This window comes from Cupriavidus sp. JZ107 (assembly GCF_053903255.1).
This window is the reverse complement of record NZ_CP096480.1, coordinates 459,093-574,435: the sequence shown is the minus strand read 5'-3', so window position 1 is coordinate 574,435 and position 115,343 is coordinate 459,093. Positions and strand designations below refer to the sequence as shown.

General features: G+C 66.0%; 89 protein-coding genes and 1 pseudogene (2 of these 90 cut by a window edge). 35 read left to right on the top strand and 55 right to left on the bottom strand.

Features of this window, described 5'->3' with window-relative positions; translation table 11 throughout:
- From M1D55_RS02425 to M1D55_RS02410, 4 genes are all read left to right on the top strand, one after another.
- Nucleotides 1-1,189, top strand: the 3' portion of a protein-coding gene (locus M1D55_RS02425) for an MFS transporter (protein WP_456281001.1). Its footprint begins 278 nt before the window's first position; the window shows 1,189 of its 1,467 coding nt (coding positions 279-1,467); its start codon lies beyond the left edge, outside the window; its stop codon occupies nt 1,187-1,189.
- Nucleotides 1,190-1,369: 180 nt separating this feature from the next.
- Nucleotides 1,370-2,257, top strand: a complete 888-nt coding sequence (locus M1D55_RS02420; protein ID WP_064574035.1) for a LysR substrate-binding domain-containing protein — start codon at nt 1,370-1,372, stop codon at nt 2,255-2,257.
- A 26-nt stretch (nt 2,258-2,283) separates the two neighbouring features.
- Nucleotides 2,284-3,390, top strand: a complete 1,107-nt coding sequence (locus tag M1D55_RS02415; protein WP_456281000.1) for an NAD(P)H-dependent flavin oxidoreductase — start codon at nt 2,284-2,286, stop codon at nt 3,388-3,390.
- Between the two features lie 72 nt (nt 3,391-3,462).
- Nucleotides 3,463-4,881 carry a 3-deoxy-D-arabino-heptulosonate 7-phosphate synthase gene (locus tag M1D55_RS02410; protein WP_456280999.1) on the top strand — a complete coding sequence of 473 codons (1,419 nt, stop codon included), beginning with the start codon at nt 3,463-3,465 and terminating at the stop codon, nt 4,879-4,881.
- A gap of 57 nt (nt 4,882-4,938) precedes the next feature.
- On the opposite strand, the gene M1D55_RS02405 is transcribed toward M1D55_RS02410, so the two are convergent.
- Together M1D55_RS02405 and M1D55_RS02400 are read right to left on the bottom strand one after the other, a co-directional pair.
- Nucleotides 4,939-5,907, bottom strand: a complete 969-nt coding sequence (locus M1D55_RS02405) for a tripartite tricarboxylate transporter substrate binding protein (RefSeq protein ID WP_064574039.1) — start codon at nt 5,905-5,907, stop codon at nt 4,939-4,941.
- Between the two features lie 25 nt (nt 5,908-5,932).
- Nucleotides 5,933-7,114, bottom strand: a complete 1,182-nt coding sequence (locus M1D55_RS02400; protein ID WP_456280998.1) for a pyridoxal-phosphate dependent enzyme — start codon at nt 7,112-7,114, stop codon at nt 5,933-5,935.
- A 101-nt stretch (nt 7,115-7,215) separates the two neighbouring features.
- Here M1D55_RS02400 and M1D55_RS02395 point away from each other — a divergent pair, with 101 nt between their 5' ends.
- Nucleotides 7,216-8,145, top strand: coding sequence for a LysR family transcriptional regulator (locus tag M1D55_RS02395; RefSeq protein WP_456280997.1), 930 nt, complete (start codon nt 7,216-7,218; stop codon nt 8,143-8,145).
- On the opposite strand, the gene M1D55_RS02390 is transcribed toward M1D55_RS02395, so the two are convergent.
- From M1D55_RS02390 to M1D55_RS02375, 4 genes are all read right to left on the bottom strand, one after another.
- On the bottom strand, nt 8,123-8,533 hold the full coding sequence (locus tag M1D55_RS02390) for a VOC family protein (protein WP_456280996.1): 411 nt from the start codon (nt 8,531-8,533) through the stop codon (nt 8,123-8,125). The genes M1D55_RS02395 and M1D55_RS02390 overlap by 23 nt on opposite strands.
- A gap of 144 nt (nt 8,534-8,677) precedes the next feature.
- Entirely contained in the window at nt 8,678-9,202 is a 525-nt protein-coding gene (locus tag M1D55_RS02385) for a GNAT family N-acetyltransferase (protein WP_064574042.1), read from the bottom strand.
- 261 nt (nt 9,203-9,463) lie between these two features.
- On the bottom strand, nt 9,464-10,414 hold the full coding sequence (locus M1D55_RS02380; RefSeq protein ID WP_456280995.1) for a hypothetical protein: 951 nt from the start codon (nt 10,412-10,414) through the stop codon (nt 9,464-9,466).
- A 716-nt stretch (nt 10,415-11,130) separates the two neighbouring features.
- The gene (locus tag M1D55_RS02375) at nt 11,131-11,484 is read right to left on the bottom strand and encodes a YggL 50S ribosome-binding family protein (protein ID WP_456280994.1); all 354 of its coding nucleotides are present in this window, start codon (nt 11,482-11,484) and stop codon (nt 11,131-11,133) included.
- A 110-nt stretch (nt 11,485-11,594) separates the two neighbouring features.
- Here M1D55_RS02375 and M1D55_RS02370 point away from each other — a divergent pair, with 110 nt between their 5' ends.
- Complete coding sequence (locus tag M1D55_RS02370; RefSeq protein ID WP_456280993.1) at nt 11,595-12,059, top strand: YaiI/YqxD family protein; 465 nt, start codon at nt 11,595-11,597, stop codon at nt 12,057-12,059.
- Between the two features lie 92 nt (nt 12,060-12,151).
- Here M1D55_RS02370 and M1D55_RS02365 read toward each other — a convergent pair whose 3' ends face one another.
- From M1D55_RS02365 to M1D55_RS02355, 3 genes are read right to left on the bottom strand one after another with little or no spacing between them, the layout of a single operon-like run.
- The gene (locus M1D55_RS02365) at nt 12,152-12,754 is read right to left on the bottom strand and encodes an isochorismatase family cysteine hydrolase (RefSeq protein WP_456281360.1); all 603 of its coding nucleotides are present in this window, start codon (nt 12,752-12,754) and stop codon (nt 12,152-12,154) included.
- 60 nt (nt 12,755-12,814) lie between these two features.
- Nucleotides 12,815-13,588 (bottom strand): type I methionyl aminopeptidase, encoded by a 774-nt coding sequence (gene map / locus M1D55_RS02360; protein WP_456280992.1) that lies wholly within the window; start codon nt 13,586-13,588, stop codon nt 12,815-12,817.
- Nucleotides 13,585-13,797 carry a ParD-like family protein gene (locus M1D55_RS02355; protein ID WP_456281359.1) on the bottom strand — a complete coding sequence of 71 codons (213 nt, stop codon included), beginning with the start codon at nt 13,795-13,797 and terminating at the stop codon, nt 13,585-13,587. The genes map and M1D55_RS02355 overlap by 4 nt, the downstream gene beginning before the upstream one ends.
- 131 nt (nt 13,798-13,928) lie before the next feature.
- Between M1D55_RS02355 and M1D55_RS02350 the strand changes: the two genes are divergently transcribed.
- From M1D55_RS02350 to M1D55_RS02330, 5 genes are all read left to right on the top strand, one after another.
- Complete coding sequence (locus M1D55_RS02350) at nt 13,929-14,333, top strand: VOC family protein (protein WP_456280991.1); 405 nt, start codon at nt 13,929-13,931, stop codon at nt 14,331-14,333.
- 206 nt (nt 14,334-14,539) lie between these two features.
- Complete coding sequence (locus tag M1D55_RS02345; protein WP_456280990.1) at nt 14,540-14,800, top strand: SMI1/KNR4 family protein; 261 nt, start codon at nt 14,540-14,542, stop codon at nt 14,798-14,800.
- 304 nt (nt 14,801-15,104) lie between these two features.
- On the top strand, nt 15,105-15,839 hold the full coding sequence (locus M1D55_RS02340; protein WP_456280989.1) for an HNH endonuclease: 735 nt from the start codon (nt 15,105-15,107) through the stop codon (nt 15,837-15,839).
- Nucleotides 15,840-15,943: 104 nt separating this feature from the next.
- Complete coding sequence (locus tag M1D55_RS02335; RefSeq protein WP_456280988.1) at nt 15,944-16,231, top strand: XRE family transcriptional regulator; 288 nt, start codon at nt 15,944-15,946, stop codon at nt 16,229-16,231.
- A gap of 238 nt (nt 16,232-16,469) precedes the next feature.
- Nucleotides 16,470-17,096, top strand: a complete 627-nt coding sequence (locus tag M1D55_RS02330) for a DUF3841 domain-containing protein (protein WP_456280987.1) — start codon at nt 16,470-16,472, stop codon at nt 17,094-17,096.
- Between the two features lie 72 nt (nt 17,097-17,168).
- On the opposite strand, the gene M1D55_RS02325 is transcribed toward M1D55_RS02330, so the two are convergent.
- Nucleotides 17,169-18,053, bottom strand: coding sequence for a VWA domain-containing protein (locus M1D55_RS02325; RefSeq protein ID WP_456281358.1), 885 nt, complete (start codon nt 18,051-18,053; stop codon nt 17,169-17,171).
- Between the two features lie 15 nt (nt 18,054-18,068).
- Nucleotides 18,069-18,221: pseudogene (locus M1D55_RS02320) on the bottom strand (LPXTG cell wall anchor domain-containing protein); the annotation flags it as partial.
- Between the two features lie 252 nt (nt 18,222-18,473).
- Between M1D55_RS02320 and M1D55_RS02315 the strand changes: the two are divergent.
- On the top strand, nt 18,474-20,153 hold the full coding sequence (locus M1D55_RS02315) for an amidohydrolase (protein WP_456280986.1): 1,680 nt from the start codon (nt 18,474-18,476) through the stop codon (nt 20,151-20,153).
- Nucleotides 20,154-20,497: 344 nt separating this feature from the next.
- Nucleotides 20,498-21,415, top strand: coding sequence for an MBL fold metallo-hydrolase (locus M1D55_RS02310; RefSeq protein ID WP_456280985.1), 918 nt, complete (start codon nt 20,498-20,500; stop codon nt 21,413-21,415).
- Nucleotides 21,416-21,537: 122 nt separating this feature from the next.
- On the opposite strand, the gene M1D55_RS02305 is transcribed toward M1D55_RS02310, so the two are convergent.
- From M1D55_RS02305 to M1D55_RS02280, 6 genes are all read right to left on the bottom strand, one after another.
- On the bottom strand, nt 21,538-22,215 hold the full coding sequence (locus M1D55_RS02305; RefSeq protein WP_064574067.1) for a peroxiredoxin-like family protein: 678 nt from the start codon (nt 22,213-22,215) through the stop codon (nt 21,538-21,540).
- A 91-nt stretch (nt 22,216-22,306) separates the two neighbouring features.
- Nucleotides 22,307-23,056: an SDR family NAD(P)-dependent oxidoreductase gene (locus M1D55_RS02300; RefSeq protein ID WP_456280984.1), complete on the bottom strand. Its 750-nt coding sequence runs from the start codon at nt 23,054-23,056 to the stop codon at nt 22,307-22,309.
- A gap of 31 nt (nt 23,057-23,087) precedes the next feature.
- Nucleotides 23,088-24,215: an alkene reductase gene (locus tag M1D55_RS02295; protein ID WP_456280983.1), complete on the bottom strand. Its 1,128-nt coding sequence runs from the start codon at nt 24,213-24,215 to the stop codon at nt 23,088-23,090.
- Nucleotides 24,216-24,419: 204 nt separating this feature from the next.
- Nucleotides 24,420-25,226 (bottom strand): SDR family NAD(P)-dependent oxidoreductase, encoded by an 807-nt coding sequence (locus M1D55_RS02290; RefSeq protein WP_232206637.1) that lies wholly within the window; start codon nt 25,224-25,226, stop codon nt 24,420-24,422.
- 144 nt (nt 25,227-25,370) lie between these two features.
- Nucleotides 25,371-26,612: a beta-ketoacyl-ACP synthase II gene (fabF, locus tag M1D55_RS02285; RefSeq protein ID WP_456280982.1), complete on the bottom strand. Its 1,242-nt coding sequence runs from the start codon at nt 26,610-26,612 to the stop codon at nt 25,371-25,373.
- A gap of 150 nt (nt 26,613-26,762) precedes the next feature.
- The gene (locus tag M1D55_RS02280; RefSeq protein WP_064574075.1) at nt 26,763-27,350 is read right to left on the bottom strand and encodes a winged helix-turn-helix transcriptional regulator; all 588 of its coding nucleotides are present in this window, start codon (nt 27,348-27,350) and stop codon (nt 26,763-26,765) included.
- A 135-nt stretch (nt 27,351-27,485) separates the two neighbouring features.
- On the opposite strand from M1D55_RS02280, the gene M1D55_RS02275 reads away from it, so the two are divergent.
- Nucleotides 27,486-27,944 (top strand): PaaI family thioesterase, encoded by a 459-nt coding sequence (locus tag M1D55_RS02275; RefSeq protein WP_064574077.1) that lies wholly within the window; start codon nt 27,486-27,488, stop codon nt 27,942-27,944.
- A gap of 42 nt (nt 27,945-27,986) precedes the next feature.
- On the opposite strand, the gene M1D55_RS02270 is transcribed toward M1D55_RS02275, so the two are convergent.
- The 4 genes from M1D55_RS02270 to M1D55_RS02255 all read right to left on the bottom strand — a co-directional run bounded on the left by M1D55_RS02270 (nt 27,987) and on the right by M1D55_RS02255 (nt 31,463).
- Complete coding sequence (locus tag M1D55_RS02270) at nt 27,987-28,880, bottom strand: LysR family transcriptional regulator (RefSeq protein ID WP_456280981.1); 894 nt, start codon at nt 28,878-28,880, stop codon at nt 27,987-27,989.
- 98 nt (nt 28,881-28,978) lie between these two features.
- Complete coding sequence (locus tag M1D55_RS02265; protein WP_456280980.1) at nt 28,979-30,055, bottom strand: LacI family DNA-binding transcriptional regulator; 1,077 nt, start codon at nt 30,053-30,055, stop codon at nt 28,979-28,981.
- Nucleotides 30,056-30,150: 95 nt separating this feature from the next.
- Nucleotides 30,151-30,927: an SDR family NAD(P)-dependent oxidoreductase gene (locus tag M1D55_RS02260; RefSeq protein ID WP_456280979.1), complete on the bottom strand. Its 777-nt coding sequence runs from the start codon at nt 30,925-30,927 to the stop codon at nt 30,151-30,153.
- Nucleotides 30,924-31,463, bottom strand: coding sequence for a VOC family protein (locus M1D55_RS02255; protein WP_456280978.1), 540 nt, complete (start codon nt 31,461-31,463; stop codon nt 30,924-30,926). The genes M1D55_RS02260 and M1D55_RS02255 overlap by 4 nt, the downstream gene beginning before the upstream one ends.
- Nucleotides 31,464-31,665: 202 nt before the next feature.
- Here M1D55_RS02255 and M1D55_RS02250 point away from each other — a divergent pair, with 202 nt between their 5' ends.
- From M1D55_RS02250 to M1D55_RS02240, 3 genes are read left to right on the top strand one after another with little or no spacing between them, the layout of a single operon-like run.
- Nucleotides 31,666-32,628, top strand: a complete 963-nt coding sequence (locus M1D55_RS02250; RefSeq protein WP_456280977.1) for a Bug family tripartite tricarboxylate transporter substrate binding protein — start codon at nt 31,666-31,668, stop codon at nt 32,626-32,628.
- A gap of 59 nt (nt 32,629-32,687) precedes the next feature.
- Nucleotides 32,688-33,122 (top strand): ester cyclase, encoded by a 435-nt coding sequence (locus M1D55_RS02245; RefSeq protein WP_006575366.1) that lies wholly within the window; start codon nt 32,688-32,690, stop codon nt 33,120-33,122.
- 44 nt (nt 33,123-33,166) lie between these two features.
- A complete protein-coding gene (locus tag M1D55_RS02240) occupies nt 33,167-33,673 on the top strand; it encodes a 2,4'-dihydroxyacetophenone dioxygenase family protein (RefSeq protein WP_456280976.1) in 507 nt (168 codons plus the stop codon).
- A 25-nt stretch (nt 33,674-33,698) separates the two neighbouring features.
- Here M1D55_RS02240 and M1D55_RS02235 read toward each other — a convergent pair whose 3' ends face one another.
- The gene (locus M1D55_RS02235) at nt 33,699-34,877 is read right to left on the bottom strand and encodes an MFS transporter (protein WP_456280975.1); all 1,179 of its coding nucleotides are present in this window, start codon (nt 34,875-34,877) and stop codon (nt 33,699-33,701) included.
- Between the two features lie 241 nt (nt 34,878-35,118).
- Nucleotides 35,119-36,099 carry an LLM class oxidoreductase gene (locus M1D55_RS02230; protein WP_456281357.1) on the bottom strand — a complete coding sequence of 327 codons (981 nt, stop codon included), beginning with the start codon at nt 36,097-36,099 and terminating at the stop codon, nt 35,119-35,121.
- Between the two features lie 359 nt (nt 36,100-36,458).
- Between M1D55_RS02230 and M1D55_RS02225 the strand changes: the two genes are divergently transcribed.
- Nucleotides 36,459-37,358 (top strand): LysR substrate-binding domain-containing protein, encoded by a 900-nt coding sequence (locus M1D55_RS02225; RefSeq protein ID WP_064574091.1) that lies wholly within the window; start codon nt 36,459-36,461, stop codon nt 37,356-37,358.
- A gap of 31 nt (nt 37,359-37,389) precedes the next feature.
- Here the strand turns inward: M1D55_RS02225 and M1D55_RS02220 are convergent, their stop codons facing one another.
- The 3 genes from M1D55_RS02220 to M1D55_RS02210 form a co-directional block, all read right to left on the bottom strand.
- Nucleotides 37,390-38,583, bottom strand: coding sequence for a CaiB/BaiF CoA transferase family protein (locus M1D55_RS02220; RefSeq protein ID WP_456280974.1), 1,194 nt, complete (start codon nt 38,581-38,583; stop codon nt 37,390-37,392).
- Nucleotides 38,584-38,589: 6 nt separating this feature from the next.
- Nucleotides 38,590-39,576 carry a Bug family tripartite tricarboxylate transporter substrate binding protein gene (locus M1D55_RS02215; RefSeq protein ID WP_456280973.1) on the bottom strand — a complete coding sequence of 329 codons (987 nt, stop codon included), beginning with the start codon at nt 39,574-39,576 and terminating at the stop codon, nt 38,590-38,592.
- 285 nt (nt 39,577-39,861) lie between these two features.
- Nucleotides 39,862-41,382 carry a CoA-acylating methylmalonate-semialdehyde dehydrogenase gene (locus M1D55_RS02210; RefSeq protein WP_456280972.1) on the bottom strand — a complete coding sequence of 507 codons (1,521 nt, stop codon included), beginning with the start codon at nt 41,380-41,382 and terminating at the stop codon, nt 39,862-39,864.
- A gap of 152 nt (nt 41,383-41,534) precedes the next feature.
- Between M1D55_RS02210 and M1D55_RS02205 the strand changes: the two genes are divergently transcribed.
- The gene (locus M1D55_RS02205) at nt 41,535-42,470 is read left to right on the top strand and encodes a LysR family transcriptional regulator (protein WP_456280971.1); all 936 of its coding nucleotides are present in this window, start codon (nt 41,535-41,537) and stop codon (nt 42,468-42,470) included.
- Nucleotides 42,471-42,693: 223 nt separating this feature from the next.
- Complete coding sequence (locus M1D55_RS02200) at nt 42,694-44,817, top strand: TonB-dependent receptor (protein ID WP_456280970.1); 2,124 nt, start codon at nt 42,694-42,696, stop codon at nt 44,815-44,817.
- Between the two features lie 58 nt (nt 44,818-44,875).
- On the opposite strand, the gene M1D55_RS02195 is transcribed toward M1D55_RS02200, so the two are convergent.
- Both M1D55_RS02195 and M1D55_RS02190 read right to left on the bottom strand, forming a co-directional pair.
- On the bottom strand, nt 44,876-46,228 hold the full coding sequence (locus M1D55_RS02195) for a type II toxin-antitoxin system HipA family toxin (RefSeq protein WP_456281356.1): 1,353 nt from the start codon (nt 46,226-46,228) through the stop codon (nt 44,876-44,878).
- Complete coding sequence (locus M1D55_RS02190) at nt 46,228-46,491, bottom strand: helix-turn-helix domain-containing protein (RefSeq protein ID WP_006575377.1); 264 nt, start codon at nt 46,489-46,491, stop codon at nt 46,228-46,230. The genes M1D55_RS02195 and M1D55_RS02190 overlap by 1 nt, the downstream gene beginning before the upstream one ends.
- Before the next feature lie 238 nt (nt 46,492-46,729).
- On the opposite strand from M1D55_RS02190, the gene M1D55_RS02185 reads away from it, so the two are divergent.
- Together M1D55_RS02185 and M1D55_RS02180 are read left to right on the top strand one after the other, a co-directional pair.
- Entirely contained in the window at nt 46,730-47,125 is a 396-nt protein-coding gene (locus M1D55_RS02185; RefSeq protein WP_456280969.1) for a hypothetical protein, read from the top strand.
- Between the two features lie 21 nt (nt 47,126-47,146).
- Nucleotides 47,147-47,497, top strand: coding sequence for a helix-turn-helix domain-containing protein (locus tag M1D55_RS02180; protein ID WP_456281355.1), 351 nt, complete (start codon nt 47,147-47,149; stop codon nt 47,495-47,497).
- Between the two features lie 68 nt (nt 47,498-47,565).
- Here the strand turns inward: M1D55_RS02180 and M1D55_RS02175 are convergent, their stop codons facing one another.
- The 14 genes from M1D55_RS02175 to M1D55_RS02110 all read right to left on the bottom strand — a co-directional run bounded on the left by M1D55_RS02175 (nt 47,566) and on the right by M1D55_RS02110 (nt 62,076).
- Nucleotides 47,566-48,936 carry a sigma 54-interacting transcriptional regulator gene (locus tag M1D55_RS02175; protein WP_023264610.1) on the bottom strand — a complete coding sequence of 457 codons (1,371 nt, stop codon included), beginning with the start codon at nt 48,934-48,936 and terminating at the stop codon, nt 47,566-47,568.
- A gap of 58 nt (nt 48,937-48,994) precedes the next feature.
- Nucleotides 48,995-50,662 carry a TadG family pilus assembly protein gene (locus M1D55_RS02170; RefSeq protein ID WP_231906298.1) on the bottom strand — a complete coding sequence of 556 codons (1,668 nt, stop codon included), beginning with the start codon at nt 50,660-50,662 and terminating at the stop codon, nt 48,995-48,997.
- Nucleotides 50,663-50,730: 68 nt separating this feature from the next.
- Complete coding sequence (locus M1D55_RS02165) at nt 50,731-51,096, bottom strand: DUF3613 domain-containing protein (RefSeq protein WP_456280968.1); 366 nt, start codon at nt 51,094-51,096, stop codon at nt 50,731-50,733.
- 55 nt (nt 51,097-51,151) lie between these two features.
- Nucleotides 51,152-51,970 (bottom strand): tetratricopeptide repeat protein, encoded by an 819-nt coding sequence (locus tag M1D55_RS02160; RefSeq protein WP_064574114.1) that lies wholly within the window; start codon nt 51,968-51,970, stop codon nt 51,152-51,154.
- A gap of 206 nt (nt 51,971-52,176) precedes the next feature.
- Nucleotides 52,177-53,289, bottom strand: coding sequence for a type II secretion system F family protein (locus M1D55_RS02155; RefSeq protein ID WP_456280967.1), 1,113 nt, complete (start codon nt 53,287-53,289; stop codon nt 52,177-52,179).
- 10 nt (nt 53,290-53,299) lie between these two features.
- Nucleotides 53,300-54,226: a type II secretion system F family protein gene (locus tag M1D55_RS02150; RefSeq protein WP_064574116.1), complete on the bottom strand. Its 927-nt coding sequence runs from the start codon at nt 54,224-54,226 to the stop codon at nt 53,300-53,302.
- The gene (locus tag M1D55_RS02145; protein WP_006578961.1) at nt 54,219-55,544 is read right to left on the bottom strand and encodes a CpaF family protein; all 1,326 of its coding nucleotides are present in this window, start codon (nt 55,542-55,544) and stop codon (nt 54,219-54,221) included. The genes M1D55_RS02150 and M1D55_RS02145 overlap by 8 nt, the downstream gene beginning before the upstream one ends.
- Nucleotides 55,545-55,553: 9 nt before the next feature.
- Complete coding sequence (locus M1D55_RS02140) at nt 55,554-56,819, bottom strand: pilus assembly protein (RefSeq protein ID WP_232206660.1); 1,266 nt, start codon at nt 56,817-56,819, stop codon at nt 55,554-55,556.
- Between the two features lie 14 nt (nt 56,820-56,833).
- Nucleotides 56,834-58,264 carry a type II and III secretion system protein family protein gene (locus M1D55_RS02135; protein ID WP_456280966.1) on the bottom strand — a complete coding sequence of 477 codons (1,431 nt, stop codon included), beginning with the start codon at nt 58,262-58,264 and terminating at the stop codon, nt 56,834-56,836.
- Nucleotides 58,265-58,340: 76 nt separating this feature from the next.
- A complete protein-coding gene (cpaB, locus tag M1D55_RS02130) occupies nt 58,341-59,285 on the bottom strand; it encodes a Flp pilus assembly protein CpaB (protein WP_456280965.1) in 945 nt (314 codons plus the stop codon).
- 79 nt (nt 59,286-59,364) lie between these two features.
- On the bottom strand, nt 59,365-59,838 hold the full coding sequence (locus M1D55_RS02125) for a TadE/TadG family type IV pilus assembly protein (protein ID WP_023264564.1): 474 nt from the start codon (nt 59,836-59,838) through the stop codon (nt 59,365-59,367).
- A gap of 53 nt (nt 59,839-59,891) precedes the next feature.
- Complete coding sequence (locus tag M1D55_RS02120) at nt 59,892-60,392, bottom strand: A24 family peptidase (RefSeq protein ID WP_370646839.1); 501 nt, start codon at nt 60,390-60,392, stop codon at nt 59,892-59,894.
- Between the two features lie 21 nt (nt 60,393-60,413).
- Nucleotides 60,414-60,611 carry a Flp family type IVb pilin gene (locus M1D55_RS02115; RefSeq protein ID WP_023264562.1) on the bottom strand — a complete coding sequence of 66 codons (198 nt, stop codon included), beginning with the start codon at nt 60,609-60,611 and terminating at the stop codon, nt 60,414-60,416.
- Nucleotides 60,612-60,972: 361 nt separating this feature from the next.
- Nucleotides 60,973-62,076: a collagen-like triple helix repeat-containing protein gene (locus tag M1D55_RS02110; protein ID WP_064574120.1), complete on the bottom strand. Its 1,104-nt coding sequence runs from the start codon at nt 62,074-62,076 to the stop codon at nt 60,973-60,975.
- A gap of 630 nt (nt 62,077-62,706) precedes the next feature.
- On the opposite strand from M1D55_RS02110, the gene M1D55_RS02105 reads away from it, so the two are divergent.
- Together M1D55_RS02105 and M1D55_RS02100 are read left to right on the top strand one after the other, a co-directional pair.
- Nucleotides 62,707-64,323, top strand: coding sequence for a collagen-like triple helix repeat-containing protein (locus M1D55_RS02105; protein WP_456281354.1), 1,617 nt, complete (start codon nt 62,707-62,709; stop codon nt 64,321-64,323).
- 172 nt (nt 64,324-64,495) lie between these two features.
- Nucleotides 64,496-66,175 carry a ShlB/FhaC/HecB family hemolysin secretion/activation protein gene (locus tag M1D55_RS02100; protein ID WP_023264560.1) on the top strand — a complete coding sequence of 560 codons (1,680 nt, stop codon included), beginning with the start codon at nt 64,496-64,498 and terminating at the stop codon, nt 66,173-66,175.
- Nucleotides 66,176-66,433: 258 nt separating this feature from the next.
- Here the strand turns inward: M1D55_RS02100 and M1D55_RS02095 are convergent, their stop codons facing one another.
- From M1D55_RS02095 to M1D55_RS02075, 5 genes are all read right to left on the bottom strand, one after another.
- Nucleotides 66,434-66,859: a hypothetical protein gene (locus tag M1D55_RS02095; RefSeq protein WP_232205294.1), complete on the bottom strand. Its 426-nt coding sequence runs from the start codon at nt 66,857-66,859 to the stop codon at nt 66,434-66,436.
- A 13-nt stretch (nt 66,860-66,872) separates the two neighbouring features.
- On the bottom strand, nt 66,873-68,099 hold the full coding sequence (locus M1D55_RS02090) for a BON domain-containing protein (RefSeq protein ID WP_456280964.1): 1,227 nt from the start codon (nt 68,097-68,099) through the stop codon (nt 66,873-66,875).
- A 498-nt stretch (nt 68,100-68,597) separates the two neighbouring features.
- Nucleotides 68,598-69,503 (bottom strand): class I SAM-dependent methyltransferase, encoded by a 906-nt coding sequence (locus M1D55_RS02085; protein WP_456281353.1) that lies wholly within the window; start codon nt 69,501-69,503, stop codon nt 68,598-68,600.
- 665 nt (nt 69,504-70,168) lie between these two features.
- Entirely contained in the window at nt 70,169-70,504 is a 336-nt protein-coding gene (locus tag M1D55_RS02080) for a hypothetical protein (RefSeq protein WP_456280963.1), read from the bottom strand.
- A gap of 59 nt (nt 70,505-70,563) precedes the next feature.
- Complete coding sequence (locus M1D55_RS02075; protein WP_043440306.1) at nt 70,564-71,094, bottom strand: DUF4142 domain-containing protein; 531 nt, start codon at nt 71,092-71,094, stop codon at nt 70,564-70,566.
- A gap of 340 nt (nt 71,095-71,434) precedes the next feature.
- Between M1D55_RS02075 and M1D55_RS02070 the strand changes: the two genes are divergently transcribed.
- Nucleotides 71,435-71,812 carry a hypothetical protein gene (locus M1D55_RS02070; RefSeq protein ID WP_006575923.1) on the top strand — a complete coding sequence of 126 codons (378 nt, stop codon included), beginning with the start codon at nt 71,435-71,437 and terminating at the stop codon, nt 71,810-71,812.
- Between the two features lie 91 nt (nt 71,813-71,903).
- On the opposite strand, the gene M1D55_RS02065 is transcribed toward M1D55_RS02070, so the two are convergent.
- The 5 genes from M1D55_RS02065 to M1D55_RS02045 form a co-directional block, all read right to left on the bottom strand.
- Nucleotides 71,904-73,052: a zinc-dependent alcohol dehydrogenase gene (locus M1D55_RS02065; RefSeq protein ID WP_006575922.1), complete on the bottom strand. Its 1,149-nt coding sequence runs from the start codon at nt 73,050-73,052 to the stop codon at nt 71,904-71,906.
- A 170-nt stretch (nt 73,053-73,222) separates the two neighbouring features.
- Nucleotides 73,223-73,783, bottom strand: a complete 561-nt coding sequence (locus tag M1D55_RS02060) for an RNA polymerase factor sigma-70 (protein ID WP_006575921.1) — start codon at nt 73,781-73,783, stop codon at nt 73,223-73,225.
- A 311-nt stretch (nt 73,784-74,094) separates the two neighbouring features.
- Nucleotides 74,095-74,358: a FecR/PupR family sigma factor regulator gene (locus M1D55_RS02055; protein ID WP_232205297.1), complete on the bottom strand. Its 264-nt coding sequence runs from the start codon at nt 74,356-74,358 to the stop codon at nt 74,095-74,097.
- Nucleotides 74,359-74,466: 108 nt separating this feature from the next.
- Nucleotides 74,467-76,290, bottom strand: a complete 1,824-nt coding sequence (locus tag M1D55_RS02050; RefSeq protein WP_456280962.1) for a cyclic peptide export ABC transporter — start codon at nt 76,288-76,290, stop codon at nt 74,467-74,469.
- Nucleotides 76,291-76,521: 231 nt separating this feature from the next.
- On the bottom strand, nt 76,522-78,681 hold the full coding sequence (locus M1D55_RS02045; RefSeq protein WP_456280961.1) for a TonB-dependent siderophore receptor: 2,160 nt from the start codon (nt 78,679-78,681) through the stop codon (nt 76,522-76,524).
- 325 nt (nt 78,682-79,006) lie between these two features.
- Between M1D55_RS02045 and fhuF the strand changes: the two genes are divergently transcribed.
- The 5 genes from fhuF (at nt 79,007) to M1D55_RS02020 (ending at nt 108,917) form a co-directional block, all read left to right on the top strand.
- Complete coding sequence (gene fhuF / locus M1D55_RS02040) at nt 79,007-79,747, top strand: siderophore-iron reductase FhuF (protein ID WP_456280960.1); 741 nt, start codon at nt 79,007-79,009, stop codon at nt 79,745-79,747.
- A gap of 100 nt (nt 79,748-79,847) precedes the next feature.
- Nucleotides 79,848-89,474 carry an amino acid adenylation domain-containing protein gene (locus M1D55_RS02035; RefSeq protein ID WP_456280959.1) on the top strand — a complete coding sequence of 3,209 codons (9,627 nt, stop codon included), beginning with the start codon at nt 79,848-79,850 and terminating at the stop codon, nt 89,472-89,474.
- 4 nt (nt 89,475-89,478) lie between these two features.
- A complete protein-coding gene (locus tag M1D55_RS02030) occupies nt 89,479-97,230 on the top strand; it encodes an amino acid adenylation domain-containing protein (RefSeq protein ID WP_456280958.1) in 7,752 nt (2,583 codons plus the stop codon).
- Entirely contained in the window at nt 97,227-101,873 is a 4,647-nt protein-coding gene (locus M1D55_RS02025) for an amino acid adenylation domain-containing protein (protein WP_456280957.1), read from the top strand. Before M1D55_RS02030 ends, M1D55_RS02025 begins: the two co-directional genes overlap by 4 nt.
- A 27-nt stretch (nt 101,874-101,900) precedes the next feature.
- Nucleotides 101,901-108,917 (top strand): amino acid adenylation domain-containing protein, encoded by a 7,017-nt coding sequence (locus tag M1D55_RS02020; protein WP_456280956.1) that lies wholly within the window; start codon nt 101,901-101,903, stop codon nt 108,915-108,917.
- Here the strand turns inward: M1D55_RS02020 and M1D55_RS02015 are convergent.
- Both M1D55_RS02015 and M1D55_RS02010 read right to left on the bottom strand, forming a co-directional pair.
- Nucleotides 108,868-109,113, bottom strand: coding sequence for a hypothetical protein (locus M1D55_RS02015; protein WP_456280955.1), 246 nt, complete (start codon nt 109,111-109,113; stop codon nt 108,868-108,870). The genes M1D55_RS02020 and M1D55_RS02015 overlap by 50 nt on opposite strands.
- Nucleotides 109,110-110,318 carry a PepSY-associated TM helix domain-containing protein gene (locus M1D55_RS02010; protein ID WP_456280954.1) on the bottom strand — a complete coding sequence of 403 codons (1,209 nt, stop codon included), beginning with the start codon at nt 110,316-110,318 and terminating at the stop codon, nt 109,110-109,112. The genes M1D55_RS02015 and M1D55_RS02010 overlap by 4 nt, the downstream gene beginning before the upstream one ends.
- Nucleotides 110,319-110,574: 256 nt before the next feature.
- Here M1D55_RS02010 and M1D55_RS02005 point away from each other — a divergent pair, with 256 nt between their 5' ends.
- Nucleotides 110,575-111,666, top strand: a complete 1,092-nt coding sequence (locus M1D55_RS02005; protein ID WP_456280953.1) for a GNAT family N-acetyltransferase — start codon at nt 110,575-110,577, stop codon at nt 111,664-111,666.
- Nucleotides 111,667-111,793: 127 nt separating this feature from the next.
- Here the strand turns inward: M1D55_RS02005 and M1D55_RS02000 are convergent, their stop codons facing one another.
- Nucleotides 111,794-113,155, bottom strand: a complete 1,362-nt coding sequence (locus tag M1D55_RS02000; RefSeq protein WP_043441153.1) for a lysine N(6)-hydroxylase/L-ornithine N(5)-oxygenase family protein — start codon at nt 113,153-113,155, stop codon at nt 111,794-111,796.
- A gap of 242 nt (nt 113,156-113,397) precedes the next feature.
- On the opposite strand from M1D55_RS02000, the gene M1D55_RS01995 reads away from it, so the two are divergent.
- The 4 genes in view from M1D55_RS01995 to M1D55_RS01980 are tightly spaced (each overlapping or abutting the next) and all read left to right on the top strand, a layout consistent with a single transcriptional unit that may run on beyond the window.
- Nucleotides 113,398-113,622 (top strand): MbtH family protein, encoded by a 225-nt coding sequence (locus M1D55_RS01995; protein ID WP_006577824.1) that lies wholly within the window; start codon nt 113,398-113,400, stop codon nt 113,620-113,622.
- Nucleotides 113,619-114,386, top strand: coding sequence for a thioesterase II family protein (locus tag M1D55_RS01990; RefSeq protein WP_456280952.1), 768 nt, complete (start codon nt 113,619-113,621; stop codon nt 114,384-114,386). Before M1D55_RS01995 ends, M1D55_RS01990 begins: the two co-directional genes overlap by 4 nt.
- On the top strand, nt 114,380-115,315 hold the full coding sequence (locus M1D55_RS01985; protein ID WP_456280951.1) for a 4'-phosphopantetheinyl transferase family protein: 936 nt from the start codon (nt 114,380-114,382) through the stop codon (nt 115,313-115,315). Before M1D55_RS01990 ends, M1D55_RS01985 begins: the two co-directional genes overlap by 7 nt.
- Nucleotides 115,312-115,343 carry the beginning of a TauD/TfdA family dioxygenase gene (locus tag M1D55_RS01980; RefSeq protein ID WP_456280950.1) on the top strand. 961 nt of this gene lie beyond the right edge of the window, so 32 of the gene's 993 nt are visible here — the first part of the coding sequence; its start codon is at nt 115,312-115,314; its stop codon lies off the right edge, out of view. Before M1D55_RS01985 ends, M1D55_RS01980 begins: the two co-directional genes overlap by 4 nt.

Below are 115,343 nucleotides of genomic sequence, written 5' to 3'. Positions count from 1 at the left end.
CACCTTCGGCGCGATCGTCGGCGCCTTCCTCGGCGGCTATTTCACCGACCGCATCGGCCGCTATCGCGTCTTCATGGCCGACATGCTGTTCTTCGTGGTGGCGGCGATCGCCTGTGCGCTGGCCCCCAATGAATACGTGCTGGCCGGCGCCCGCTTCGTGATGGGCCTGGGCGTCGGCATCGACCTGCCGGTGGCGATGGCCTTCCTCGCCGAATTCTCCAAGCTGCAGGGCCGCGGCAACAAGGCCGCGCGGGTGGCCATGTGGTGCCCGACCTGGTATGCGGCGATCTGCGTGTCCTATCTACTGGTGCTGCTGTGCTATGCGGTCCTGCCCGAGTCGCACAGCGGCCTGCTCTGGCGCATCATCCTGGGCTTCGGCGCGGTGCCGGCGCTGGTCATCATCGCGGTGCGCAGCAAGTACATGAGCGAATCGCCGGTGTGGGCGGCCAACCAGGGCGATCTGGAGGGCGCGGCGCGGATCCTGAAGCGGTCCTATGGCATCGACGCGGTGGTCGCGCCCGATGCGGTGGCCAAACCGGCCAAGCGCGCGGCGTCCTGGGGCAACTACGCGGTGCTGCTGCAGGGCGTCTACCGCAGCCGCACGGTGCTGGCGACGATCATGTCGATCGCCTCGTCGTTCGCCTATAACGCGGTCGCGTTCGGCCTGCCGGTGATCATCGCCAGCTTCCTCGCGCAGACGATGCTGAACACCATCCTGATCTCGCTGGCGCTGAACCTGCTGTTCGCCTTCGTCGGCGGCCTGATCGGCGTGCGGCTGGTGCCGCGGGTCGGTGCGTGGAAGCTGACGGTGGTCGGCTACGCGTTCCAGCTGGCCGCGCTGGTCGGCCTGGCGCTGGTCGGCAAGCCCGACGGCGTGACCGAAGTGGTGGCGGCGATCGCGCTGCTGGCCGTGTTCCTGCTGGGCCAGGGCTTCGGCCCGGGCGCGCATACGATGACCTATGCGTCGCTGAGCTACCCCACCTCGTTGCGCGGCGTGGGCGTCGGCTTCAATCAGACGCTGATGCGCGCCAGTTCCACGCTGTCGCTGTTCCTGTTCCCGGTACTGGCCGCAGCACTGAGCACCAAGGTGTTCTGGGTCATCGCACTGGCCCCGCTGGCCGGCCTGCTGGCGCTGCTGGCGATCCGCTGGGAGCCGGCGAACTACGATGTGGATGCGGAGGATTTCTGATCGGGCCTAGGTGGGCCGGCCACGCCGGACCACCCTGTCGATTGCTTCAGGAGGGAGAACGCGTACTGCGTTCTCCCTTTTTGCTTTGTGGGCCGCCTTGACTTATCGTTCTTGATTAAGGATATTTAATCCATCTTCATTCCTGAATTGAGAACGGTGCTACCCTCCGCGCCGCACCCCATGGAACTGGCCGAGCTCGAAATCTTCCGCGCCGTGGCACTGGAGCAAAGCGTCACGCGCGCCGCGCGCGCGCTCGATCGCGTGCAGTCCAATGTCACCACCCGCATCAAGCAGCTGGAGGACAGCCTCGGCGTCACGCTGTTCCAGCGCGACAGCAAGCGGATGACGCTGACCGCCGAAGGGCAAAAGTTGCTTGGCTATGCGGAGCGGCTGCTGGCGCTGGCCGAGGAAGCGCGGCAAGCGATGCGGCACGACGTTCCCACCGGCAAGCTGCGGCTGGGCAGCATGGAAAGCGCCGCGGCCGCCCGCCTGCCCAAACCGCTGGCCCGCTATCACGCAAGCTATCCGCTGGTCGACGTCGAGATCCGCACCGGCACCGCCCAGGCGCTGGCCGATGCCGTCGCCTCGCACCAGCTCGACTGCGCGATCGTCGCCCATCCGGGCATCGGTTCGCCACGCCAGCTGTCGATGGAAGACATGGCGCCGGGCCTCGAAGGCGCATTCCTGTTCACCGAAGAACTGGTGTTGGTACTGCCCGCCAGCCATCCACGCGTGCGCCGGCCGCAGGACGTCACGCTGCGCACGCTGGCCGGCTTCTCGCGCGGCTGCACCTACCGCCGCTGCGCCGAAGAATGGCTCGCGCAAGCCGACGAAGCGCTGCGCCGCAACCTGACGGTGCGCGAGATGCCGTCCTACCACGCGATCCTGGCCTGCGTCAGCGCCGGCTCGGCCTTCGCCATCCTGCCGAAGTCCCTGCTGGCCCTGCATCCGGACCGCGACGAATTTCACACCGTGCCGGTGCGATCCGCGCATACCTTCCTGGTCAAGCGCGCCGGCTTCACCACCGCCGCCTACGAGGCATTGCTGCACGAGCTGCGCCAAGGCTGAGCGGCCCGATCCCGAAGGAGCATCCGATGTCCCCCTCTTCCGCTGCAAACGGCCTGCTGGCCCGGCTCGGCATGTCGACGCCGATCATCCAGGCCCCGATGGCAGGCGTCAGCACGCCGGCGCTGGCCGCGGCCGTCTCCAACGCCGGCGGCCTCGGCTCGCTCGGCGTCGGCGCGATGAACGCCGATGCCGCACGCCAGGCCATCCGCGACACGCGCGCGCTGACCGATCGCCCGTTCAACATCAACCTGTTCTGCCATGCGCCGGCCCAGGCCGATGCGCAGCGCGAGCGCGGTTGGCTCGACTATCTGGCCCCGCACTTCGCCGAATTCGGTGCGACCCCGCCGGCCTCGTTGCGCGAGATCTATCGCAGCTTCGTCGCCGACGACGCAATGTACGAGATGCTGCTCGAGGAAAAGCCCGCCGTCGTCAGCTTCCACTTCGGCCTGCCGGATCAGGCATGGATCGACGCGCTGCGCGAGGCCGGCATCGTGCTGCTGGCGTCGGCGACAACGATCGCCGAAGCGCGCCAGGTCGAAGCGGCCGGCATCGACGCCGTGGTTGCGCAAGGCATCGAGGCTGGCGGCCATCGCGGTGTGGTCGACACGCAGGCCTTCGACGAAGGCTTGGGCACGATGGCGCTGGTCCGCCTGCTGGTGCGCAAGACCAGCCTGCCGGTGATCGCCGCCGGCGGCATCATGGACGGCGCCGGCATCGCGGCCGCGCTGGCCTTGGGGGCCGTGGCCGCGCAGTTGGGCACCGCGTTCGTCGCGTGCCCCGAGACGGTGGCAGATGCCGCGTATCGCGAGGCGCTGCTGGCGGACCAGACGCGCCCGACCACGCTGACGCGCGCGATCTCCGGACGCGCCGCGCGCGGCTTCGTCAATCGATTCACCGAACTGGGCATCGCCGCCGACGCGCCGCCGATCCCCGATTACCCGATCACCTACGATGCCGGCAAGGCGCTGCACGCCGCCGCCAAGGCGAAGGGCAGCGCGGACTTCGCGGCGCAATGGGCCGGCCAGGCCGCACCGTTGGCACGTTCGCTGCCCGCGGCGGAACTGGTCGCCACGCTGAACGCCGAGCTGGACGACGTGTTGGGGCACCTGGGCAACCTGGCGCGCGCACGCTGAGCCAAGCGGTGTGGCGGCCGCCGGGACGGCGCGGCGCGTCCCGGGGCCGGCGTCGTTGTTACCATTGCGCTCATGTCCCTGCCGCCACTGCCCGCCTTGCTTGATGACAGGCTGCGCGCCGTCGCACGGCGGTATCGCCTGCCGCCGATCGCTGCCGTAGCGGAGCGGATTCATGAGGCCAATCCGGCGACAGCGCTGGCGATCACCATCGAACAGGCTCGCCTCGCGCTGGCGAACGGCGAAGTCCCTGGCGCGGCGCTGAAGCATCTGTTCGTCGAGTCGCTCGCGCGCATGGTGCGCGAAGCGATCCGGCCGGATGCCGGCGATCCGGCTTTCCAGGCGATGGCGCTTCGCCACCGGGTGGCCCATGTGCGCGAGTACGCGTCGCTGGCGGCGCGCGCGGATCAGGACCGCAGGGCCCTGCTTGCGGCCGTCAACGCGGTGGCGCACCCGAACAAGCAGCAGCGGATCGCGGCGCGTCGGCTGCGGGAGGCAATGGCGGAGCTTCATGCTGCTGCGTCGGCGTCGGCGTGGGCCGATCTGCAGGACGCCGTCCGCACGCTGCTTGCGATGCCGGAGATCGCCAACGACACGCCGGATCATCACGGCTTGATGCAACTGCTGGAAAGCCCCGCGCTGGAACGTCTGCACAGGCTGGACGCACTGACCTCGGATGAGCTCGTGCGCCAATATCGATCGCTGTGGGACCGTCAGGGTCCGCGCTCGGGGACCGCTACCGCGACGGCGCAGGGCGTCTCCTCGCGGCAGCGCGGGGCGGCTGTCGAAGCGCTGGCCGCGCAGGCGCTGCGCGCGTTGGCGCAGCGGCTCAACGAACGGGAGGGCTCGTCGGCACCCTACCGCGTCGTCACCTCGATGCGCGTGCCGGCATCGCTGCCAGCCAGCCACGAACGCGCCAAGACCGAATGGGATGCGGTGTTGCTGAGGCGCGCCGAGACAGCGCGCGAAACAGCCGATGAGGCCGGCGTCGATATGCCGGCCTGGGACGTTTGCCTGCTTGTGGAAGCAAAAGCCTCGGCGGACGCCGCGACCACGGACCTGCCCCGGCTGCTGCGTGGCCTGCGCTTGCTCGCACATGCCGAAGAGCACGTCATCTATACGTTCCAGACCGAGCAAGGAGCGGTACGCCTTCGTGGTGCCGCGCTGCGTGCCCTGCCGACCGACGAAGCGGATCTTTCAAATCGGATCCTGTATTGCAGCGATGCGCCTGCCGAAACCACTCCACGCATGCTGAGTGCCGCCAGCCGGATGCAGCTGTTGTCGGCACCGGCCACCCTCGCATTCGCCAGCAAGCTGATCGACAAGCAGCACGCGGATTCGCGCGACCTCGAGCCGGTCTGGCATCAACTGATCGAATCGCCGCAGTGGAGCGCCGTGCTGAATCAATACCGCACCCTGCGGCAAGTACGAGAGTTCATGGTCCACGCGGACGATCTGCTGGCCGCGATCGCCGAAACCGGCCGAGGCGGCTGACTTATTCCGGCTGACTTATTCCGGCTGACTTATTCCGGCTGACTTATTCCGGCTGACTTATTCCGGCTGGATTCCCGCCTGCTTGACCAGCGCCGCCCAGCGATCGACCTCGCCGCGCAGCCGGTCGCCGAGCTGCGCGGGCGACGAGGCCTTCAGGTCGATGCCCTGGCTATCCAGGCGAGCCTTGGTCTGCGGATTGGCGAGCGCCGCGCGTACCTCGTCACCGAGCTTGCTGACCACGGTCGACGGCGTGCGTGCCGGTGCCACGATGGCCCACCACTGGCTGATCTGCAGCGACGGCAGCTTGGCCTCCGCGGCCGTCGGCACATTGGGCAGCGCCGGAATGCGCGCCGGCCCGGTCACCATCAACGCCGTGATCTTGCCCGCGCCAAGCAGGCTGCTGCCGCTTGCCAGCGTGGCGAAATGGCCGGCGACCAGCTGGGCCGACACGTCGGTCAGCGCAGGCGCGGAGCCGCGATAGGGAACCGCATCGATCGGCACACCGGCCTGCGCCTCGAACATCTTGGCCGCCAGATGGCTGATCGTGCCGTTGCCGCTCGTGGCCAGCTGCAGCGGCTTGCCCTGCTTGCGCGCATCGGCAAGAAAGCGCTGCGCCTCGCCGGCCCGATAGCGGGTGCTATCGGCGAACAGCACCAGCGGCGATTCCCCAAGCAGCGAGACCGGCGTGAAATCGCGCAGCAGGTCGTATGGCATCTGGCGGAACACGGCCGGCGCCACCGTATGCGCCAGTTCGATGACGCCCAGCGTGTAGCCGTCCGGCGCCGCCTTGGCCACCGCCTCGGCACCGATGCGGCCCGAGGCCCCTGCCCGGTTCTCGACGACCACCGGCTGGCCCATCGACTCGCTCATTCGCTGCGCCACGGCGCGCGCCAGCGCATCGGTACTGCCGCCCGCGGCCCAGGGCACCACGATGCGAATGGGTTTTTCGGGATAGGCGGACATTGCCGCCGGCGCATGGGCAGTCAGGCAGATTGCGAGGGAGGCGATCAGATAGCGCAACGTCATGGGAAGACTCCAGCCAGTGTAGGGATCAGCTTTGCGCGGGGTCGCGATCGCCCCGTGCCGTCAACATCAGAAGAACCGATTGCGATGCGTCGATGCGCCCGTCGGCGCGCAGCATTTGCGCCGCGGCAAGTCCTGCCCCGGCGCAGAGCTCGACCCAGAATCCCGCCGCCGCCAACGCGGCCGTGCCGGCACGGGCCGCCTCGTCGCCAACGACCACCGCGCCACCACCCGAGCGCGTCACCGCCTGAACCTGCTGCGCGGTCACCGTCGATCCCGCGGTGGAGAACTGCTGCGTCGCGCCCGCAAAATCGCCCTGCTGCGGCTCGCCGGCCAGCACCCGCGACAGCCGCGGAAACGGCTCGACCGCCCACAGCTTCGGCACGCGAGAGAGCCGCCGCGCCGCCACCAGATCGCGCAGCGCGCTATAGATGCCCCACAGCAGATCGCCACGCGCGGTCGGCACGATCACGTGGTCAGGCTCGCACCCCTGGTACACCCATTCCAGCGCCGCGGCGCGATAGCCTTCGACCCCGAACACCGGGCTGCCCACCGCCGGAATGCTGTAGTTGGTCAAGGCGAACGCCCCATCATCCTGCACGCGGCGGCGCACATGCTCCCATCGCGCATGGCCGGTCTCGCAGACGATGCGTCGCGCCCCGTAGTAACGCAGCGCCGCATCGAAGATAGGCGGCAAATCGCGGTAAGTCGCGACCTCGCAGGCCAGGCCCGCCGCCGCACAGTAAGCCGCGGCCGATACCGCGGCATTACCGCTCGAGGCCAGCACCACTTCGCTCGCGCCAACCGCAATCGCACGGCTCACGGCCTGGGACGACATGCGGTCCTTGTGCGAGCCGGTCGGATTCGCGCCTTCGTTCTTGATCCACAACGACGCAACGCCAGCCACCTCGGCCAGCGCGGGCACCGGCAAACAAGGCGTGTCGCCCTCACCCAGCGTCACGCCGTTCAGATACGGCAGGCAATGCCCCCAGCGATAACCTGTGCTTTTTGGTGCAAAATCGAACGCTCGCGCGTCGTAGACCGCCTCGACACTGCTTGGCCGACCCTGGCTGTGACAGGCCGGGCAGCCTTCCGGCAGGTCCGAAACGGGATAGATCGCCTCGCAGCTGATGCATTGCAGCGCGTGCAGCGCCGGATTCAGGGTCGGTTGCAAGGCAGGGAGCGGCGTCGATGAACGGTCGAGGGACATGGCGATAGACAACGATTGCATAGGCCAAAGTCTACGGCGCGCCATGCTCGAGCGATGACAGCTGTCGTGGCTTTTTGATAAGACCAACTTATAGGGTCCACATGAAAGAGGCGGCCAGAGACACCGGCGAACCGTCCATCAGCGCCCGGCAGATCGAGGTATTCCGCATGGTCATGCGCCTCGGCTCGGCGCGCCGCGCCGCCGAGGCGCTGCATATCAGCCAGCCGGCGGTGACCCAGACCGTGCTGCAACTCGAGAAGATCGCGCAGCTACGCCTGTTCGATCGCAGCAAGGGCCGCATGGTCCCGACCGCCGAAGCCGCCGCGCTGATGGACGAAGTCGAACGCGTCTATATCGGCCTGGACGCCGTCCAACGCAAGATCGACCTGCTCCGCCAGCACGAGGACACGGTGCTGCGCGTCGGCGCCCTTCACGCAATGGCCGCCAGCGTGATGCCAATGACTGTCGCCAGCTTCTCGCACAACTACCCGCGCAGCCATTGCCGGCTCGAGGTCGACAGCTCTCGCGCGCTGCGCGAACGCCTGCTCCAACGCGAACTCGACCTGGCCTTCATGGGCGATGAGGTCGATACCAGCGGCCTCACGGCTTCCGAGTTCTACGCCGTGCCAGCCGTCTGCATCGTGCCCGCAACCCATCCGTTCGCGGCCCGCGCCAGAGTCAGCGTCACCGACCTGGCCGACGCCCCACTGATCGGCCTCGACGCCGCCGACCCGGCCCAACGGCAACTGGAAGCCGCCTTCGCCGAACACCACATCGCGCCGCGATTCGTCGCTACCACGCCGTATAGCCATACGCAATGCGCGCTGGTGCTGGCGGGTGCGGGGCTTGCGATTACCAATCCGCTGGTTGCTCGGACCTATCTGGCCCTTGGACTTCGGAGCGTTCCGTTTGCCGGGACGGTGCGATTTCGCGCGATCCTGGCGTTTCACCCTGGACGCGGCCAGTCATTGGCGGCCCAACATTTCGTCAGTCTTTGCCGGCAGGGGGTCAGGGATTTGGTGCAGCGGTAGGTTTAGCGTCGGCTTCGGCTTCGGGCTCGTGGCAGACGACTTCGATGTTGTGGCCGTCTGGGCCGATGACGAAGGCGGCGTAGTAGTTGGGGTGGTAGTGCGGGCGTAGGCCGGGTGGGCCGTTGTCTTTGGCGCCGGCCTGAAGCGCGGCGCGATAGAAGGCGTCTACTTGCTGGCGGCTTTCGGCTTTGAAGGCCAGGTGGAGATGCGCAGGCTTTTCGCTGGTCTGGAATAGGCAGAGTGAGGGCTTGCCGGGAGCGCAAATTTCGACGCCGTAGGACGGCGGGCCCTCCGAGGCTACTGTTACGCCGAGCGATCCCAATGCTTTGAGGAAGAAGGCCTTGCTCGCGGCATAGTCGGTGACGCCGAATTTGACGTGGTCGAACATGGAGGCTCCTGTGCAGTATTGCGGGAGAGGCAGATCTCGAATTCAATGGGCGAATGCCCCATTCCTCGAGAAGGATGGAAGCTCGGATGACTGGAGTCGGTCAGGACAGGACATCCGCGTCAGCGATAAGCCAAGCTCGTGGGGCTACAGGAACAGATACCAGTACAACGCGACGTCCTCCCTGACATCCTCGTCTAGCTGGCTGTACAGGTAGCGGTCATACCCGCCCAGCACAAAGCCGTACCGTGCATAGAAGCGGCAAGCTGGCACGTTGGACGATTGGGTTTCAAGTCGAATCGCTCTGAGATTCAAGGCCGCCGCCCACGCCACGGCTTCGTCCATAAGGCGTCTGCCGATGCCCGTGCGACGGTAACGTCGTGATATAGCAATGTCGTCGATGCTCGCGCAGCCATTCCACCCTGAGGTGGCCAGCAAGTAGCCCGCAACATGCAATCCATCTTTCGCCGCAAGCAACAAACGGCCTGAATCCAAGTCCGGTTCGGATAACGATTCATCCAAACTGTAGGCCTTTGTCCGTGGCTCGACTGGCACCACGTTCGGCATGCCCGGCCCATCAAATGGGGCGACCGCTTCATACTCTATGTCAAAGGAGAAGTCCTCTTTCGCCAACGCCTCTGGCGCGATTCTGCCGACACGCTCTATCTGCATACGCCCTTCTCCATGCTCCAGGATGGACCGGGCACATTGTTACAGAAACACTCACGACGGCGGAATTCAATGCGCGCCGGCTGTCTTGAATGTCCGATTTGGTGGGCTGCGTCGTCTGTGAGCCGACGTTGGCCGTCTGCCTTTGGGCATTAGTGAACGCTCAGCGAGTCGTTTTGTGAACGACTGACATCTACATCCTTTGCTCGAGCCTCGCTGACGCGCTCGAGGAAGAAAGTTCTCGCTAAAACAGATGTGGACGTCTTAGCCGACGTAAAGGTCCAACAAGTCTTCGAGGGACCGAGACAGAGAAACACCATATTTCGAATCAAGCCGCGCCTGCTTGGCGCGTGAAATGGCAGCTTTTTCGGCGACGAGACGTCCCGAGTATGGAATCGCCGTATAGAACGATTGCATGTCGAGGACGTCGTTCGGTGAAAGAGCGCCGGTCTTGGATTCCAGGCGTGCGGCCATTTCCACTTCCACGTTCATTGTCGGAACGTCTTCCAACAGTTCTCGCAAGCCTTCGTCTCCGAGAGCGCTCAATTGGTCGAAAGAATAGCCCAGTTCAGCCACCGTTTTGTTCAAGAGGTCGAGGTTCTCCACCCAAGACTGCGCTGCGTAAGCTCGACGACGAAAATCGACGGACTTATCTGCAAAGCGCTCGCGTCTGCGTTCGATGCGAACGACCAGCTCGGCGAGTCCCTGGGTCAATGCTGCAATTGCCCCTCGTCGACGGGCATCTTCCTGGTTGACCATGAAATCGATGTAGAGCGCTGCTGGGTGCATAAGGGAATTCAGGCCCCGAACACGTGCCAGCTCTTCCGACACCGCGATTAGCTCGTCCATGGGTTCGAATGCTTGCATGAAGCCTTGGGCGAACGCCCAATGGGGCGGCATAGCAACAGGCTCCAAACCGAATCGCCGTTGAATGGCCGCGCGTAACTCGACGCCCATTCGGCTCGCTCGACTTCTGTGGACGTATCCAAGGCTGAGGATTGCCTGCGTCTCGGCAACATGCCGTCGGCTGTCAGGGTCGTGGCGCTTTGCGGTCTCCACGATGTTTGAGGCCGAGAGCGGGAACAAGACGCGCTTTGCCTGGACCGCAGCAACGAGTTGAGGAAACAGCTCGGCCGTGGGGCCGCTCGTAGTGTGGCCGCTATGCACCCGCGCCAGCTCGATCCACTTGTTCTGGTCTAGAAAGACAATGTCCATGATCTCGAGAGCTATCCTTCCTGAGGGCACACCAATATCGCCCCAAGACTACTCGAGGGATTTGACCCCAACGATTACAAGAACAATACAGTGTTCAACCCGGATCCCGGAGATTTCAGTTGGTCCAAGCCCACTGCTAATGGCTGAGTGGCTCGCTCACGCCCTGCCGCTACCAAGATTAGCGGGACGGTGACGAGCACCGAGAAGGGTCCCAGAAATTGGCTTCCCTACGCTACCTCCGCTTGGACCACCGTTTCGCGATAGCAAACGCACTGTGCCTGACCGATTGGCGAAAGTTGCGACGTTGGGACAAGGCCATCAGCAGCTCCGCGATCTCCTCGTCAACGGGAGCACCCTGACGAAGCCATTCGATTGCCAATGCGGGCCAGTAATCCGTTGGCCAGGTAAGGCCAACGACCAGGACATCCTTCACCGAGAGCCCGTCTTCACGGAACGCGGCTAGTGGCTGCTCCAGGTGCCGGACTACCCACGGCGGGTGGGCCATGTTGGGCGAGGCTTGATCGGGTTCCAAGGAGCTTTCTCGTTCGATGCTTTCGCGGGTGGGTTACGGGGCCTCCCGCCGCCATAGGCGCGGACGTGGGTTCGATTCCCGCCGGCTCCACCGGTCTTCGTTTTCGGTAAACCCGCCGAATTATTGAGGTAAATATTGAACAAGGCCCGGCAATGCCGGGCCTTGTCTCATCGGCCTATCCCTATTACTCCTGGTCCAGCCCGTACCACGCATCCCGCAGCGGCCCGACCCGAACGTTCTCGAAGTCGCCAGATGCCTGCAACCACTTCTCGACCGCCTCGCGCTGCTCGGCGCTGACCGAACCGCGCGCGGCGTTCAGCAGGATATAGGCGGACAGCTGACCATCATCGATGGCGCCGGCCATCAGCAGTCCGTTTGCCTCGATCGCTTCTTCCAGGAACCGGTCAAGCAGGGCCGCAGGGTCGCCCTGGCGAGCCGGCTCGGCAACGTCCGCCATCACTTCGAATGCCAGTTCCTGGTACTCGCCGATATGGAGCTTCTTGCGTTGGCGGTGGTTGTAGCGGCGGGAAGACTTCATGGGATTCCTTTGATGCTTCATGAGAAAGGCGCAATTGTGCCAGTTCCTGGGAGAGTACCCGGTCCAAGCAGGCAGTATCATGACCGTCCCCACCCCAACCGACTACCGCGATGCAAATACTGGTTGACGCAGACGCCTGCCCCGCCGTCGTCAAGGAAATGTTGTACCGAGCGGCGCAACGGGTCGAGGTGTGCGTCACGCTGGTCGCCAATCAGTACATGCGCACGCCACCTTCCCGCTTCATCAAATCAATCCAGGTGCCGGCTGACTTCGATGCCGCCGATGATCGCATCGTCGAGCTGGTGACGGCCGGGGATCTGGTGATTACGGCGGACATACCTCTCGCCTCCGCTGCCTTGGACAAGGGTGCCCATGTGCTCGACCCCAGAGGAAGCTGGTTCACCCGCGAGAATATTCAGGAGCGATTGACGATGCGTGAGGTGATGGATCAGCTTCGCGCCTCAGGAATCGATACCGGTGGGCCCGCGCCGTATTCCGCGCAGGACAGCAAGGCGTTTGCCGGGCAATTGGATCGATTCCTGGCACGCCATGCGCCGCCAAAAGGAGCGTCCTGACGCACTAGCTGCAGTGAAGCGTGTGCCGATAAGCGGTGGGCCGGGAAGCCTCCATCTTTGGTCCGCTATCCTGGCGCTGAATTGGGGCGATGTCAGGCAAGCAATGCCAACGCATCCGCCAACGTCAGCACCGTCGTCCGCGACTCAAACGCTGTCGCAAAGAGATGATCGTGCACAACGTGATCCGGGTCGTAGCAGCAATCCTTGACGGTGAACAAACGGAAATCCGCATCGCTGGCATAGGCGACCGAAGACAGCATCACGCCGGTCGACGCAATGCCGACCATGATCAGAGTATCAATGCCCTGCGCGGACAGCCGTACCTGGAGATCTGTTCCGAAGAACACGCTGGCACGGTGCGCGATGATGATCGGCTCGTTGGCTTGCCGGCCGAGCTCCGGCGAGATTTGGTCTTCGACGAAAAGGCCGAGTTGCTTGACGCCCTGCCCGTTCTTGTTTAGAGGACTGACTTCGGGATAGCCGGGACTGAAGTGGAACTTCGCGAAATAGACGCCGATGCCTTTGTCCCGCGCAGCGTCGCACAGCCTGCGCGTGTTGGCGAGCAATGTGGGTGCGACCGAGGGAAACAACTCGAGGATGTCGGTCTGATAGTGCATGACCAACAGCGCTGTCTTTGCTGGAACGATTGCCGGAATCTGCGTGGTCATATTTGACGTAGCGGCGGTACTTTCCATATCGGGTTGATCGCTGCGGGAGTCGGTGGAGGACAACGACCGACTCTACCACGACCCTCATCAGCCAAAATTCGGCACTCTTTCACCGGGACGCAATGTCAGAACGCGTACACCTTTTCCCGTCACAGCCACCGTGTGCTCGAATTGCGCGGACAGTTGCCCATCGCGCGTCACCACCGTCCAGCCATCTTCCTCGGTACGAACGGCGTGCCCTCCCTGATTGATCATCGGCTCGATGGTGAACACCATACCCTCGCGCAGCACCAATCCCGTTCGCGGCCGTCCCCAGTGCAGGACTTCTGGAGGCTCGTGCATTTCCCGGCCGATGCCATGCCCGCAATATTCCCTGACGACCGAATAACCATGCCTGCGGGCGTGCCGCTCGATCGCGTGTCCGACATCGCAAAGTCTGGCGCCGGGCCGAACGGTCTGGATTCCCTTCCACATGGCCTCGTAGGTAACCTGCACGAGGCGCTTGGCTAGCGGCGACACCTCGCCAACAAGATATGTTTTGCTGGAATCGGCGATATAGCCGTTCTTCTCCAACGTGATATCGAAGTTGACGATATCGCCGTTCTGCAAGACTTCGGACGTCGAGGGAACGCCGTGGCAGACGACGCTATTGCGGGACGAGTTCAGCGCGTAGGCATAGCCATACTGCCCTTTGCTTGCCGGGCGTGCTTGTAACTCGTTGACGATGAAGCTGTCGACCAGATCGTTGACCTGCATGGTCGACATGCCGATCAAATTGAGCCGATCCAGATGGCTGAACACCTGCGCCAGCAATCTGCCCGACTCCGCCATGATGGCAATTTCTTCCGGCCGCTTCGTCATGTCGAAGAGACCTTGACGCCTTGCGGCGCCACACCAGCCGCGCGCAATTCGCCAGCCACGATCTCATTGAAGCTCCGCGTCGGATTCATTTCGCACAGCATGCCGATCTTGATCCAGAAGGCCGCTTGCGCGTTGATCGACCGGCACGACACGGCGCTCGCCTTGCGTATTTGATCGTGCAGATCGTCGTCGATATTTACTATGCCCATTTCGATGCCATATGTGAAACGTATATGGATCATATGCCCGATTCCGTTGACAAAGCAAGTGGTTTGGCCTGTCGTCCCATGCGGCCGTGCCACAATCTCCGCCAACCAACACAAGAATGGGGGTAGACGCAATGACTGCCGCGACTCTCGGCATCGACCACATTGGCCTTACCGTTGCAGACCTCGAAGCGTCGACGCGCTTCTTTACGGAATGCCTGGGGTGGCGGATCTTCGGCAGCAACCCTGCCTATCCCGCGGCGTACGTAACGGACGGGACAGCCAAGATCACGCTGTGGCAAGTCGCGGATACAACCGCGTTTGCGCCCTTTGATCGGAAGAACACCGTTGGCCTGCACCACCTTGCATTGAAGGTTCCGGATCGATCTTCACTCGACAGCCTTTTCGAACGGGTCCGCGCTTATCCCGGTGTTCAGGTCGAGTTTGCGCCGGAGCTGTCCGGCAACGGTCCCAAGTGGCATGCGATGGTGATGGAGCCGGGCGGCACGCGAATTGAACTGAGTTTCGATCCGCGATAGCCGACTGTCTTGACATGCGATAGCAAAATATCGAGCCAACCGGCGACCATGCAATCTCCGACGTTGGCTATCGCTGAGAATAACGGACGATAAGGGCTCGCCTGTGCTGCTCCGCTTTCGGCCAAAAGCGGAAATTGGCCGATACTCGCCTTGAACTGCCGAATGCTGCTAGAGTCGGCAACAGTTCCCTAATGGAGAGCGAATACATGCTGCCTTCAGTTCCGCGTCAGTACCGCGATTACCTGATTTCCCATGGGATCTTCGAGGGGTTTACGGCGGAGGGATCCAGGCCAGAATACGTTGCACTGTGGTCCCTAGACGAAATAGCGCGCAACAACGCTGATGTCGAAATCGAGGTCTACGCACCTGGATTCCTAGCTTTTGGTGGTGATGGCGGTGGGGAACTATTGGCTTTCGATCACGCGGGCAGCAGTCTTCATGCTGCCAATGATCGGCATGGCACCTAATTGCGCCATCCGCGTCGCAGATAGCTTTGCAGATCTGGTCACACGCTTCAAGAGTTGACCGGCGGTGCCCGGGCCAAGATTCCACGGCAACGGTTGGTAGGTACGAAACTCGCAGACGTCGCGCTCCGGCCATGAACCATCGTTGATGGATAAAATCCGAGCGGCTGCTAGAGGCAGACCTCAGACATTGGTAGCGCGGTCATGGTTGCTGTCATCAGCAGCCGTCACTAGAGGCCGGTATGCTCTCCCGTGCCGAAGCGCCGAGGAAGCCGTTGAGCCGGATAGAAAGAGGATCACGACCGCCATGAGCAAACAGTACAAGGGGAAGGTTTGCGTTTATTGCGCTAGACCAGGTGAGTCATCGACAGGCGACCACGTCGTGGCCAGGTCATTCTTCTCTGTAGATGAACGCAACAATCTACCGCAGGTGCCGGCATGCGCCCCGTGCAACAGCGCTAAATCGACCCTGGAGACCTATCTGACTGCGTTGCTGCCGCAAGGAGCTCGGCACCAAGACGATGTGTCGGACTACTGGGCTGAATCGCGACGGCGTATCGACAAGAACCAGAAGCTCTATCGAGAATTGCAGGCAGGAGCGGCAATCTCAAGACGGGCCGACAGAATAGCAGAGCCTGTCACCGAAATGGCGATCCCCATTGATAGCTCCAAGCTTCTAGACCTTTCGAAGTACATCGCCAAAGGCCTTTTGTACCATCATTGGCAGGTGATCGTACCGAAGGACCAGATCGTTCGTTCTCAGTTTATGAATGAAGCTGGCGAATTGACTTTTTCCGGCGTGATCAACAAACTCCAAGAGATGGCGGCGAATGCTTCCTTGGATGACGTTGTTAAAACCACCGGACTTATCCAACTTGGTAGGGAAACCGTTACCTACGAAGGATTCTTCTCCCCTCTTGATGCGCCTTTATCGATGTGGCGCCTGAACTTCTATCGTGCAAGACTGGGAATACCCGGCGTAAGTGAAACGACATCGAACCTCATGATGTTGATACCGGGCAAGAGCACACCACTTACGTAGGCGTCACCGATCGGCCGTTGGGATCAAGACACCGGCAAGACATCACCCTATACTGCTCTATTCTTGAGCTGATAGCTGACGACCTCCGAAAGGCAAATCTCTCCATGCGCTACATTCCCCCTCCGCCTGAAAGACTCCAAGCTCTGAAGCGTGAGCTAGGTAAGACAGGTAACGAAATGGCAGATCTCTTTGGCGTAGCGAGTGGCCCGCAGTGGCGTAAGTACACGGGCGGACATCAGCGGCGCGATATGTCTCCCCAAATTCTGTTTTTCGGCGTGGCCCGCCTCGTATTGTCGCCTGAAGAACTGAACAGAGTTTTGAGCCAAATGCGCGAGCTGGGCGCGGAGATCGACCTAGATGCCCCGGACGACCGTGAGCGGATCGTTGCCTAGTGTGGTCACCCGGCCGCAACGCGTCGACGGGTTCGTCCTGGAATCAAACATTCCAGCAGGTCCGGAACGTCCGGTGGCTAAACTGTTCGATCGCCCCGTTGCTCGCTGGCTATGGACGGACGCTAACGAATTATCAGGTCTTCGTCCGATCGAAAACCTGTTCTGACGACCACCAACGGCACCAGATGACGAGTACACAAGCTGGCAGGCTGGTACCCGTACACGCATCACTTCGAACTTGCGCCTTTACACCCTACAATCCGCAGCCGCCTACGATTTGCTTGCCACGGGCAAGCCATTCAGGACGGATCCTGCAATGATCGATCCATACTTCCTCCCGGCCTACGACTGGTTGGTAGGCAAAATGCTTGAACATTGCGGACCGCGCCCTGAAGGATGCCAATACCCTGTCTGGGCATGGCATCAGTGGCTCGGACCTGAACGGGCACGCCCCGATCTCCGATTTGAATCAGTCAGGGGCCGGGAACGCGGGGTACTCCTAACATTGGATATCGATCCAGATCGTGCTCTGCTCTCCGACTTTGAGGCTTGGCACTTCCCCTTAAACAATTGGTTTCTCGGAGATGAAGCGGCGACTGAAGGCTACATTGAACGCTGCCGGCTCGCAGGCTTGAGCGACGATGGCAATGATCCGCTGCCGGATTCCGAACTACATGCCCTGAAGCAACGGTCTTGGGATGCAATTTTCACCGCCAATGGGGTACCTTGCGTTGCAGGCCCGGACGTGGCAGGACCCAATTGTGTTCAAGCAACGTTCTGGGAGATCCGCCCGATCGATGTCCGGGAAGCGGTCAGATTCGGCCCCGGACAGCGGCTCGAAAAATTGTCAGCTCCGCTGGCGTAATAAGGCGGATCATCGGATCCGCTTGCGTGGATCGCGCAAGAATCGAAGGCCGAACGAGTCCCTTCCGTTCGCTCACCTCCGAAACCAAACCACCGACAACCCACAAGCCAAGATCAACAACACCACCGCCCCCGCCGCCAACAACGCACTAACCTCGACTTCTTTCCGCTCCAACGCCAACCGACTGCTCAACCGCCGATAGACCTGCGTCAGATCAGCAGCCGAACTGGCCTGAAAGTACTCCCCATCGGTCAACATCGCGACCTGCCGCAACGTAGCCTCATCCAGTTGCACGGGCGAAGAAAGACCCGGCACCGGCGCCCCCTCTTCCAGCGGCGTACCGAAGCCCACGGTATAGACCCGGACGCCCCGCTGCGCGGCCATCCGGGCTGCGTCGAGAGGATCGGGGCCAGTGGTGCGGCGGCCGTCGCTGAGCAGGATGATCGCGCCGTGCCGATAGGAACCGGGGCTCGCCGAGGGCTGCTCCTGTTCGCGCTTGCGGACGGCCTCCGCCGCGGCAGCCTCTGACAGCGATCTACCGCCGGGGCCGGGCGCAAGCGACTCGCCGCCGAAGATGATCGCTTCGAGGTCGATGCCATCGTTGGGCAGCAGCACCGCCAGCGCCTGGATCAGTCCGCTGCCGGTCGCCGTGCCGTGTTGCAGTTGAAAGCGTTCGATCGCATCGAGCATGTCCTGCCGGCTGTCGGTGGGGGAAAGCACCACGGTCGCCGTGGCGGCAAAGGACACGATGCCCAGACGCACGCTGGCCGGCAGACCGATGATGAAGTCGCGGGCGGCGTGCTGCGCGGCGGCGATGCGGGTGGGTGCCACGTCGGCCGCCGCCATGCTGCGAGAGGTATCCATCGCGAGTACCACCGTGACGGTGTCGGAAGGCAGCGTGACGGTCGCGGTAGGACGAGCGCAGGCCAGCAGGGCCACGCCAAGCCCCAGCAACACGAGGAATGGCGGGATGTGGCGGCGCAATCGTTGCCCGCGACCGAGCACGGCGCGCGGCAGCGCAACACTGGAATACAGCAGCGCGGCTTTTTTGCGCCGCGCAATCAGGTACAGGTAGGCGGCTACCAGCAGCGGAAGACCCAGCAGCAGCCAGAGCATTTGTGGCCAGAGAAACTGCATGCCGCGCTCCTTGGCACTCCTTGGCACGTGATATGGCGATGGTACTGCGTTTCCCGGTCGGGCATTCCCTTGGCCTTTCCCGCACCCCTGTTTTCTCTTATGATGCCGCCCGTCATGCGGGCGAGTAGAAGGCAGACCACCGCCCGTCAATGACTCGCGGCGCTATGCCGCGAATCGGCGCCGCCCCGGGCGTCATCGGCAACACCATAAGAAAACACAGCACAACAACAAGGAGTCATCTTGAAGAAGTCCATCCGCACGAGTCTGCTCGCACTGGCCGCCATGGCGGCGGTGCATGCGCACGCCGCTCCTACGCTGGTCGAGTCCGTACAGGGCTACACGCTGCAGAACGACAAGATCGCCAGCTTCAGCGGTCTGGTGTTCGACCAGGGCAAGGTACTGGAGACCGGCGACGCCGCCGCGCTGCGCGCGAAATATCCCGATGCCAAGCGCATCGACGGCCAGGGCAAGACGCTGCTGCCGGGCCTGATCGACGCGCACGGCCACGTGTTCCGGCTGGGCTTCAAGACGACCGAGATTTCGCTGTCGGGAACGAAAAGCCTGCAGGAAGCGCAAGGCCAGATCCGCGACTATGCGCAGAAGAACCCGCAGCGTCAATGGCTGCTCGGTTATGGCTGGAATCAGGTGAACTGGAAGCTGGGCCGCTTCCCGACTGCCGCCGAGCTGGATGCCGCGGTATCGGACCGTCCGGTGCGGCTGGTGCGGGTGGATGGCCATGCTGCCTGGCTGAACACCAAGGCGCTGCAGGCGGCCGGCATCACGCGTGACACCAAGGACCCGGCCGGCGGCCGTATCGAACGCGATGCCAACGGCAATCCGACCGGCGTGCTGATCGACAAGGCGATGGCGCTGGTCAACAACGTGATTCCGCCCTACTCCGACGATGATCGCCGCGCCGCGCTGGCCGCGGCCGTCGCGCACCTGAACGCGCTGGGCCTGACCTCCGTCGGCGATGCCGGCGTGACGGTCGCCGACGACCGCATCTATCGCGAATTCGCCGATCAAGGCAAGCTGACCACCCGCATCTACGGGATGATTCGCGACACTGGCGATGACTTCAAGACGCTGTCCGCCAAGGGCCCGCTGATCGGTTACGGCAACGACCGCTATGACCTGCGCGCCGTGAAGCTCTACGGCGACGGCGCGCTCGGCAGCCGTGGCGCCGCGCTGATGGAGCCCTACACCGACGATCACGCGCATAGCGGCCTGCTGTTCATGAGCGATGCGGTGATGCAGGCCAACGTGAAGACGGCGCTGAAGGCCGGCTATCAGGTCAATGTGCATGCGATCGGCGACAAGACCAACCATCAGGTGCTCGACGCGATGGAAGTCGCCTACAAGGACGTGGGCGGCCGCGACCTGCGCAATCGTATCGAGCATGCGCAAGTCGTATCGCTGCCCGATATCCCGCGCTTCAAGAAGCTGAACCTGATTGCGTCGATGCAGCCCACGCACGCGACCAGCGACATGAACATGGCGGAAGACCGCATCGGCAAGGAGCGGATCAAGGGCGCCTACGCCTGGCAGACCTTCCTGAAGCAAGGCACCGTGATCGCGGGTGGCTCGGATTTCCCGGTGGAATCGGCCAATCCGTTCTACGGTCTGCACGCGGCGGTCACGCGCACCGACCATGAAGGCCGCCCGATCAACGGCTGGCATCCCGAGGAAGCGATGACGCTGCCGCAGGGATTCCGCGCGTTCACCCTCGATGCCGCCTACGCGCAGCATCAGGAAAACACGTTGGGCTCGCTGGAGAAAGGCAAGTGGGCCGACTTCATCCTGGTGGACCGCGACCTGTTCAAGGTCGCACCGGCGGACATCTGGAAGATTCAGGTGCTGGAGACCTGGGTGGCCGGTGAACGGGTGTACGCGAAGGGCAATCAATCGGCGCAACGCTGATCGACCAGATCGCAATCTCGCCAATAAAAGGCCCTGCTGGACGATGGTTCAGCAGGGCTTTTTTTCGCGCGATCGCCGTCCTCGGCTAACGGCGGACATCCAAAGAATGCGCGATTCTGCCTGACCAATCTTTCGTCCTTGTCGATCCGTTTGGTGCGTATCGGGCAACACCGTGATTCCCCACGCTGCCTTCCGCCTCGCAACCCTGCTGCCTACGATGTGGTCACGCGGCCTTCCCGCCGTGACCTCTGCCCCGCAAGCCGGCGGGGCACCCTTTTCCGAAGCAACCCATTGCCCGACTGCGCTGGTCCGGCAAACGGGCCGACTCATTTGGAGAATCGATCATGCTCAGCACACACAACACCCCAAACCGCGGTGAGGCCACTCCCGACGACCTGGTTCCGTCGCGCTACGCGGTACGAGTCGGCGACATCGAGGTGCTGGTGATCAGCGATGGCGTGTTGGCTCTGCCTACCGCAACGTTGGCCACCAATGCCGACCCCGCGGACCGGGCGGCCTGGTTCGAAGACATGTTCCTGCCGCCGGATGCGTTCGACTGGCCGCTGAACGTGGCGGTGGTACGCAGCGGCAAGCAAACCATCCTGATCGACACCGGACTCGGCGCCGAGTATCCGGACTTCCCGCGCGCTGGCCTCTTGCCCCAGCGCCTGGCTGCCGCCGGCATCGACCTGGGTTCCCTGACCGACATCGTCATCACCCACATGCACATGGACCACGTTGGCGGCCTGCTGGTCGACGGCGTCAAGGAGCAGCTGCGTCCGGACGTGCGGATTCACGTGTGCGCCACCGAGGTCCAGTTTTGGGAATCGCCGGATTTCTCGGACACGACCATGCCATCGCCGGTACCGCCCGTGCTCCGCTCCGCCGCCACGCGCTTCGCCAAGGAATACCGCAGCCAGCTGCGGCTATTCGACCAGCAGTGCGAGGTCGCGCCCGGCGTCACCGCCTTTCGCACCGGCGGCCACACGCCCGGGCACAGCATGGTCCGCGTGACGTCGGCCAGCGAACGACTGACCTTCGCCGGCGACGCCATCTTCCCGGTCGGTTTCGACCACCCCGAATGGCACAACGGCTTCGAACATGACCCGGTGGAGTCGGTAGAGGTTCGGGTCAGCATGTTGCGGGAAGCGGCGGCGACTGGCGAGCTGTTGGTGGCGACGCATCTGCCGTTTCCGTCGGTTGGGCGGGTGGCGGTGCAGGGCGAGGCGTTTCGGTGGGTGCCGGTGTTTTGGGACTACTGACAGCTTGTTGGCTCTCAACTGAATCAGGACTCCCCCGGTGGCGGGGCGATGTCATCGCCCCCGCCGTCGCCCCGCAGTTTCCCACTGAACCGATATGGGGCTACACCACCGGTGGAAGGCGATCAAGCCGATTGCGCCGGCGCTGCCTTCTGCAATACCGAAAACATGTCGGAAGGGTCCGGGCGATGGGTGTAGTCCGGGTTGACCTCCGAGTACAGTACGACGCCGTCGGAGCCAATGACATAGCGCGCTGGCATCGGCAGCGTCCAGCTTGGATCACCGTTGAAGGCCGGCAGATCGTTCTTCAGTTTCTTGTACAGATCGACCAGATAGTCGGGCAGCTTGAAGCGCAGACCAAATGCAGCCGCGACCTCGTTATTGGTGTCGCTCAGTACCGGGAATCCGAGCGAATTGGTCCGCACCGACTTTCGGCTATTGACTGCCGTCTGCGGAGAAATTGCGACGACGCTCGCGCCGAGTGCCTCGAGTTGGGGAAGCACCTCGTTGATCGCCTGCAGTTCGATATTGCAGTAGGGGCACCAGACGCCCCGATAGAAGGTGACCACGAGCGGCCCATTTTCCAGTAGCTCGGCCGACGATACCGCGTTGCCGTCCTGATCGCGCAGACGAAATTCCGGCGCGCGGTCGCCGGCCTTGACTGCACGTGCGGCCTGGCCACTGGCGATCAGCTCGGCGGTCGCTCGTTCCATGATGGGATGGATCTCGGGGGGCGCGTTGTACGGCGGCTTGCCCGCGCGGAAGTCCGCCTTGAATGCATCGAGTTTTTCCTGCAGTGACATGTCTGTTCTCCAATCGAGAGTGGGTATTGGCAATAGTGGGATAGGACGAGCGGGCGCGGTAGGCGGCCGCCAGGAATAGCAGTCATTCCGTTCAGACCTGGGCGAGGCCGCCATCGACGAACAGGTCGATACCGGCAACAAAGCTGCTGTCGTCCGAAGCCAGGAACAGCGCCGCCGCCGCGATCTCGTCCGGTCGACCGATTCGCCCCAACGGCGTCGCGGCCGCAAACGCGGCGCGCAGCGCGTCGGCCTCCTGTTTGGTCCGAGCCTGGCTATCGATGATGGGCGTATCGATGGCACCGGGGCTGATCACGTTGACGCGGACACCCCGGTCCTTCCACTCCATCGTCCAGGTACGTGCAAGGGAGCGCACGGCCGCCTTCGCCGCGCTGTAGACGTCATGTGCGGGCAGGCCCTTCACACCGGCGACAGAACCAGTCAGGATGACGCTGCCACCGGTCCGCATCAGCGGCAGGGCTCGCTGCACCGTGAAGATCAGGCCCTTGACGTTGACGCCGAAGGTCTGATCGAAGTGCTCCGGCGTGATGGCGTCGAGTGCTCGCTGCTCGATTGCGCCGGCGTTAGCAAACAGCACATCGAGCCCGCCTCGCTCGCGTTCGACGATGGCAAACAAGCGGTCGAGATCCGCCGGGCTCGACACATCGGCCCGCACCGCGCGAACACGGCCGTCAGTTTCACGGACCGCCTTGTCGAGTTCCGATTGCCGGCGTCCGACGATATAAACATGGGCTCCTTCCTCGGCGAAACGCCTGGCTGTTGCGAGCCCGATTCCGCTGCTGCCGCCAGTAATGACGGCCGTTCTGTTTTCGAGTTTTCCCATGGCTTCACCTTTAGCCTTTGTCGATCCCTCATCACGCTGGGATCATGTCGCCAAGAAAGGCGTAGTCGGTATAGCCGCGCGCATCGCCCCCATAGAACGTCGCACGGTCATAGGAATTCAGTGGCGCGCCGATGCGCAGGCGTTCTGGCAGGTCGGGATTGGCGATAAAGGTCCGGCCAAAGGCGATCAGGTCGGCCGTCCCGTTGCGGAGCATCAGCTCGGCACTGTCGCCAGTGAATCCACCGGCCGCAATGATGGTGCCGTGGTACAGCGGGCGCAGGTGGCGCGTCGATACGTCGGTGTCGTGGGCGACGGTGTCCTCGTTGCCCCGCACACGCGGCTCGACCAGATGCAGATACGCCAACGCGTAGCTGTTCAAGCGTGAGGCGACATAGCCGAAGGTGCCATGTGGGTCGCGGTCCGACATCGTGCCGTAGGTGCCGCTGGGCGACAGCCGCACCGCCACGCGCCCATCCCCCCAGACCGAACGGACGGCATCCAGCACCTCGAACAGAAAGCGCGCGCGGTTCTCCACCGGCCCGCCGTAGGCGTCGGTCCGGCGGTTCGAGCCATCGAGCAGAAACTGGTCCAACAGATATCCGTTCGCCGCATGCAGCTCCACACCATCAAAGCCGGCCGCCTTCGCGAGTTCCGCGCCGCGCCGGAATTCCTCCACCACTGCCGGAATCTCTTCGATGGCGAGCGCGCGCGGCATGACCTGCTCGGCCTCGACGATATTTCCCAGCGCATCGCGAATGGCCGCATGTTCGAGGGCCCGAATCGCGGAAGGCGCGATCGGCGTTTCCCCGCCGATGTTGGCGGGATGCGCCTGTCGTCCCGCATGCCATAGCTGCAGGAAGATCCGCGCGCCCCTGGCGTGCACCGCATCGGTGACGCGCCTCCATCCCGCCGCCTGCGCCTCGTTGAAGATGCCGGGCCCGTCGACATAGGCGATGCCGAGCGGCGACACGGCGGTTGCCTCCGCGATCAGCAAGCCACCTTGGGTCGCACGCTGCGCGTAGTACTCCACCATCAGATCCGTAGGCACGTTATTGAGGTCGGCCCGCATCCGCGTGAGGGGAGCGAGCACGACGCGGTGCTGCAGATCGTAGGGGCCGACGGTGGTCGGGGTGAAGAGAGTCAATTGCGTTGCTTGCATGCCGTCTACCTCGATGTCAGTGAATCGGTGACGGCATGATCCGCCGGTGTCCGGAGAGGCGGAAGGCAGCCTGGAGCAATAGCACTCATTCCTGCCAGTAATGGCAGCGTTCCAGGCGTTCAGTCAGGCGAGCAATTCCATCCCGGTGTCCCGGCACATCGCGCCAGCGCGATGCGACGGTCGCCGACATAAGGGCGAATGGTGCTACAGCGCGACGTGCCGCTTGACGGCCTGGAGCAGCTTCGGTTTCAACGCAGCGAAACGCTGGTCCAATGCGGCAGGATCCGTGCGGTTCTGCGCGATCATCGCGGCCCGAACCTCACCACCGCGAATGACCTGCATCGCGTCCTGCTCGATCCCCTTGACGATCGCGTCCGCCACAGTGGAGGCCGGCTCGCGTACGAAGCCGAGTTCCGGTCCGGCATCGGACGACGACATCATTGGAGTGTCAGTCGCCCCTGGATATACCGTCAGCACATGCACACCCTCGCCCTTCAATTCGCGCCGCATTGCCTCGCCAAAATGCGCAATGCCGGATTTGACGCCGGCATAGGTCGCGTAGAACGGCACGCCGACCAGCGCGATGCCGGATGAAATATTGACGATCATGCCGCCACTGGAGGAGGCACGCAGCATCGGCAAGGCAAGACGTGACAACAAGATCGGCGCCAGCAGATTGACTTCCACCATCTTGCGGATGTCGTCCTCCGGCGTCTCCTCCAGTCGTCCCGCACGCACGCCGCCAGCGCTGTGGATCAGCACCTGCAAGCCTCCCATGCGACTCTGCACCTCGGCCAACGCCCGCATGCGCCCCGCTTCGGTAGTGATGTCCGCTTCGACGCCGTCTGCATGGCCGATGACCCGCAAGCGGGCGAGCGCCTGTTCCACCACGGCCGCCCGCCGACCAACGATCACCACCGATGCGCCTTTGCTGAGCAACGCTTCGGCAGTGGCAAGGCCGATGCCGCTGGAGCCGCCCGTGATCAGCACCCGCTTTCCTTGTACATGCATGATGTAACTCCTTGTTCTTCAGTGAATGTCGCCGTTTGGCGATAGTGAAGCGGTGTTGCGTGTCATGGCAGACGTTGAAAAGAATAGGTCTTATTCCTCGCCGGCATAGCGGCTCGCTGCGGCATCAGGCGTCATACAGCAGCGTCAGCAGTAGCGGCGGAACACCACGCTCGCATTGACGCCCCCAAAGCCGAAGCCATTCGAGATCGCGTACTCCATCGCCATCGCACGTGGGGATCCGTGGACGATATCGACGCCGTCCGCCGCGGGATCCGGTTCGACGAGATTCAAGGTAGCCGGCGCAATCTGGTCGCGCAGAGCCAGCACGGTGAAGATGGCTTCGATGCCTCCAGCTGCCCCGAGCAAATGCCCTGTGGCGGATTTCGTTGCCGAAACGGCTGGACCTTTGCCTCTTCCAAATACGGCCTTGACCGCTTCCAGTTCACTGCGATCGCCCAGCGGTGTCGAGGTGGCATGCGCGTTCAGATGCTGGACAGCCTCCGGCGCGATTGCGGCTTGTCGTAGCGCCAGCGCCATGGCGCGGCGTGCGCCGTCGCCGTCGTCCGGTGTGGACGTCAGGTGATAGGCGTCGGCCGTGGTGCCATAGCCGACCAGTTCCGCAATCGGCGTGGCGCCTCGTCGCAGCGCGTGCTCCAGCTCCTCGATGACCAGCAGGCCGGCGCCCTCGCCCATGACGAAGCCATCGCGGGCCTGATCGAACGGGCGCGACGACTGAGCCGGTCTGTCCGAGAAGCCCGTTGATAGCGCACGCGCCGCTGCGAAGGCCCCGAGACTGACGCGATCGATCGCCGCCTCGGTGCCGCCGCAAATGGCAACATCCGCCTCGCCAGCCCGGATCATGCGCGCCGCATCTCCAATGGCCTGCACACTGCTGGCACACGCCGTCACGGGCGCCCCTAGCGGGCCCTTGAAGCCGTGCGCAATCGACACGTTGCCTGCAGCCATGTTGGCGAGGAAGCTGGGAATCGTGAAGGGCGACAGGCGACGAGGTCCGCGGGTTTCAGTAGTGCGCACCGCCTCTGCGATTGCGCCAAAGCCGCCGATACCCGATGCGATGACTGTCGCGGTGCGCTGCCGCCCTGCCTCGTCCCGCGGCGCCCATCCCGCTTGCGCGAGGGCTTCCTTTGCGGCCGTCAACGCAAACAGAATGAAGCGGTCCATCTTCTTCAGGTCCTTTGGCTCGGCAGCGCTTGCCGGATCGAACCCGGCGGGCTCGTTCTCGCCGAACGCTGGCACCACCGCTGCCACCTTGGCCGCGATACCGTCGACCATGTCCTCCGGCAACAAGACCATTCCGGAGTTGCCCTCGAGCAGCCTGCCCCATACCGCTTCCACCCCGCATCCGAGCGGCGACACCACACCCATGCCGGTTACCACGATTCTCTTTGTACTCATCATTGTTGCCTATGCAATTGAAAGCCGCAGGAAGTTTGGGACGAACTTGGCCGGGCGAGGCGCCTGCGCGGCGTCGCCGGTCGTACTGCCGAAGTTGAATGCGGACCCGTGTTCCGGGCGTCAGGTCCGCGCTTTGCCGCGTCGCGCTCGGCCGTCGCCGTCGTCATCGACGACGGAGATGGATGGGGGAACGAACTTCAGACCGGTGTCGCCGCCACGGCGCTTGGTCTTGCCATACGCGAAGCAGTAACGTAGGTGATCATCAGCTGCGGGCCCCGGTTCGATGACGTAATCGCGGGCGTCGACCGGCTTGCCGGTATCGAGATCGACCATGCCGACTCGCACCGGCCGGCCCGTCGCACGCTCGACCAATTGCACGCTGCGGCCCTCGGGTGCGAAATATCGGCTGCCCCATTCGACAAAGGCCAGCAGAACCGGGCGAAACGCCTTGCCGGCTTCGGTGAGGAAATATTCGTAGCGAGGCGGACGGTCCTGATATTGCACGCGCTCGAGCAGACCGGCCTCCACCAGGCTGGCCAGACGGCGAGTCAACATATTGGGTGCGATGCCCAGGCTCTTCTCGAATTCATCGAATCGGGTCAGACCGATCATCGCGTCGCGAAGGATCAGGATGCTCCACCACTCGCCCACATGGGACAAGCTGCGTGCGACCGGACAACATGAGGTGCCGACGTCGGTCCGTTTCATGACGTGCCTCCGCAGGGCAGGAAAATGCTGGTTGCTTTCATCATGAAAGTCATTGTAAATTCGTAACTTCCATCATGCAAGTCACCTACCCCGTCTCGCATGCTCCGGCGCGCTGGCGGAAAACCAGGAGCGGTAATGAGTCTGATCGACGAAGTAAGCAAAGGCATGGAAGGCCAAAATGGATTGGCACAGTTGCAGGCGCTGCTCGCCTCGGGCAGGAAGCCGGGCATCCTTGTGTCGCTGGACTTCGATTTCGTCGAAGTGGCGGAAGGTCGGGCCGTGTTCGCCGGGATTCCAGGGGAGCATGCCTATAACCCGATCGGCACGGTCCACGGCGGCTATGCAGCGACCTTGCTGGATTCGGCTTGCGGCTGCGCGGTGCACTCGCGGCTGGCGCCGGGTCAGGGTTACACCACGCTGGAATTGAAAGTGTCGTATCACAAGGCCATCACGCGCGACTCAGGCCTGTTGCGGGCCGAAGGACAGGTGCTGTCGTTCGGCCGCCGTGCCGCGTTCTCTCGCGCGGATCTGGTCGGCGCCGATGGGCGGTTGTATGCCTCGGCGACTTCGACGTTGCTGGTTTTCGAACGCTGATCGCCCCATCGCGCACGGTACCAGGCCGCGCGTGTCGCGGCTTCAGGACACCTGACCCGCCAGCGCCTCTTCGACAAAAGCGACGAAGGCGCGCGCCTTTGCAGTGACCATTCTTCCGGATGGAAAGACCGCCCACAAATCGATCGGCGGCAAGGTCCAATCGTTCAGCACCGTCTGTACGACGCCTTGTTCCACTTCCGGAGCAAACATCCATCTTGACGCCACCGCCAGTCCCATATCGGCGAGCACTGCGGTACGGATTCCCTCGGCAGCACTGACACGCACGCGCCCCGATACGACGACGGCGACTTCCGTGCTGCCCTGCCGGAAGGACCATGATTCTCCACCGCCACGCTGCGAATAGACGATGGCTTGATGCCCGCTCAGGTCTGCGGGGGTACGCGGCACACCGGCCTGCGCGAAGTACCGTGGCGTGCCGACTACCAGCCGCGGGCTTCGGGCAATGCGCCGCGCCGTCATCGACGAATCGTCCAGCATCCCCATGCGTAGCGCGACATCGGTGCCCTCTTCGAGCAAATCGATATTGCGGTCGTCAAGTGCGATATCGATTTCCAATTGGGGATGGCGGTCCATGAACGTCTTCAACCCGGGCAGGATATGCAATCGGGCAAACGTGACCGCCGCCGAAACCCGCAGGCGGCCCGACAGCCCTTCCGAGGAATCGCGAGCCGCCTGTTCGGCTTCGTCTGCTTCTTCGATGGCCCGCTTGGCATGCTCATAGAAGCGCTGACCTGCATCGGTAGGTGTCAAGCCGCGTGTTGAACGCAACAGCAGTCGAGTGCCCAGCCGTTCTTCGAGCTGGGCGATCGACTTGGATACCGCGGGCTGCCCGAGGTTGAGCCGCCGTGCGGCCGCCGAAAACGATCCTGCCTCAATCACCCCGACAAAGGTCTCCATCGCCGCCAGCCGATCCATGTCCCGCTCCCATTCCAAACGTGTCACGTACCGATGCGCTTGGCACGCCGGCGTGCGACGTCGCGGCCCCGCCCACAGCGGGCCTTGTCGCCAACCCTCTATGTTCTTCCGCCATGCGCAGGCGGCGCACACGATTCCCGCAAAACAACCCGCGTACCCAGCCGGATCTCCCGCCCCGCGGCCGCCTTCGCATCGTCCGGGCCTGTACCGCCCCCAATCCCCCGCAACAACATCTCCGCCGCCGCCGTCCCCACCGCCTCGAGATCCCAATCGATGGCAGTAATCGCCGGCGTATAAAGCTGCGCCAGATCGCTATCCCCCACGCAGATCAGGCTGACATCCTGCGGCATGCGGTGCCCCGTCTGCTTCATCGCTTGCAGGACACCGGACAGGATCCGGGTGCCGAGGCAGATGAAGGCTGTCGGGCGGTCTTTGGCGGACAGCAGCGCCAGTGCATCGCTGAATGACAGATCCATCGCCGAGCGCCTGGAGCGCACGAGGGCGGTATCGACGGTCAGGCCGCGCTCCTCCAGTGCCTTGCGATAGCCGCTGATGCGTTCGCGTCCGGGGCGCAGGGCGCCGTCGGATGTCATCAGGGCGATGCGGGTGTGTCCGAGGTCGAGCAAGTAGCGGGTCGCTTCGTAGGAACCGCGGGCGTGTTCGACGTGGACGCCGGAACCTTGCGCGCCGAAGTCGCGGTCCATGGCCACGACGGCGAGGTCGCGGGAGATTTGGGCGAGGTAATCGGGGCGCTCGGTTTCGCAGGGGCCGAGGATCAGTCCGTCGACGCGGCGGCGGCGGAACAGGTCGACCATCAGCTCTTCCTGCGCCTTGTCGTTATGCGTGTTGCCGACCACCATTGCATAGCCTTCGCGCTGCAGGCGCGCTTCGACCGCGGTGATGATGCGGGCGTAGAGCGGATTGGCCAGGTCGGACACCAGCAGGCCGACGACGCCGGACGTGCCGGTGCGCATGCTTTGCGCAATGGGGTCGGGCGCATAGGCCAGCGCCTTCGCGGCCCGTTCGACGGCCTGGAGCGCGGCCTCGCTGACGGGTCCGCTGCGGTTCAGTGCGCGAGATGCCGTACCCACCGAGACGCCGGCGGCGCGCGCCACGTCGCGGATCGTGACGCGGGCTGGCGTGTCGGAGCTGGGGGTGCGCGTTCGGCTGGTCATCGATGGTCCGGCTTGAAGGTCTGAGCTGGCGGTAATCGTAGCGGGCCCTGGGGCCGCTATTATCGTCGATCCGATGGCCCTGCCCTACCCGCCCATCAGTACATCGCGCGGCCGCCGCTGATATCGAATACCGCCCCGGTACTGAAGCTGCAGCGCGCGGAACACAGCCATGCGGCCATTTCGGCCACCTCCTCGACCCGCACGAACCGCTTCATGGGCACGCGTTCGAGAAGGCGGGCCTGCAATTGCGCCCGCTGGCTCTCGTCGTGCTGGCCGAAGATATCGGTATCGGCGGCGCTGGGCGTGATGCAGTTGACCAGTACGCCGGTTTCCGCGAGTTCCTTGCCCAGGCTTTTCGTCATCGAGATCAATGCGGCCTTCGATGCCGCATAGGCGCCGGCAAACGGATTGCCCTCCTTGCCAGCGACCGACGCCACGTTGACGACGCGTCCCCAGCCGTTCTTCACCATCGAAGGCACCACCGCCTGCACGCATTGCAATGCGCCGAACACATTGACGTCGAAGACGAGCTTCCATTCGTCGACGGACGCCTCCACCGTCGGCCCTCTGCGTCCGAGGATGGCGGCATTGTTCACCAGCGCTGTGGGCGCGCCCAGAGTTTCGACCGTCCGTGCGAATGCCCGCTCGACCTGTTGGCGATCGGTGATGTCGACTGACACCGGCAATACCCGTGCGCCATTGCCTTGCAATGTGCGAGCGGCATCGTCGAGCTGGGACCCGTCGCAATCCCACAGGGCGACCGCGTATCCGTCCGCCGCGAGCCGATTGCCGATCGCGAGCCCGATGCCGCGCGCGGCGCCGGTCACCACCGCAACGTGCCGGCCCGCCGTCGTGCCCTGGGCCGCGCTCATTGCAGCGCGCCAATGCGCCGAATCGGATCGGCGCCGTCCCAGCCTTTCGCGGCCTCGGCAATCGCGGCAAAGTATTCGCCCTTGCCGCCGGACATTTCCGAGATCTCGACGATGTTGCCCGGCAAGTCCGCATGGACGTAATAGGCGAATCGGCCGCGCATGCCCATGCGCCCGCCGTGCCCCTCGACATAACCGCTGGCACGCAACCGCTCGGCGAATTCGTCGAAGCGGTCGTTGGTCCAGTACGCGATATGCTGCATGCCTTCGCCGAAGTGCCTCAGCGAATCGAGATAGAGCGACGGTGCGTCGTTGCGTTGCTGGATCAGCTCGATCTGCACGCCGCCGGAATTGGCAAGCGCGATGGACAGATCCGGCAGGGCCGACGTTTCACCGTAGTAGCGAAATTCGGTCGTGCCGACTTCCTTCTTGTAGAACCACGGCCCGACGCCGAGCACCTCGCTCCAGTGCCGCATCGCCTTCTCGATATCCCGCACGACGTAGCCGACTTGGCATACGCCTCCGAACAGCAAGCTCATCTTGGCTCCATGTCATCGAATATTGGAAACGTTTCCATAAAGACACAGTAATCCATGTGCCGATTCGGCGCAGCATAGCGTTAACCATGATTGCTGCCCGCATCACGCTCGACGACACTGCAATGGAAACGTTTCCACACACAAGGAAACGCCACCCCGAACCCCGCATCGCAGAACGGGCGAACACCCTTGGAGACCCGACATGAAGAAGCTCTTCACCACCGCGTTGCTGGCCGTGGCGGCCGCCACAGCGCACGCGGCCGATCCAGCCGCCTATCCCGAGCGCCCGATCCGCATGCTGCTGCCCTTCTCCGCCGGCGGTGGCGGCGATACGCTGGGCCGCTTCCTGGCCGAGCGCTTTGCCGCGCAGCTGAAGCAACCGGTGGTGGTCGAGAACAAGCCTGGCGCGGCCGGCACGATCGGCACTCAGGCGGTGGCGACGGCGACGCCGGACGGCTACACGATCATGATCGGCGGCATGTCGACGCACCCGCTGGCGGCCGCGACCTACGCGAAGCTGCCCTACGATCCGGTGCGCGACTTCCAGAGCCTGGGGACCATCGGCAATTCGTCGATTGTCATGGTCGCGTCGAATTCGTACCCGGCAAGCAATCTGAAAGAGCTGACGGCGCTGGCCCGCAAACAGCAGGCGCCCATTCAATACGCCAGCTGGGGATCGGGCTCGACCGGACATTTCTGCGGCGAGATCCTGAGCCAGAAGGCCGGCATCCCGCTGCAGCACGTGCCCTACAAAGGCACCTCGCAAATCATCACCGATCTGCTCGGCAACCATATCTCCGTGGCCTTCGTCGACATGGTGACCGCGACGCCGTTCGTCAAGGAAGGCAAGGTCAAGGCGCTGGCCGTCTGCACCAAGCGATCGCCGAGTCTGCCGAACGTGGCCAGCTACCAGGAGCAAGGCGTCGACTTCGACCGCGAATTGACATGGGCGATGTATGTCCCCGCCAAGACCCCGAAGCCGATCGTCGACAAGCTGTCGACAGTGCTGGAGAAGACGCTGAAGGAACCCGAGGTCGTCAGCAAGCTGCTGTCGCTGGGCATTACGGCCAAATACGTTTCCGGCACCGAGCAGCAAGCGATCAATGCGCGCGATATCCCGATGTGGAAATCGATCGCCAGGCAGGCGCACATGTCGCTCGACTGATGCATTGCCGCCCAAACGCGGGCGGTTCCCCTTCCATGACATCACCATACGAATCGTCTATGTCTTCCACCCTGAATGAAGCCCGCATCCAGACCGTACGCGACCATATGGCACTGGAGTGCGTCCACGATTGGGACGCCGTGATCGATACCTTCTCGCATCCGCGCTACGAAATGCACGGCAGTGGGGTGGTATTCGATGGCGAGGCCGAGGTGCGCGGGTATTTCGATTCGTCGCGGGTGCCCTTTCCCGATCTGAAGAACGAGATCATCGCCATTGCGGCCGATGGCGATACCGTGCTGGTCGAATTCTGGCTGCAGGGCACGCATCTTGGCCCGTTGAAGGCCAATGGCAAGACCTACGAGCCGACCGGCCGCACCTTCCGCATCCGGATCGCCGCCACGTTCGAATTCGCGCCGGGTTCGGACAAGATCATCTGCGAGCGCCCGTACTCGGCGCCCGATGCCAAGTTGCGCGCGCTTGGTCTTCTGTGAACGGTATCAGCAGATACCATCCCACATCAGAGGAGATTCAAATCATGGCCTTGCCCAAGGTCGTCACACATCAAGACCGCCTGCTGACGGTGAATATCCATGACGCGGCGGAATTCGCAGGTTCCGAGCCGGGCTCGACGATCATTCCGCTCTTCCTCGACCGCGAGAACGGCGTCTGGGTGCTGTACGGCAAGTTCGAACCGGGCACGACGCTGCCGCCGCACTTCCACACCGGCACCGTTCACTTCTTTACGACGAAAGGCGAATGGAACTACGTCGAATACCCGGACGATCGCCAGACCGCCGGCAGTTATCTGTATGAGCCCGGCGGCTCGGTCCATACCTTTTCCGTTCCGGCGGATGCCAAGGAGGCGGCGGAAGGATTCATGGTGGTCTACGGCGCCAACGTGATCTTCAAGGACGGCGAATATCAAGGCGTGCGCGACGCCGGGGCGATCGAGGACGGCATCCTCAATGCCGCGAAAGCCATGGGCCTTCCGGCGCCGCGCTATATCCGGCCTGGCAAGGGTGCCGTGTTCTCGCGCGATTGACTGGAAACGGACGCGCGAAGCGGGTCTATCCCTTCGCGCACTCCGCCTGAAGGCCCGCACCAGATACCTGCGATCGCCGCAACGCATAAGGCAGCACAGCCAGCACGCCGGCCACCGCCAGCACCGTGCCGACCCACAACGGCGACCGCAGCCCCCAGCCCTGGCTGATGCCCACGCCGCCGAGCCACGAGCCGGACATCAGGCCGATATTGATTACCGCGGTATGCATCGTATTGACCAGCGGCCCCGGCGGCGCGGCGCGCATCACGCGCACCACCATCGCCGGGTTCAGCGACACACCGGTCAGTCCGACCAGCAGCATCGCGATGACCGCAACCATCGGCTGATCCGCGTAGACGGCAAACAAGGCCAACGCGCCTGCCAGCACGACCAATCCCCACAGCAGAATGCGCATCGTATGCCGATCGGCGAAGCGGCCGATCATTGCGTTGCCGATGACCGTCGCCAGGCCATACAGGCCCAGCAGCGCGGGAATCGAGGACGGCGAGAAGCCGGACACCTTGGTCAGCACCAGCGCGAAATAGCTGAAGCCGGCAAAGGTCGCGCCGATGATCAGCGCGCTGGTCGTATAGGCGGCCCACAGCTCGCGATTGGCCAGCGAGGCCAGTTCGCTGCGCATGCCGTTGGTGCTGGTGGCCAATGTCGCGGGAATCTTCCAACGCACCGCCAGCACACAAAGGCCGGTCAGCACCACCAGCAGCCAGAAGCTCGCTCGCCAGCCCAAGTGCAGGTCGACCAGCGTAGCCAGCGGCAAGCCTGCGACCGTGGCGATCATCAGGCCGCCGATCACGATCGCCGCAGCGCGCCCGCGCACCTCCGGCGCCACCATCTCCGCGCACATCGACAGCACGATGCCGAAGCACGCGGATGCGGCGATGCCGGTCACCGCACGGCCGATCGCCATCACCAGATAATCATCCGCCATCGCGCAGCCGATCTGCCCGGCCATATACGTGGCCAGCAGACCGAGCAGCGCCGGGCGCAGCGGTACGCGCGCGAGCGCCACGGTCAGCACCGGTCCACCGAGCACCATGCCCGCCGCATAGATCGACACCAGATAGCCGATGCGTTCGACCGGCACGCCGAAGGCCGCGGCCAGCGACGGCATCATGCCGGCCACCATGAATTCCGAGGTGGTCAGGCAAAAGACGGTCAGTCCGAGGATATAGACGGCGAACGGCATGGCCGCCGTCGTGCGAATCGAAGAGGGTGTGGTGGACACGCTTGTCATTGGTGTTATATCGGTTATTTTTATATCGATCGGTACGAAATTACGATGTAAAAAACCTGCGCGATGCAATTCAGCGATTCGGCAGGTTCAAGGCTTGCCCCAACGGGCCACGGTGCGGATTTTGCCAGCATCGGCAACGGCGGGCATTAACCCTGACAAAAACGTTGTTATGGATGCGCGGCGCCCGGACCGGCTACCAATCGGCGTTCGCTGGCTCCGGGCCTTCATGCGAAGGGAACAACGGCAGCACCTCTTCGGCCAACTCCTGGAGGATCTCGGCGGCGGGACGCGGCGAAAACTGGATGCCCAGGGCGGCATGGTTGACGCCAGCCGCTTTCCATTCTTGAAGCAGATCGATCAGGCCCTTGCGGCCGGTCTTCAGGATGAACCCGCCGTTCATCGGTGTGCGCGGATAGTTCGGGTTGTCCACCAGCTCGATCCATTCGTTGGTCATATGGGGCCGGAAGCCACCATCGGGAATCAGCGCTCGCCATGCGCGGATTTTCTCGGCCAGCCGTTGCGGACCGGCGCCGGTGTATGTCGGCCCTGGATACGTCAGCCACCCATCCGCGTGTCGACCGACCCATTCCAGAGACTGGCGCGAGCTACCGGTCACGATCAGCGGAATCGCGCCCGACACGGGCTTGGGGAGCAGCTCGACATTCCGCATCTCTCCCAGCGATGAGCGTATGTCGAGCTTTCCTCCTTGCATCAACTGCCGGAAGCAGGCAACCGTCTCGGCAAAACGCGCGCCACGTCCATCATGATCAATGCCGTAGGCCGGAAACTCGACTGGCCGATCGCCGGACGCAATGCCCAGCACCAGCCGGCCACCGGAAAGCTGGTCGATTGTCGTGGCGGCTTTCGCCAGATCGATCGGATGTCGCAAGGTAAAGATCGCGCTTCCGGTCGCGAGCGCGACGCGCCGGGTGCCGGCCGCCAGAAAGGCAAGGTAGGTAAAGGGATCGAATACCTGCCCCGCATCGCCGAAGTTCGGATCGAACAGCGGAACATCGCGAACCCACACGGCCGCGAAGCCGAGGCGATCGATCCTGGTCACCAGATCGGCCTGGCCGGAAAGGACGGTCATATCCCCTTGATAGAACCGCAAGGGAAGGAAGATCCCGACCGTCAGCGCATCGGGACTGAACATGCGGCGGTAACCCGCATGCATGGCAAACGCCGGCGCGGAAGCGCCGGGCATGCCGGCAGCAGGGAGATTCTCGTCGGAGAAAGGATTCAATGTCATTGCGGTTTCCTCATTGGTAAAACAGAGAAAACTCTATGGCGAAACAAGCGCGACAAGAAACGATTTAATCTGGCTCATATATATAGCTCAGCTAAATTCCACGGCTGGCCACCGCCACAATTCATGCCGCGAAGTAGCACCATATAGCGGCCTGGAAAGAACCTCGTTTGCCTTCCTTTGGAAGTCAGCTAGACTAAACACACAAACCCCATATATCGGCGATGCGAGCGATCCGCTTTGCATGCTCGATTTCCCTGAACTCCAACAAGAGAAAACCTCAATACATGGGCTCGGTACTTCCGTTGCTGGCATTGCGCGCCTTCGTCGAAACCGGCCGGCACGGCAGCCTGAAACGGGCGGCCGATGCGATGGGCGTGACGCCCGGCGCGGTCAGCCAGCAATTGAAGCTGCTGCAGGAACGTACCGGTGTCAGCCTGTTCAGCCGTACACGCTACGGCGTCGAACTGACGCCCGCGGGAGCACAGGTGCATCCGGCCCTGTTGCGGGCGTTCGACCAGATCGAAGCCAGCCTTGCCACGCTGGACGCCATCAATGCGCGCCAGACGTTGACCGTCAGTGCTGTGCCCACCTTCGCCGCATCGTGGCTCGTGCCGCGGCTGGGCACATTTACCGATCGGCACCCGGATATCGAAGTGCGTGTCGAAGCGTCGTCCGCATTGGCCGACTTGCGCCGCGACCGCGTCGACATCGCGATCCGGCATGGCCTGGGCAATTACCCTGGACTGGAAGCGCACTATCTGATGGCACCGGTACTGATTCCGGTTGCCTGTCCGAAATTGTTGGCCGAGGGGCCGCCGATCCGTGAAGCCATCGATTGCCTCGACTATCCATTGCTGCAGGATTCGGATCGGTCCGACTGGCGTCTCTGGCTGAAGGCGCTGGGCGTGGAAAGCGATCCGCGCATCGAGCGCGGCCCCGCCTTCGATGACGATTTCCTGCTGATCCGCGCGGCGGAAGCCGGCCAAGGCATTGCGCTGGTTCGCGATCTCTATGCGCGAGAGGAAATTGCCAGCGGTCGGCTTGCAATTGCGCTGGATCGGCCCTGGCCGACGGAATTCGCGTACTACGCCGTCACCATGCCCAAGGCGGAGGAGAAGCCGGCCATTGCCAGCTTTCTGCGATGGCTGCTGGACGAAGCCAAACGCCAAACGAGCGCCGCGTGACATTCATCGCGAGGCGCTCGTTTGAAGCGGCTTACGCCATCGTTTCCCGCTGCCGGTCCAGTTCGGCAAGGATCTCGGCCGTGTGCTGGCCGAGATCGGGAAGCGCAGCATCGCGCGGCCTTCCGTCGTCGATCGTCATGGGCAAGGCCGGCATGCGCAGTGTCCGGTTGCCGGGTGACGGCACGCTGATCACTCGTTCCGGTGTCGTGGCCTGCGCGTATTGGATGGCATCGCGCAGGTCGCGCACCGCGCCGCAGACGACCCCAGCGGCATTGAGCGTTCGGCAAGCTTCCTCGGTGGTCAGAGCCGACAATGCGCCGGCGAGCATCTGGAGCAAAGCCGGTCGATTCGCCACGCGCGCGGCGTTGTCGTGAAAGCGTGGGTCTTGCGCGAGTTCCGGCAGTCCCAGGCATTCGCACAAGCGTGCAAAGTGGTCCTGCAGATAGGCCGAGATCACGATTCTGCCGTCGGCAGTCGGTACCACATCCGCCGCCGGCGCCATCGTCGGCTGGCCGTTGCCGCAGCGTGACGGCGCCGCGTCGAGCAACTGGTACTCGGCCCATTGCTGGCTCAGCGCATCGGCTGCCACGTCGATCAGCGACACCTTGACGTGGGCACCTTGTCCGGTGATGCCACGGCGCGCCAGCGCGGCGAGCACGCCCGTCGCCAGCGTACGGCCGGCCAGCACATCGACGACCGTGAACCCGACGCGTGTCGGATCGGCGTGGGCCTCTCCGTTCATGCTCATCATTCCGCTTTCGGCCTGCGCGGCGATATCGAGGCCCGGACGCGCCGCCGCCGGCCCACTGTCGCCGAAGCCGTTGACGGAGCCGTAGACAAGCCGAGGAAGCGGCCCCCGAAGCTGCTCGGCGCCAAGCCCGTACTTCTCCATCACGCCCGGACGCGCGTTCTGCAGCACCACATCGGCGCGGCGCACCAGCTCCATCGCCACGCCACGATCCTCCGCGCGGCGCAGATCGAGGACGATCGAACGCTTGCCGCGGTTATAAGCGGAAAACATGGGGCCACAGGCATCCGTCTGCCAGCCCGAGCGACGGCTTGCATCGCCGCCCGGAGGCTCGACCTTGATCACGTCGGCGCCCAGATCGGCCAGGACCTGTCCTGCCGACGGCGCTGCGATGAACTGGCCGAAATCGACGACGCGCAGACCGGCCAACATGGCCGCATCCACGCCGCTTTTATCGAATGAACTGCTGGATTGCATGCCTTCTCACTCCGGCTTGACGCCGGCGTCCTGTGCAATGCGTTGCCATGCCACCGTATCGTCGGCGACCACTTTCCGGAACTGCGCCGGCGTCAGGGCTGGAGCGACAGGGAGGTTCAGCGCGGTCAAGCGGTCGCGAAACGCCGGCGTCGCGATGGCGCGCACCACCTCCTTGTTCAACCGCTCCACCAGCGCCCCGGATGTGCCCGCCGGCGCGAACATGCCGTACCAGCTGGTGGTCGGGAACGGATAGCCTTGCTCACCCATGGTCGGCACATTCGGGAACTGCGGCAACCGACTGGAGCCGCTGACGGCGATGGGCACCAGCCTGCCGGCTTTGACGAGGCCGATCTGCGAGCTGACGTCGACCCAGCCGACGGGCAACAGACCGCTCTGGACGTCCGTGGCCACGGCGGCGGTGCCTTTGTACGGTGCGTGAACCATGGCGAGATTCGCCTTCTTCAGGAAGCTCTCCATGGTCAGGTGCCCACCCGATCCCATGCCCCACGATCCGTAGCTGAGTTGGCCCGGGCGCTGCCTGGCGTAGGCCACGAGCTCCTTCAGGTTGTGGACCGGCACCTTGGGCGATGCCACCATCAGGTTGCCGAAGCTGCCGATCTGCGCAATCGGTTCGAAACGCTTGAGCGGATCGGGCGCTCGCGTGTAAAGCGCAGGGTTGACGACCATCGCGCCGGCATAGGTAAGCAGCAATGTGTAGCCGTCCGGGTTCGCGGCGGACACGGTTTCGCTGGCAATCAAGCCGTTGGCGCCGGGCTTGTTCTCGACCACGAACGGCTTGCCGAACACCGAGCCAAGTTGCTCGGCAAGAAGCCGCGCGAGCGTATCCGTACCGCCGCCGGCCGCACTGGCGACGACCAGCTTGACCGGGCGGTTCGGCCAGCCTTCGTTATCCTGGGCAAACGCCATCGATGAAGCGATCGATGAAGCGGTCAGTGCCAGCATGGCGGCCAGCCATTGCCTGCGCGTGTTCATGGTTTGTCTCCCTTTATCTGCCGATATTCGCGGTGCTTCCTGCTGGCGGGATCGGCGTGCTCGAATGCCGGTGTTCTCGCGTTCGAGACATTCCGGCGTTGACGTCAATCCAGCGCGGGGAACAGCACGTGCAAACTAACGCGGGGGGCTTCATACATGCCACGCATGTTTCGCTATCTTGAACAAGGGCAGCGTCCCGGCGTCGAAGCGTCCGGCCAAAAAAAAAGCGGCGCCGGCGGGTATTCACCCCGCCGGCGCCGCCGGATGTCGCCGTTTTGGCGCGCCTTACTTCGCCGTCGGCATCGCGAACTCCGCGCCCTTGCCGATGCTCTGCGGCCAGCGCTGCATCACGGACTTCTGCTTGGTGTAGAAGCGCACGCCCTCTTCGCCATAGGCGTGGGTATCGCCGAACAGGCTGCGCTTCCAGCCGCCGAAGCCGTGCCAGGCCATCGGCACGGGGATCGGCACGTTGATGCCGACCATGCCGACCTGGATCCGGCGCGCGAATTCGCGGGCGATGCCGCCATCGCTGGTGTAGCACGCCACGCCGTTGCCGAACTCGTGCGCGTTGATCAGCTCGACCGCCTCGGCAAAGTCCTTGACGCGGACGCAGGCCAGCACCGGGCCGAAGATTTCCTCGCGATAGATGCGCATTTGCGGCGTGACGTTGTCGAACAGCGTGGCGCCGGTGAAGAAACCGCCTTCATGGCCCGGCACGCGATGGTTGCGGCCATCGAGCACCAGCGTCGCGCCCTCTTCCACGCCCAGGCCGATATAGCCTTCGATCCGTTCCAGCGCCTGCCGCGTGACCACCGGACCCATTTCGGCTTCCGGGTTCATGCCGTTGTCGATCTTCAGCGCGCGGGCGCGTTCGGCCAGCTTGGGAATCAGGCGATCGGCGGTATCGCCGACCAGCACCGCGACCGACACCGCCATGCAGCGCTCGCCGGCCGAGCCGTAGGCCGCGCCGATCAGCGCGTCGATGGCCATTTCCGGATCGGCATCGGGCATCACCACCAGATGATTCTTGGCGCCGCCCAGCGCCTGCACGCGCTTGCCGAATTGCGCGGCGCGCTCGCTGATCGCCTGCGCGATCGGCGTCGAGCCGACGAAGCTGACGGCCTTCACTTCGGGATGCGCGATCAGCGCGTCGACCACCACCTTGTCGCCCTGCACGACGTTGAACACGCCGGCCGGCAAACCCGCCTCGGCCAGCAGGTCGGCCATGAACAGGCTCGCGCTCGGATCGCGCTCGCTGGGCTTCAGCACAAAGGTATTGCCCGCCGCGATTGCCACCGGGAACATCCAGCACGGCACCATGCAAGGGAAGTTGAACGGCGTGATACCGGTCACCACGCCCAGCGGCTGGCGCATGGTCCAGTTGTCGATGCCCGTGCTGACCTGGTCGGTGTAGTCGCCCTTGAGCAGTTGCGGAATGCCGCAGGCGAACTCGATCACGTCGATGCCGCGCATCACTTCGCCCTGCGCGTCGGAGAAGACCTTGCCGTGCTCGGCGGTGATGATCGCCGCCAGCGTGTCGCGATGCTGGTTCATCAGCTGCAGGAAGCGCTGCATCACGCGGGCGCGGCGGATCGGCGGCGTGTCGGCCCAGGCCGGGAACGCAGCGGCGGCCGCGGCGACGGCCGCGTCGACATCAGAGACTTCACCGAGCAGGACCTTGCGCGGGGCTTCACCGGTGGCCGGATTGAACACGTCCTGCCGGCGTTGGCTGCTGCCGCTCGTACGCTGGCCGCCGATGTAGTGGCCGACGTCGGCACGGTCGGTATAGGCATGCGCTTGGGTCATCTCGGGCTCCTTGGTTCTGGGATTCAGTTCCGGGATTCAGTTCCGGAATCAGTTCTGGAATCGGTGGAATGGGCCCAGTGTAGGCGTCGCTCCCCGGCCCATTCAATAGCGCCACGCTTGACTCACTGTTCAATGAACTAAACAATCGCCCGATGGACAAGCAAAAGATCGAATCGCTGTGGGTGCATCTGCACTCGCTGGTCGTGCTCGGCGACGTCGGCAGCTATACCGCTGCTGCAACGCAGCTCGGCATCAGCAAGGGCGCGATGAGCCAGCGCATTGCGGAACTCGAGCGCGCGGCGGGCATCCCGCTGGTGCAGCGCACCACGCGCAGTGTCCGGCTGACCGAGGCAGGCCAGCGGCTGGTGGACGCGACGCGGGTACCGTTCGAGTCGATCGAACGCAGCTTCGGCGACGTCAAGGACATGGGCGGCGAGCCACGCGGCCTGGTTCGGATGACGGCGCCGGTCGCGCTGGGCCGCCAGCAGATCGTGCCGCGGCTGCCGCCGTTTCTGGCGATGTATCCGCAGATCCGCGTCGAGCTGGTACTGTCGGACAGCTTCGCCTCGCTGGCGCGCGAAGGGTTCGACCTGGCGGTACGCCACGCCTCGCGGGCACCCGACACGCATATCGCCTGGACGCTGTGCCGCACCGGTACCGTCCTGGTGGCGACGCGCGCCTATCTGCGGCGCCACGGCACGCCCGCGTCGCCGTCGGACCTGACGGCGCACAACTGCCTGCACTACTTCCGCCGCGGCGAGCAGCCGACCTGGAGCTTCGAGCCGGTCCGAGGCGGTGCGGCCCGGCAGAGCGTTGGCATCCGGGGGAATTTCGCGGCGGACAACAGCGAGGCGCTGCGCGATGCGGCGCTGGGCGGCCTCGGCATCGCGCTGGTGCCGGATTTCACCGCGCAGGCCGATCTGAATGCGGGCAAGCTGGTCCGCGTGCTGCCCGGCTGGCGGCCTTCGGGGGCCTTTGGCGATGCGATCTATGCGATCCGCCCATATAGCCCGCTGCTGCCGCGGCCGGTGCGGCTATTGGTGGACTATCTGCGCGAAGCGTTGAAGGAAGGATTCGAGGCGCAGTAAGCCGCGGGCTGTGGAGTCCTGACGACGACCCTTTGCACAACGCGGCTATGTCGGCACAAATGATAATGAAAACGATTATCATTATGTGCTTTCAATATGACATTGCCGCACTGTGTCTCCGCTCCGTCTTCCCCGCCGCCTCCCTTCTCCCGGAACCTCGGCCCGCCACGCCGCGCCGTCCTGCCCATACCGCCCACGCCGAATCCGGCCGAATCTGCTGGCCATGGCGGTTGCCGGCACCCTGCCGCTGACGGCCCTGGCGCAAGCGCAGTCCAACACCGCCGACGAAGCCGCCCAATCTGCCGAAACGCTACCCCAGGTCACCGTCCGCGCCGAGTCGGCCCCGGACCAGCCGCCCCCCGCCTATGCCGGCGGCCAGGTTGCGCGCGGTGGCCGGCTCGGCATCCTCGGCAACCAGGACATGATGGACGTGCCGTTCAGCATCACCGCGTACACGGCCGAAGCGATCCAGAACCAGCAGGCGCGCAGCGTCGCCGATGTCCTCGCCAACGATCCGGGCGTACGCAGCAGCCTGGGATTCGGCAATTTCTCCGAGACCTTCGTGGTCCGCGGCTTCCAGCTGAACGGCGACGACATCGGCTACAACGGCCTGTATGGCATCGCCCCGCGCCAGCTCGTGGCGGTCGAGGGTCTCGATCGGGTCGAGGTGTTCCGCGGCGCCAGCGCGTTCCTGAACGGCGTCACGCCGACCGGTTCGGGCATCGGCGGCGGCATCAATCTGGTGCCGAAATTCGCGCCATACCAGCCGCTGACCCAGGCCACCATCGACTACACCAGCCAGGGCCAGGCCGGCGGCCATGTCGATATCGGCCGCCGCTTCGGCGAGGACCAGCGCTGGGGCGTGCGCATCAACGCGCTGGCGCGCGGCGGTGAAACCGCCATCGACGACGAGCGCCGCCAGCAGCGGTTGTTCACCGCGGGGATCGATTACCAGGGCGACAAGCTGCGCGTGTCGGCGGACTTCGGCTACCAGAAGCAGACCATTCGCCAGGGGCGGCCCATGGTGTCGCTGACCGGGACCACGCTGCCGGCGGTGCCATCGGCAAGCGCCAATTTCGCGCAGGCGTGGACCGATTCGATGCTGGAGGACACCTACGGGACCTTGCGCGCCGAATATGAGGTGGCGCCGGACTGGACCACCTATCTCGCGGTCGGCGCCCACCACACCAACGAGTTCGGCAACTATTCGTCGCTGACGGTGGACGGCAGCGGCGCCGGTACCGCTGCCCGGCTGACGGTACCGTACAAGTCCAACACCACGGCCGAGGAAGTGGGCGTGCGCGGCACCTTCCATACCGGGCCGATCAAGCATCGCGTCAACCTGGCGTGGTCCGGCATGCAGACGGTCAAGCGCACCGCTTACGAGATGACGGGCCGGTTCGCTACGGATCTGTACGACCCGGTGCAGACGCCGAGGCCGGCGACGACGCTGATCGGCGGCGACATGGCGCACCCGGGTGTCACCGGCAGGACCAACCTGAGCGGGTTCGCGATTTCGGACACGCTGTCCTTCCTCGACGATCGCGTGCTGCTGACCGCGGGCGTGCGGCAGCAGAACCTGAGCGTGCGTGGCTACAGCTATACGGGCGTGCAGCAATCGAATTACGACGACTCGGCCACGTCGCCGGCCTTCGGCCTGGTGGTCAAGCCGGTGCGCAACGTTTCGCTGTATGCGAACTACATCCAGGGCCTGGCGCAGGGACCGACCGCGCCCAACACCGCCGTGAACCGCGGCGAAGTGTTCCCGCCGATCAAGTCCAAGCAGGTCGAGGCCGGCGTCAAGTGGGACGCAGGCAAGTTCGGCACCATGCTCGCCGTCTATCAGATCGAGCAACCGTCCGGCATCCTGCAGGGCAATGTCTATTCGATGGCCGGAGAACAGCGCAATCGTGGCATCGAACTGAGCGGGTTCGGCGAGCCGCTGCCTGGCGTACGTCTGCTGGCTGGCGTGGCCTATATCGACGCCAGGCTGGACCGTACCGCCTCACCGGCGACCGACGGCAACAAGGCCGTCGGCGTACCGAACTACACGCTCAATGTCGGCGCGGAATGGGACATCCCCGGCGTGCCCGGCTTCACGGTCTCGGGCCGCTATCTGCAGACGGGACGCCAGTATCTCGACGTGGCGAACCGGGTCAGCCTGCCGTCGTGGCGCCGCTTCGATCTGGGTGCCCGCTACACCTTCAAGGCGGCGCAGCAGCGCTACACGCTGCGCGCCGGCATCGAGAACGTGGCCGGCAAGGCGTACTGGGCGTCCGCATACGGCGGCTATCTGACGATGGGTGCGCCGCGCACGTTCAAGGTTGCGATGACGGTGGATTTCTAGGAGAGGCAGAGCGGCTGCGGCGGAACGTCGGCTTGGCCTGGCATGGCCTGCCCGCGGATCAGCCGGCCAGCCTTTCCGCCTCGGCCAGGATTCCATCGAGAATGCAGTCGGCCAGCGGTTCCGGGAAGCGCTTCGGCAGCGCTTCCCGTATCGCCTGTGCCACCCGCGGTGCGCGATCGACCAGATCGTCGACCACGTACCGTGCGGGACGTCCGTCGGGCGTGATCACGCCATGCCGCTCGCCGACGGCGACCCAATGGCGGCGCTGGATTTCCCGCATCTGGTAATGCGCATTGCGCGTCCGAACGGCCATCGCCATCTTGACCCGGAACGGCGACAGCTTGCCGGGCGCCTCTCCGATGATCGGGTATGCCGAGAGCACGTCGTAGAGTGGCGTCAGCTGATACCGGCCCTCCGGGCGCAGGAACAGGCTGAAGTTCTTCGCGTGGCCATCGGTGGCCCGCAGCATCCAGAACAGGACCTGTGCCTGGAAGAACGTTCGGCGGTCCTCGTCGCGCGTCGTGGACCCCGCCAGCGTTTCCATGATGCTGTCGATACCGGGTCCGCCATCGGCTTCGTACTTGCTCGCCGGCGGCACGCCCTTGGCCTGGCACATGTCCTCCTGCGGCAGCCGGACGAGGCGACGATCGCCGTCCGGACTTTGCCACCACATGCGGTCGAACCGCTGCACGCTGAGCGCCTTCAGATCCTCGAACTGCACCGGTTCGCAGTGCGCGACCGGCAGACCGAACTCGCGCAGGATCAGCGAGCACAGCCACTCGTTCTCTACTGATTCCGTCATGTTCAGCTTCAGCCCGCCGACGAGGCCAAGCGGCAGCTTCAGGATGTGGGTGGTCGGCGTCTGCCCGTGCGGCAGGCACCAGGCGCCGTTGTCGTACAGCAGCGCGGTCTTTTCCTGGGCACCGGCGATCGAGATGCGGAACTCGTCCTGTTCGTCCACGAAGCCCGGCGGCGCGGATCGCAGCGTGCCGCGCAGCACCTGCGCGACCTGAGCCTCGGTCAGCGGTTCCGCCTCGACCGGCTGCACACCTTCAGGCACGGTCCCGTCCGGCAGCAGCTGCAAGGCGCCCACGCAATCGCGGCCGATTTCGGCGAGCAGGTCGAAGGCATCGGTCGAACCGGTGCGATACCGCCGCGCGATGCGCTCGCGAATCTCCCGGGTATCCGGCAACAGGTTGTCGAAGTAGGCCCGCACCTTGTCTCCGCGATGCGGCGCGTTGCCCGGCGTGAAAGGCAGCGACAGGGACAAGGGCCGCCCGGCTTTGGAGGCCACCCACTCCGGCGCGTACTGCAGCACATCGCCGGCACGCGGGCTGAAGTGCCAGGTGCCGACGAGTGCGCCGTTCATCCAAAGCGTGAGCGTGCGGGTGTGGGATCGCCGTCCCATGATCACCAGACCTGCGGGCTGGAGGATGCGGTCTTACGCGGTTGGGGAGCCGGCTTGTGCAGCACGAGTTCGACGCCGAGAACGCTGAGCACGCGCATCAGCTTGTCGACGCTGACCCGTGCCGGATTGCGTTCCAGCGCGGACAAGGTCTGTTGGCTGACCCCCATGCGCAGCGCCGCCTCCGCCTGCGTCAGGCCCGCCTCCTTGCGAAAGGCCTGCAGCAGTTGCGGCAGTTGCTCCGCGGTGCGGACGGTGAAGTTGCTCATACATTCCCTTGATGCCATGTGCCAGTTACAACGAATTCTTTGTACTTTACATTTACTTCGTATCTTATGTATTTCCAGGATACTCGTCATCCCCAGTAAAACAAGAATACAACGCATCACGAGTGAAAAACCCGAGCAACCCGCCGTTGGGGACCCGTTCACAACATTTTTCTTGCATCCCCGCTGATACTGTATATCCTTACAGTACCTGTACAAACATACAGTTGCGGGAGTGCCCATGGAAGACCTGATCCGGATTCAGAACGAATACGACCGTCTTGTCCTTCGGTGGCTGCGCCAACAGGTCGGTGACGACGCGGTGCGGCTCGCTGCCAGGCGCCTGAACGGCGAATCGAAGCCCTATGTCTCCGAAGTCTGCCGTGCGCTTGACATCCGTCCGCCGGCACGCAGCGCCTTCCGCATGGAAGCGGCCCGGACCAATCGGGCTGTCGGCGAGCGGTATCTGGCGCGTATCCGGCAGATCCTGTCCGGTTCATCGGCGGATGGCCACCGCGCCGCGGACACGGTCTCCCGCCAGCGGCAGGCGCCCGCGCAACCGGCCCTGCCCTTCGGACAGGGTTTCGCCTTCGGCGGCGGACTGACCGTGCGCGAGCCGACGGCGGGCGCACGATGAATGTGATGACAGTGATTGAAGATGCAGCAAGGCTCAGACTCAGACGTCCCCCTGAACCCGGAAAAGACGAGGTTGCGTTTGCACTTCGGTGCGGCGCTGCGGGCGGCGCGCACTGCCAGAGGCTTGTCGCAGGGCGAGTTCGGCACCGTGTCGAGCCGCACCTATGTCAGCAGCCTGGAGCGCGGGCAGAAGAGTCCGACGCTGGACAAGGTGGCGCAGATCGCCGGCGTCCTCAAGTTGCATCCTCTGACGCTGCACGCGTACACCTTTCTGCGCGATCCCACGCCGGAGGAGCGCGTGATGCTGTTGCGGACGATTCGGGCCGAGTTGCGTCAGTTGCTCGAGCATGAGGCGGCGAAGCGGAACCGCTAGGGGATCGCCAAGGCTGCGAAGTTCTGCGCAATTTCGCTGCGCGGCGACGCAGACCGCAGCCCACTTCGTCAGGCCGGTTCCGCCTCGTTGTCGGCAATCTGGAACTTGCGCATCTTCTCCCACAGCACCTTGCGGCTGATGCCAAGGCTGGCGGCGGTGTCCTGGCGACGCCAGCCATTGGCATCGAGGGCGGCGATGATGCGGCGGCGTTCTTCGACCTCGGTACGCCAGTCGACGCCGCGATCGTTGCCCTCGAACGCGCCCGGGCGCAGCGTGCGGAACAACGGGCGGATGCGATCCTGGTCCCAAAGGCCGTCGTGCTGGACGACGATCGCGACGCGCTCGGCCAGATTGCGCAGCTCGCGTACGTTGCCAGCGAAGTAAGCGGTACCGACCGCGCCCTTGAGCCAATCCGGCATCGGCGGCAGCGCGTCGTAGCCTGACCGGCCGAGTATCTGCCGCAGGAAGGCCTCGAGCAGTCCAACCTTGTCGGCGGCGCCGCGCTCCTCCAGGCTGGGAATCCGCAGTTCGATCACGGCCAGCCGGAAATACAGGTCCGCGCGGAACTTGCCCTGCCCGACCGCCTCGCGCAGGTCCTTGTTGGTGGCGGCCACCAGGCGGAAATTGAGCTTGACCGGCAGCGTCGAGCCGAGCCGCGTGACGACGTTCTCCTCGAGCACGCGCAGCAGCTTGACCTGCTGGAACAACGGCAGATCGGCGATTTCATCGAGGAACAGCGTGCCGCCGTTGGCCTGTTCGAAGTAGCCGCGGTGCGCGTACATCGCACCGGTGAACGCGCCCTTGGCGTGGCCGAAGAACTGCGATTCGAACAGTCCATCGGGAATCGCGCCGCAGTTGACGGCGACGAACGGTCCCTTGCCATAGAGGCTGTGCCGCTCGTGGAACAGCCGCGCGATCCGTTCCTTGCCGGCACCGGTCTCGCCATACAGCATCACGTTGCTGTCGAAGTCCGCATAGGTATCGACGTGCGACATCAACTGCTGCATCGCCGGCGAGCCGGCCACCAGTTCGGCGATGTCCGGCTGCACCTCGCTCGCCGCCAGCAGTTGCGGCAGCAGCTTGCCGAGCTGGGCGCGCAGGTCGGCGCCGGTGAAATCGTCGGACAGGATGTGCGCGTATTCCGGCGGGAAGCGGCCGGGGTCATTGTCCCTCGTCGGCGCGGCTACCCAGATCACAGGCATGCCGTGCACCGCCTCCCAATCGAGCGCGGTGAACTTGGCCGCGCCGATCACCGACACGCTGATGATCGCGACCGACAGTTTCAGGCGCGGCTCGGTCGGCAGGCCTTCGAGCCCGCCGGCGCGGATCACTTCGGCGCCCAGCGGCGCGAGAAAGCGGGCTACGCGGTCGGCAAATTCGTATTTGCCTTCCCATACGTAGACTTCGAGATTTTCGTAGGCCCAGCGGTCTGTTTTCATGGCGATGCTGCAATGGCCGCACGGCGGCTGGTCGTATTCATGTCGCGGTTCTCGCGGGTCAATAGACGAGTCTGGTGTTGTCGCAATCGACGTCGTGAACCCAGAGGTCTGCGTTGCTTAACTGGATGCCAAGGGCGGCGAGCAGGCCGTCTAGGGTGGGGCCGAGCACGCCGAAGATCACGGAACTCAGGGCGCTGACGATGCCGCCGAGTTTGAGTTCGGTCGTCAGCGGAATGCCGAGCAGGCTGACCGTCACTTTGAGGTCGAGGTTTCGCGCCAGATCCTCGACCAGCGCGGCAAGCTGGCCACGAGAGCTGACCTCCTGATGATCGCCGGGCGCGAGCACCGAGGTAATACTGTTTCCCGGCACCGTTTGCTGCCTCGGGCTGGCCATGACGGCAACGTGTGCCACCCCCAGAGGAACGTTGGCCAGTTCCACGTCAGAATTGGCGCATTGGCCCAGGTCGTTCTTGCGCGCAAGGCAGATGCTGGACACCGTCGTCACGGTGTTGAGCGTTGCCCGTCGATCCGCGGGTGCTGCGGCACATCGCAGTCCGGTCAGCGCGGATTGCGCAGTTGCAAGTTGCACGCGCAGTGGCAGAACCAATGTCGGTGTGAGTGCCGACAGCACGCGACTATCGACCAGGTTCGCTCCAAGTTGCAACTGAATACCGAGGTCCATCTGCGACGTCCTCGCAGTCGTCTCCCACCCCATCGGATCCGTCGTGGAGGGCCGCACCGGCCCTACCGCCATGCGCGGCGGCTCGACGATCCGCAGCGCCAGTTGCGAGCCTGGCAGCAGAGGCACCGCGCCAGCCAGATCCACCGCTGCGCCCCTGTTCGCCACCTGCGCCGCGAGCATCAACAGCTCAGCCACATTCAGCCCAACGTCCGCCGCCGACGACATCGCCGGAGCCAGTACGCCGAGGTCGAGTACGCGTCCGACATTGAGCCCCGCCGCCAGCGCCCTGGCATCGATGATCGCCGGCATCCCGCCCAGCATTGCGTTGAGCAGCGACTCCTTGTTTGCCGCGCCGAGCACCAGGGCATAGAACTCGGACAGCGACAGGCCGGCGTTCAGCAATTCGTCGACCGTGCCGACACCGGCCTTCAATCGCAGCTGGTCGAGCGTGACCGTCGTATTGACCAGCCCCTGCCAATCCGATGCCGACAGGGTGATGGTATTGCCGAGCAACAGCGCCAGCGCGCTTCTCGACGATTCGAAGTTCAGCAGACCGCTGCCGACCGAGAACGCCGCCACAGGCGGACTGGCATTGCCGATCGCCTCGGCGCGCAAGCGCCGCCCTTCACCGCCTGGTATCCCGAACAGGATCGGCACGGTCTGGGAGACGACGACCCGCACGGCGTTCGGCGACATGCGGGCCGGATCGTAGCTGCCGCGGAAATGGCGGCCGCCAGCGGCCGCTGCCGCATCGTTCGGGTCCCAGACGCCGGCACATACCGCCATGCCGCCTTCGCCGCCGGGGCTGGCGCCGCAGTCTTCGCGCGCCGCACCGCTGAAGCCGTTCTGGGTCCCGGACGCCTGCGCTGCCGCCAGCGCCCGTTCGGTCATCACCGCGTTGCTATCGGCGCGCCGCAATTGCTGGGCAGCGGCCAGCGCCGCCATGTCGGCAACGGACTGCAACTGCCGCTGCCGATAGAAGACATGTCCGACGTCGATGGACACCAGCGCGGCCATGCCGATGGTGGCGAGCAACACCACCATCAGGATGCTGACCGCACCGCGCGCTTGCGCGCGTGTCCGGTGTGTCCGCCTACGCCGAGCCATCGTCACTACTTCGAGGGCGTCAATCCAGGCAGGCTGACATTGCCGCCGCCGCTCGACTGCCCGACGAAGCGCTCGGGAATCGGATGCTCGAAGCTCTTCAGATAACGGGCATGCGCGAGCGCGGCCTGCTCGCCGGGCATCTGCAGCGTGGCGCCGGCCTGGCTGCCGTCGCGCTGGATCGCCAGCAGGCTGCGCGTGTCGGTGCCGATCGCGCCGTTCGCGGGCTTCCGGGCCTGTGTGGGTGTACTCGCATTCGTGTTGGCCGGGGCCGTGGTCTGCGCGCCAGCAACGGGCATCCAGCTCGCGGCGCACAAGGCGACCGCGGCCGTACTGGCGATGCGCAATAGCCGCGGCGGTCTACTGAAGTTCATGCCCTTCTCCTGTTGCTGTTCCGCCTGGAGGCGATCGGGGATCGTCCAGCGCTCGTCATGGCGCGCTGCTCGTGTTCGTTGCCGCGGCCTCGCCGGGCTGCGCGGAGGTCGTCAGCGCGACGCGCTGGGGCTTGGGCCGCGTGCCGTTGGTACGCGACGCCGCGCGCTCCTGCCGCGCTGCCTCGCGTGCAATGCGGTCCGCCTCCTGGGCGATCGCCTTGCGGGTCGATGCCGACATCGAGGCACGCTCCATCAACGCCGTCGCCTGCTCGCGCTGGCGGGTCGCCAGCATCCACACCGCGGCGTTGCTGACGATGCGAGGATTGGCGCCATCGAGCTGCAGGGCCTGCATCACCGGCACGCGGGCCTGCTGCAACTGACCCGCGCGCATCAGCGCATAGCCGAGATCGCTGGCCACCAGCGCATTGGTCGGATCGCGCGACAACGATGCCTCCAGCTGCGTCACCGCTTCACCGAAATCGCCGCTGCGGCCGGCCAGCAGGCCGAGGCCGTGATAGGCCCGGGCGGCGTAGCTGCTGCCGAGCAGGTTCCGGTAGGCGATGGCGGCGGCTTCGTCCTGTTCGGTTTCGCGCAGCGCATCGGCGCGCAGCATCGCCACGTCGGCGCTGTCGCCGAAGCGCTGCTGGTAGGCATCGAGATGCGCGAGCGAGGCGTAGTACAGCCCTTGCTGCTGCATCCGCTCGATCAGGCCGCGGTACACCGCGCGATCGTCGTACTGCTCCTGCGCCTGCTTGTCCTGCAGCTTGGACAGCGCGATCTGCGCGTCGGCCTGCTTGCTCATCAGCGCGGCCGGGTCGCTGGTGGCGCAGCCGGCCGCGAGCCAGCCGGCGCCGGCGATCGTTCCGGCTGTCATTGCCTGGCGCCACTTAATTCTTGCCGCCGCCCGCAGAAGGCTCCCCTCTCCCGCCTGCGGGAGAGGGGTCGGGGGGGAGGGGACGGCGGCCGCATCGCAACCGTCGGAAGCATGACGAGCGCCCTTGCCCTCTCCCCCTGCCCCTCTTCCGCCAGCGGGAGAGGGGAGAAAACATGCTGCCGAGCGGATTTCCCGAATAAAGCCCTTCATTGCACATCTCCCGCAAACTTCGCCAGCATCCGAATCACCCCGAGAAACCCCGGCCCCGCGGTCACGATCAGCAGTACCGGCAGCAGGCTGACCACCATCACGCCGGTCATCTTGACGGTCAGGCGGCCGACCTGTTCTTTCAGGCGCATCTTGCGGGCCTCCTGCAGCCGCAGGCCGAACAGCTTCAGCGGCTCCTGCACCGCGCCGCCGAAGCGATCCACCTGGTTCAGCAGCATGATCAGATTGCGCAGGTCCTCGCTCTCGAACAGCTTGCCGATCCGTTGCAGCGTCTGCTCGCGTGAACGGCCGGAGGCGAATTGATCGTTGGCGCGCTTCAGTTCGGGCCCCAGCACGGGCAGCATGCTGCCGAACTCGGTGACGATCAGTTGCAGGCTCTGGTCGATCGACATGCCAACGCCTTGCAGCAGCCGCAGCATGTCGACCAGCACCGGCAGTTCGTCGTCAAGCTGGCGCATCCGGCTGGCGGCGCGCCGGCGCAGCACCGACTTGAACGCGAGAAAGGACACCGCAAAGCCGCCGAACGCGGTAAACACCGCGCCCTGCAGCGATTCGGGCAACCGCCACAGCATCAGCACCACGGCGATCAGCAGCGGCACGCACAGACGCAGCCCGCCGAACATGGCGCGCGCCTTCGGGCCATACCAGCCACATTGCTCCAGCAAGCGGATCTCCTCGGGGCCGACGATGGCCTTGCCGAGCGGACTGGCGAGCCAGCGTTCGTCGAAGCGGCCACCGAGCTGGGCGCCAATACGCGCCCGCGCACCGTTCGGGCCGGTTCCGGCTGCAGCGCCGGGAACCGACGTGGCCCCGATCGCGCCGGGGGCGGTGGCCGGGACGTTCGCGGCGGCCGGCATGGCACCCTGACGCCCCGCAACTGGCGTCGCGCCAGCCGATGCGGGCGAGGCCGGCTCGCCAGAAGCGGCCGCCGCATCTCGGCCCGCCGTCGCCCCCTGCCGCGCCAGCGCGGCGTCCAGCGTGCGCGCCGCGCGCCAGCGCAGCCACCACTGCTGCAATAGCGGCAGCGCGAGCGCCGCCACGCCGAGCGCGGCGATCAGCAGGCTGAAGGCGATCAAGCTGTCACGATTCATCACGCCGCCCCTATACCGAACGCGCCAGCCGATACAGCAGCAGCGCGCCGACGATCTCCAGCCCGAACGCCGCCATCAGCAGCAGGCGGCCCGACGGATCGTTCCACATCATCAGCAGGTAGCCGGCGTTGAAGACGAACATCAAGCCGGCCACGACCACCGGCAGCAAACCCAGGATCCACGCCGACATCCGCGTTTCCGCCGACAGCGCCGACAGCTCGCGCTGCGCCTGCTCGCGGTCGCGCATATACGCGGCGGTACGCTCCATCACGATGTCGGCCCGGCCGCCGTAGCGCGTGGCGAGCCTGAGCACCGAAGCGAGCAGGATCAGTTCGTCGAAGCGATAGCTGCGCGCGACCTGCATCACCGCCTGGTCCAGCTCCTTGCCGGCGCGCTGCAGATGGACGGCCTGCACCAGGCATTGGCGCAGCGGCAGTTCGGTATTGCCGATCGCATGCTGGAACGCCGCCGGCACCGCGCTGCCGATCGTCATCAGCCGCACCACGCCGTCGAGAAATCCAGGCAGCTGCTCGCACAGGCGTTGATGAAAACGCGTGGTCCGGCGCCACAACAGGCATGCGCAGATCGCGAGGCAGACCACCGCCATCGCGGCAGCCGCCACCAGGCCGCCGCCAATCAGGGCCGCGGCGCACAGCAGCAGCGGCGGGCCGCCCCACAGCAGATAGGTCCGGCGCGTCGGCTCGAGGTCCGCCCGCCGAAGCAGATCGGCCCAGCGCCGCTTCAGGTCGCGCGCGCCGGTGACCGGCGGCAGCTCGGCGGCGGACGCATAGCGCGAACGCACCTGCTCGGTCTGCGCCTGTACGAAGGCACGCGCGGCCTCGCGCTCGGCGCGCGTGCCGGCCTGCGCGAGCAGCAGCAGGCCCGCGCCGAGCAGCAGCAAGGCAATCGCGGCGAGGGCCAGGCCGGCGCTAGACATCGAAGCGTCCCAACGGATCGTCCATGCCAAAACCGGCCTGGCGCATCCGCGCCAGCTTCGGCGAGTGCGGCAGGATGCCGAGCGACTGCCAGCGGTCGACCTCGACGCCATCGGGCCCAATATACGGGTCGTGCCGATACAACTCCTGCGTGGTGACGATGTTGTCGCCCATGCCGGTCACTTCGGTGATCGACAGGATGCGGCGCTTGCCATTCGACAGCCGCCCGATCTGCACGATGAAGTCGATCGCATTGGCGATCTGCCGGCGCAGGCTGACCTCGCTGCCCTGGAAGCCCGCGAAGCCGGCCAGCATCTCGAGCCGGTACAGGCATTCGCGCGGGCTGCTCGCGTGGATCGTGCCCATCGAGCCGTCGTGACCGGTGCTCATCGCCTGCAGCATCTCCAGCACCTCGCCGCCGCGCACTTCGCCGACGATGATCCGGTCCGGCCGCATGCGCAGGCTGTTGCGCAGCAGGTCGCGAATCGACACCACGCCGGTGCCCTCGAACCCGCCGGGCCGGCTTTCGAGGCGAACCACGTGCGGGTGGTTCAGCGCGAGTTCGGCTGTGTCCTCGATGGTGATCACGCGCTCGCTATCCGGCACGAAGATCGCCAGCGCATTGAGCAGCGAAGTCTTGCCCGAGCTGGTGCCGCCGCTGACCAGGATATTGCAGCGGGCCTTGACCGCGGCCTCGAGCAGATCGCCGATCTCCTGGTTCATGGTGCCGAGCCCAAGCAGCGCCTCCGGCGTCAGCGGATCCTTGCGGAACTTGCGGATCGACACCACCGGGCCCTGCAGCGCCAGCGGCGGGATCACGACGTTGATGCGGCCGCCGTCGGGCAGCCGGGCGTCGACCATCGGATTCGACTCGTCGAGCCGCCGGCCGATCGGCGCGAGTATCCGGCGCACGATGCGCAGCAGATGGCCGGCATCGGCAAAGCGCACCGGAATGCGTTCGAGCATGCCGTGGCGCGACACATAGACGTCGAGATGGCCATTGACCAGGATGTCCTCGACCGCGGGATCGTTCAGCAGATCCTCGATCGGACCGAAGCCCGCCAGCTCCTTGGTCAGCGCCTCGGCAATCTGATGCAGCTCGGCCTCGTTGATCGGAATCCGGCGCAGCCGCGTGAAGCTCTCCAGTTCGAGATCGACGAAGCGCTGGATGGCCGTGCGCGACCAGCGGCCGAACTCCGCGCCCAGTTCCTCGATGCGCGTCAGCAGGTGTTCGTGCGCCGCTTCCTTGATCGTGTGGAATTCCTGCGAGGTCGGAAACGGCGCGGCGGCGTTGTCCGAGAATTCGATGGGTTGCGTCATCTCGTCATCTCAATGGTCTGCCTTGTTCTTGCCCGCTGCATGGCCCGCGCGCAGCCGCTGCACCGCCTGCGCGATCGGCTCCAGCCATCCGGGGCCCGACGCGCGCGCTTCGCAGCGATAGCCGACGCGCTCCAGCATCGGCGCCAGCGCGCGGACATAGGGCGCGGTGGGCTGCCGGTCGGCCAGCACCGCGCCGCTGTTCATCGCGGCCAGCATCGTCTCGCGGCAGTCGGGCAGCGTGCCGGCCAGCGGCAGCTCGAGCCGCTGCGCGATCTGGTCGGCTTCGAGACCGAGGCGCGCCTGATAGCGCGACACCACCAGCCGCATCGACTCGCGGCCCGCGTCGCGGCGGCCCAGCTCTTCCAGCAGCTCCGCCGCCGACACGATCGCCGCGACGCTTTGCTCGGCCACGACCAGCACCTCGTCGGCGACCTTGACCAGCTGCGCCATGAAATCGAGATTGCTGAATCCGCCCAGGTCGATCACCTGCAGGTCGAAGTGGCTGCGCAGCGTCCCGAGCAGCGTCAGCGCCTCGGAGAACGAGATGTCGCGCAGCTCGGCCAGCGTCTGCGGCAGCGGCAGCACCGCGACGCCGCCGGCATGCCGGGTCAGCGCGGTCTGCACGAAGACCTGATCGAAGCGGCGCAGATTGCGCACCGCCTCGACGAAGTGGAAACCCGGCGCGACATTGGTGTACAGCGCGCCGTCGCGTGCCGGCAGGCCGAGGTCCAGCAGCAGCACCTCGCCGTTCTGCCGGCGTTTCGCCGCTGCCGCCAGATTGGTCGCCAGCGTGGTGGCGCCCACGCCGGGCCGCGCGCCGAGCACCGCCAGCACCTTGCCGCGGCGCGCCGGCTGCACGATCTCGCGCGTGGCGAGCAGCCGCTGCACCGTCGCGATCGCATTGGCCGCGGGCGAGCGCATGTCGACGAAGTCCTTCACGCCGGCACGCAGCGCCGCCAGCATCAGCTCGGGCTCCTGCGCCTCGCCAAGGGCGACCAGCGGCAGGTTCGGAAACAGCCGGGCCAATTGCTGGCCGAGCCGGGTCGATGCCTGGGCATGCTCGGCGCTGAAATGCAGGAACACGATGCCCGGATTGGCGGTGCCGATCCGCTCGACGATGCCGTCGCGCGCAGGGTCGACGCCATCGACCGCATGCACCTGGCCGAGCGGCGCCAGCGCCCGTTCGAGCCAGCGCCGCGGCGCCTCGCCGGTGGTGTTCAACAGGAAGGTGGCATTGCTGGCCACGGGGGCCGCATCGATGGGGGGCAGCGTCATGTCCATGCCTTCCTCTACCTCGAAAAGCCCGGCAACGCCGGATCGACCAGATCGCCGCCGAGGAACTTGCCCCAGACCGGTGGATTGGCGGAGGTGCGGCCGTCGGCCCCAACCCGCGCCGCCGCGCTCGACCCCTTGGCCAGCGGACGCACCAGATGCGGCGTGACGATGATCACCAGCTCGCGGTCTTCCTGGTGGAAGTTCAAGTTCTTGAAGAAGGCGCCGATCAGCGGCAGGTCGCCGAGCACCGGCACCTTGTCGACATTGCTGACCGTATTGCGGCTGACCAGGCCGCCGATCACGAAGCTCTCGCCATCGCCCAGTTCCACCGTGGTGTCGGCGCGGCGAGTGACGATCGCCGGGATCGTCGCGCCGTTCATCACGATGCCGCGCGAAGGATCGAGATCGCTGGCCTCGGGCGCCACCTTCAGCGCGATCCGCTCCGGCGACAGCACGGTCGGCGTGACGGTCAGGCCGATACCGAACTGCTTGTAGTGGATCGTGGTGGTGCCCAGCGCTTGCGGCACTGGGATCGGGATCTCGCCGCCGGCGAGGAAGCTCGCGCTCTGACCGGACAGCGCCACCAGGCTCGGCTCGGCCAGGATGCGGGCCATGCCATTGCCTTCGAGCAGGCTCAGGTTGGCGAAGATGCCATGGCTCATCGACGCCGCGACCAGGTTGAACGCGCTGCTGATCGGCGCGGTCGATTCCGTGGCGAGGCCCCCGCCGGTATTGCTGCCGCCGGGGCGCGGCGTGAACGTGGCCCGGGTCAGCGTGGACGGCGAGAAGCTGCCGAACGCGAAGCCCGAGCGGTTGCGATAGAAGTTGAAGCCGGCCTGCTTCAGCACGTTCTTGCTGATCTCGACCACGCGGACATCGACCTGCACGGTGCCGGTGACCGGCACGGTCGAGCGGTCGATTACCGGGCCGTTGCCCACGGTCGCGCGCGCCGCCTGTCGCGCGCCCGCTGCGGCGGCGGCATCGGGGGACTGGCCCCGGATGATGGCGCCCTGCCCCGCCACGTCGATCTGCGCGCCCTGGCCATCGGAGGCCATCGCGTCGACCTGCACCGTGTACCGGATCGGCGCCTCGCCGGACGGCCACACCATCAGATCGGTATTGCCGGGCTTGCGCGCGACCAGCAGCACGGCGGTGCTGGCGCCGCGCGATTTGAGCAGCAGCGCGTCGGCGACCTCGGGATTGCCGATGGCGATGCGTTCGAGCTGCCGGCCGATGCGGATTTCGCGCTGCGCGCCGACGGCGAGCGTGACGCGTTGCGAGGGCCGTTGCGCGGAAGGCTCTGCTTGATCGCGGGCCTGATAGCGGGCCTGATCGCGAACCGGATCGCGGGTTGGCGCGGGCTGCGCGCCCAGCGGCGCGGTGCCGAGCAGGCTCGCCGTCAACAGCAACGCGGTCAGCGTGCGCGGCCGGTGCAATGAATTCATCGGGAAAGACAAGGCAGGTATCGCTTGAAAGCAGGATCGACGCGCCCTCGGCAGCGGGAGATTCATCGTCGTGTCCCTATTCGATGGCGCGCTTGCCGGCGCGGATCACTTCGACGCCGGCGGACGACGGTGCGGCAGCGGGCCTGGCCTGCGCGATCTGCGGCTGCTCCGTGCGCGCCGCGGGCACGCGCGGCTTGTTCGCAGCGCCGGCCAGGCCGGCCAGCGCAACGCCGGCCGCGGCGCGGTCCGCCGGCTCCAGCGCATCCGCGCTCGCCAGTCCGCCTCCGCGCGTGGCGACGGCAGGCGCGGGCTCCGCGAACAGCGTCTCGCTCGGCATGCCGTCGTCGTGCGGATTGCGCAGCGCCAGCACCAGGCGGCCCGCCTGCTGCGCCATCGTCAGCTTGCTGACCTGCGCCAGCGGCACCGTCAGCACCGCGGTCTTGGCGCCTTCGCGCCGGTTCATCATCTGATCGGGCGTTGCGCCACGCGTGTCGTTGACCGCCTGCACGCCATAGGCCAGCACGCGCAGCCGGGACAGCAGCAGACGCGCCTGGCTGCCTTCGATCTCCTGGTTGTCGCGCCGAAGCACGAGGAAGACATCGACCAGATCGCCGGGACGCACGCGATGGCCCACGCCGATCACTTCGTCGACGGCGATCGCCACGGCACGCTCGCCTTCCGGCACCTGCGTGGCCAGGCCGCCGGCCAGCTGGCTCTCCAGCACCGGCACGTTGGCGCCCAGCGCCACCAGCGGAATCTGGCCGGCCACCGCTTCGACGGATTCATAGCCGCCGGCCGGATCGATTGGCAGCATCTCGACCTTCAACGCGTCGGCGCCCAACGGCTTGCCGGCCTCGACCGCCTTGGTGGTAATCACGACCGCGTGCAGCGCCGCTGGGGAAGACGAAGATGGCGCCGGCGGCTTGGCGGTCCTGCGCCCGACCTGCCAGGCCAGCAGCGCCAACAGCGCGGCCAGGGCCAGCAGCACGATGGCGACGATTCGGATTTGTTTGCTGGTCATGATGGAGTCCCGGTGCGCGGTGCCGCCGTGGCGATCGAAAAGTAGCGAAAGCGGAAGCAGAAGCGAGGCATGGCGCGCCTCAGATGTCCGGCGCCAGCTGCGCGACGGCCGTGCCCATCAGCGTGTCCGGCATCGGCACGAAGGGCACGCGCGGCAGGATATTGGTGGCCGGCAGGCGCAGCGTCACGTTGACGCAGACAGTGTCGGCCGGCGCGGCGCAATCGCTGGCCGACGCAATGTCGCCACGCGAGGCGAGCTTCGATTGGATGGTGGCGGGCAGCGTGGCCAGCGCGGTGTTGGCCGCCGCGGCCACGCGCAGGTCCTGCGTAGCCGCGAGACTGCCGTCGGGCGCGCCAGCGGGATAGCGCAAGGCCGCCCGTGCGCCTTCCGCTGCGGCGAGCGTCAGCATCTGCTCGAGCGCGAGGATCATGCCGTAATAGACGATCCCCAGCACCAGAGCGAGCAGCACCGGCAATACCACCGCAAATTCGAGCGCAGCAATCCCCCGCTCGCGGCCATGCCGGCGAACGATTCCCCTTCGCCCCTGTTTCATAGACAAACCCGGTTGCTTTTATCTGTGCGCCAACCGGTGGCGCATTCCGCCCTTCAGGAATGGCCCTGACCGACCGATATCCATAGGAGCACACCCACGGCGAGATAAGCGGCATAAGGAATGCCGCGCGACGGGTCGGTCATCGCGGCAAACCAGCGCATGCGTCGTGGCCATTGGCCCACCGCGGCAATGAGGCCGCCACGTGCCTCGGCATGGCGAAAGGCAAGAACGAGACAGGCATGGATAAATGCCAGCAGCGTCCCGGTCAGCCAGACCGGCAACAGGCTCGACGGTCCGATGAAGAACCCCACTACCGCCAAGAATTTGACGTCGCCGGCCGCCATGCGGCCAAACAGATAGGCCGGCAGCATGACGGCAAAGCCCAACGCGAATCCGAGCACGCGCGCCGCAAGCGGCAACGACGAGTCGTAGCCGAGCGCAGACACGAGAGCCCCCGCAATCAGCGCGAGCGCCAATGCGAGATTCGGTACTTTGCGGTAGTGAAGATCAGTCCAAAGGGCCGTCGCGCAGAGCAGCGCGACGATCAATGCCATGGATGGCGGTCGGTAATTCCGTCAACTGCCCGAGGCCTGAGTCGGTGCAATGATGGTTTGCACCTTGGTGGCGAGCCGGTCGAAGGCGTCGTCCAGATTGTCGCCGAGCATCTTGGCTCCGCCGGCCACTGCCAGTGCGATGAGACCCGCGATCAAGCCATATTCAATGGCCGTCGCCCCCCGTTCGTCCCGAATGAAACGCAAGAACCCCTGTTTCATGATGACCGCTCCTACTTTTATTGCTAGTTATCCCAACACTCTGGATACCGCGTCGATCCGCGCGATCGCCTGGCTCTAATGGCTTGGCTGACCTCGTGCAGCAGCATCCGTGTTCTTTTTATAAAGGAATTTTTTAGTTTCAGCTACATCCGTTTGCGGTCTTGACAAAAGTTTTAAATTGCCCGATTGACAGCATCTTTTGCTGTTGGATCGTCCATCAGGACTACTACCAACGCCCGAGTCGTCAGTGCGTTCCCCTGAATAAAAAAAGATGCGCAGCCGCGGGGATCGTCCGGCTGCGCACCGTCAAGCTGCCTGGCATGGCCCCCGGACTGGTGCCATGGCAGCAGTCAGCGTCGCCTTAGCGCCCAAGCGCTCCGAGCGAGCCGACCAGGCCGGTCACAGGTGCCAATAGCCCGCCGACCGGTGCCAACACACCGCCGGTCTTGCCGCTGCCGGCACCCTTGTCAGAACCACCACCACTGCCCGCCTGCCCACCCGTTTGGGTGAGAGGCAGACCGCCAAGCAGGCCACCGAGCGGATTGCCGCTGCCGCCTGCCGAATTGCCTTCGCCATGGACCAGGCCGCCAGCCGCGGCGACCGTCCTGCCCACTTCCGTCACGACGCCGCCGACCGGGCCCACTACTGGCGCCTTGGTGGCGCTCAGGTGCGTGCCGGTGTGTGCAACCACGCCGCCGACCTTGGTCAGCAGGTTGTCGACCGGCGCACCGAGGCGCGTGGTGGCACCGAGCGCTTGCGTGGTATCGGTCAGCTTGCTGGTCAAGGGCACGATCACCTTGCTGGTCTGGCCCGTCAGCTGTGCGACCGGTCCGGTCGACAGCTTGTCGCCGAGCTTCTCGCCAAGCTGCTGCACGCCGCCGGCCACGTGATTGACCACCGCGCCCACTGGCGTGGTCACCGGCGACAGCACCTTCAGTTGATCCTTGCCCAGCGAGGTCACCAGATCGCCCGTGCTCGACAAGGTATGACCGGCCTGCGTGACGACATTGCCGGTGCTCGCCACGGTCACGCCGACGGGGTTGTCCACCGCGCCCATCTTGCCGAGGCCATCGCGAACGCCCGCACCCAGCGCGGCCACCGTGTTGCCGGCATCGATCACCACCTGGCCAGTGGCATTGCGGGTTCCGTCGCTGACGATCGGCAGATTGGCGCCCTGCACCTGCTTGCCGATTTCCGTGATGGCATTGCCGGCCGCCGTCACCGTATTGCCGGCGCCTTCGGCCACCTGTCCGGTGGGCGTGGTCGGCTTCGACGTGGTCGGCGGAGGCGTGCCGCCGCCACCGTCATCGCCGCCGCCACCGTTGCTCGGCGGGGGCGTCGTCGCAGGCGGCCGCGTACCGCTGCCCGAACCGCTCGACGAGCAGCCCGCCATCATCCCCAGTACGCATGCGCACGCCAGCGCCATCATCACCGGCGCGCGTCGCGTCGAATTCGTCCGCTTCATTGTGTTTCTCCTTGTGGATCGGACCGGCGCGGAACCGTGACCTGTCCCGTGGTGCCGGCGGTCCCCGTGCAGCGGGGACTCGGCCCCTTGGTCCGCAAGGCGCGTGCCATCGGCGGAAACCATGCATGCCGCTCCGATCGGGCGGCGCTGTGCATCACCCGCAAAGCCTTGTATGACGCGGCTTTCCGGGCGATGCCCCGGCATGGAAACGAGGCCGCACAAGCTCGCGTGGCGCGGCTTCGCGACGTTACGTGCTACGTAACGTGTTACGGCGTCCATCGCCACACGCCCGCGTCCGCGAACACCGCGCCGGCCGCATCGCAGCGATCCCCTACACCCCCATCGATGTTCCGTTCGCGCCGTAGCGCGTTACGTAACGCGTAACGCCGCCACACGCTGCGCGCATGGCCTTGCGCAGCCTTCGCGCGGTGCTGTCCATTTCCGGCAAACCGTTGCGCCACAAGGCTTTGCGGGGAGCGCGCGAGCTTTGCCATGCGCGCGGCGCACAGCCCTTCCATCAGTGGCACACCGCTTGCGCTTGTGATGGCAGCACGGTGGCGCAGTGCGTCCAGTGCCTTTCAACTCGGGAACGTCCAAACACGAGAACACTTGTTGACCAGGGGATCAATGATGAAAAAAACCAAGACAACCTTGACCGCCACGGCGCTGCTCAGCGCATTGCTGCTGCTTGGCGGCTGCGCGAGCGGCAGTGGCTCGACCTCGATGGGTACGGGCAGCAAGGGAGGCGGCGGCACGGTCGGTGACACCAATGGCGGCACCGGCAGCCCGAACGGAGGTGGAACCGGTGGTGGAAGCGGTGGTGGTGGTACTGACGGTGGCGGCAGCGGCGGTGGTGGCACCGGCGGCGGCGGTACCGGTGGCGGCGGCAGCGGTGGTGGTGGCGGCGGCGGCGGTGGTACCGGCGGTGGCGGCGATGGTGGCGGCGGTGGTGGTGGTGGCGGCGGTGGTGGCGATGGTGGCGGCGGCGGCGGCACGCCGGTACGCAGCCCGACCGGCGAAATCATCAACAAGACCGGAGACGTGGTCAGCAAGACCGGCGACCTCATCGGCGGCATCGGCGAACAGCTTCAAACCGGCGTCAACCTGCCGGTGGTCTCGAACCAGACGCAGAGCGGTGTCGGCGGCGCGATCGTGTCGGTCGGCAACGCGGTCGACTCGCTGGGCACCGGACTGAAGGACGGCCTGGGCAATATTCCGAACAGCGCCAACCCGATCGGCACCACCGTCGCCAGCACCGGCAACGTGGTCACCCATGTCGGCACCGCGGTCAGCCAGGTCGGCAGCGCCGTCAGCGGCGTGGGCACCGGCCCGCTGTCACCGCTGGGCGCGGTGACCTCGCCGGTCGGCGCGCTGGTCGACAAGGTCGGTACCGGCGTGCAGACGCTCGGCGGCACGCTGGGCACCGTGCTGTCGACCGGTCCGGTCGAACAGCTGACCAGCGGCGTCAGCCGCGCGATCGTGCCGCTGACCTCGCAGCTGACCAGCACCACGCAGTCGCTGGGGGCGGCCACCGGTCTCGGCCAACCGGTCAACAATCTGCTGACCGTGGTCGGCGGCACCGTGGCACAGCTGGGCGGCAAGCTGCAGCAGACCAATACGCCGGTCGTCAGCGGTGTGGGCGGCGTCGTGACCGGTGCCGGCAACACCGTTGCCGCGCTGGGCGGCGCGGTGCATGCGCCGGGCGCGACCCCGAGCGGTCCCCTGGCTCCGGTCGGCAATCTGGTCAGCGGCCTGACCGGCGGACTGGCCGGCGGCGGCAATGGCGGCACGGGTCCGCTCGCCCCGGTCACGAACCTGGTCAGCGGGCTGACCGGTGGCCTCGCCGGCGGCAACAACGGCGGCAGCGGCAGCGGCCCGCTGGCACCGGTGACCAATCTGGTCGGCGGCGTGGTTGGCGGTATCACCGGTGGCAACAACGGCGGCGCCGGCAGCGGTCCGCTGGCTCCCGTCACCAACCTCGTCGGCGGCCTGACCGGCGGTCTCACCGGCGGCAGCAACGGCGGTGCCGGCAGCGGTCCGCTGGCGCCGGTGACCAATCTGGTCAGCGGCGTGGTCGGCGGTGTCACCGGCGGCCTGACCGGCGGCACGGCTCCGGCGCCGGCTCCTGCTCCCGCTCCGGGTGGCACGGGCGGTGGCGCGACCACGGGTCCGGTGACCGGCGCGGTCGGCGGCATTGTCGGCGGTGTGCTCGGCACCGTCGGCGGGCTGCTGGGGGGTCGCCGCTGATCGGGGCCTGATGGCCACCTGATGCGCGCCTCCGGACGCGCGCATCCCCTCACTCAGTCCTGCAGTACAGCCGGTCTCCACTTCGATAAGCGCGCAGGCAGCGGCAGCCTGCGCGCCGGTGGAGAACCGGCTTCCACAGCCGCATCCGTTTTATTGTGAAAGGGGATTGACCATGTCGCGCACGCACACTCGCGTCGCCATGCTGCTGCTCGGCCTCGGGGCCTGGCAAGGCGGCATGCATCCAGTTCTGGCCGCCGATCCGCGCAGCCCGGTCCAGGGGGACCCGACTCAAACGCTGCCGAAGATCGCGCCGCCCAAGCCCACCGGGGAAGTCAAGGTACAGGTCGAACGTCCGGACCCGGCCATGCAGAACCTGCTGTCGGCCAAGCTGACGCCGGCACGCTTCCAGATCGAAGGCGTCAAGACGCTGCCCTTCGACCAGATTGCCGACAAGTTCAAGCCGCTCGCCGGCAAGGAAATCACGGTCGCCGAACTGCTGCAGGCCGCCAATGCGGTCACCGAGATGTACCAGCAGCAGGGCTATCCGCTGTCGTTCGCCTTCGTTCCCGCGCAGTCCTTCGAGAACGGCAATGTGCTGATCACCGTGGTCGAAGGCTATGTCGCGCGCGTGACCATCCGCGGCAATGCGGGCCCGCTGGAAAATCGGCTGCGCGCGATCGCGGAACGGCTGAAGGAAGAACGGCCGCTGACGCGCGCCAGCTTCGACCGCTATTCCAGCGTGCTGGGCCTGCAGCCCGGCGTGCAGGTCGGCGCGACGGTGCAGCCGCCGACCACCACCGACGGTGCCAGCGAAATGGTGCTTGACGTCAAGCGCAAGCCGATCGCATTCGGCACCGGCGTCGACTACATGTCGCCCGGCGTGCGGGCGATTGCAACGGCAACCGCCAGCGGCCTGACGCCGCTCGGCGAGCAGCTGACGGTATCGGCGCTGTTTCCGAAGGGACGCGACGACGAGGAGTACTACGCGCTCGGCTATGCGCAACCGATCGGCACCGAAGGGCTGATCGCGCGCGTCAACGCGTCGCACTATCGCGGCGTGCCGCAGAACGCCACGCTCGAGCAGATCGGCTTCAATCGGCGCTACGTCAATGACAACAAGCGGCTCGGCGCGAGCCTGAGCTATCCGCTGCTGCTGAGCGCGCGGCATTCGGTGACGCTGAGCGGCGGTCTCTACGGCACCGACCAGTTCGAGCGCTATACACAGGCCGGCACCGATCGCTCGGTGGCGATCGGTACCAATGTGCGGGTCGTCAATGCGGAGCTGGCCTATGTCCAGCGCAAGGAAGGCGTCTCGCGCAGCGCCACGCTCGGCCTGTACAAGGGCGTCGATGCGCTGGGGGCGCGCCGCGAGAACAATGCCAACGACCTGAGCTTCCTGCGCACGCGGCTGCTGCTGTCGCAGGCCACCGACCTGCCCTTCGGCTTCGGCATGGCGGTGTCGGCCGCCGGTCAGTACAGCGGCGACCGGCTGGCGTCGAGCGAGCAGATCAGCTTCGGCGGGCGCTTCTTCGGGCTCGGCTACCCGGCCGGCGAAGTGGCGGGCGACAAGGGCTGGGGCGCGTCGGCCGAGATCAGCCGGCTGTTCGGCATGGACATGACCTATCTGAAGACGCTGCAGCCGTATGTGATGGCCGACGTCGCGCGGGTCTACTCGAACAGCTACTCGCTGACGCACCGCTCGCTGTCGTCGGTGGCGCTGGGCGTGCGCTTCTCCGACCGGCGCTACTACACGCTGGACCTGTCGCTGGCGCAACCGGTCGGCGACAAGCCGATCAATGCGGAGCGCCGCTCGCCGCGGATCAATGCGAGCTGGTCGTATCAGTTCGATTGAGGTTTGCGCATCCGTTGTCCCCCCGCAGGCGGGGCCCCAGTGGCGTTATTTGCGGCCAGAGCAAGTCGCTGGGTCCCCGCGTTCGCGGGGACGACAGTGTGCGATACGCTCGCCAATCTGCTGCTCACGCGGCAACACCTCTATCAGTTCGATTTAAGCGGAACGTATCCCGTCGTCCCCGCGCAGGCGGGGACCCAGTGGCGTTGCTGTGGTGTGGTGAGTCGCTGGGTCCCCGCGTTCGCGGGGACGACGGTGTGTCTACTCGGTGTCGCGCCGTGGCGGGCGTTCCTCGCGCCGGTCGGTCTGGTCGGCGCGATCCGCCGGCGTATCCGGCGCAATACCCTCGGCCGCATCCTCGATGCGCTCGCCGATCTGTTCCTCGGGCAACAGCGCCTCGGTCCGGTTGTCGTGCGGATAGTCCTGTTCCTGTTCGGGCAGGCCTTCGAGGTTCATGTCCGAGTCGATCGGCTCGATGTCCGTATCGGGATCGAGCGAGCTGGGAATCGCCCGCGCTTCCTCCCTGACCTCCTGCTCGCGCTGCGCTTCGGCGCTCGACGTCGTATTGTCGTTGGCGCCATCGTCGCGGGCGCGAAGCTTGTCGCGGGCATCGTCCTGGTCGCCGCTCCGACCGTTGCCATTTCGGTCGGTATTTCGATCGGTATTTCGGTCGGTGTTCCGGTTCATCGTTTTCTCCCCATCAGGTAGCGTGCTTGCCCGGCGTCGTGGTGCCGCCGTACGGGTCGGTGCCCTTGGGCACTTCGCCCGCGCCGACCTCCATGCCGCCGACATAGCTGCTGGCTGTGCTGCCGGTGGCACTGCCGGATGTGCTGATGCCGCTCACGCGCCGGTCCTCGGAGCTCGATCCTGCGGCGCCGTGTCCGACCTGCCCGCCCTCCCGCTGCACGCGAATGCGGTTGCGAACCTCGCGCACGCCGAAGATGTCGTCGGCGATGTCCTCGACGCAGTATTTCTGACGGCGGTCGCGCACGGCGCCAGTCAGCGTGACCACGCCTTCGCTGACCTGGACCTCGACGTCCTGCACTTCGAGCCGGTCATCGTGTGCAAGGCGTTCGCAAAGGTCCTCGCGAATCCGTTCGTCGCTGCGCTGGTAGCCCTTCGGCGAAACCCGGCGGTCGGGACCGGCGCCGCTGCCCGAGCCCTGCCCCCAGTTCACGCGCTGCGGCGCGCCGCTGAAGCGCTCGTAGGCTTCGTCGCGGCCATGCGATTGCCGTTGGCCGCCGGCGCTCCAGTCGTCGCCCGGCCAGCCCGACGGGCGTCCGCCGCGGCCCGGGCGTTCGCTTTCGGGAAAGCGTCCGCCCTCGTCCATCCAGCGCGCGCTCGCCTCGCGCCGGCCGGCATCGCCGCTGCCACGTTGGTCCGGCCAGGACGGCGCATCGAGGCGGTCCGAATCCGAGATGCCATAGGCCTGCGCGAGGTTGGCACGCGTCTGCGGATCGTCGGGCTCGTAGCGATCGCGCCACGGCGTACGCGATTGATCGGGCCAGGGGCCGCCGCGCTGCCCGCGCGACAGCCGGTTGTCGGTCAGATCGCCGCTGCGGCGTTCACCTCGTTCGCTCCTTCCGGACAGTCCGCGGTCGCTGCGCATCACCTCGCCTGTCGACGGGTAGGTGCCATAGGGGTTGTCGCCAAGGGGCTCTTCGTAACCGCGGCCGTAGCGGCCCTCGCCGAAGTGGCCGGCGCCATAGCCGTGCTCGGCATGACGGGGCTCCCCGAACGGATCGTCGCGGCCGCCGCCGTAGCGCGGCATGCCCGGTTGCCCGACGCCTCGGCCGCGGCGGATCTCTTCCTCGGCGTATTCCGCATAACGGCCGCCCTGGCGCGAGCCGCGCTGGTCGAGCCGGTCTTCGGCGCTATACGGCTGGCGGTAATCCCATACGCGGCGGCTGGTGCTGCGTTCGTTCATCTGTGCCTCCGTTGGTAAGAGTTGCAAATGCTGTGACGTGGACCCGGCGCGAATCCCGCGTCAGATCCGGCATCAATCAGTGGGGATATCGCCGGTGACGCAATTTCCATTCCGTCGCCGAAGACTGTGTGCGCTAGGCGACTTTCGCGCCGTGTGACGGCGGATAGCCTGTGGCAACGCGGGATAGACTGACCGCTCGCCCGCGCTTGGCGCCTCTCCCGTCCCCGGTGGAGAGGCGCCCTTTCTCGTCCGGAGTTTTTTCGTCGGGGCGGACGCTGGCCGGGTTGGCCATCACGCGGCCATCACGGGGCCATCACGCTGCCATCAGGCAATTAGCGTTCCTGCGTGGGCATGGGGCCGCGCGCTGCGATGGGCGAGTCGGACCGACAGGGAATCGAGCCATCGGTGGATCGAGCGCAAGGGAAAGAGAAAAGCGGGGACGCCGCCACCGGAATCGGCGGCGGCGCGAGGCAAGCGCAGGGGACTACTGCAGGAAGGCTACAGCGTGCGCCGGCGCGCGACGACAAACAGGCTCAGCGCGGCTTCCGCCGACCTGGGATCGATGCCGGACAGCCGCTGCGCCAGCCGGATCTTCAGCGGCGGGCGGCCCATCACGCCGTCCAGCACGTCCTTGCCGACATAGTGGCTGTGCGGATAGATCGCGATATCGAAGCCCAGCGGCCGCAGCGTCGTGTGCACCAGCTCGCGCGTCAGCCCATCACCGGGCCGGTGATGCAGTTCGGTGGCCAGTGCCCAGACCTGTTCGTCGTCGGCCGCGGTATGGCCGCCGCGCCGAAGCCAGCGATAGATCGGCAAACGCAGGCGCCATAGCAGCAAGGCGATGCCGCGGAAATTCCATGCCGAACGCTGCGGGTCATGATCAAGGATCAGCAAGCCGCCGGGCCGCACCAGGCGCGAGGCCTCCACCAGCGCGCGCCGCATATCGTCCAGATGATGCAGCGACCCATTGATGGCGACGACGTCGGCGATGCCGGAGCGCAAAGGCATATCGTGGGCGTCGGCCCGCAACGGCAGGTAGCCGACACCGGCCGCTCTCTCCAGGCTGCCTGGCGCGATGTCGACGCCGATCGCAATCTTCGGCTTGCCCCCCAGTGCGGCCAGCAGATTGCCGGGACCGCAGCCCACATCGACCAGCACCTTGTCGTCGAGCGAGCCAATCACGGACAGCCACCGCTCTCGCAGTTCCGGATACCGATGCACGCTGACCAGCCAGTCGTCCATCCACTTGGGATGGCTGAAGTAATGCGCGTTGGCGCGCATGCCGGTGGTGAACGTATTGATGCGTGCCTCGGGGAAGGCCCCACCGCGTACCGCGGCACCCGGCTTCAGGAAGGGCTGCAATCGCTGCAGATAGCTGTCCTCCGCGCCGGCCTGCGCGTGCATGGCCAAGGTAGCATCGACGCGCTCGTGATCGCGGCGCTGAACAGGTGGATCGAGTGACTCGGCGCGCGTTGGAACGCAGGGGTCGGAGAGCAGGGCGTCGTTCATGTTGGATCCCGGGGTAGAAGCGCCGGCGCGGCCGCGACCACGGCCGACACCAGACGAAAGACGCGAAGGGCCGGCCGGCCGCACGCCGTCGCCGGCGCGATGCCGTTCCTTTCCAATGCGCTGCGTATTGGCAGGCCGGACCCGGCCGGTGCGTGCCGGTCGGTGTGCCTGGCCTCCTGGGTATGACATCGACGTGGCCGATCGCCATTACGCTTCGGCGAGCCAGCCCCAGACCCCGTGGACTGGCGCTGCCTTGCGTCCGCCCTCCCCCACGGCTCGAACGCGATTGCCTTGGCATGCCGGTGTACCGCCACGGTGGGTTGCCAGGGCCGCGACATGCAGAGATCGCCAGCATGTCAGCGTTGACAAACCCACGAAGGCAATCTAGTTAGCGTTTGCTGCGCTCGCAAATAAAAAATTGTTTGCCTATGTGCGCGAGCCAACGTTTCCCTCCATGCGGCCAATTGCGCGTGCGTAAAAAAAAGCGGCGCCCGCATCGGGCGCCGCGCTCAGGCACGGGAAATGGAGCAGCCAGGGAATGGCGAGCCGCGGCGGCACCGCTAGCGCGCCTTCGCCGGCGACGCGGGATAGCCGTAGCTCTCCGCCGCCGAAGCACTGCGGCGGTCGCTGCCATTGGACTGGCTTGCCTCGCCGCGCTTGCTGGTGCTGGTGCCCTTGGTCGCGTCGTGCTGACGGGTGCCGCCATGCGCGCCATGGTCGGAAGTGGAGCCACCGCTTGGGGCCTGGACCGGCCGAGTTGGCATGACGTCCGAGGCGGCCGTACCGGGCGCCTTGTCGCTGCCCGGCGGCGTTCCGGTCGCGGGCGTGGCGGTCGATTGCGACATCGCGGCGCCGGACATCAGCGCCAGCATGGCGAAAGTGGCGAAACGTTTCATCTCTGTCTCCTGCGTAGTTGTGGCGGCGGGCGCCGCCGGCGCATCGCGGTTCGCGCTGCCTAGCGTTTCGCCGACTTGGCCGGAGACTTTCCCACCTCGTTGGCCATCTTGTTGGCCATCTCGAGATGATGTTGCAGTGTCGGCAGCGTCTTGCCGGCGAACGCCTTGACGTCCGGATCGCGGGACTTGGTCGAGGCCTCGCGGAACAGGGACACCGCCTTGTTGTGCGCCTTGACGCCGACCTCCTTCGCATACTCGCGATCGAAGGTCGCGCCCTCGAGCGCGCCCAGCGCCTCCAGCCGCTTCTTGTCCGCCGAGGGCAGCTCGGTCGGCAATTCAACGCCCTTGCTGGACGCCAACGCCTTCAGTTCGCTGTCCGCGGCCTTGTGGTCCTTCAGCATCTGCGAGGCAAAGGACTTCACCGTGTCGCTCGATGCCTTGCTTTCAGCCAGCGTGCTGGCCTCGATTTCCAGCATGCCGCTCTCGGCCGCCTTCTTCATGAAGTTGGTGTCGGTCTTGCCGACGTCGGCGAACGCCAGGTTCATCGCAGCTGCGGCGGCGACCAGCAGCGCGGGACGAATCCATTGCATCGTTTTCAAGATGGCCTCCATCAGCCGGATCAGTGACATCGGCCGCGGCGCAACTTCCGTGCCGAGGCCGGCGCGGCAGGCGCGGTGTATGGCGCGAGGCATGCGGGGGGATCGTTCGCGTCGGCGTCTGCGATAGCGGCTCGGAATTTCTACATCGGCTCGTAAGGATTGCAGTAGCGCGCTCGCGGTCGTCGTCCAATTCCTACAGTCGATTCAGGCATCGCCTTCCTGAGCGGGCATAACGCGGCACGTATCGTTAGGTAACGGGCATCGTGTGCCACCAGCCGGTGTCTGTCCGGACGGGCCCGCCCGTTCTCACGTTCAATGGATGGAGCCAACGATGAAGCGAATCGTCACCACTACCGCGCTTGCGCTGTGCGCGGCGCTGAGCCTGCCTGCGGTCGCCCAGCAGGCGCCCCCCAGCAACAACGCGCCGAACCCGAGCGCGCCGCCGACCGAAGGCAACCCGCCCGCGAGCCGCAGCACGACGCCGTCGGCGACCGGCGGCAGCATGAGCGGAAGCGACTCCACGATGCAAAGCGGCTCGACCAGCTCGACCGGTTCGACCATGACCGGCAGCGAGACCCGCGACAAGAAGAAGAGCGGCACCACGCATCGCAGCAAGAAGCCGCGCCAGCAGGGCATGCCCGACGCGGTAACGCCGGACTCGCCGTCCGCGCCGAAGGGCGACTCCCCCAGCCCGGCGACGAAGCAGTAAGCCCGGCGCTGACCGGGCGCACGCTGGCCCGGCAAGCCGGCACGCAACAGCATTGCGTGCCGGCTTTTTTTTGTCCCGGGTCCACGCCAGCTTACGGCTCCAGCTTGACCTTCATCCAGCCCGGCTGGCGCAGGTCGAACGCCTCGTAGGCCTGCAGCGCGCCGGTCAGTGGCTCGGTCTGCGTCAACACCTCCGCGGGATCGATCACGCCGGCGCGTACCAGGTCGACCAGCTCCGGCAAGATCGCGCGGTGATTGCAGTTGCCCATCTTCAGCGTCAGGTTCTTGTTCATTGCCTTGCCGATCGGAAAGGTCTCGTGCGCCTCGGGATAGACGCCGATGATCGACAGCGTGCCGGCCTTGGCAAGCGCCTCGACCGACCACTTCAGCACCTCGGAAGGACCGTCGCCGGGCTGCCATAACGAGGGCTGCGCGGTAGAACCGTCTCCATCGGCATGCCGGCGCTGCGCGTCGATGCCGACCGCATCGATGGCGCGGTCGGCGCCGATGCCGCCGGTCAGCCGCAGGATCGCCTGCACCGGATCCTCGCGATTGAAGTCGATGGCCTCGGCGCCCTGCGCCTGGGCCGCCTCGAGCCGCGACGGAATATGGTCGACGGCGAGAATGCGCGATGCGCCGAGCAGATGCGCCGATACGATCGCGAACTGCCCGACCGGTCCGCAGCCGAACACGACCACGGTATCGCCGCGCCGGATCTCGGCCAGTTGCGCACCGAAATAGCCGGTCGGAAAAATGTCCGACATCAGGATGGCCTGGTCGTCGCTGATCTCGTCGGGCAGCTTGATCGCGCCGATATTGGCAAAGGGAATCCGCGCATATTCGGCTTGCAGGCCGTGGAAGGGACCGGTGGTCTGCGGTCCGCCGAAGAACGCCGTGCCCGCGCGCATGCCGTTGGGATTCGCGTTGTCGCACTGCGCGTGATAGCCGCTGCGGCAGTAGCTGCAGTAGCCGCAGGCGATCGTGGAGGGAATCACGACCCGATCGCCGGGCCGCAGATTGTTGACGTCCTGTCCGACCTCGGTGACCACGCCGACGCCCTCATGGCCGAGGATGGTGCCCGGCCGCATGCCGGGCATGGTGCCGCGAACCATGTGCAGGTCGGTGCCGCATATGGCGCTGGCGGTCAATTCGATCAATGCGTCGGTCGGCGCCTGCAGCACCGGATCGGACACATCGTCCAGGCGTATATCGCCGACTCCGTGGAATACGACAGCTTTCATCGCGCAACTCCGCAATCGTGGGTTGACGCGGTCCGACCCGCCGGACCGCAACGTCACGGCAGGACGCAAGTTGCATTCCGGGGAAGCCGGGCGATGGAAGGCTGGGGGCTGGGCTGGTAGCGGGGGTGGTAGCGGGCCGGAAGCTGCGTGTGAAGGCGCGATGGTCGCGCTTACGCGGCGCCGAACAGCGCGTCGCGGCAATGGGTCATCGCGTCGCGGATCATGAAATTGACCAGGGTCGGGGATACGCCGAGGATGGCTGCAATCTCCTTCTGCGTCATCCCGCGAATGCGATACATCTCAAAGGCTTTCTGGGTACGCTCGGGGAGTTCGGCCAGCGCGCCGGCGACCGTGCCGAGCGCTTCGCGGCCCAGCGTGATCGACTCCGGCGACAACGCGTCGCTGGCCACCAGCAGTCCGTCTTCCTCGCAGGCCGCGTGTCGTTGCTCGAGCGCCGCGCGCCGGTGCCGGTCGATGGCCAGATTGCGCACCGTCTGGAACAGGTAGCCGACCGGCTGCCGGACCACGATGGCGCTCTCCTGGTCCATCAGCTTGAGGAAGGTGTCCTGGACCACGTCCTCGGCGCCGGCACGACATCCCAGGATGCGCGCCGCGGCGTCGATCAGGGCCCGGCGATAGCTGAGGAAGGTACCGAACAGTTCCTGGCTCATATGGCGCGGCTGGTGCGCCTCGACAGGCGTCCGGACCTCGTTGATCGGTTGCTCGGTCATTTCGTGCCCCCTCCCAGAAGAAACCGACGGACATGCTAACGCAAATGCGACTCATTCGCAATTATAGCGACATGCCCGTGCGATTCGAAGAGGCAATGTGTAAAGGTTGGTGGCGGCGGACAAGGTTGGTGGCTGCGGACGACTATCGCCAGAGCCAATCTTTCTCCGCTCTCGCGCTTGCGGGAGAGGGGACGGGGGAGAGGGCATCGACATTCGCAATCGCCACCGCGGAGCGCAACGGCCCTCTGCCCTCTCCCCAACCCTCTCCCGCAAGCGGGAGAGGGAGTCAGCCATCGCGAGCGCGGACCCTGTCAGCCGAGACGCGAAGGGCGCTGCCCGGTTGTGCGCGGCATGCGGGCTTCGAGGGCCGCCTGGATCGACGGGGTCACGGCACCGGTGGCCTGCCACACGGCGCAGGCCTGGCGAAACGATTCGATGTGCTCGGGCGACTGGTCGAGCCATTCGAGCAGGCGTTGTTCGGCGCTGGCGTCGAGCATGCCGTCCCGCATCAGCATCACCCAGTCGAGCGCTTGTTGCCAGGCGATGTCGTTGCCCGGCGTTCGGTTCTGGACCACGTACAGCTCCCCTTGATGCGTTCTTGTGCGCCGATGTCATGCACCGGCGTCGTGTGACGCGATTGTAGCGGAGTCGCTGCCTGGGCACCGGCGCAACGGCCCCGTGTTTCATGCCGCGCGCTGCCGCTCGGTGGCGATCGCCACGCCCTCCGGCTCTGTGGCCGGTTGGGATTCGCCCCGGTATTCGCCCCGGTATTCGCCCCGGTATTCGCCCCGGTATTCGCCCCGGTATTCGCCCCGGTATTCGCGCTGGTCTTCGCTCCGGTGTTCGCCCCGCTGCTCGCGGATGCGGCCCTGTTCGAGCCGCACGACGCGATCGCCCGCATCGAAGTAGCGGTCGTCGTGCGAGATCACCAGCACCGCCTTGCCCTGCGCGCGCAGCGCCGGCACGATCTCGCGATAGAACACCGCCTTGAAGGCGGGGTCCTGATCGGCGGCCCATTCGTCGAGCACGATGACAGGCCGGTCCTCCAGGCAGGCCGCGACCAGCGCCAGGCGTTTGCGTTGACCTTGCGACAGCGCGCGCGTCGAGAACGCGCCGTCGCGCACGGTCACCTTGTGCTGCAGCTGCAGGCGCGCCAGCAGTTCGTTGGCGCGCGCATCCAGCGCCGTGTAGCCGACCGCGTTGGCACCCTCGCCGGCCGCGGCGCCCAACAGGCTGTCGAACAGATGAAAGTCCGAGAAGACCGCCGTGCATTGCTGGCGATGACGCTCGTGGCCCACGGCGTCGGTAATGGGCTCGCCATTGAGCAGCACGCTGCCTTGTTCGGGCGCATACAGGCCGACCAGCAGCTTGGCCAGCGTGGTCTTGCCGCTGCCATTGCCGCCAACCAGAAACACCACTTCGCCGGCGCGCAGCGACAGATCGATCGGCCCCAGCGTGAAGGCGCCGTCCTCGCCGTCGCGGAAATAGCGATGCGTGACGCCCCGCAAGGCGAGTTCGACGAACGGCCGGCGCTCATCGGCCGCATCGGCCGCATCGCCCAGGCCTGGCTCCACCGCCAGCGGCCCGGTGGTATCCGCGATCCGTTGATAGGCGATACGCGCCAGATTGAGCTGCGGCAGGCTGTTCAGCAGGCCCTCCAGCGGCGCCATCATGTAGAGGAACACCAGCGTATAGCCGCTGGCGACGGCGGCATCCGCACCCAGCGGCCGCTGCACGACGAACAGGATGATGCCGATCACCGCGAAGAACAGCGTGCTGCCGATCGTCAGCGACAGATACAGCAGCGACAAGCCCTGCGTGCGGTTGGTCCTGACCGCATCGATCGCCTCGGCCAGCGGCCCGCTGGCGAACGCCTCGCGGCGCTGGCGATGCAGCTTCAGCTCCTTGGCGCCCGCGAAAATCGCGCCGAAGCGTTCGATCAGCACGTCGTGCCATCTGCCGGCGTCGCGCAGATAGCGCTGCGAACGCTTGCGGCTGAGCCGGTAGCAAATCGAGCCGGTCAGCACGGCAACGAGCGCGAACAGGAACACCTGCCAGGACAGATAGGCCAGATACGCCAGGCAGCCGAGCACGATGGTGCCGTTCATCACCACGAACGGCAGCGCGACCAGCAGCGTGGCGACCTGATTGGTGTCTTCGCCCAGCAGCGCGAGCCCGCGTCCCGGGCCAACCCGTTCGAGTTCGGCATAGGGCGAGGCCAGCAGCCGGCCGGCGATATGCTCGCGCAAGCTGGCGAGCACCGTCTGGTTCAGCCGCACGAACAGCATCAGCGCGGCGGTACGGCACAGCAGCACGGCCACGGCCAGCGCCGCGAACCGTAGCCCCAACGCGGCCAACTGGTCCGCAGGCGTCGACAACGCGCGGTTGATGGTGGCGATCAGCCCCACCGAGGCCGCGCCACCACCCAGGCTGGCCACGATGGCGAACGCCAGCAGATGGCCCGAGGCCCGGAACAACACATTGCGCAGCGAGGGAAAGGCGGACACGGTCGGCGGCTCCACGAGGAAGAGGTCTCCTTCCTGTGACGAACGACGATGTCCGCGAATTAGCTACCGTGACGCAGGGGCTCGCTGGAGGCAACCGGCGCGATTGCCACCTCAGCTTGCAACACGCCTGTCGTCCCCGCGCACGCGGGGACCCAGCGGCTCTCTACGCCGCTGGATTCCCGCATGCGCGGGAATGACATATGGGCGCGGCGCGCCTTGCGGCGTGCACCCTCACCAGCGATACGTCGCGGTGGCCAGGATGTTGCGGCGGTAGCCGTAATAGCAGGTCGTCGCGCTGCCGCACTGCCCGACGTATTCCTTGTCGAGCAGATTGGTCGCGGTCAACGCAAAACGCCAATGCTGGTCGAGCGTGTAGTGGATCGCGGCATCGGCCAGCCACACCGACGACACCTTGAAGGTATTGGCCGCATCGCCCCAGGTCGAGCCGATGTAGCGCGCGCCGGCCCCCATGCCGAGACCGCGCAGCATGCCGCCGCGCATCGTGTAGTCGACCCACAGCGCGGCCGTATGGCGCGGCCGGTTGGTCGGCGTCTTGCCGAGGTCCGGACCGTTGCTCTTGGTCGTCTCCATATTCATCAAGGTGTACGAGCCGATCGCCTTTAAGCCGTTCTGGAAGTCCATCGTGCCTTCCAGCTCGAAGCCGCGCGAGCGGATCTCGCCGGTCTGGATCTGGAAATTGGTGCCGGCCGGACGGCCCGGGTCCGGCGTCAGCACGTCCTGCTGCCGCAGGTCGTAGACCGCGGCGGTAATGAAGCTGTTGCTGCCCGGCGGCTGGAACTTGACCCCCAGCTCCGTCTGCTTGCCGGTGGTCGGCTTGAACGGCGAGCCCTGGCGGTCGGTGCCGGCCTGCGGCTGGAACGAGGTCGAATAGCTGACGTATGGCGTGATGCCGTACGGCGCCTGGTACAGCAGGCCGAGGCGATAGGTGAAGTCGTCCTGGTCGATCGGCGTCGTCGTGACGGTGCGGGCGTTGGTCGCGGTGACGATGCGGGTCGACGTCGTATCGGAGCTCGCCCAGTCCTTGCGGCCGCCGGCGACGAAGGTCAGCCGCTCGGTCAGCTTCATCTGATCCTGGAAATAGATGCCGAGCTGGCGCTGGGTCTGCTCCGCATTGGTGTACGAGGCGATCGGGTTGATCCTGGCGCCGTAGACCGGATTCCACGGATCGATCAGGCCCAGCGGCGGCGTGCCTACCGTGCCGAAGCCTTGCTTGTCGTCGAACTTGCCATGCTGGTAATCCACGCCGACCAGCACTTTGTGCCGGACCGGCCCGGTACTGAAGTCCGCCTGCAGCTGGGTATCGACGCCGATCGTATCGAGCTTGCCGCCGGCATCGAGCGAACCGCGCCGCAGTTGCTGCTGCGCCGCCGAGTTCCAGCCCACCGCATAGACCCCGGTATAGGTCAGGTCGCTGTGCATGTAGCGCACGTTCTGCCGTACGCGGAAGGTGTCGTTGAAGCGATGCTCGAAGGCGTAGCCGATCGCGTATTCCTCGCGGTCGAAGGTATTGAAGCCCGGCTCGCCGGTGAAGAACCCGACCGGGATCCTGCGGCCGTTCACCGTCGGAATGACCGTGCCCTCGCGCGGCAGGAAGTTGATCGCGGTGCCCTGCTTGTCGCGTTGGTAGTGCGTCAGCAGCGTGAAGGTGGTATCGGCGGAGGGGCGGAACGTCAAGGCGGGCGCAATGAAGATGCGGTCGTCCTTGGCATGCTCGGTCTGCGTATCGCTCTTGCGGAACAGGCCGGTCAGCCGATAGAGCACGGTCTGGTTGCTGTCCACCGCGCCGGACAGGTCGAAGCTGGCCTGCTTCCGATTGTGCGAACCATATTGCAGATTGACCTCGCGCAGCGTCTCGGCGGTCGGCCGCTTGCTGACCAGGTTGATGAGGCCGCCCGGCGCGTTGGCGCCGTACAGCACCGAACTGGGGCCGCGCAGCAGCTCGACGCGCTCGAGCCCATAGGTGTCGACACGCGGCATGAGGTAGCCGCTCGTGTAGTAGTTGATGTACAGGCCGTCGAGATACTGCCGCGCGGGGAAGCCGCGGATCACCGGCTTGTCATAGCGCGACTCGACCACGTTGTCGCCGACCACGCCGGCCGAATAGGCGAAGGCCTCGGACACGTTCTGCACGCCGCGGTCTTCCATCTGCTCGCGCGTGATCACCGAAATCGACTGCGGCGTCTCCGCCAACGGCGTATCGGTCTTGGTCGCGGTGACGCTGCGCCGGGCGACATAGCCGCCCACCGGGCCGGTTCCCGTCTCCGACCCGGTGGCCCTGACGGTGACCTCTGGCAATTGGCCCGTCACGGGCTGGCCCGCCGGCGCCGCCTGCTCCTGTGCATGCGCGCTGCCCGCCAGCGCAAACAACATCACTACCGCCCGCCGAACCTCCGTCCGCCGGCAATCGAACACCCGTTGCATGAGACTCCCCTTCTTTTTGGATCGCGTTCGCCCGGCACGCAAAAAGGCTCGCCGTAATGCGTCTGCGAATGATAATGATTCGTAATTATTACGTGAGTGACGGAAAAACGGCAATAGGGAGCGTGAAAAGGGGAATTGGCGGCTGATCGGCACAGAAAGGGGGCGACGCTAATTTCGGCGGTGGGCGGTTCGTCTCTCGTTGAAGGCGGCGTTCCAGCAACGACGCTTGCTTCGATACGCATCGATTCGGCCCCGCCCTGGCCTGGAGATCCTGTTGATTGCCGAACTCGCACCCTTCTTTCCCGGCCCGCTGCGGCGCTTCGGCGAAGGGGTCACCACGGCGCCGGCCGGCGTCAATGCGGTGCCGGGAAGCCTGTTCGCAGAGCCGGCGGCATTGCGGCAACGGCTGGCCGAATACCGCGACACCATCGGAGCCGAACACGAGCGCGCCCCGCCCGCGCTGGCGTCGTGGTGGGCCCGGCACTACTGCGTGGTGCTGGTGCCGCCGGTGCTGGTCGCGGCGGCAGCGCTCGGCCGAACGGTGCCGGTAACGCTGGACGAGGTCGATATCGCCTTCGGTCCGGACGGTCTGGTGTCACGCATCCACCTGCGTTCGCCGGCGCTCGGCCAGGGCGCGGCAACGCTGGACGAAACGCTGGGCGCCATGACGCACCACCATCTGGCGCCGGTGTTCGCCACGCTGTCGGCGCTGACCCGTGCCTCGCCGCGCGTGCTGTGGAGCCACGCGGCCGAGTTCGTCCAATACGTCGGCATGAACCTGCTCGCCCATCCGGCACTGGATGGGCGACGCCGCGACTCGCTGGCGCAGTGGCTGCGCCAGGACCGGGGCGCCGACGGCCGGCCGCATCCCTATCGCGCCGCCTATCTGCACCGCCCGCAGGCGGACGGCGGCGAACGTCGCGTGCGCCGCGTCTGCTGCCTGAAGTACCGGCTCGACGGCGACGATTACTGCGGCACCTGTCCGCTGCGCGCCGAGTGCGCGGCATTGTGCTGATCGAAGTCACGCCGCGCTAAATTCCCCGCCTCTCCCTTCGTCCTCCTTCTGTCGGACGTGCTGGTGCAGCACCGGTCCATCGATTCGCAAAAGGACAGCAATGCAAGGCGAGACGCTGCTCGACCATTTGATCCAACACGCGACAAGCCGCGCCGATGCGACGGCACTGACGGTGCTGGACGAGGACCACCCCGAAGGCACGCCCTACCGCTATCGCGACCTGCTCGCGCGAGCGGCGGCCTACGCTGCCCGGCTGAGCGAGGTCGCCCAGCCCGGCGAGCGCGCGATGATCGTGCTCGATACCGGCATCGACTATGTCAGCGCGTTTCTCGGCTGCCTGCTGGCGCGCGTGATCGCGGTGCCGGCTTTCCCGCCCGAATCGATGCGGCCGCAGCATCTGGCCCGGCTCAACGCCATCGCCGCCGATGCGCAGCCCGCTGTCGTCGTGGTCGACGACGGACTTGCCGGCGAATGGGCGAGCGGACGCTCCGCCAGCCTGCAGACGCGCGTCGTCACCGTATCGTCGGTCCGGCAATCGCCCCCGGAGACGACCCTTTCGTACGCAAAGGCCTGGGCCGCATCGGTCAGCCCTGACGCCGTTGCCTTCCTGCAGTACACCTCCGGTTCGACCGCGACCCCGAAGGGGGTGATGGTGACGCACGCCAATATCGTCGCCAACCAGGCGGCCATCGCCCACCAGTTCGGCACCACGGCCGGCGACGTGATGGTCAGCTGGCTGCCGCTCTATCACGACATGGGCCTGGTCGGTGGACTGTTGCATCCGCTCTATGGCGGCATGCCGCTGGTGCTGATGTCGCCGACGTATTTCCTGCAGCGGCCGCGCCGCTGGCTGGAGGCAATCGACCGATTCGGCGGCACCGTCAGCGGCGGTCCCGACTTCGCCTATCGGCTGTGCGTGGAGCGCGTGCGTTCGGCACAGGTGCCGACGCTTTCGCTGCGCAGCTGGCGTGTCGCCTTCTGCGGCGCCGAGCCGATCCGCGCCGAGACACTGGAACGGTTCGCCAGCCACTTCGCCGATGCCGGCCTCGACGCCAGCGCGCTCTATCCCTGCTATGGACTGGCGGAGGCAACGCTGCTTGCCACCGGCGGGCGTCCCGGCGAAGGTGCCACGATGGTCGGTTTCGACGAGGCGGCGCTGGCCGCGGGATGTGCCGTGGCATCGCACGATGGCGACGGTACTCGGCTCGTGGCCTGCGGCGATGCGGCCCCGGACCACCGCATCGAGATCCGCCATGTCGAACATGGACAGCCGGTTCCGGACGGCGAGGTCGGCGAGATCTGCATCAGCGGGCCGAGCGTGACGGCGGGCTACTGGCAGCACCCCGAGGCCACTGCGAACACATTTGCCCATCACGACGATGCCGCATCTCGCCATCTGCGCACGGGCGACCTCGGCTTCCTGCACGACGGCAGGCTCTATGTCGCCGGACGGTTGAAGGACCTGATCATCGTCCGCGGACACAACCTGTATCCGCAGGACATCGAAATCGCGGTCGAAGCCGCGGTCGAGGTCGTGCGCAAGGGCCGGGTCGCCGCCTTCGCGTTCCCATCGCCAGACGGGCAGGTCGAAACGATCGGCATCGCGGCCGAGATTGCGCGCAGCATCCAGAAGTTCGGCTCTCCGGAGGCGGTGGAGGCGGCCATTCGCGAGGCGGTGGCCCAATGCTGCGGCGAGCCGCCGGGCCTGGTGCTGCTGCTGCAGCCCGGCGAACTGCCGAAGACCACCAGCGGCAAGCTGCAACGCTCGCGCTGCCTGCCGGCCTGGCGCAGCGGCGATCTGGCGCTGTGGGCGGCATTCGAATCGGGGCGGCGGCTCGCATCGGGTCCATCGTCGGTCGCCACCGCGAACGCCAACGCCGTGGCGCTGCAGGGCACGGAGGCGACACTGGCGGAGCTCTGGCAGGAAGTGCTCGCCATCCGGCCGGCATCGGCCGACGACAACTTCTTCGCGATGGGCGGCAATTCGGTGCGCGCAACCCAACTGGTGTCGAGAATCCGGGAGCGGTTGCATCGTGGCTACGCGTTGGCGCACCTGTTCGCCGATGGGTCGCTGCGGGCCAACGCGGCGGTCATCGACGGGTTGCTGGCTCGCGACGAGGGTCAGGACTCGGCGAAGGAAGGGTCCATTGCGCGCCGGCCAGACAGCGAACTGGCGCCGCTGTCCCCGGTGCAACGGGGCCTGTGGGTGCTGTGGTCGATGCAGCCGGGCAGCGGCGCCTACAACGTCTCCGGTGTGCTGAATCTGCACGGGCGTTTCGACCGGATCGCGCTGCAACGCGCGGTCGACGCACTGGTCGCCCGGCACGAGGGGCTGCGCACGCGCTTCGAACTGGACCCGCATGAGGAACCGCGGCAACGGGTACTGCCCGCCGGCCCCTGCCCGATTGCGGTACTGGATCTGGGCGAGCACGGGCCCGACGCCGCGGCCCGGGCGCAAGCAAAAGCCCGCGAGCTCAGCGCCGAGCCGTTCGACCTGCTGGCCGCGGCACCATTGCGCGTCGCGCAACTGCGAGTCGCGGAAGACCAGGAATGGCTGTCGATCACGGTCCACCATATCGTGTCGGATGGCTGGTCGATGAATGTGGCGATCGACGAGTTTTGCCGGCTGTACGAGGGTTTCGCGGCAGATCGTCCCGTCGAGTTGCCGCCGCTCGCGATCCGCTACGCCGACTATGCCGTCTGGCATGCGGATCGCCTGGAGGCCGGCGAGCGTGACCGTCAACTCGCCTACTGGAAGGATCGCCTCGGCGACCAGTCCCTTGTACTGGAACTTCCGAGCGATCGGCCGCGCCCCGCGGTGCAAAGCCATCGCGGCGACGCGGTGCCGTTCATGCTGGACGACACGTTGACGGCGAGCTTGCGCGGCATCGCGCTGGAAGCAAAGACGACGATGTTTGCGGTGCTGTTGGCCGCCTTCCAGACGCTGCTGTACCGCTACACGGGGCAGCGCGATGTCCGGGTTGGCGTGCCGGTCGCCAATCGCGGCAGCGTCGAGACCGAGGCCCTGATCGGCTGCTTCGTCAATACGCTGGTCGTGCGCACGGACATCGACGGCAGCATGCCGTGGGACGCGCTGCTCCGTGGGCTGCATCAGACGATGATCGAGTCGCAGGGATACCGCGACCTGCCCTTCGAACAGCTGGTCGAGGCGCTGCAGCCGGAACGCAGCCTCGCCCACAACCCGCTGTTCCAGGTCAAGTTCAACCTGGCGCTGCCGATTGCGGTTCCCAAACAGTTGGCCGGCCACGTCGTCACGGCCGAACAGATCGAAGGCGATGTCACGCGCTTCGATATCGCGTTGGATCTGGTAGAGAGAGAAGACGGCATCGCGGGCCGGTTCGGCTACGCCACCGATCTGTTCGATCGCGGCACCATCGAGCGGATGCGTCAGCACTATGTCGGCATCCTCGAACAGATTGCTTCGACACCGACCGTTCGCGTTGGTGAGCTGGCGCTCGACAATGAGGACGGGCAGCTCGTTGGCGAGGCGGTGACATCGGCTCCGGCCGATGTGCTCGCGGCATGGCGGCGGAACGCTGACGCTGATCCTTCCGCCCTCGCACTGCAATATGAGGATCAGGTGCTGTCCCGGGGCGAGACCGACCGGATGGCCAATGGGATCGCCGCGGCGCTGATCGAGCGCGGCGTTGGGCGCGAGGCGCGGGTTGGGCTCTGTGTCGAGCGCTCGCCTGCATTCGTTACCGGCCTGCTCGGCATCCTGAAGGCCGGAGCCGTCTGTGTGCCGCTCGATCCGGCACAGCCTGCCGAGCGCTTGCGGCAGCTGCTCGACGATGCCGGAGCTCACGTTGTCGTTGGCTTCGTGCCCGGCGTCGATTGCATCGATCCGGCGTCTGTGGCGCCGGTGGACGACGCCCCTGCCGTCTCGCTGCTTCCGGGCCAGGCCGCTTATCTGATCTACACCTCTGGCTCGACCGGTACCCCGAAAGGCGTGGTCGTCAGTCATGACGCGTTGGCGCACTACGTCTGCGGCGTGCTGCACCGGCTGCAACTGCCGGCCGATGCCTCGATGGCAATGGTCTCGACCACGGCCGCAGACTTGGGCCATACCGTATTGTTCGGTGCCCTCTGCAGTGGCCGGACCCTGCACCTGATCTCGCGCGAACGGGGCTTCGATCCGGATCGGTTTGCTGAGTACATGGCGCAGCACCGTGTCGGCGTGCTCAAGATCGTACCGAGTCATCTGCGCGGGCTGCTGCAGGCCAGGCAGCCCGCCGATGTTCTGCCCGAGCAGGCACTGATTCTCGGTGGCGAAGCGACCTCAGCCGAGCTGGCTCGCACGGTCCGCGACCTGAAACCTCACTGCCGGCTGTTCAACCACTACGGACCGACGGAAACCACCGTCGGCGTACTGACGCATGAAGCTGTGTCCCTGCCCGAGCGGCAGCTACCTACCGGCACCCCGCTGCCCGGCTCGCGCGTGTACGTGCTGGACGCCGACCTGAACCCGGTACCGACCGGCATCGTCGGTGAGCTCTATATAGCCGGACCGCAGCTGGCCCGCGGCTACCTTGGACGGCCCGGGCTCACTGCCGAACGCTTCTTGCCCGATCCCTTCACCTCCGGCGCACGGATGTACCGCACCGGCGATCGCGTCAAGCAGGATGCGGACGGCCGGATTGAATACCTGGGCCGTCAGGACGAACAGGTCAAGATCCGCGGCTACCGCGTCGAACTCGGCGAAGTCGCCCATCTGCTGCGGTCCCAGCCGGGGGTCAAGGACGCCGCGGTGATCGTTCACGAGGAGAGGCTGGTCGCCTACTGCGTGCTGGACGCCGTCGACACCGCGACGATCAAGGACCGGCTCAAGGCACAACTTCCCGACCATATGGTGCCGGCTCAGATCATCGCGCTCGAGCGGCTCCCGGTCACGCCCAACGGCAAGCTCGACCGCCGCGCCCTGCCCGCCCCGGTATGGGAAGCCGAGGGCTACGTCGCCCCGCGCAACGATACCGAGGCCCTGCTTGCGCAAGTCTGGCAAGACGTCCTCGGCGTCGAGCGCGTCGGCGCGACCGACAACTTCTTCGAGCTTGGCGGCGACTCGATCCTGTCGATCCAATCGGTCAGTCGCGCACGCCGCCTCGGCCTGCGTTTCACGCCAAAAGACCTGTTCCTGCATCAGACCGTGCAGGCGCTGGCACAGGTGACCAAGCGCGATGAGGCGAATCGGCGCGTCGACGACAAGCCGACCGGCGACGCACCACTGCTGCCGATTCAGCGGGCGTTCTTCGAGGCGCCGATCCCGAATCGAAACCATTGGAATCAATCGATTCTGCTGCGTCCCACGGCGCCGCTCGATCCGGACGCCCTGCGCAGCGCGCTGACGGCACTGGTCGGCCATCACGATGCATTGCGGCTGCGCTACCGCGAGCAGGACGGGCAATGGCGGCAACACTACACCGCGCCAGGCGATAGCGAACTGCTGTGGCAGCAGCAAGTGGACGAGGCCGACTCCATCGCTGCACACTGCGATCGTGCTCAACGGAGCCTGGATCTGGCACAGGGGCCATTGCTGCGCGCGCTGCATCTTCAATTGCCGGATGGCAGCGAGCGCCTGCTGCTCGCCATCCACCACCTTGTCGTCGATGGCGTCTCGTGGCGCATCCTGCTGGAGGACCTGCAGCAAGCGTACCGGCTCGCGCAGCAGCGCCAGCCGATCGCGCTGCCGGCCAAGACCGCGTCTTACAAGGCCTGGTCACAGGCGTTAGCGCAGCACGCAAACTCGGACGGGGTCATCCAGCAGGCCGACTATTGGCATGCCCAGCAAGGACCTGAGCTGCCTTGCGATCACGCCGTGGGGAACGATCACATTGGCGATGCCGCGACGCTGACGCTTCAGCTGTCGGCCGAGCAGACACAACGGCTGCTGAAGCAGGCACCGGCCGCCTACCGAACGCAGATCAACGACCTGCTGCTGAGCGCGCTTGCGCAGGCGGTTGGCCAATGGGCCGGCCTCGATCGCGCTGCCGTGCTGCTTGAAGGGCATGGCCGGGAGGCCTTGCGCGCGACGCCGGATATTGGCCGCACCGTTGGCTGGTTCACGACGATGTTCCCGGTAGTGCTGCCCTCGGCCTCGGACGCCGCGGCGAGCATCAAGTCTGTCAAGGAGACGCTGCGGGGCGTTCCGGACCATGGCATCGGCTACGGCCTGCTGCGGCATCTCGGGCCGCAGGCCATCCGCGACCGACTCGCGTCCTGCGCCCTGCCCCGCATCACGTTCAACTATCTCGGCCAGTTCGACCAAAGCCTCGGTGCTGACGCGCTGTTCGACTTCGCCGAAGAACCGTGCGGAGCCAGCCGCGACCCGCAGGCCCCGCTCGGCAACTGGATCACGATCAACGGCCAGGTGTCCGGCGGCGCGCTGTCGCTGGCGGTCAGCTTCAGCACCGCGCGCTACCGGCATGACACCATCGCTTCGCTGGTAGAGGCCTATCGGCAGGCGCTGGAGGCTACCATCGACCATTGCGTCAGCGTGCCGGCCGGTGCGCTGACGCCGTCCGACGTCCCGCTCGCCGGCCTGACTCAGGATCAGCTCGATCGCCTCGACGGCCGCCAGATCGAGGACCTGTATCCGCTGACGCCGATGCAGCACGGCATGCTGTTCCACTCGCTATACGCGCCCGAGGCCGGGCTTTACGTCAACCAGCTAGCCATTACGCTCGACGGCCTCGACGCCGATCGCTTCGGCGCGGCCTGGGACGAGACGGTGGCGCGCCACGAGATCCTGCGTACCGGCTTTGTCTGGATCGACGGGCAGGCGATGCAGGCGGTCTATCGGCAGGTGCCTTCGCCGGTGCGCATCGATGCGCAGCGGCAGTGGAACGAATCCGAGTGCGAGGACGTCGCGCTCGCGGAACGTAAACAGGCCTTCTCGCTCGACACGCCTCCGCTGATGCGGGTGCGCCTTCTCTATCTTGGAGCGAACCGCTACCGCATGATCTGGACCAGCCACCATCTGCTGCTCGATGGCTGGAGCACGGCCCGATTGATCGGCGAAGTCCTGCAGCGCTACCACGGCCAGCCGGTCGAGGTCCCCGCATCCCGCTATCGCGACCACATCGGCTGGTTGCAGACGCACGACGTCGCCGCCAGCGAATCGTTCTGGCGCGGGCGGCTGCAAGCGCTCGACGAGCCGACGCGGCTGGCGTCCGCTCTTCCTGCGCCTGACGCCGGCACCGGTCATGCGACCTGCCGCACCACGCTCGATGCAGACGCCCTCGCCCGTATCCAACGCAGTGCCGCCAGCCAGCATCTGACGCTGAACACGCTGCTGCAGGCGGCCTGGGTCATCGTGCTGCAGCGCTATACCGGACGGCGTGCCGTCGCCTTTGGCGCCACCGTTGCCGGCCGGCCGGCAGCATTGCCCGGCGCCGAGGCGATGCTGGGCCTGTTCATCAATACGCTGCCGGTGATCCAGGCACCTGCACCGGACCAGCCCGTCGCCGACTGGCTGCAGGCGCTGCAAGCCGAAAACCTGGCCCTGCGCGAGCACGAACACGTGCCGCTGTACGAGATCCAGCGTTGGGCCGGCCAGGGCGGACACGCACTGTTCGACTCGATCCTGGTGTTCGAGAACTACCCCGTCGATGCCGCGCTGCGCCAGCGCGAGCAGAACGGCCTGAAGCTCGGCGAGATCAGCCATGCGGCGACCACCAACTATCCGCTGACGCTGGTGATTTCCGCCAGCGCGACCCTGGATATCGTGTGCAGCTATCAGTGCGAAGCGTTCTCGCACGCTGCCGTCGAGCAGCTGCAACGGCAATACATTGGCGTGCTGGAACAAATCGCCGCCGCCCCGGCCACGCGTATCGCCGAGTTGAAGTTGCTCGATACCGACCTTCACGCCCGATCGCAGGATGCGGATGCACCGGACCAGCGCTTCTCGAACGCCGAGGCCGTCCACGTCGCCATCGCCCGCCAAGCAGCCCGGCGCCCCGGCGCCATTGCCGTGCGTTGCGGCAACCGCGCCGCCAGCTACGGCGAACTCGATGCCGCCGCCACGCGTCTGGCCTATGCGTTGCATGCGGCCGGAGCGGGCCCGGAAACCGTGGTCGGCGTGGTGCTCGACCGCAGCCCTGACCTGATCGTGCGGCTGCTCGCCACGCTGAAGGCCGGCGCCGCTTACCTGCCCTTGGACCCTGAGCTGCCGGCTGCGCGTATCGAGCAGTTGCTGCGGGACGCCGGCGTCAAGCTCGTTGTTACATCCCGAGCCCTGAGCGGCCGGATCGATACCAGCCTGCCAACTATCGTCATGGAGGACATTGGTGAACCGCAGGCGGTGCGATTGCCCGACGTCGATCCGCGCCAGCTGGCCTACCTGATCTACACCTCCGGCTCGACCGGCACGCCCAAGGGCGTCGCTGTCGAACACGGCCCCCTGGCGATGCACTGCCACGCCACCGTCGAGCAGTACGGCATGGGGCCGGACGATCGGGAATTGCACTTCCTGTCGTTCAACTTCGACGGTGCCCACGAGCGCTGGCTGGTGCCGCTGATCGCCGGCGCCCAACTGGTGCTGCGTGACGACACCCTGTGGAGCGCCGAGCAGACCCTCGAAGCGATCGCCCGCGACGGCGTGACCAATGCCGGCTTCCCGCCTGCCTACTTGCAACGGCTCGCGGAGGCGGCCACCGAACCGGTACCGCTGCGCCTGCTGTCGTTTGGCGGCGAGGCGATGTCCCGGGAGGCCTTTGCCCGCATCAAGCAGAAGTTCCGCGCCGGCACGCTGATCAATGGCTACGGGCCAACCGAGGCCGTCGTCACGCCGCTGGCTTGGGTTGGGCAGCACGACACCGACTGCTCCAGCGCCTACGTGCCGATCGGCAAGCCGGTGGGCGACCGCACCGCCTATGTGCTCGACGCCGACCTCAACCCGGTGCCAGTTGGCGTGGCCGGCGAGCTGTATATCGGCGGCCTCGGTTTGGCGCGCGGCTATGTCGGCAAACCGGGCCTGACCGCGGAACGTTTCGTCCCCGACCCCTTCACCGCCGGCGCCCGGATGTACCGCACCGGCGATCTGGTGCGGCGCGGTCGCGACGGCAGCATCGAATACGTCGGCCGGCTCGACCATCAGGTCAAGATCCGGGGCTATCGCATCGAACTGGGCGAGATCGAGGCGCGGCTGCGCGCGCATGCAAGCGTGCGGGAAGCGGTGGTCGTCGCCCACGATGGCCCGAGTGGAAAGCAGCTGGTGGCTTATGCCGTTCCGGTCGAAGACCAGCCCGGCATCGGGGCCAAGTTGAGAACCTATCTGGAAGGCTGCCTGCCGCCCTATATGGTGCCGGCGCAGATCGTGCCGCTGAACCAGTTGCCGGTCACGTCCAACGGCAAGCTCGACCGCCGCGCGCTACCCGAGCCGGTATGGGAAACCCAGGTCTACGTGGCGCCGCGCAACTCCATCGAGGGCTTGTTGGCAACGATCTGGCAGGAAGTACTCGGCGTCGAGCGCGTCGGCATACACGATGACTTCTTTGAGCTCGGCGGCCACTCCCTGCTGCTGACGCAACTCGTATCCCGGCTGCATCGCAAGTTCGGCAACACGCTGACGCTGCGTCAGGCGATGGCGCTGCCCACCGTGGCCGACCTGGCCGACTACATCGCCCAGCAACAAGCGACCGGCGCTACGGTCAACGTCGCCAGCCAATTGCAGACCATCGACGACCTGATGGCCGACCTCGAGACTTCCTAATCCAATGAACGATCAGCAAGCGAGCCGGGAACTGACCCGGCGTTTCGTCGGCCTTCCGCCGGAGAAGCGGAAGATTCTGCTTGAGCGGCTGGGCCAGCAAGGCATTTCGCTGTCGGTGCTGCCGATCACGCCGGACTGGCGACCGGCCACCAGCGATCTGCCGCTGTCCGCTGCACAACAGCGGATGTGGTTCCTGTGGAAGCTGGACCCTGCCGGCAGCGCCTATCACCTCGCCGGCATGCTGCGTCTGCGTGGCCAGGTGGATGATGGCGCCCTGCAGTGGACCTTCGATGCACTGGTGGAGCGGCATGAGAGCCTGCGCACCACCTTCCATCAGGATGGGGAGCAGGCGGTACAGCGCATCCATCCGCCCGCTTCCCTGCCGATCGCCGTCAGCGATCTGCGCGACATCGATCCGGCGCAGCGTGACGCTGCTGTGCAATCGATGGTCGACGCCGAAGCCCAGGCCCCGTTCGACCTCGAACAGGGACCGCTGCTGCGCGTCCGTCTGCTGCAATTGGCCGACGACAACCACATCCTGCTGGTCACGATGCACCATATCGTCTCCGACGGCTGGTCCATGAACGTGATCATTGACGAGTTCGCCCGGCTCTATGCGGGCTTCGTCAGCGGCCGGCCCGCGCCCTTGGCGCCACTGCCGATCCAGTACGCCGACTACGCGGCCTGGCAGAAGCAGTGGCTCGAGGCCGGCGAGCTGGAGCGGCAACTGCGCTACTGGAAGTCGCATCTGGCAGACGATGGCACCGTCGTGCTGGAGCTGCCGACAGATCGGCCGCGTCCGGCGGTCCCAACCCATCGTGGTGGCGCCGTTTCGTTCTCGCTCGATGCCGAACTGTCGTCCAGGCTGCGCACCCTCGCTCGCAACGCGGATACCACCCTGTTTACCGTGCTGCTGGCCGCCTTCCTGGTGCTGCTCTACCGCTACACCGGACAGCGCGACCTGCGCATCGGCGTGCCGGTGGCCAATCGAAACCGGATCGAGACCGAGGGTGTGGTCGGCTTCTTCGTCAATACGCAGGTGCTGCGCACCGAAATCGACGGCAGCATGGCGTTCGACGCGGTATTGGCCCACGCTCGCGAATCGGTACTGCAAGCGCAGGCGCATCAGGAGCTGCCGTTCGAGCAACTGGTCGAGGCCTTGCAGCCCGAGCGCAACCTGGCGCACAACCCGTTGTTCCAGGTCATGCTGAACCACCAGCGGCGCGATCTGCGTGCGCTGGATCGCCTGCCAGGTCTGGTGCTGGAGAAGGTCGAGCGAATCGCCAACGCGGCCAAGGTCGATCTCGCACTCGATACGCAGGAGGACGAACAGGGCCTCCTTCATGGCGTATTCGGCTATGCGGCCGATCTGTTCGAGCACGATACGGTTGAGCGTCTACAGCGGCATTTCGTCGCTGTGTTGCAGCAGGTCGTCGCTCGGCCTGAGGTTCGTATCGGAGAGTTGAACCTTCTCGATATCGACGAGCAAGGTCAATGGCGTGACTGGAACACGCCCAACAGGCGGTTCTCTACTGCGGAGCCGGTACATTTCGCCATCGCCCGCCAAGCAGCCCGGCGCCCCGGCGCCATTGCCGTGCGTTGCGGCGATCGCGCCGTCGGCTACGGCGAACTCGATGCCGCCGCCACGCGTCTGGCCTATGCGTTGCATGCGGCCGGAGCGGGCCCGGAAACCGTGGTCGGCGTGGTGCTCGACCGCAGCCCTGACCTGATCGTGCGGCTGCTCGCCACGCTGAAGGCCGGCGCCGCTTACCTGCCCTTGGACCCTGAGCTGCCGGCTGCGCGTATCGAGCAGTTGCTGCGGGACGCCGGCGTCAAGCTCGTTGTTACATCCCGAGCCCTGAGCGGCCGGATCGAGACCAGCCTGCCAACTATCGTCATGGAGGACATTGGTGAACCGCAGGCGGTGCGATTGCCCACTGTCGATCCGCGCCAGCTGGCCTACCTGATCTACACCTCCGGCTCGACCGGCACGCCCAAGGGCGTCGCTGTCGAACACGGTCCCTTGTCCATGCACTGCCACGCCACCGTCGAGCAGTACGGCATGGGACCGGATGACCGCGAGCTTCACTTCCTGTCGTTCAACTTCGACGGCGCGCACGAACGCTGGCTGGTGCCGCTGATCGCCGGCGCCCAACTGGTGCTACGTGACGACACCCTGTGGAGCGCCGAGCAGACCCTCGAAGTGATAGCACGCGACGGCGTGACCAATGCCGGCTTCCCGCCTGCCTACTTGCAACGGCTCGCGGAGGCGGCCACCGAACCGGTACCGCTGCGCTTGCTGTCCTTCGGCGGCGAGGCGATGTCCCGGGAGGCCTTTGCCCGCATCAAGCAGAAGTTCCGCGCCGGCACGCTGATCAATGGCTACGGGCCAACCGAGGCCGTCGTCACGCCGCTGGCTTGGGTTGGGCAGCACGACACCGACTGCTCCAGCGCCTACGTGCCGATCGGCAAGCCGGTGGGCGACCGCACCGCCTATGTGCTCGACGCCGACCTGAACCCGGTGCCGCTAGGCCTGGGCGGCGAGCTGTATATCGGCGGCCTCGGTTTGGCGCGCGGCTATGTCGGCAAACCGGGCCTGACCGCGGAACGTTTCGTCCCCGACCCCTTCGCGCCAGGCGCCCGCATGTACCGCACCGGCGATCTGGTCCGGCGTTGCCGCGACGGCAGCATCGAATACGTCGGCCGCATTGACCATCAGGTCAAGATCCGCGGCTATCGTATCGAACTGGGCGAGATCGAGGCACGGCTGCGTGCGCATGCAAGCGTGCGGGAAGCCGTTGTGCTGGCGCACGACGGTCCGGTTGGGAAGCAGCTGGTCGCCTACGTAGTTGCCGGCCAGGATGCAGGCGATATCTCCGCCGCGCTCCGCGCCTATCTGGAAGGCTGCCTGCCCGCCTATATGGTCCCGGCGCACATCCTCGTGCTGGATCGGCTGCCCGTGACGACCAATGGCAAGCTGGACCGCCGCGCGCTTCCCGAGCCGGTGTGGGAAGCCAAAGGCTACGTCCCGCCGCGCGACGATATCCAAACCTTGCTCGCCGAGGTCTGGCAGGACGTCCTCGGGGTCGAGCGAGTCGGTATCACCGACAACTTCTTCGAGCTCGGCGGCGATTCGATCCTGTCGATCCAGGCGGTCAGCCGAGCCCGTCGAGTAGGCCTGCGCTTCACGCCCAAAGACCTGTTCCTGCATCAGACCGTGCAGGCGCTGGCGCAGGTCGCCACGCGCGACGAAGCACACCATGCCGTCGAGGACACCCCCACCGGCGAGGTGCCGCTGCTGCCGATCCAGCAGGCGTTCTTCGAGACCGCGATACCGCAACGCCACCACTGGAACCAATCGGTGCTGTTGCACCCTCGGACTCCCCTGGACCGCGACGCATTGCGGCAGGCGCTCCATGCCGTGATCCGCCATCACGATGGGCTGCGGCTTCGGTACCTGCAGACCGATGGGCAGTGGCGCCAGCACTACGCGGAACCCATCGAAGACGAGGTCCTGTGGCAGCAAGAGATCGCCGGCATCGATGCAATCGGCGAACACTGCGACCGCGCACAACAAAGCCTGGATCTGCAACACGGTCCGCTGCTCCGCGCACTTCACCTTCGGCTGCCGGACGGCGGTGAGCGGCTGTTGCTGGTCGTCCACCACTTGGTGGTCGATGGCGTCTCCTGGCGGATTCTGCTGGAGGACCTGCAGCAGGCGTACCGCCTCGCGAGGGACGGGCAGCCGATCGCCCTGCCGCCCAAGACCGCGTCGTACAAGGCTTGGGCACAGGCGTTGGTGCGGCACGCGAGTTCGGACGAGTTGATCCAGCAGGCCGACTACTGGCGTGCCCAGCAAGGGCCCGAATTGCCGTGCGATCACGCCGTCGACGAGGATCGGATCGCCGACGCCGCCACGCTGACGCTGCAGTTGTCTGCTGCGCAGACGCAGCGGCTGCTCAAGCGAGCCCCATCGGCGTATCGCACGCAGATCAACGACCTGCTGCTGAGCGCGCTCGCGCGAGCCGTCGGACATTGGGCCGGCGTGGACAGAGCCGCCCTCTTCCTGGAGGGACATGGCCGCGAGGCGTTGTTCGACAACGTCGATATCGGCCGCACGGTCGGCTGGTTTACCAGCCTGTTCCCCGTCGTTCTGCCGGTGCTCCACGACACCGGCAACAGCATCAAGGCGGTCAAGGAGACGCTGCGCGGCATCCCCGATCACGGGCTCGGCTATGGCTTGCTGCGGCATCTGGGGCCGCAGTCGATCCGCGATGAACTCGCTGCGCTCCGCTTGCCTCGCATTACGTTCAACTACCTGGGCCAGCTCGATGCCAGCGCAGGCGACGCGGCCCTGTTCGATCGCGCCGCCGAATCGCCGGGTCAACCCGTCTCGCCGGAAGCCCCGCTCGGCAACTGGATCACGATCAACGGTCAGGTGAGCGGCGGCGTGCTGTCGCTGGCGGTCAGCTTCAGCACCGCCCGCTATCGTCACGAGACCATCGCCTCGCTGGTAGAGGCCTATCGCGGCGCGTTGGAGACGACCATCGACCATTGCGTCAGCGTGCCGCCCGGCGCGCTGACGCCGTCCGACGTGCCGCTCGCGGGCCTGACTCAGGATCAGCTCGATCGCCTCGACGGCCGCCAGATCGAGGACCTGTATCCGCTGACGCCGATGCAGCACGGCATGCTGTTCCACTCGCTATACGCGCCCGAGGCCGGGCTTTACGTCAACCAGCTAGCCATCACGCTCGACGGCCTCGACGCCGATCGCTTCGGCGCGGCCTGGGACGAAACGGTGGCGCGCCACGAGATCCTGCGAACCGGCTTTGTCTGGATCGACGGGCAGGCGATGCAGGCGGTCTATCGGCAGGTGCCTTCGCCGGTGCGCATCGATGCGCAGCGGCAGTGGAACGAATCCGAGTGCGAGGACGTCGCGCTCGCGGAACGGAAACAGGCCTTCTCGCTCGACACGCCTCCGCTGATGCGCGTGCGCCTTCTCTATCTTGGAGCGAACCGCTACCGCATGATCTGGACCAGCCACCATCTGCTGCTCGATGGCTGGAGCACGGCCCGATTGATCGGCGAAGTCCTGCAGCGCTACCACGGCCAGCCGGTTGAAGTGCCCGCCTCCCGCTATCGCGATCACATCGCCTGGCTGCAGACGCACGACGTCGCCGCCAGCGAATCGTTCTGGCGCGAGCGGCTGCAAGCGCTCGACGAGCCGACGCGGCTGGCGTCCGCTCTTCCTGCGCCTGACGCCGGCACCGGTCATGCGACCTGCCGCACCACGCTCGATGCAGACGCCCTCGCCCGTATCCAACGCAGTGCCGCCAGCCAGCATCTGACGCTGAACACGCTGCTGCAAGCGGCCTGGGTCATCGTGCTGCAGCGCTATACCGGACGGCGTGCCGTCGCCTTTGGCGCCACGGTGGCCGGCCGGCCGGCAGCATTGCCCGGCGCCGAGGCGATGCTCGGCCTGTTCATCAATACGCTGCCGGTGATCCAGGCGCCTGCGCCCGACCAGACCGTCGCCGACTGGCTGCAGGCGCTACAAGCCGAAAACCTGGCCCTGCGCGAGCACGAACACGTGCCGCTGTACGAAATCCAGCGCTGGGCCGGCCAAGGCGGACAGGCGCTGTTCGACTCGATCCTGGTGTTCGAGAACTACCCGGTCGATGCCGCCCTGCGCCAGCGCGAGCAGAACGGCCTGAAGCTCGGCGAGGTCAGCCATGCGGCGACCACCAACTATCCGCTGACGCTGGTGGTCTCAGCTGGCGCGACGCTGGATATCGGTTGCAGCTATCAATGCGACCTCTTCTCGCAAGCGACCGTCCAGCAATTGCAGCGGCACTATCTGGTTGTGCTGGAGCAGATTGTCTCGGCGCCGCACGCTCGCGTCGGCGAACTGCGGTTTGCCAGCGGAGACGACGGAATGCTGGTGGGCGAGTCGCCGGGCACTGGAGCAGCCGATGTGCGGACCGCCGCAGCCGATGTACTGACCGCCTGGCGGCGCAGTGTCGTGGCGGATCCTTCTGCCATTGCGCTGCGATACGAGGAACAGACGCTGACTCGCGGCGAGACAGATCGGTTGGCCAATGGGATTACGGCGGCGCTGGTCGAGCGTGGTGTCGGGCGGGAGGTGCGGGTTGGACTCTGCGTCGAACGTTCGCCGGCGTTCGTCACCGGCCTGCTTGGCATCCTGAAGTCCGGGGCCGTCTGCGTACCGCTCGATCCGGCACAGCCGGCCGAACGCTTGCGCCAGCTGCTGGACGATGCTGGTGCAAGCGTTGTCGTCGGTTCCGTGCCGGGCTTCGATTGCCTCGATCCGGCCTCCGTGGCACCAGTGGACGCGGCCCCTTCCGTCTCGTTGCTCCCGGATCAGGCCGCTTACCTGATCTACACCTCCGGCTCGACCGGCACCCCGAAGGGCGTGGTCGTCAGCCACGATGCGCTCGCGCATTACGTCTCGGGCGTGCTGCACCGGCTCGAGCTGCCGGCCGATGCCTCGATGGCAATGGTCTCGACCACAGCCGCAGACCTCGGCCATACCGTGCTGTTCGGCGCCCTCTGCAGCGGCCGCACCTTGCATCTGATTTCGCGCGAGCGTGGCTTCGATCCCGATCGGTTTGCCGAGTACATGGCGCAGCACCGCGTTGGCGTGCTGAAGATCGTACCGAGCCATCTGCGCGGTCTGTTGCAGGCCCGCCGACCCGCCGATGTCTTGCCCGAGCAGGCGCTCATCCTCGGCGGTGAGGCCACCTCTGCCGAACTGGCTCGAACGATCCGCGACCTGAAGCCGCACTGCCGGCTGTTCAACCACTATGGCCCGACGGAAACCACCGTCGGCGTGCTGACACATGAAGCGGTGACCCTACCCGAGCGGCAGCTGCCGACCGGCATCCCGCTACCCGGCTCGCGCGTGTACGTACTCGACGCCGACCTGAACCCGGTACCAAGCGGCATTGTCGGTGAGCTCTATATCGCGGGGCCGCAGCTGGCCCGCGGCTACCTCGATCGCCCCGGGCTGACCGCCGAGCGTTTCGTGCCTGATCCCTTCGCCACCGGCGCACGGATGTACCGCACCGGCGACCGCGTCAAGCAGGATGCGGACGGCCGGATTGAATACCTCGGGCGCCAGGACGAACAGGTCAAGATCCGCGGCTACCGTGTCGAACTCGGCGAAGTTGCCCATCTGCTGCGGTCTCAGCCGGGGATCAAGGACGCCGCGGTGATCGTCCACGAGGAGAGGCTGGTCGCCTACTGCGTGCTGGACGTCGTCGACACCGCGACGATCAAGGACCGGCTCAAGGCACAGCTGCCCGACCATATGGTGCCGGCTCAGATCATTGTGCTGGACCGGCTGCCGATCACGCCAAACGGCAAGTTGGACCACCGCGCCCTGCCCGCACCGGTCTGGCAGACGCAAGGCTACGTCGCCCCACGCAACGACATCGAGACGCTGCTCGCGCAGGTCTGGCAAGACGTCCTTGGCGTCGAGCGTGTGGGCATCCACGACAACTTCTTCGAGCTCGGCGGACATTCGCTGCTGGTCACGCGTCTCGCCGCTTTGGTCAACGCCAGCCTGCCTGTGCCAGTTCCGCTACGCGTTTACTTCGAGTCGTCGAGCCTCGCCGAGATGGCAGCCCGCATCGGGCAGACGAATGGCAATCAGAACGCCGGCGAGAACGCCACCGAAGCGGAAGACTGGGCCGACATGGACGCGTGGCTCGATACCCTGGAGACAGAAGCATGAGCGTGGACAAACTTCGCCTCGCACAACGGTTCGCCAGCCTGTCGCCCGAGGGACAGCAGCGATTCATTGACGAGCTGAACGCCCGGGGCATGGACTTCGGACGACTGCCGATCGCGGCACGTGGGCGCAGTGAGGCCGCGCTGTCGTATGCGCAGCAGCGGCTATGGTTCCTGTGGCAACTCGAACGAAACAGCGGCCTGTACAACATTCCGCGTGCCGTGCGGCTGCGTGGCACTCTCGATCAGCCTGCCTTGCAGAAGACCTTCGATGCGCTGGTGGAGCGGCACGAGAGCCTGCGCACCACCTTCCATCAAGAGGGCGAACAGGCGGTGCAACGCATCCATCCGCCCGCCTCACTGCCGATCGCCATCAGCGATCTGCGCGACGTCGAGTCCGCCGAGCGCGACGCTTCCGTGCAATCGATGGTCGATGCCGAAGCCCAGGCCCCATTCGACCTCGAACAGGGCCCGCTGCTGCGCGTGCGCCTGCTGCGCCTGGCCGACGACGACCACATCCTGCTGGTCACGATGCACCATATCGTCTCCGACGGCTGGTCGATGAACGTAGTGATCGACGAGTTCGCGCGGCTCTATGCCGGCTTCGTCAGCGGCCAGCCGGCGAAATTGGCTCCGCTGCCGATCCAGTACGCCGACTACGCGGCCTGGCAGAAGCAGTGGCTCGAGGCCGGCGAGCTGGAGCGGCAGCTGCGCTACTGGAAGTCGCATCTGGCAGACGATGGCACGGTCGTGCTGGAGCTGCCGACCGACCGGCCACGCCCGGCGGTGCCGAGCCATCGCGGCGGCGCGGTCTCGTTCTCGCTTGACGCCGACCTTCCTGCCAAGCTAAGGGCCTTGGCGCGTCGAACCGACACCACGCTCTTCACCGTGCTGCTGGCCGCCTTCCAGGTGCTGCTATACCGCTACACAGGACAGCGCGACCTGCGCGTCGGCGTGCCGGTGGCCAACCGCAACCGGGTCGAGACCGAAGGCGTCGTCGGCTTCTTCATCAACACGCAGGTATTGCGTACCGAAATCGACGGCAGCATGTCGTTCGAATCGGTATTGGCCCACGCTCGCGAATCGGTACTGCAAGCGCAGGCGCATCAGGAGCTGCCGTTCGAGCAACTGGTCGAGGCCTTGCAGCCCGAGCGCAACCTGTCCCACAACCCGTTGTTCCAGGTCATGCTGAACCACCAGCGGCGCGATCTGCGTGCGCTGGATCGCCTGCCCGGCCTCGTGCTGGAGAAGGTCGAGCGGACCGCCAACGCGGCCAAGGTCGATCTCGCACTAGATACGCAGGAGGACGAACAGGGCATCCTCAACGGCGTCTTCGGCTATGCCGCGGATCTGTTCGACCACGATACGGTCGATCGTTTGCAGCGGCACTATGTCGGCGTGCTGCGTTCGGTGGCGGACGAACCGGCCATCTCGATCGCCGCGATCCCGCTGCTGCTTGCGGACGAGCAGCAGCAGTTGATCGGTTGGAATATTGCGGATCGCCGCTTTTCGGCCGCCGATCCGGTTCACGCCACCATCGCCCGCCAAGCGGCCCAGCGTCCCGAGGCCATTGCGATTCGCTGCGGGCAGCGTGTCGTCAGCTACGGTGAACTCGATGCCGCCGCCACGCGTCTGGCCTACGCCTTGCATGCAACGGGCGTCCGCCCGGAGGCCGTCGTCGGCGTGGTGCTCGACCGCAGCCCTGACCTGATCGTGCGGCTGCTCGCCACGCTGAAGGCCGGCGCCGCTTACCTGCCCTTGGACCCTGAACTGCCGGCTGCGCGTATCGAACAGTTGCTGCGGGACGCTGGCGTCAAGCTCGTGCTGACTTCTCGCGCGCTGACCGGCCGCATCGACACTACCCTGCCGCTCATCGTCATGGATGACGTTGGCGAGCCGGAAGTGGTGCAGTTGCCCGCAGTCGATTCCCGCCAACTGGCCTACCTGATCTACACGTCGGGTTCCACCGGCACCCCCAAGGGCGTCGCCGTCGAACACGGCCCCCTGGCGATGCACTGCCACGCCACCGTCGCGCAGTACGGCATGGGGCCGGACGATCGGGAGCTGCACTTCCTGTCGTTCAACTTCGACGGTGCCCACGAGCGCTGGCTGGTGCCGCTGATCGCCGGCGCCCAGCTGGTGCTGCGTGATGACGCACTGTGGAGCGCCGAGCAGACACTCGAAGTGATAGCACGCGACGGCGTGACCAATGCTGGCTTCCCGCCCGCCTATCTGCTTCGGCTCGCTGAAGCGGCCACCGAACCGGTACCGCTGCGGCTGCTGTCCTTCGGCGGCGAAGCGATGTCGCGCGAGGCCTTCGCCCGCATCAAGCAGAAGTTCCAGGCCGGTACGCTGATCAATGGTTATGGGCCGACCGAGGCCGTGGTCACCCCGTTGGCCTGGGTCGGACAGCACGACACCGACTGCTCCAGCGCCTACGTGCCGATCGGCAAGCCGGTGGGCGACCGCACCGCCCACGTGCTCGACGCCGACCTGAACCCGGTGCCGGTTGGCGTGGCCGGTGAGCTGTATATCGGCGGGCTTGGCCTGGCGCGGGGCTATGTCGGCCGGCCGGGGCTGACCGCCGAACGATTCGTGCCGGATCCGTTCGCCTCTGGCGCACGGATGTACCGCACCGGCGATCTGGTCCGGCGTTGCCGCGACGGCAGCATCGAATACGTCGGCCGCATTGACCATCAGGTCAAGATCCGCGGCTATCGTATCGAACTGGGCGAGATCGAGGCACGGCTGCGTGCGCATGCAAGCGTGCGGGAAGCGGTGGTCGTCGCCCACGATGGACCAAGCGGCAAGCAGTTGATTGGCTACGTCGTGCCGGCGCCCGGCGAGGCGGAAGTTGCAGCGGCGCTGAAGGCGTATCTGGAGAACGTCCTGCCGCCCTATATGGTGCCGGCGCAGATCGTTCCTCTGACCCAACTTCCGGTCACGTCGAACGGCAAGCTCGACCGCCGTGCGCTTCCTGAGCCGGTGTGGGAGGCCCGTGGCTACGTCGCCGCGGGCAACGACGTCGAGGCCAAGCTGGCGCAGGTCTGGCAAGAGGTGCTCGGTGTCGAACGAGTCGGCGTGACCGACAACTTCTTCGAGCTCGGCGGAGACTCGATCCTGTCGATCCAGGCGGTCAGCAAGGCGCGCCACGTGGGCCTGCGCTTCACGCCCAAGGACTTGTTCCTGCATCAGACCGTGCAGGCACTGGCCCGCGCCGCGACGCGTGAAGATGCCGAACGGCCCGCCGAAGACAAACCCACCGGTGAAGTACCGCTGCTGCCGATTCAGCGATGGTTCTTCGACACGCCGATACGCAATCGCCATCATTGGAACCAGTCGGTATTGCTCAGGCCCGCTGCGCCGATCGACCAGGCAGCGCTGCGCCACGCGCTACAGGCGCTCGTCTCGCATCACGATGCATTGCGCCTGCGCTATCGGCAGTCCGATGTGCAATGGCGACAGCATTACGCCGAACTCGACGATCACGACCTGTTGTGGCACGAAGAGGTGGCAAACACCGACGCCATCGCGGACCGTTGCGGCGAGGCCCAACGAAGCCTGAACCTTGAACAAGGACCGCTTCTGCGGGCACTGCATCTTCGACTGCCCGATGGCAGCGAGCGGCTGCTGCTGGCGGTCCACCATCTGGTCGTCGATGGCGTGTCATGGCGGATCCTGATGGAGGACCTGCAACAAGCGTATCGCCTCGCACGGCAAGGACAATCGATCGCGCTTCCGCCGAAGACGGCGTCGTACAAGACGTGGGCCGAGACCCTGGCGGAACACGCTCACGGCGACGCGATGCGGCGGCAGGCGGACTACTGGTTGTCGCAACCGGACGTGCCCGCGTTGACAACCGATCACGACACGCCGGCGCTGGCTGTCGATGGGCGGCAGCACACGATCCGCCTGGACGCGGCGCGCACCACGCAACTGCTGCAACAGGCCCACCGCGCCTATCGCACCCGCATCAACGACCTGCTGCTGACCGCGGTCGCGCGTGCGGTCGGCACATGGACGCAACGGCCGCGCGTCGCGGTCCAGCTGGAAGGGCATGGACGGGAAACGTTCGACGAAACGTTCCACCAATCGGTCGACATCAGCCGCACGGTGGGCTGGTTCACCACGGTGTTCCCCGTGGTGCTACCCGTCGCCCCTGGCATCGGCGACACCATCAAGCAGGTCAAGGAAACCTTGCGTGCGATCCCCGGCAACGGCATCGGCTATGGGCTCCTTCGCCATCTTGGCCCCGCGGAAATCCGATCCGAGCTGGCGCGTCGCGCAGAGCCGCGCATCACCTTCAACTACCTGGGCCAGTTCGACCAGGCCGCCGGCGAGGGTGCCGACTTTGCGCTGGCCGACGAACCGAGCGGCGCGAGCCGTGATGCGCACGCCCCGCTCGGCAACGCGCTGACCATCAATGGCCAGGTCTTCGGCGCCGAGCTGGTGCTGAAACTGGGCTACAGCTGCAAGCAGTTCGACCCCGCCACGATCGAGCGGCTGGGCGATGCGCTCCGCCGCGAACTGGAAGCCGTGATCGAGCACTGCCTCTGTCTCGACAACCACGGCATGACGCCATCCGACCTGGTCAACGTCCAGATCGACCAGGCAGCGCTCGACGCGCTGCTCGATAACGTGCTCTAAGCCGCCTTCCGACTTTTGAATCCGACCATGACGATTGCCACCGAACGACGCAAACAGGACATCGAGAGCATTGCGGCGTTGACCGCCTTGCAGCAGGGCGTCCTGTTCCACGCACTGGAACGCGGCGACGGCGACCCCTATCACTATCAGCGCGTGTTCGACATTCGCGGCGAACTGGCGATCGACGACTTCATCCGCGCCTGGCAATGGACGGCCGACCGGCATCAGGCGCTGCGGAGCGACTTTATCTGGGGCGAGAGCGATGTGCCGCTGCAGATCGCGTACAAACGGCGGCCCGTTCAACTCGAGCAGGTCGATTGGCGCAACTTGCCGGCGGACGAGCAGCGCCGGCAGCTCGAAGCCCGACTGAAGGCACAGCGGCTGGAGGGCTTCCCTTTTCGCAGGGCCGCCGATCTTCGGCTCAGTCTGTTCCACGTGGAGGCCCAGCGCTGGTGGCTGGCGTGGTCCTTCCACCATGTCGCGATGGATGGCTGGAGCGTCGGCATGGTGCTCAGCGACGTGTTGCAGTCCTATCTGACGTTGCGCCGCGGCGAGCCGCTGCCCGCCACGGCGCCGCGTCCGTTCAGCACCTATCTGCAATGGCTGGGCCAGCGCGACAAGGCGGCGTCCGCGAGCTATTGGCAGCAGGCACTGGCCGACGTCGAGATGCCGACGCCGCTGCCGGCGAGCGTGCCTGAGACCGGCCGCTCCGGCTATGCGGAACAGAAGCTGTCGCTATCGCCGGCTCTCAGCGACACCGCGCGCACGCTGGCGCGACGGGCGGGCATCACCGTCAATACGCTGGTGCAAGCCTTGTGGGCCTGGGTGCTGGCCCGGCACAGCGGCAGCGACGACGTGGTGTTCGGGACCACGGTGTCCGGGCGATCCGGGGACTTTCCAGGCATCGAGACGATGGTCGGCCTGTTCATCAACACGATTCCGCTGCGCGTCCGTCTACCCAGCGATTCGCCGGTCGGGCAATGGTGGCGCACCATTCAGCAGCAGGCGATAGAGAATCAGCAGCACGAGCATATGCCGCTGCCGGACATCCAGCGGCTGGCACGCCCGGGCGAAGGCGGCGCGTTGTTCGACAGCATCCTGGTGTTCGAGAACTATCCCGTCGACGCGGCGCTGAAGCAAAGGCAGGGCGATATCGACATCCGCCTGCTGGGCGCTGGCGCCAAGGAAGATGGCGGCGACTTTGTCATCAGCGGCCGCAACAACTATCCGCTGAGCCTGATCGCCGCGATGGACGAGTGCCTGCACCTGACGCTCGCTTATCAGCGCGACCGCTTCGCCGACTGCGACATCACCGCAATGCTGGACCGGATGGAACAGACGCTCCGGCGGATGCTGTCCGATCCCGACCAATGCCTTGGGCAGATTGGACTCCCCGGCGACGGGGGCGTGCTGGTCGCTGAATCGGATGAGGGAACGCCGCCGGATGTGCTGGCTTGCTGGCGGTGGAGCGTTGAGGGGAATCCTTCGGCCATTGCGTTGCGATATGAGAATCAGATCCTGTCGCGCATGGAGACCGATCGGTTGGCCAATGGTATTGCCGCGGCGCTGATCGAGCGTGGTGTCGGGCGGGAGATGCGGGTTGGACTCTGCGTCGAACGTTCGCCGGCGTTCGTCACCGGCCTGCTTGGCATCCTGAAGTCCGGGGCCGTCTGTGTACCGCTCGATCCGGCACAGCCGGCCGAACGCTTGCGCCAGCTGCTGGACGATGCTGGCGCAAGCGTTGTCGTCGGTTCCGTGCCGGGCTTCGATTGCCTCGATCCGGCCTCCGTGGCACCAGTGGACGCGGCCCCTTCCGTCTCGTTGCTCCCGGATCAGGCCGCTTACCTGATCTACACCTCCGGCTCGACCGGTACCCCCAAGGGCGTGGTCGTCAGCCACGATGCGCTCGCGCATTACGTCTCGGGCGTGCTGCACCGGCTCGAGCTGCCGGCCGATGCCTCGATGGCGATGGCTTCCACCACCGCCGCCGACCTCGGCCATACCGTGCTGTTCGGCGCCCTTTGCAGCGGGCGAACCTTGCATCTGATCTCGCGCGAACGGGGCTTCGATCCCGATCGGTTTGCTGAGTACATGGCCCGGCACCGTGTCGGAGTGCTCAAGATCGTACCGAGTCATCTGCGTGGGTTGCTACAGGCCCGGCCGCCTGCCGATGTTCTGCCCGAGCAGGCACTGATTCTTGGTGGCGAAGCGACCTCAGCCGAGCTGGCTCGCATGGTCCGTGACCTGAAGCCGCACTGCCGGCTGTTCAACCACTACGGCCCGACGGAGACGACCGTCGGCGTGCTCACGCATGAAGCCGTGACCCTACCCGAGCGGCAGCTGCCGACCGGCATCCCGCTCCCCGGCTCGCGCGTCTATGTGCTCGACGCCGACCTGAACCCGGTACCAAGCGGCATTGTCGGTGAGCTCTATATCGCGGGGCCGCAACTGGCTCGCGGCTACCTCGGACGGCCCGGGCTCACTGCCGAACGCTTCGTGCCCGATCCCTTCACCTCCGGCGCACGGATGTACCGCACCGGCGATCGCGTCAAGCAGGATGCGGAGGGCCGGATTGAATACCTCGGCCGCCAGGACGAACAGGTCAAGATCCGCGGCTACCGTGTCGAACTCGGCGAAGTCGCCCATCTGCTGCGGTCACAGCCCGGGGTCAAGGACGCCGCGGTGATCGTCCACGACGACCGGCTGGTCGCCTACTGCGTGCTGGACGAGGCCGATACCGCGACGCTCAGGTCCCGCCTCAAGGCGCAACTACCGGACCATATGGTCCCGGCGCAGCTGATTGCACTCGACCGGCTGCCGATCACGCCAAACGGCAAGCTGGACCGCCGTGCGCTGCCCGCACCGGTCTGGGAGACGCAAGGCTACGTCGCCCCGCGCAACGACATCGAGACGCTGCTCGCGCAGGTCTGGCAAGACGTCCTCGGTGTCGAACGCGTCGGTGCCACTGACAATTTCTTCGAGCTTGGGGGCGATTCGATCCTGTCGTTGAAGGTGATCGCCCGGCTGAAGAAGGCCGGCCACAAGCTGTTGCCCAAGCAGGTCTTTTCCAATCCGGTACTGAGCGACCTTGCGCAGGCGATAGCGGCAAACCAGGGCGGCGCATTGCCGTCCACGGCGACGATCAATCCCGGCCCGGCACTGGCCAATCGAAGCGGTCCAATCCCGTTGTCGTGGGCCCAGCAACGGCTATGGTTCCTGTGGCAATGGAACCGCAACAGCGCCGCGTACAACATTCCCCGGGCGGTGCGGTTGCGCGGCAATCTTGACCAGGCAGCGATGCAGCGGACCTTCGATGCGCTGGTGGAGCGGCACGAGAGCCTGCGCACTACCTTCCATCAGGAGGGCGAGCAGGCGGTGCAGCGCATCCATCCGTCCGCCTCACTGCCGATCGCCATCAGCGATCTGCGCGACGTCGATCCGGCGCGCCGTGACACCACGATCCAGTCGCAGGTCGACGCCGAGGCCCAGGCCCCATTCGACCTCGAACAGGGACCACTGCTGCGCGTTCGACTGCTGCGCCTGGCCGACGACGACCAGATCCTGCTGGTCACGATGCACCATATCGTCTCCGACGGCTGGTCGATGAACGTAGTGGTCGACGAGTTCGCCCGGCTCTATGCGGGCTTCGTCAGCGGTCAGTCGGCGCAATTGGCTCCGCTGCCGATCCAGTACGCGGACTACGCGGCCTGGCAGAAGCAGTGGCTCGAGGCCGGCGAACTGGAGCGGCAGCTGCGCTACTGGAAGTCGCATCTGGCAGACGATGGCACGGTCGTGCTGGAACTGCCGACGGACCGGCCACGCCCGGCGGTGCCGAGCCATCGCGGCGGCGCGGTTCCGTTCTCGCTCGATGCGGACCTCACAGCCAAGCTCAGGGCCTTGGCGCGTCGTGCCGACACCACCCTCTTTACCGTGCTGCTGGCCGCCTTCCAGGTCCTGCTCTACCGCTACACAGGACAGCGCGACCTGCGCGTCGGCGTGCCGGTGGCCAACCGCAACCGCGTCGAAACGGAGGGCGTGGTCGGCTTCTTCGTCAACACGCAGGTCCTGCGTATCGAAATCGACGGCAGCATGGCGTTCGAATGCGTGCTGGCCCGTGCCCGCGAGTCGGTGCTGCAGGCTCAGGCCCATCAGGAGCTGCCGTTCGAGCAACTGGTCGAGGCGCTGCAACCGGAGCGGGACCCGTCGCGTAACCCGCTGTTCCAGGTCATGCTGAACCATCAGCGGCGCGACCGTAGCATTGCGCAACGTCTGCCGGGACTGCAATTGGAACCGGTGGAGCGATCCGTCCGATTGACCAAGGTGGACTTGTCCCTGGACACCCAGGAGGACCAGACCGGCGCGGTGTTTGGGGCCATGGGATATGCCTGCGATCTATTCGACCACCATACCGTCGAACGGATGCTGCGGCACTACCTCGGTATTCTGGATCAGATGGCGACAGTGTCTGACCCTCGTGTCAGTGAGTTGATGCTGAGCAGCGGGGACGACGGAAGGCTCGTCGGAGACGCCGTGAGCTCCGCGCCGGCGGACATGCTTTCGGCATGGCGATGCAACGTGGAGGGGAATCCCTTGTCCATTGCATTGCAGTATGAGGATCGCACGCTGACGCGCGGTGAGACCGATCGGTTGGCCAATGGTATTGCCGCGGCGTTGATCGAGCGCGGCGTTGGGCGCGAGATACGTGTTGGGCTCTGTGTCGAGCGTTCACCGGCGTTCGTGACAGGACTGCTTGGCATCCTGAAGGCCGGAGCCGTCTGTGTGCCGCTCGATCCGGCACAGCCTGCCGAACGCTTGAGGCAGTTGCTCCACGATGCCGGGGCACCGGTTGTCGTCGGCTCCGTGCCCGGCGTCGATTGCATCGATCCGGCTTTGGTGGCACCAGCTGACGACGCCCCTGCCATCTCTCTGCTTCCAGGCCAGGCCGCTTATCTGATCTACACCTCCGGCTCGACCAGCACCCCGAAGGGCGTGGTCGTCAGCCACGATGCGCTCGCGCAATACGTCTCGGGCGTGCTGCACCGGCTCGAGCTGCCGGCCGATGCCTCGATGGCGATGGTTTCCACCACCGCCGCCGACCTCGGCCATACCGTGCTGTTCGGCGCCCTTTGCAGCGGCCGTACCTTGCATTTGATTTCGCGCGAACGCGGCTTCGATCCCGATCGGTTTGCTCAGTACATGGCCCGGCACCGTGTCGGCGTGCTCAAGATCGTGCCGAGTCATCTGCGCGGGTTGCTGCAGGCTCGGCAGCCTGCCGACGTGCTGCCCGAGCAGGCACTGATTCTTGGTGGCGAAGCGACCTCAGCCGAGCTGGCTCGCATGGTCCGCGACCTGAAGCCGCACTGCCGGCTGTTCAACCACTACGGACCGACGGAGACGACCGTCGGCGTGCTGACGCATGAAGCCGTGTCCCTGCCCGAGCGGCAGCTACCTACCGGCACACCGCTACCCGGCTCGCGCGTCTACGTGCTGGACGCCGACCTGAACCCGGTACCAAGCGGCATTGTCGGCGAACTCTATATCGCCGGACCGCAGCTGGCCCGCGGCTACCTTGGACGGCCCGGGCTCACTGCCGAACGCTTCGTGCCCGATCCCTTAACCTCCGGCGCACGGATGTACCGCACCGGCGATCGCGTCAAGCAGGATGCGGAGGGCCGAATCGAATACCTCGGCCGCCAGGACGAACAGGTCAAGATCCGCGGCTACCGCGTCGAGCTTGGCGAGATTGCCTATCTGCTGCGGTCACAGCCCGGGGTCAAGGATGCCGCGGTGATCGTCCATGAGGACAGGCTGGTCGCCTTCTGCGTGTTGGACGGCACGGATACCGCCGTGCTAAGGACCCAACTGAAGGCCAAACTGCCCGACCATATGGTCCCGGCTCAAATTACCGCGCTCGAACGGCTCCCGGTCACGCCCAACGGCAAGCTCGACCGCCGCGCCCTGCCCGCCCCGGTATGGGAAACGCAAGGCTATATCGCCCCGCGCAACGAGACCGAGGCGCTGCTTGCGCAAATCTGGCAGGACGTGCTCGGCGCCGAGCAGGTCGGCATCCACGACAACTTCTTCGAGCTTGGGGGTCATTCGCTGCTCTGCCTGCAAGTGCTGACCCGGCTGCGCGCCGCGACAGGCGCGGGTCTGGCGATCGAGTTGCGCCATCTGATGGAACACCAGACGATCGCGTCGCTGTGCCAGGTGCTCGGCGGCGCCGACGCTGCGCAGCATCGGCCCGTGCCCTTGAATCGGCCTTCCGGCGATGCAACGCCGCTATTCTGCCTGCACGCGTCGTTTGGCAATGTGTTCGACTACACGCCGCTGGCCCGATCGCTGGAGGGCGCCTGCACGGTCCATGGGCTGGCCTGTCCGCCGCTGGACACGTTCGACTCCCTCGAACATCTTGCGCATCTGCACGTGATGGCGATTCGCGCCGTGCAACCCACGGGTCCCTATCGGCTGCTGGGATGGTCGCTCGGCGGCGCACTGGCCGCGCGAATGGCGGCGATCCTCGAAGACGCCGGCGAAACGGTGGCGTTCCTTGGGCTGGTGGACACCCTGGTGCCGCGCCAGGGGACGGCTGCGGTCCGCCAGCGTGGTTCCCTCGACGACCTCCACCAGTATCTTCTGCAGCTGTTTCCGCAGTTGGCGGACAGCGGCTTTGCAGAGGAATTGGCCAAGGCGCGGGCGGAGCTGCAAGGCGCCGCGCTGGTCGAGCATCTGGTCCGGCGGGCCTTCACGCTGGCCGGTGGCACCGCGCACGCGGACCCGGACGAGCTGTCACGGATGTTCGCCACCGCCGAGCGACTGCGCGAGCTCAGTCACGACATGTCGCTGCAGCCGCTGCGCGTGGCACCGACCTGCTGGTGGGCGGGCGACCGGGCCGAGGAGGATATCGAACGGCTGGCCACCATGCTGGAACGGCAGCCAGCCTATACCCAGCGGGTCGCGGCGACCCACCTGGGAATCGTGCGGGCGCCGGCCTTTATTGACGGGCTGCGCGATCGGCTGGAGGCCGTGCCGGCGAACGGTTGATGCCGCGCTCGGTGGACGAGGGGGCCGGGATCAGCGCGTACCAGAGCCCGGCCGCCGTCATCGCACCCAGCGCCATCCACGAGACCCAGTCCCAAACCCCGTCCGCGAACAGCGCGGCGGCCAGGCCGACGCAGCCGGCGATGGCCAGCACGATCGGCATGCCGTAGATCCACAGAAACGTCCCGGGCGTTTTCATCGGCTGGCTCCGCTTTGGGTCACGGCGGCGACCAGGGGCGCGGCGCGCTCCGCGGTACGCTGCTCGTCTTCGAGCTTGCGCAGGCGCGCATTGGTCGTGCGCGTGCGGCCAACCCACAGATAGATGCCGCTGCCGAGCAACACGATCGTGATGAGGTCCAGCACGGCCCACAGGATCTTCAGCGGCATCGCGCCGTAGTCGCCGAAATGCAGCGGGCCGGAAATCCGCAGCGCGGCGACGTACCAGGGCATCTCGCGCTTTGCCGCGAAGGCACCGGTCTGCGCGTCGACCAGCACCGGCTTGATCAGGCGCGAGGTGATATGCGCGTCGCCGCGCATGAAGACCGCGTAGTGATGGTTGCCGGCGAGCGGCGTGCCGGGGAAGGCGACGAAAGCCGTGGTCATGTCCGGCTCCTCGGCCCTGGCCAGCGCGATCGCCGCATCGAGCGAGGCCAGCTTCTCGGGCGGCGCGGCAGCAGCGGGCGACGCGCCGTCCTTGGCCGCGAACGGCGCGACCATGGCCTTCAACTCGGTGGCCTGCCAGAAGCTGTATGTCGGCTTGGCCAGCGTCAGCAGCACGCCGGTCAGCCCGACCACGAAGGCCCACGACAGCGTAGCCATGCCCAGCACGTTATGCAGGTCCAGCCATTTGAGCCGTGTCGAGCGTTCACGGCGCACGGTGCCGAACGGCAGCTTCTTCATCAGCGGGCCATAGACGACGATGCCCGAGACGATCGAGATGACGAACAGCAGTCCCATGAAGCCAAGGAACAGCGTGCCGGCCAGACCCGCGAACAGGTCCGTATGCAGCTTGACCATGACGAGCATGAAGCCGGACCGCAGCGGCGTATCGCGCAGCAGGTCGCCGGTACGCGCGTCGTAGGTCAGCAGCGCTCCGCCCTGGCGCGGCGCCTCGCGCGAGGACAGCGAGACGAACCAGACCGGCTCCTCGTCGTCCGCGGTGACGAAGCGGACGGCCGTGCCGGGGCGCCGTTCCAGCGCGTCGGCGACGATGCGGTCGACCGGCACCCGGCCCGCGTCGGCCGGCAGCTCCGGCGCCTCGACGCCATTGCCCAGCCAGTGGTCGATCTCATGCCCGAAGATCAGCGGCAGGCCGGTCAGGCACAGCAGCAGCAGGAAGACGGTGCAGATCAGGCTGGTCCATTTGTGGATCAGGTACCAGATGCGGAACGTTCGGATATGCATGGTGGCTGGCGCGGGCGGCGGCCTTTTCCTATTTGCGAATGATTCGCATTCTATATGGGTCTGATGCGGGGAGATAGTCCGGTCACCGGTCGTCCCCACGCATGCGGGGACCCAGCGACTTCAGCGCGCCAGCAAAGACGCTGGGCCCCGCCTTCGCGGAGGCAACAATCTCGCGCCTGCGTAAATTTCCCGCCTCCCCCACCGTCTCTCCAACACCGGCCGAACGCCTTTTCCGGCCACCACCATGGAGAACATCATGACGATCGAACAGACGGGCAGCGAGACGGGCAGCGCGGCCGCCCCGTTCCAGGGATTTCGCTCCTTCGAGGCGCGCGGCGACGCGCTGGAATCGTCGTGGCAAGCCGGGCGGCTCGAGGTGCGGGACGCCCGCCGCAACGAACCGCTCGCGGCCTTTGCCGTTGCCCACGGCCCTCGCCCGGTGCTGCGACTCGCGGAGTCGTTTGCCGAGACGGAAGCGTCCGCCGATGCCGCGATCGCCGCGCTCGAAGCGATCACGACGCAGTGGAGCGCCACCGTCGTCGACGTCGATATCGAACACCAGCCGACGCGGGCGTTGCTGCATCGGCGCGGTGTGGTCCGTCCGCACGCCGATGGCGACCGTTGCGAGGCGGCGATGCTGTGGCAATACGCCCCGCTATGGCTGGGCGGCCGCCTCGAGACGCCCTATCCGCTGCGCTATGCGATGACCGGCGAGAAACGCCATCCGGTGCGTCCGCCGAAGCCGGCGGGCACGGTCTATGCCCGCTATATTCCGTGGCTGCGGCGCACGTTCACGCTGCACGCCGCCACCGTCGAGCACGACCTTGCCAGCCTGCACCGCTGGATGAACGATCCCGATGTCGCTCACTTCTGGCAGGAGGAAGGCGACGCGGAAAAGCACCGGCGCTATCTGCAAGGGCTGATCGACGATCCGCACATGCTGCCGCTGATCGCATCGATCGATGGCACGCCGTTCGGTTACTTCGAGGTCTATTGGGCCAAGGAGAACCGCATCGCGCCGTTCTACGACGCCAACGACTACGACCGCGGCTGGCATGTGCTGATCGGCGAGCCGGCATTTCGGGGCAAGCCCTTCCTGACCGCATGGTTCCCCGCCATCCAGCACTTCCAGTTCCTCGACGATCCGCGCACGCAGCGCATCGTCGGCGAACCGCGCTCCGACCATCACCGCCAGATCGCCAATCTTGACCGGGCCGGCTTCTCGAAGGTCAAGCTGTTCGACTTCCCGCACAAGCAGGCCATGCTGGTGATGCTGCTGCGCGAGCGCTTCTTTGGCGAGCATCTGTACCTGCCCGCGGACCGGGACGGGTTATACACGGCGTCCTGATGTGTCACTCCCGCGAACACGGTAGAAGATTGTCGCGCCCGCGGACGCGGGGGCCAGCGTCTTGTGAGAGCGCTGAAGTCACTGGGTCCCCGCGTGCGCGGGGACGACGACATAGTCAGCGATATGCCTACGCCGTGCCGACCAGCGGCCGGGACTCGATCGTCTCCGGCGCCAGCGGCACCGCCTCACGGCCCGCTTGCGTCTCGTTCGCCAGCACCGCCTCGGCGATCTCGTGCGAGCGCACCGCCAGCACCGACAGCAGCGTATCGCTGAGGCCGTGGCTGTCCTCGCAGCATCCCTGCAGGAAGATCTGCGGCAGGCAGCGCGTCGAAGTCTGCAGCCGATAGTGCCGGTCGACCCGGAAGCCTTCGCCGATCAGCGAGGCCAGCGGCGCCAGCATGCGCTCATGGGCCTGGCGCCGATAACCGGTGGCCAGCACCACCAGATCGAACTGCTGGCGCTGCACGGCGCCATTCGCGCGGTCGCGCAGCACGCAGGCGATGCCGTCGGGTTGGGACGCGGCCGCCTCGATGTCCTTGCCGGGAAGCAACTGGTGCTGCGGATTGCCGACCACCTTTTGCTGATAGAGCAGCTGATAGATACGCTCGATCAGGTCAAGGTCGACCACCGAGTAATTGGTATTGCGGTATTCCTGCAGCATCTGCTGGCGGCGATCGCCCGGCTGCCGATAGATGAAGTCGGTGAAGCCCGGGCTGAAGATTTCGTTGACGAACGGGCTGTCGTCCGACGGCTTCAGCGCACCGCCGCGCATCACCATCGCGACCTCGGCGGCCGGGAAGCGCTTGACCAGGTCCATGAAGACCTCGGCCGCGCTCTGCCCGCCCCCGACCACCGCAATCCGCCGCGGCGCGTTGTCGCCGCGATATTGGGCGATCCGGTCCAGATAGCCCGACGAATGCACCACGCGCGCATCGCGCCAGCCACGGAAGGCCGCGGGCACCTGCGGCTCGCCGCCCACGCCCATCACCAGATTGCGCGTCAGCCGTTCGTGAATGCGCCCGTCCGCCCCACGCGAACGGACACGCAGGCGTTGCACCACGCCGTCGGCCGGCTCCGGCACCACGTCGATCACTTCCTCGCCATAGTGGCAACGCTCGCCGAAGTGCGACGCGACCCAAGCCAGGTAATCGTTGAACTCGATCCGGCTTGGGAAGAAGGTCTTCAGGTTGATGAACGATTCGAGCCGGCCGCGGCTGTGCAGATAGTTGATGAAGGTATAAGGGCTGCGCGGATTGCGCAGGGTGGCCAGATCCTTCAGGAAGGAGATCTGCATATCGGTGTCGTCCAGCAGCATGCCGCCGTGCCAGACGAAATCGGGCTTGCGTTCGATAAAGGCATAGCGCGGTGGGCGCACGGCCCGGGCAGCGGCCGCGGCACCTGCGCGCTCTTCCATCGCAATGGCCAGCGCCAGATTCGATGGCCCGAAGCCGATACCGAGTAGATCGTATTCCAAAGCACTGCTTGTCATCTGATGCCCCTTGCGGTGGGAGTTCGGCGACCGACGCAGCGGCCGACCCCGCGTCTCGTGCGGGGATATCCGATGTGACGATCCGGGGCCGGCGATATTTAGATTTTCAGACTCGATCTGGCTATCCCGAACGCAAGCCGGCCAGCCCGACTAAATTCGCCCCGTCGCGGTCCGTCTTGTTGTCACAGGCGCTCGCATCTGCGTCGCCACCGCCACGCATCCAGTCAGACGAGGGACACACCATGAGCTTTGACAGCGACACGCTGCTCTTCCAGGTCGTCATCAATCCGGAAGAGCAGTATTCGATCTGGCCCGATTACCGTCCGATCCCGGCCGGCTGGCGAGCCGTCGGCTTCAGCGGCCAGCGGCAGCAATGCCTGGAGTACATCGAGACCCACTGGACCGATATGCGGCCGGCGAGCCTGCGCGCCGCGATGGAAGCGCAAGGCGAGTCCACGGCGCGATGACTACGCAGGGGCCGGTCACGCTGTGGTGCCTGCCCAATGCGGGCGCGGGCGCCGCAGCCTATGCCGGATGGCATCGCGCGGCGCCCGCCGGGCTGACGATCCGGCCGGTCGAACTGCCCGGCCGTGGCACCAGGATCGGCCAGCCGCTGTGCGGGTCGTTCGATGCGCTGTGCGACCAGCTCGAACATGAATTGCGCCAGCAACGGCTGTTGGCGCAGTCGGCACGCAGCCGCCACGCGTTGTTCGGCCACAGCATGGGCGGGCTGCTCGCCTACGAGTTGGCACACCGCTGGCAGGCCGGGGGCGAGCCCGCTTGCGCGCTGCTGGTCTCAGGTTGTCCGGCCCCCCTTCTGCGCGAGCCAGACCGTTTCGCCGGGCCGCTCGACGATGCCGCCCTGATGGATCATCTGCGCGAGCTCGATGGCACGCCGCCGGAGCTGCTCGAACACGAGGAAATGATGGCGCTGACATTGCCGGTGCTGCGTGCCGACTTTCGTGTCTGCGCGAGCTATCGGCATCGCGAGCGGCCGTTGCTGCGCTGTCCGCTGCATGCATTCGGCGGACGTGGCGATCGCAGCGTCGGCGGTGCGATCGCCGGCTGGGGGCATGAAACGGCGGGTGCCTTTACGCTGGACTGGTACGACGGCGGCCACTTCTTCCTGCGCGAGCACACCGGCTCGATGCTGGCGCGAATCGGCATGCAGCTCGGCGTATCGGCCCCGGCTGCCCCGGTGAGCAATGCCGCGGAGGCCAGCGCATGCTAGCGCCGACGCTCGTGCCCGTGCCGGTTCCTGTCCCCCTTCCCTCGCCGCTCGCGCGCTACGACATCCGTGTCTGGCGACTGGACATCGACATCCGGGCCGACCCTGTGCCCGGCGACCTGGCAGTCCTGTCGCCGCCGGAAACGGCACGGCTGCGCGCCTATCGCCGCGTCGCCGATCGGGCCCGCTTTGCCGCGGTACGCGGTGCGCTGCGGCGCTTGCTCGGCGCGTATCTCGACCTTGCGCCGTGGGAACTGCCGCTGCAGACCGGCCCCCAGGGCAAACCGATATTGCCGCCGGCGATCCACGACGCGCCGAGATTCAACGTCTCGCACAGCGGCCGGATCGGATTGATCGCCATCGCAACCGATCCGGCGATCGCGGCGGTCGGTGTCGACGTCGAGCAGTGCCGCCCGGTGGAGCCGCTTGCGCTGGCCGCATCGGCGTTCTCGCCTGACGAACAGACGATGCTGCACGGTTGCCATCCCGCGCTGCGGCTGGACCGCTTCTATGCGCTGTGGACCGCCCGCGAAGCCCTGACCAAGGCGGCGGGCACCGGCATCGCCGATGCGCGCTGGCAGCAGGTTGCGCTGCAGGGATCCGGGGATGGATGTTGGCGCCCCCGTGGGCCGAGCGAAAAGCTGCCGACGTCGCTCGGGTCGTGGCACCCGGCAGAGGCCAGCCTCGTTGTCTCGCTGCCGTGCCCAGTGAGCTGTGCTGACCTGCCATATCGCGCCGCCGTGGCGCTACTTGCTCGACCGCTCTCGGCTCCCCTCTCCCGCCACGCGGTAGAGGGGTTGGGAGAGAGCGAAGAGCCCTGGCATATCGACGACCTTCGCTCTGGCGAACGCCCTTCCCTCTCCCCCGCCCCTCTCCCGCGAGCGGGAGAGGGGAGAAACTCTGCCGAAGCCATCCCGATGAGGACCGCATGACCGATCTGTCTACGCCTACCGTCGAGTC

Bases quoted from the DNA above. Each gene is read 5' to 3' on its own strand.
- M1D55_RS02420 (WP_064574035.1), top strand. From the start codon at position 1,370: ATGGAACTGGCCGAGCTCGAAATCTTCCGCGCCGTGGCACTGGAGCAA.
- M1D55_RS02415 (WP_456281000.1), top strand. From the start codon at position 2,284: ATGTCCCCCTCTTCCGCTGCAAACGGCCTGCTGGCCCGGCTCGGCATG.
- M1D55_RS02410 (WP_456280999.1), top strand. From the start codon at position 3,463: ATGTCCCTGCCGCCACTGCCCGCCTTGCTTGATGACAGGCTGCGCGCC.
- M1D55_RS02405 (WP_064574039.1), bottom strand. From the start codon at position 5,907: ATGACGTTGCGCTATCTGATCGCCTCCCTCGCAATCTGCCTGACTGCC.
- M1D55_RS02400 (WP_456280998.1), bottom strand. From the start codon at position 7,114: ATGTCCCTCGACCGTTCATCGACGCCGCTCCCTGCCTTGCAACCGACC.
- M1D55_RS02395 (WP_456280997.1), top strand. From the start codon at position 7,216: ATGAAAGAGGCGGCCAGAGACACCGGCGAACCGTCCATCAGCGCCCGG.
- M1D55_RS02390 (WP_456280996.1), bottom strand. From the start codon at position 8,533: ATGTTCGACCACGTCAAATTCGGCGTCACCGACTATGCCGCGAGCAAG.
- M1D55_RS02385 (WP_064574042.1), bottom strand. From the start codon at position 9,202: ATGCAGATAGAGCGTGTCGGCAGAATCGCGCCAGAGGCGTTGGCGAAA.
- M1D55_RS02380 (WP_456280995.1), bottom strand. From the start codon at position 10,414: ATGGACATTGTCTTTCTAGACCAGAACAAGTGGATCGAGCTGGCGCGG.
- M1D55_RS02375 (WP_456280994.1), bottom strand. From the start codon at position 11,484: ATGAAGTCTTCCCGCCGCTACAACCACCGCCAACGCAAGAAGCTCCAT.
- M1D55_RS02370 (WP_456280993.1), top strand. From the start codon at position 11,595: ATGCAAATACTGGTTGACGCAGACGCCTGCCCCGCCGTCGTCAAGGAA.
- M1D55_RS02365 (WP_456281360.1), bottom strand. From the start codon at position 12,754: ATGGAAAGTACCGCCGCTACGTCAAATATGACCACGCAGATTCCGGCA.
- map (WP_456280992.1), bottom strand. From the start codon at position 13,588: ATGACGAAGCGGCCGGAAGAAATTGCCATCATGGCGGAGTCGGGCAGA.
- M1D55_RS02355 (WP_456281359.1), bottom strand. From the start codon at position 13,797: ATGGGCATAGTAAATATCGACGACGATCTGCACGATCAAATACGCAAG.
- M1D55_RS02350 (WP_456280991.1), top strand. From the start codon at position 13,929: ATGACTGCCGCGACTCTCGGCATCGACCACATTGGCCTTACCGTTGCA.
- M1D55_RS02345 (WP_456280990.1), top strand. From the start codon at position 14,540: ATGCTGCCTTCAGTTCCGCGTCAGTACCGCGATTACCTGATTTCCCAT.
- M1D55_RS02340 (WP_456280989.1), top strand. From the start codon at position 15,105: ATGAGCAAACAGTACAAGGGGAAGGTTTGCGTTTATTGCGCTAGACCA.
- M1D55_RS02335 (WP_456280988.1), top strand. From the start codon at position 15,944: ATGCGCTACATTCCCCCTCCGCCTGAAAGACTCCAAGCTCTGAAGCGT.
- M1D55_RS02310 (WP_456280985.1), top strand. From the start codon at position 20,498: ATGCTCAGCACACACAACACCCCAAACCGCGGTGAGGCCACTCCCGAC.
- M1D55_RS02305 (WP_064574067.1), bottom strand. From the start codon at position 22,215: ATGTCACTGCAGGAAAAACTCGATGCATTCAAGGCGGACTTCCGCGCG.
- M1D55_RS02300 (WP_456280984.1), bottom strand. From the start codon at position 23,056: ATGGGAAAACTCGAAAACAGAACGGCCGTCATTACTGGCGGCAGCAGC.
- M1D55_RS02295 (WP_456280983.1), bottom strand. From the start codon at position 24,215: ATGCAAGCAACGCAATTGACTCTCTTCACCCCGACCACCGTCGGCCCC.
- M1D55_RS02290 (WP_232206637.1), bottom strand. From the start codon at position 25,226: ATGCATGTACAAGGAAAGCGGGTGCTGATCACGGGCGGCTCCAGCGGC.
- fabF (WP_456280982.1), bottom strand. From the start codon at position 26,612: ATGGGTGTGGTGTCGCCGCTCGGATGCGGGGTGGAAGCGGTATGGGGC.
- M1D55_RS02280 (WP_064574075.1), bottom strand. From the start codon at position 27,350: ATGAAACGGACCGACGTCGGCACCTCATGTTGTCCGGTCGCACGCAGC.
- M1D55_RS02275 (WP_064574077.1), top strand. From the start codon at position 27,486: ATGAGTCTGATCGACGAAGTAAGCAAAGGCATGGAAGGCCAAAATGGA.
- M1D55_RS02270 (WP_456280981.1), bottom strand. From the start codon at position 28,880: ATGGATCGGCTGGCGGCGATGGAGACCTTTGTCGGGGTGATTGAGGCA.
- M1D55_RS02265 (WP_456280980.1), bottom strand. From the start codon at position 30,055: ATGACCAGCCGAACGCGCACCCCCAGCTCCGACACGCCAGCCCGCGTC.
- M1D55_RS02260 (WP_456280979.1), bottom strand. From the start codon at position 30,927: ATGAGCGCGGCCCAGGGCACGACGGCGGGCCGGCACGTTGCGGTGGTG.
- M1D55_RS02255 (WP_456280978.1), bottom strand. From the start codon at position 31,463: ATGAGCTTGCTGTTCGGAGGCGTATGCCAAGTCGGCTACGTCGTGCGG.
- M1D55_RS02250 (WP_456280977.1), top strand. From the start codon at position 31,666: ATGAAGAAGCTCTTCACCACCGCGTTGCTGGCCGTGGCGGCCGCCACA.
- M1D55_RS02245 (WP_006575366.1), top strand. From the start codon at position 32,688: ATGTCTTCCACCCTGAATGAAGCCCGCATCCAGACCGTACGCGACCAT.
- M1D55_RS02240 (WP_456280976.1), top strand. From the start codon at position 33,167: ATGGCCTTGCCCAAGGTCGTCACACATCAAGACCGCCTGCTGACGGTG.
- M1D55_RS02235 (WP_456280975.1), bottom strand. From the start codon at position 34,877: ATGCCGTTCGCCGTCTATATCCTCGGACTGACCGTCTTTTGCCTGACC.
- M1D55_RS02230 (WP_456281357.1), bottom strand. From the start codon at position 36,099: ATGCATGCGGGTTACCGCCGCATGTTCAGTCCCGATGCGCTGACGGTC.
- M1D55_RS02225 (WP_064574091.1), top strand. From the start codon at position 36,459: ATGGGCTCGGTACTTCCGTTGCTGGCATTGCGCGCCTTCGTCGAAACC.
- M1D55_RS02220 (WP_456280974.1), bottom strand. From the start codon at position 38,583: ATGCAATCCAGCAGTTCATTCGATAAAAGCGGCGTGGATGCGGCCATG.
- M1D55_RS02215 (WP_456280973.1), bottom strand. From the start codon at position 39,576: ATGAACACGCGCAGGCAATGGCTGGCCGCCATGCTGGCACTGACCGCT.
- M1D55_RS02210 (WP_456280972.1), bottom strand. From the start codon at position 41,382: ATGACCCAAGCGCATGCCTATACCGACCGTGCCGACGTCGGCCACTAC.
- M1D55_RS02205 (WP_456280971.1), top strand. From the start codon at position 41,535: ATGGACAAGCAAAAGATCGAATCGCTGTGGGTGCATCTGCACTCGCTG.
- M1D55_RS02200 (WP_456280970.1), top strand. From the start codon at position 42,694: ATGGCGGTTGCCGGCACCCTGCCGCTGACGGCCCTGGCGCAAGCGCAG.
- M1D55_RS02190 (WP_006575377.1), bottom strand. From the start codon at position 46,491: ATGAGCAACTTCACCGTCCGCACCGCGGAGCAACTGCCGCAACTGCTG.
- M1D55_RS02185 (WP_456280969.1), top strand. From the start codon at position 46,730: ATGGAAGACCTGATCCGGATTCAGAACGAATACGACCGTCTTGTCCTT.
- M1D55_RS02180 (WP_456281355.1), top strand. From the start codon at position 47,147: ATGCAGCAAGGCTCAGACTCAGACGTCCCCCTGAACCCGGAAAAGACG.
- M1D55_RS02175 (WP_023264610.1), bottom strand. From the start codon at position 48,936: ATGAAAACAGACCGCTGGGCCTACGAAAATCTCGAAGTCTACGTATGG.
- M1D55_RS02170 (WP_231906298.1), bottom strand. From the start codon at position 50,662: ATGGTGGTGTTGCTCGCCACCATCGGCATGGCCGCGCTGGTGTCCATC.
- M1D55_RS02165 (WP_456280968.1), bottom strand. From the start codon at position 51,096: ATGAACTTCAGTAGACCGCCGCGGCTATTGCGCATCGCCAGTACGGCC.
- M1D55_RS02160 (WP_064574114.1), bottom strand. From the start codon at position 51,970: ATGACAGCCGGAACGATCGCCGGCGCCGGCTGGCTCGCGGCCGGCTGC.
- M1D55_RS02155 (WP_456280967.1), bottom strand. From the start codon at position 53,289: ATGAATCGTGACAGCTTGATCGCCTTCAGCCTGCTGATCGCCGCGCTC.
- M1D55_RS02150 (WP_064574116.1), bottom strand. From the start codon at position 54,226: ATGTCTAGCGCCGGCCTGGCCCTCGCCGCGATTGCCTTGCTGCTGCTC.
- M1D55_RS02145 (WP_006578961.1), bottom strand. From the start codon at position 55,544: ATGACGCAACCCATCGAATTCTCGGACAACGCCGCCGCGCCGTTTCCG.
- M1D55_RS02140 (WP_232206660.1), bottom strand. From the start codon at position 56,819: ATGACGCTGCCCCCCATCGATGCGGCCCCCGTGGCCAGCAATGCCACC.
- M1D55_RS02135 (WP_456280966.1), bottom strand. From the start codon at position 58,264: ATGAATTCATTGCACCGGCCGCGCACGCTGACCGCGTTGCTGTTGACG.
- cpaB (WP_456280965.1), bottom strand. From the start codon at position 59,285: ATGACCAGCAAACAAATCCGAATCGTCGCCATCGTGCTGCTGGCCCTG.
- M1D55_RS02125 (WP_023264564.1), bottom strand. From the start codon at position 59,838: ATGAAACAGGGGCGAAGGGGAATCGTTCGCCGGCATGGCCGCGAGCGG.
- M1D55_RS02120 (WP_370646839.1), bottom strand. From the start codon at position 60,392: ATGGCATTGATCGTCGCGCTGCTCTGCGCGACGGCCCTTTGGACTGAT.
- M1D55_RS02115 (WP_023264562.1), bottom strand. From the start codon at position 60,611: ATGAAACAGGGGTTCTTGCGTTTCATTCGGGACGAACGGGGGGCGACG.
- M1D55_RS02110 (WP_064574120.1), bottom strand. From the start codon at position 62,076: ATGAAGCGGACGAATTCGACGCGACGCGCGCCGGTGATGATGGCGCTG.
- M1D55_RS02105 (WP_456281354.1), top strand. From the start codon at position 62,707: ATGAAAAAAACCAAGACAACCTTGACCGCCACGGCGCTGCTCAGCGCA.
- M1D55_RS02100 (WP_023264560.1), top strand. From the start codon at position 64,496: ATGTCGCGCACGCACACTCGCGTCGCCATGCTGCTGCTCGGCCTCGGG.
- M1D55_RS02095 (WP_232205294.1), bottom strand. From the start codon at position 66,859: ATGAACCGGAACACCGACCGAAATACCGATCGAAATACCGACCGAAAT.
- M1D55_RS02090 (WP_456280964.1), bottom strand. From the start codon at position 68,099: ATGAACGAACGCAGCACCAGCCGCCGCGTATGGGATTACCGCCAGCCG.
- M1D55_RS02085 (WP_456281353.1), bottom strand. From the start codon at position 69,503: ATGCACGCGCAGGCCGGCGCGGAGGACAGCTATCTGCAGCGATTGCAG.
- M1D55_RS02080 (WP_456280963.1), bottom strand. From the start codon at position 70,504: ATGAAACGTTTCGCCACTTTCGCCATGCTGGCGCTGATGTCCGGCGCC.
- M1D55_RS02075 (WP_043440306.1), bottom strand. From the start codon at position 71,094: ATGCAATGGATTCGTCCCGCGCTGCTGGTCGCCGCCGCAGCTGCGATG.
- M1D55_RS02070 (WP_006575923.1), top strand. From the start codon at position 71,435: ATGAAGCGAATCGTCACCACTACCGCGCTTGCGCTGTGCGCGGCGCTG.
- M1D55_RS02065 (WP_006575922.1), bottom strand. From the start codon at position 73,052: ATGAAAGCTGTCGTATTCCACGGAGTCGGCGATATACGCCTGGACGAT.
- M1D55_RS02060 (WP_006575921.1), bottom strand. From the start codon at position 73,783: ATGACCGAGCAACCGATCAACGAGGTCCGGACGCCTGTCGAGGCGCAC.
- M1D55_RS02045 (WP_456280961.1), bottom strand. From the start codon at position 78,681: ATGTTGTTTGCGCTGGCGGGCAGCGCGCATGCACAGGAGCAGGCGGCG.
- M1D55_RS02035 (WP_456280959.1), top strand. From the start codon at position 79,848: ATGCAAGGCGAGACGCTGCTCGACCATTTGATCCAACACGCGACAAGC.
- M1D55_RS02030 (WP_456280958.1), top strand. From the start codon at position 89,479: ATGAACGATCAGCAAGCGAGCCGGGAACTGACCCGGCGTTTCGTCGGC.
- M1D55_RS02025 (WP_456280957.1), top strand. From the start codon at position 97,227: ATGAGCGTGGACAAACTTCGCCTCGCACAACGGTTCGCCAGCCTGTCG.
- M1D55_RS02020 (WP_456280956.1), top strand. From the start codon at position 101,901: ATGACGATTGCCACCGAACGACGCAAACAGGACATCGAGAGCATTGCG.
- M1D55_RS02015 (WP_456280955.1), bottom strand. From the start codon at position 109,113: ATGAAAACGCCCGGGACGTTTCTGTGGATCTACGGCATGCCGATCGTG.
- M1D55_RS02010 (WP_456280954.1), bottom strand. From the start codon at position 110,318: ATGCATATCCGAACGTTCCGCATCTGGTACCTGATCCACAAATGGACC.
- M1D55_RS02005 (WP_456280953.1), top strand. From the start codon at position 110,575: ATGACGATCGAACAGACGGGCAGCGAGACGGGCAGCGCGGCCGCCCCG.
- M1D55_RS02000 (WP_043441153.1), bottom strand. From the start codon at position 113,155: ATGACAAGCAGTGCTTTGGAATACGATCTACTCGGTATCGGCTTCGGG.
- M1D55_RS01995 (WP_006577824.1), top strand. From the start codon at position 113,398: ATGAGCTTTGACAGCGACACGCTGCTCTTCCAGGTCGTCATCAATCCG.
- M1D55_RS01990 (WP_456280952.1), top strand. From the start codon at position 113,619: ATGACTACGCAGGGGCCGGTCACGCTGTGGTGCCTGCCCAATGCGGGC.
- M1D55_RS01985 (WP_456280951.1), top strand. From the start codon at position 114,380: ATGCTAGCGCCGACGCTCGTGCCCGTGCCGGTTCCTGTCCCCCTTCCC.